98 protein-coding genes and 2 tRNA genes (2 of these 100 only partly in view) are annotated in these 115,343 nt (G+C 48.0%); 61 read left to right on the forward strand and 39 right to left on the reverse strand.

Features of this window, described 5'->3' with window-relative positions; translation table 11 throughout:
* On the reverse strand, positions 1 to 962 hold the 5' portion of the coding sequence (locus B156_RS0105470) for a cystathionine gamma-synthase (RefSeq protein ID WP_018618640.1). 178 nt of this gene lie to the left of the window's left edge; only the first 962 of its 1,140 coding nucleotides appear in the window; the start codon lies at positions 960 to 962; the stop codon falls past the left edge of the window.
* Between the two features lie 157 nt (positions 963 to 1,119).
* Here B156_RS0105470 and B156_RS0105475 point away from each other — a divergent pair, with 157 nt between their 5' ends.
* On the forward strand, positions 1,120 to 1,791 hold the full coding sequence (locus tag B156_RS0105475; RefSeq protein ID WP_018618641.1) for a TVP38/TMEM64 family protein: 672 nt from the start codon (positions 1,120 to 1,122) through the stop codon (positions 1,789 to 1,791).
* Here B156_RS0105475 and B156_RS0105480 read toward each other — a convergent pair.
* Positions 1,769 to 2,578 (reverse strand): alpha/beta hydrolase, encoded by an 810-nt coding sequence (locus tag B156_RS0105480; protein ID WP_040585213.1) that lies wholly within the window; start codon positions 2,576 to 2,578, stop codon positions 1,769 to 1,771. The two genes, B156_RS0105475 and B156_RS0105480, sit on opposite strands and share 23 nt — an antisense overlap.
* Positions 2,579 to 2,610: 32 nt before the next feature.
* Between B156_RS0105480 and B156_RS0105485 the strand changes: the two genes are divergently transcribed.
* From B156_RS0105485 to B156_RS0105495, 3 genes are all read left to right on the forward strand, one after another.
* Complete coding sequence (locus tag B156_RS0105485; protein ID WP_018618643.1) at positions 2,611 to 3,066, forward strand: MaoC family dehydratase; 456 nt, start codon at positions 2,611 to 2,613, stop codon at positions 3,064 to 3,066.
* Between the two features lie 123 nt (positions 3,067 to 3,189).
* On the forward strand, positions 3,190 to 4,329 hold the full coding sequence (locus B156_RS0105490; RefSeq protein WP_026260619.1) for an acyl-CoA dehydrogenase: 1,140 nt from the start codon (positions 3,190 to 3,192) through the stop codon (positions 4,327 to 4,329).
* 173 nt (positions 4,330 to 4,502) lie between these two features.
* Positions 4,503 to 5,429 carry an AraC family transcriptional regulator gene (locus tag B156_RS0105495; protein ID WP_018618646.1) on the forward strand — a complete coding sequence of 309 codons (927 nt, stop codon included), beginning with the start codon at positions 4,503 to 4,505 and terminating at the stop codon, positions 5,427 to 5,429.
* Positions 5,430 to 5,520: 91 nt separating this feature from the next.
* Here the strand turns inward: B156_RS0105495 and B156_RS0105500 are convergent, their stop codons facing one another.
* The 5 genes from B156_RS0105500 to B156_RS0105520 form a co-directional block, all read right to left on the reverse strand.
* The gene (locus tag B156_RS0105500; protein WP_018618647.1) at positions 5,521 to 5,958 is read right to left on the reverse strand and encodes a hypothetical protein; all 438 of its coding nucleotides are present in this window, start codon (positions 5,956 to 5,958) and stop codon (positions 5,521 to 5,523) included.
* Positions 5,959 to 5,961: 3 nt separating this feature from the next.
* The gene (locus B156_RS0105505) at positions 5,962 to 6,711 is read right to left on the reverse strand and encodes a phosphoglycerol geranylgeranyltransferase (protein WP_018618648.1); all 750 of its coding nucleotides are present in this window, start codon (positions 6,709 to 6,711) and stop codon (positions 5,962 to 5,964) included.
* The gene (locus B156_RS0105510) at positions 6,695 to 7,228 is read right to left on the reverse strand and encodes a hypothetical protein (protein WP_018618649.1); all 534 of its coding nucleotides are present in this window, start codon (positions 7,226 to 7,228) and stop codon (positions 6,695 to 6,697) included. The genes B156_RS0105505 and B156_RS0105510 overlap by 17 nt, the downstream gene beginning before the upstream one ends.
* A gap of 50 nt (positions 7,229 to 7,278) precedes the next feature.
* Positions 7,279 to 7,710 (reverse strand): phage holin family protein, encoded by a 432-nt coding sequence (locus B156_RS0105515; protein WP_018618650.1) that lies wholly within the window; start codon positions 7,708 to 7,710, stop codon positions 7,279 to 7,281.
* A 242-nt stretch (positions 7,711 to 7,952) separates the two neighbouring features.
* On the reverse strand, positions 7,953 to 8,339 hold the full coding sequence (locus B156_RS0105520; RefSeq protein WP_018618652.1) for a TraR/DksA family transcriptional regulator: 387 nt from the start codon (positions 8,337 to 8,339) through the stop codon (positions 7,953 to 7,955).
* A gap of 332 nt (positions 8,340 to 8,671) precedes the next feature.
* On the opposite strand from B156_RS0105520, the gene B156_RS0105525 reads away from it, so the two are divergent.
* Both B156_RS0105525 and B156_RS0105530 read left to right on the forward strand, forming a co-directional pair.
* Positions 8,672 to 9,946 (forward strand): Glu/Leu/Phe/Val family dehydrogenase, encoded by a 1,275-nt coding sequence (locus B156_RS0105525; protein ID WP_026260620.1) that lies wholly within the window; start codon positions 8,672 to 8,674, stop codon positions 9,944 to 9,946.
* Positions 9,947 to 10,041: 95 nt separating this feature from the next.
* On the forward strand, positions 10,042 to 10,707 hold the full coding sequence (locus B156_RS0105530) for a phosphatidylserine decarboxylase family protein (RefSeq protein ID WP_018618656.1): 666 nt from the start codon (positions 10,042 to 10,044) through the stop codon (positions 10,705 to 10,707).
* Positions 10,708 to 10,734: 27 nt separating this feature from the next.
* On the opposite strand, the gene B156_RS0105535 is transcribed toward B156_RS0105530, so the two are convergent.
* A complete protein-coding gene (locus B156_RS0105535) occupies positions 10,735 to 12,618 on the reverse strand; it encodes a heparinase II/III domain-containing protein (RefSeq protein WP_018618657.1) in 1,884 nt (627 codons plus the stop codon).
* Positions 12,619 to 12,684: 66 nt separating this feature from the next.
* Positions 12,685 to 14,004 (reverse strand): APC family permease, encoded by a 1,320-nt coding sequence (locus tag B156_RS0105540; RefSeq protein ID WP_018618659.1) that lies wholly within the window; start codon positions 14,002 to 14,004, stop codon positions 12,685 to 12,687.
* A 273-nt stretch (positions 14,005 to 14,277) separates the two neighbouring features.
* On the opposite strand from B156_RS0105540, the gene B156_RS0105545 reads away from it, so the two are divergent.
* Entirely contained in the window at positions 14,278 to 17,826 is a 3,549-nt protein-coding gene (locus tag B156_RS0105545; protein ID WP_018618661.1) for a DEAD/DEAH box helicase, read from the forward strand.
* Between the two features lie 216 nt (positions 17,827 to 18,042).
* Here the strand turns inward: B156_RS0105545 and B156_RS0105550 are convergent, their stop codons facing one another.
* The 11 genes from B156_RS0105550 to B156_RS0105600 all read right to left on the reverse strand — a co-directional run bounded on the left by B156_RS0105550 (position 18,043) and on the right by B156_RS0105600 (position 39,734).
* The gene (locus tag B156_RS0105550; RefSeq protein ID WP_018618663.1) at positions 18,043 to 22,038 is read right to left on the reverse strand and encodes a hybrid sensor histidine kinase/response regulator transcription factor; all 3,996 of its coding nucleotides are present in this window, start codon (positions 22,036 to 22,038) and stop codon (positions 18,043 to 18,045) included.
* A gap of 170 nt (positions 22,039 to 22,208) precedes the next feature.
* Positions 22,209 to 23,585 carry a Gfo/Idh/MocA family protein gene (locus tag B156_RS0105555; protein ID WP_018618665.1) on the reverse strand — a complete coding sequence of 459 codons (1,377 nt, stop codon included), beginning with the start codon at positions 23,583 to 23,585 and terminating at the stop codon, positions 22,209 to 22,211.
* 46 nt (positions 23,586 to 23,631) lie between these two features.
* Positions 23,632 to 24,798 carry an alpha/beta hydrolase family protein gene (locus B156_RS0105560; RefSeq protein WP_018618666.1) on the reverse strand — a complete coding sequence of 389 codons (1,167 nt, stop codon included), beginning with the start codon at positions 24,796 to 24,798 and terminating at the stop codon, positions 23,632 to 23,634.
* A 21-nt stretch (positions 24,799 to 24,819) separates the two neighbouring features.
* Positions 24,820 to 27,150, reverse strand: coding sequence for a DUF7133 domain-containing protein (locus tag B156_RS0105565; RefSeq protein WP_018618668.1), 2,331 nt, complete (start codon positions 27,148 to 27,150; stop codon positions 24,820 to 24,822).
* 84 nt (positions 27,151 to 27,234) lie between these two features.
* Entirely contained in the window at positions 27,235 to 28,974 is a 1,740-nt protein-coding gene (locus B156_RS0105570; RefSeq protein WP_018618669.1) for a GMC oxidoreductase, read from the reverse strand.
* A gap of 193 nt (positions 28,975 to 29,167) precedes the next feature.
* A complete protein-coding gene (locus tag B156_RS0105575; RefSeq protein WP_018618670.1) occupies positions 29,168 to 29,950 on the reverse strand; it encodes a peptidase associated/transthyretin-like domain-containing protein in 783 nt (260 codons plus the stop codon).
* A gap of 48 nt (positions 29,951 to 29,998) precedes the next feature.
* Positions 29,999 to 30,661, reverse strand: a complete 663-nt coding sequence (locus B156_RS0105580; protein ID WP_018618672.1) for an HAD family hydrolase — start codon at positions 30,659 to 30,661, stop codon at positions 29,999 to 30,001.
* A gap of 111 nt (positions 30,662 to 30,772) precedes the next feature.
* Positions 30,773 to 33,187 (reverse strand): endonuclease MutS2, encoded by a 2,415-nt coding sequence (locus tag B156_RS0105585; RefSeq protein WP_018618674.1) that lies wholly within the window; start codon positions 33,185 to 33,187, stop codon positions 30,773 to 30,775.
* A 108-nt stretch (positions 33,188 to 33,295) separates the two neighbouring features.
* Positions 33,296 to 34,501 carry an AGE family epimerase/isomerase gene (locus tag B156_RS0105590; protein ID WP_018618675.1) on the reverse strand — a complete coding sequence of 402 codons (1,206 nt, stop codon included), beginning with the start codon at positions 34,499 to 34,501 and terminating at the stop codon, positions 33,296 to 33,298.
* Positions 34,502 to 34,646: 145 nt separating this feature from the next.
* A complete protein-coding gene (locus B156_RS0105595) occupies positions 34,647 to 36,407 on the reverse strand; it encodes a RagB/SusD family nutrient uptake outer membrane protein (protein ID WP_018618676.1) in 1,761 nt (586 codons plus the stop codon).
* 78 nt (positions 36,408 to 36,485) lie between these two features.
* Positions 36,486 to 39,734, reverse strand: coding sequence for a SusC/RagA family TonB-linked outer membrane protein (locus B156_RS0105600; protein WP_018618677.1), 3,249 nt, complete (start codon positions 39,732 to 39,734; stop codon positions 36,486 to 36,488).
* A gap of 290 nt (positions 39,735 to 40,024) precedes the next feature.
* On the opposite strand from B156_RS0105600, the gene B156_RS0105605 reads away from it, so the two are divergent.
* Positions 40,025 to 41,656: an NFACT RNA binding domain-containing protein gene (locus B156_RS0105605; RefSeq protein ID WP_026260621.1), complete on the forward strand. Its 1,632-nt coding sequence runs from the start codon at positions 40,025 to 40,027 to the stop codon at positions 41,654 to 41,656.
* Between the two features lie 87 nt (positions 41,657 to 41,743).
* Here the strand turns inward: B156_RS0105605 and B156_RS0105610 are convergent, their stop codons facing one another.
* Positions 41,744 to 42,985: an ABC transporter permease gene (locus B156_RS0105610; RefSeq protein WP_018618679.1), complete on the reverse strand. Its 1,242-nt coding sequence runs from the start codon at positions 42,983 to 42,985 to the stop codon at positions 41,744 to 41,746.
* Between the two features lie 170 nt (positions 42,986 to 43,155).
* Here B156_RS0105610 and ggt point away from each other — a divergent pair, with 170 nt between their 5' ends.
* Both ggt and lepB read left to right on the forward strand, forming a co-directional pair.
* Positions 43,156 to 44,961, forward strand: coding sequence for a gamma-glutamyltransferase (ggt, locus tag B156_RS0105615; RefSeq protein WP_018618680.1), 1,806 nt, complete (start codon positions 43,156 to 43,158; stop codon positions 44,959 to 44,961).
* 132 nt (positions 44,962 to 45,093) lie between these two features.
* Complete coding sequence (gene lepB / locus B156_RS0105620; RefSeq protein ID WP_018618681.1) at positions 45,094 to 46,263, forward strand: signal peptidase I; 1,170 nt, start codon at positions 45,094 to 45,096, stop codon at positions 46,261 to 46,263.
* A gap of 15 nt (positions 46,264 to 46,278) precedes the next feature.
* Here the strand turns inward: lepB and B156_RS0105625 are convergent, their stop codons facing one another.
* The 8 genes from B156_RS0105625 to lipB form a co-directional block, all read right to left on the reverse strand.
* Entirely contained in the window at positions 46,279 to 47,289 is a 1,011-nt protein-coding gene (locus B156_RS0105625; protein ID WP_018618682.1) for a hypothetical protein, read from the reverse strand.
* Positions 47,290 to 47,377: 88 nt separating this feature from the next.
* Entirely contained in the window at positions 47,378 to 48,013 is a 636-nt protein-coding gene (locus B156_RS0105630) for a DNA-3-methyladenine glycosylase (RefSeq protein ID WP_018618683.1), read from the reverse strand.
* A gap of 135 nt (positions 48,014 to 48,148) precedes the next feature.
* Positions 48,149 to 50,740, reverse strand: a complete 2,592-nt coding sequence (locus B156_RS0105635) for a TonB-dependent receptor plug domain-containing protein (RefSeq protein ID WP_018618684.1) — start codon at positions 50,738 to 50,740, stop codon at positions 48,149 to 48,151.
* 291 nt (positions 50,741 to 51,031) lie between these two features.
* Positions 51,032 to 51,103, reverse strand: a tRNA-Arg gene (locus B156_RS0105640).
* A gap of 82 nt (positions 51,104 to 51,185) precedes the next feature.
* Complete coding sequence (gene rnr / locus B156_RS0105645) at positions 51,186 to 53,678, reverse strand: ribonuclease R (protein ID WP_018618685.1); 2,493 nt, start codon at positions 53,676 to 53,678, stop codon at positions 51,186 to 51,188.
* 152 nt (positions 53,679 to 53,830) lie between these two features.
* Positions 53,831 to 54,568 (reverse strand): 3'-5' exonuclease, encoded by a 738-nt coding sequence (locus B156_RS0105650; RefSeq protein ID WP_018618686.1) that lies wholly within the window; start codon positions 54,566 to 54,568, stop codon positions 53,831 to 53,833.
* Positions 54,569 to 54,581: 13 nt separating this feature from the next.
* Positions 54,582 to 54,986 carry a hypothetical protein gene (locus tag B156_RS0105655; RefSeq protein WP_018618687.1) on the reverse strand — a complete coding sequence of 135 codons (405 nt, stop codon included), beginning with the start codon at positions 54,984 to 54,986 and terminating at the stop codon, positions 54,582 to 54,584.
* Between the two features lie 68 nt (positions 54,987 to 55,054).
* Positions 55,055 to 55,786 (reverse strand): lipoyl(octanoyl) transferase LipB, encoded by a 732-nt coding sequence (gene lipB, locus B156_RS0105660; RefSeq protein WP_040585142.1) that lies wholly within the window; start codon positions 55,784 to 55,786, stop codon positions 55,055 to 55,057.
* Between the two features lie 96 nt (positions 55,787 to 55,882).
* Here lipB and B156_RS0105665 point away from each other — a divergent pair, with 96 nt between their 5' ends.
* The 3 genes from B156_RS0105665 (at position 55,883) to B156_RS0105675 (ending at position 59,349) form a co-directional block, all read left to right on the forward strand.
* Positions 55,883 to 56,236 (forward strand): YraN family protein, encoded by a 354-nt coding sequence (locus tag B156_RS0105665; protein WP_018618689.1) that lies wholly within the window; start codon positions 55,883 to 55,885, stop codon positions 56,234 to 56,236.
* A gap of 108 nt (positions 56,237 to 56,344) precedes the next feature.
* Complete coding sequence (locus B156_RS0105670; RefSeq protein WP_018618690.1) at positions 56,345 to 57,769, forward strand: S41 family peptidase; 1,425 nt, start codon at positions 56,345 to 56,347, stop codon at positions 57,767 to 57,769.
* Positions 57,770 to 57,870: 101 nt separating this feature from the next.
* A complete protein-coding gene (locus B156_RS0105675; RefSeq protein WP_018618691.1) occupies positions 57,871 to 59,349 on the forward strand; it encodes a hypothetical protein in 1,479 nt (492 codons plus the stop codon).
* Between the two features lie 60 nt (positions 59,350 to 59,409).
* On the opposite strand, the gene B156_RS0105680 is transcribed toward B156_RS0105675, so the two are convergent.
* Positions 59,410 to 59,480: transfer RNA gene (locus B156_RS0105680), tRNA-Gln, on the reverse strand.
* 126 nt (positions 59,481 to 59,606) lie between these two features.
* A complete protein-coding gene (gene fabD, locus B156_RS0105685; protein WP_026260622.1) occupies positions 59,607 to 60,497 on the reverse strand; it encodes an ACP S-malonyltransferase in 891 nt (296 codons plus the stop codon).
* A gap of 378 nt (positions 60,498 to 60,875) precedes the next feature.
* Between fabD and B156_RS0105690 the strand changes: the two genes are divergently transcribed.
* From B156_RS0105690 to carA, 33 genes are all read left to right on the forward strand, one after another.
* Positions 60,876 to 61,571 (forward strand): succinate dehydrogenase cytochrome b subunit, encoded by a 696-nt coding sequence (locus tag B156_RS0105690; protein ID WP_026260623.1) that lies wholly within the window; start codon positions 60,876 to 60,878, stop codon positions 61,569 to 61,571.
* 88 nt (positions 61,572 to 61,659) lie between these two features.
* Positions 61,660 to 63,597 carry a fumarate reductase/succinate dehydrogenase flavoprotein subunit gene (locus B156_RS0105695; protein WP_018618694.1) on the forward strand — a complete coding sequence of 646 codons (1,938 nt, stop codon included), beginning with the start codon at positions 61,660 to 61,662 and terminating at the stop codon, positions 63,595 to 63,597.
* Between the two features lie 95 nt (positions 63,598 to 63,692).
* Positions 63,693 to 64,451 (forward strand): succinate dehydrogenase/fumarate reductase iron-sulfur subunit, encoded by a 759-nt coding sequence (locus tag B156_RS0105700; protein WP_018618695.1) that lies wholly within the window; start codon positions 63,693 to 63,695, stop codon positions 64,449 to 64,451.
* A 467-nt stretch (positions 64,452 to 64,918) separates the two neighbouring features.
* On the forward strand, positions 64,919 to 65,539 hold the full coding sequence (rplC, locus tag B156_RS0105705) for a 50S ribosomal protein L3 (protein WP_018618696.1): 621 nt from the start codon (positions 64,919 to 64,921) through the stop codon (positions 65,537 to 65,539).
* A 3-nt stretch (positions 65,540 to 65,542) separates the two neighbouring features.
* The gene (gene rplD / locus B156_RS0105710) at positions 65,543 to 66,172 is read left to right on the forward strand and encodes a 50S ribosomal protein L4 (protein ID WP_018618697.1); all 630 of its coding nucleotides are present in this window, start codon (positions 65,543 to 65,545) and stop codon (positions 66,170 to 66,172) included.
* Between the two features lie 3 nt (positions 66,173 to 66,175).
* Complete coding sequence (gene rplW, locus B156_RS0105715) at positions 66,176 to 66,463, forward strand: 50S ribosomal protein L23 (protein ID WP_018618698.1); 288 nt, start codon at positions 66,176 to 66,178, stop codon at positions 66,461 to 66,463.
* Between the two features lie 26 nt (positions 66,464 to 66,489).
* Positions 66,490 to 67,314, forward strand: coding sequence for a 50S ribosomal protein L2 (gene rplB, locus B156_RS0105720; protein WP_026260624.1), 825 nt, complete (start codon positions 66,490 to 66,492; stop codon positions 67,312 to 67,314).
* Between the two features lie 9 nt (positions 67,315 to 67,323).
* Positions 67,324 to 67,602, forward strand: coding sequence for a 30S ribosomal protein S19 (gene rpsS / locus B156_RS0105725; RefSeq protein ID WP_018618700.1), 279 nt, complete (start codon positions 67,324 to 67,326; stop codon positions 67,600 to 67,602).
* A 69-nt stretch (positions 67,603 to 67,671) separates the two neighbouring features.
* Positions 67,672 to 68,064 carry a 50S ribosomal protein L22 gene (rplV, locus tag B156_RS0105730; protein WP_018618701.1) on the forward strand — a complete coding sequence of 131 codons (393 nt, stop codon included), beginning with the start codon at positions 67,672 to 67,674 and terminating at the stop codon, positions 68,062 to 68,064.
* A gap of 3 nt (positions 68,065 to 68,067) precedes the next feature.
* Complete coding sequence (rpsC, locus tag B156_RS0105735; protein ID WP_018618702.1) at positions 68,068 to 68,946, forward strand: 30S ribosomal protein S3; 879 nt, start codon at positions 68,068 to 68,070, stop codon at positions 68,944 to 68,946.
* A 116-nt stretch (positions 68,947 to 69,062) separates the two neighbouring features.
* A complete protein-coding gene (rplP, locus tag B156_RS0105740; RefSeq protein WP_018618703.1) occupies positions 69,063 to 69,494 on the forward strand; it encodes a 50S ribosomal protein L16 in 432 nt (143 codons plus the stop codon).
* 21 nt (positions 69,495 to 69,515) lie between these two features.
* On the forward strand, positions 69,516 to 69,710 hold the full coding sequence (rpmC, locus tag B156_RS0105745) for a 50S ribosomal protein L29 (RefSeq protein WP_018618704.1): 195 nt from the start codon (positions 69,516 to 69,518) through the stop codon (positions 69,708 to 69,710).
* Positions 69,711 to 69,851: 141 nt separating this feature from the next.
* Positions 69,852 to 70,130, forward strand: coding sequence for a 30S ribosomal protein S17 (rpsQ, locus tag B156_RS0105750; protein WP_245563696.1), 279 nt, complete (start codon positions 69,852 to 69,854; stop codon positions 70,128 to 70,130).
* Between the two features lie 3 nt (positions 70,131 to 70,133).
* On the forward strand, positions 70,134 to 70,502 hold the full coding sequence (gene rplN / locus B156_RS0105755; protein WP_018618706.1) for a 50S ribosomal protein L14: 369 nt from the start codon (positions 70,134 to 70,136) through the stop codon (positions 70,500 to 70,502).
* A gap of 3 nt (positions 70,503 to 70,505) precedes the next feature.
* Positions 70,506 to 70,877 (forward strand): 50S ribosomal protein L24, encoded by a 372-nt coding sequence (gene rplX / locus B156_RS0105760; protein WP_018618707.1) that lies wholly within the window; start codon positions 70,506 to 70,508, stop codon positions 70,875 to 70,877.
* 14 nt (positions 70,878 to 70,891) lie between these two features.
* Positions 70,892 to 71,446, forward strand: coding sequence for a 50S ribosomal protein L5 (gene rplE / locus B156_RS0105765; protein WP_018618708.1), 555 nt, complete (start codon positions 70,892 to 70,894; stop codon positions 71,444 to 71,446).
* Positions 71,447 to 71,469: 23 nt separating this feature from the next.
* Entirely contained in the window at positions 71,470 to 71,739 is a 270-nt protein-coding gene (gene rpsN, locus B156_RS0105770; RefSeq protein WP_018618709.1) for a 30S ribosomal protein S14, read from the forward strand.
* A 90-nt stretch (positions 71,740 to 71,829) separates the two neighbouring features.
* Positions 71,830 to 72,228 (forward strand): 30S ribosomal protein S8, encoded by a 399-nt coding sequence (gene rpsH, locus B156_RS0105775; protein WP_018618710.1) that lies wholly within the window; start codon positions 71,830 to 71,832, stop codon positions 72,226 to 72,228.
* Between the two features lie 13 nt (positions 72,229 to 72,241).
* Positions 72,242 to 72,799, forward strand: a complete 558-nt coding sequence (gene rplF, locus B156_RS0105780) for a 50S ribosomal protein L6 (protein ID WP_018618711.1) — start codon at positions 72,242 to 72,244, stop codon at positions 72,797 to 72,799.
* A gap of 107 nt (positions 72,800 to 72,906) precedes the next feature.
* Entirely contained in the window at positions 72,907 to 73,260 is a 354-nt protein-coding gene (gene rplR, locus B156_RS0105785) for a 50S ribosomal protein L18 (protein ID WP_018618712.1), read from the forward strand.
* 17 nt (positions 73,261 to 73,277) lie between these two features.
* Entirely contained in the window at positions 73,278 to 73,796 is a 519-nt protein-coding gene (gene rpsE, locus B156_RS0105790; RefSeq protein WP_018618713.1) for a 30S ribosomal protein S5, read from the forward strand.
* Between the two features lie 17 nt (positions 73,797 to 73,813).
* On the forward strand, positions 73,814 to 73,993 hold the full coding sequence (rpmD, locus tag B156_RS0105795) for a 50S ribosomal protein L30 (protein ID WP_018618714.1): 180 nt from the start codon (positions 73,814 to 73,816) through the stop codon (positions 73,991 to 73,993).
* Positions 73,994 to 74,088: 95 nt separating this feature from the next.
* The gene (rplO, locus tag B156_RS0105800) at positions 74,089 to 74,565 is read left to right on the forward strand and encodes a 50S ribosomal protein L15 (protein ID WP_026260625.1); all 477 of its coding nucleotides are present in this window, start codon (positions 74,089 to 74,091) and stop codon (positions 74,563 to 74,565) included.
* 32 nt (positions 74,566 to 74,597) lie between these two features.
* Positions 74,598 to 75,920, forward strand: coding sequence for a preprotein translocase subunit SecY (secY, locus tag B156_RS0105805; protein ID WP_018618716.1), 1,323 nt, complete (start codon positions 74,598 to 74,600; stop codon positions 75,918 to 75,920).
* Positions 75,921 to 75,926: 6 nt separating this feature from the next.
* Positions 75,927 to 76,766, forward strand: a complete 840-nt coding sequence (map, locus tag B156_RS0105810) for a type I methionyl aminopeptidase (RefSeq protein ID WP_018618717.1) — start codon at positions 75,927 to 75,929, stop codon at positions 76,764 to 76,766.
* A gap of 7 nt (positions 76,767 to 76,773) precedes the next feature.
* A complete protein-coding gene (infA, locus tag B156_RS0105815) occupies positions 76,774 to 76,992 on the forward strand; it encodes a translation initiation factor IF-1 (protein ID WP_018618718.1) in 219 nt (72 codons plus the stop codon).
* Positions 76,993 to 77,077: 85 nt separating this feature from the next.
* On the forward strand, positions 77,078 to 77,194 hold the full coding sequence (gene ykgO / locus B156_RS0105820; protein ID WP_018618719.1) for a type B 50S ribosomal protein L36: 117 nt from the start codon (positions 77,078 to 77,080) through the stop codon (positions 77,192 to 77,194).
* Between the two features lie 2 nt (positions 77,195 to 77,196).
* Entirely contained in the window at positions 77,197 to 77,574 is a 378-nt protein-coding gene (gene rpsM, locus B156_RS0105825) for a 30S ribosomal protein S13 (protein WP_018618720.1), read from the forward strand.
* Between the two features lie 100 nt (positions 77,575 to 77,674).
* Positions 77,675 to 78,070: a 30S ribosomal protein S11 gene (gene rpsK, locus B156_RS0105830; protein WP_018618721.1), complete on the forward strand. Its 396-nt coding sequence runs from the start codon at positions 77,675 to 77,677 to the stop codon at positions 78,068 to 78,070.
* Positions 78,071 to 78,148: 78 nt separating this feature from the next.
* Positions 78,149 to 78,754, forward strand: coding sequence for a 30S ribosomal protein S4 (gene rpsD / locus B156_RS0105835; protein ID WP_018618722.1), 606 nt, complete (start codon positions 78,149 to 78,151; stop codon positions 78,752 to 78,754).
* A gap of 183 nt (positions 78,755 to 78,937) precedes the next feature.
* Complete coding sequence (locus B156_RS0105840; protein WP_018618723.1) at positions 78,938 to 79,927, forward strand: DNA-directed RNA polymerase subunit alpha; 990 nt, start codon at positions 78,938 to 78,940, stop codon at positions 79,925 to 79,927.
* Positions 79,928 to 80,024: 97 nt separating this feature from the next.
* Positions 80,025 to 80,837, forward strand: coding sequence for a 50S ribosomal protein L17 (rplQ, locus tag B156_RS0105845; RefSeq protein WP_026260627.1), 813 nt, complete (start codon positions 80,025 to 80,027; stop codon positions 80,835 to 80,837).
* 90 nt (positions 80,838 to 80,927) lie between these two features.
* On the forward strand, positions 80,928 to 82,031 hold the full coding sequence (carA, locus tag B156_RS0105850) for a glutamine-hydrolyzing carbamoyl-phosphate synthase small subunit (protein ID WP_018618725.1): 1,104 nt from the start codon (positions 80,928 to 80,930) through the stop codon (positions 82,029 to 82,031).
* A 57-nt stretch (positions 82,032 to 82,088) separates the two neighbouring features.
* Here carA and B156_RS0105855 read toward each other — a convergent pair whose 3' ends face one another.
* Together B156_RS0105855 and B156_RS0105860 are read right to left on the reverse strand one after the other, a co-directional pair.
* Complete coding sequence (locus B156_RS0105855; protein WP_018618726.1) at positions 82,089 to 85,964, reverse strand: AAA domain-containing protein; 3,876 nt, start codon at positions 85,962 to 85,964, stop codon at positions 82,089 to 82,091.
* A gap of 183 nt (positions 85,965 to 86,147) precedes the next feature.
* Complete coding sequence (locus B156_RS0105860) at positions 86,148 to 87,203, reverse strand: TerC/Alx family metal homeostasis membrane protein (protein WP_018618727.1); 1,056 nt, start codon at positions 87,201 to 87,203, stop codon at positions 86,148 to 86,150.
* Between the two features lie 143 nt (positions 87,204 to 87,346).
* On the opposite strand from B156_RS0105860, the gene B156_RS0105865 reads away from it, so the two are divergent.
* A complete protein-coding gene (locus B156_RS0105865; RefSeq protein WP_018618728.1) occupies positions 87,347 to 88,090 on the forward strand; it encodes a glycosyltransferase family 2 protein in 744 nt (247 codons plus the stop codon).
* A gap of 63 nt (positions 88,091 to 88,153) precedes the next feature.
* On the opposite strand, the gene lpdA is transcribed toward B156_RS0105865, so the two are convergent.
* Positions 88,154 to 89,554 carry a dihydrolipoyl dehydrogenase gene (gene lpdA, locus B156_RS0105870; protein WP_018618729.1) on the reverse strand — a complete coding sequence of 467 codons (1,401 nt, stop codon included), beginning with the start codon at positions 89,552 to 89,554 and terminating at the stop codon, positions 88,154 to 88,156.
* Positions 89,555 to 89,864: 310 nt separating this feature from the next.
* Between lpdA and B156_RS0105875 the strand changes: the two genes are divergently transcribed.
* Together B156_RS0105875 and B156_RS0105880 are read left to right on the forward strand one after the other, a co-directional pair.
* Positions 89,865 to 91,127, forward strand: coding sequence for a metal-dependent hydrolase family protein (locus tag B156_RS0105875; RefSeq protein ID WP_018618730.1), 1,263 nt, complete (start codon positions 89,865 to 89,867; stop codon positions 91,125 to 91,127).
* Positions 91,128 to 91,301: 174 nt separating this feature from the next.
* Positions 91,302 to 92,579 carry a citrate synthase gene (locus tag B156_RS0105880; RefSeq protein ID WP_018618731.1) on the forward strand — a complete coding sequence of 426 codons (1,278 nt, stop codon included), beginning with the start codon at positions 91,302 to 91,304 and terminating at the stop codon, positions 92,577 to 92,579.
* 136 nt (positions 92,580 to 92,715) lie between these two features.
* Here B156_RS0105880 and recA read toward each other — a convergent pair whose 3' ends face one another.
* Both recA and B156_RS0105890 read right to left on the reverse strand, forming a co-directional pair.
* A complete protein-coding gene (recA, locus tag B156_RS0105885; RefSeq protein WP_018618732.1) occupies positions 92,716 to 93,810 on the reverse strand; it encodes a recombinase RecA in 1,095 nt (364 codons plus the stop codon).
* Between the two features lie 174 nt (positions 93,811 to 93,984).
* A complete protein-coding gene (locus B156_RS0105890) occupies positions 93,985 to 94,494 on the reverse strand; it encodes a hypothetical protein (RefSeq protein ID WP_018618733.1) in 510 nt (169 codons plus the stop codon).
* A 263-nt stretch (positions 94,495 to 94,757) separates the two neighbouring features.
* On the opposite strand from B156_RS0105890, the gene eno reads away from it, so the two are divergent.
* The 8 genes from eno (at position 94,758) to B156_RS0105930 (ending at position 103,810) form a co-directional block, all read left to right on the forward strand.
* Entirely contained in the window at positions 94,758 to 96,038 is a 1,281-nt protein-coding gene (eno, locus tag B156_RS0105895; RefSeq protein WP_026260628.1) for a phosphopyruvate hydratase, read from the forward strand.
* A gap of 91 nt (positions 96,039 to 96,129) precedes the next feature.
* Positions 96,130 to 96,444 (forward strand): septum formation initiator, encoded by a 315-nt coding sequence (locus B156_RS0105900; RefSeq protein ID WP_026260629.1) that lies wholly within the window; start codon positions 96,130 to 96,132, stop codon positions 96,442 to 96,444.
* A gap of 63 nt (positions 96,445 to 96,507) precedes the next feature.
* A complete protein-coding gene (locus tag B156_RS0105905) occupies positions 96,508 to 97,026 on the forward strand; it encodes a low molecular weight protein-tyrosine-phosphatase (RefSeq protein WP_018618736.1) in 519 nt (172 codons plus the stop codon).
* Positions 97,027 to 97,079: 53 nt separating this feature from the next.
* A complete protein-coding gene (gene gpmI / locus B156_RS0105910; protein ID WP_026260630.1) occupies positions 97,080 to 98,657 on the forward strand; it encodes a 2,3-bisphosphoglycerate-independent phosphoglycerate mutase in 1,578 nt (525 codons plus the stop codon).
* Positions 98,658 to 98,783: 126 nt separating this feature from the next.
* Positions 98,784 to 100,181: a glycoside hydrolase family 88 protein gene (locus tag B156_RS0105915; RefSeq protein ID WP_018618738.1), complete on the forward strand. Its 1,398-nt coding sequence runs from the start codon at positions 98,784 to 98,786 to the stop codon at positions 100,179 to 100,181.
* Between the two features lie 26 nt (positions 100,182 to 100,207).
* The gene (locus B156_RS0105920; RefSeq protein ID WP_018618739.1) at positions 100,208 to 101,653 is read left to right on the forward strand and encodes an oxidoreductase; all 1,446 of its coding nucleotides are present in this window, start codon (positions 100,208 to 100,210) and stop codon (positions 101,651 to 101,653) included.
* Entirely contained in the window at positions 101,650 to 102,435 is a 786-nt protein-coding gene (locus tag B156_RS0105925; protein ID WP_018618740.1) for a 3-ketoacyl-ACP reductase, read from the forward strand. Before B156_RS0105920 ends, B156_RS0105925 begins: the two co-directional genes overlap by 4 nt.
* A gap of 70 nt (positions 102,436 to 102,505) precedes the next feature.
* Positions 102,506 to 103,810, forward strand: a complete 1,305-nt coding sequence (locus tag B156_RS0105930; RefSeq protein ID WP_018618741.1) for a Gfo/Idh/MocA family protein — start codon at positions 102,506 to 102,508, stop codon at positions 103,808 to 103,810.
* Positions 103,811 to 103,894: 84 nt separating this feature from the next.
* On the opposite strand, the gene odhB is transcribed toward B156_RS0105930, so the two are convergent.
* Positions 103,895 to 105,538, reverse strand: coding sequence for a 2-oxoglutarate dehydrogenase complex dihydrolipoyllysine-residue succinyltransferase (odhB, locus tag B156_RS0105935; RefSeq protein ID WP_018618742.1), 1,644 nt, complete (start codon positions 105,536 to 105,538; stop codon positions 103,895 to 103,897).
* A gap of 100 nt (positions 105,539 to 105,638) precedes the next feature.
* Positions 105,639 to 108,410: a 2-oxoglutarate dehydrogenase E1 component gene (locus B156_RS0105940; protein ID WP_018618743.1), complete on the reverse strand. Its 2,772-nt coding sequence runs from the start codon at positions 108,408 to 108,410 to the stop codon at positions 105,639 to 105,641.
* A gap of 560 nt (positions 108,411 to 108,970) precedes the next feature.
* Between B156_RS0105940 and B156_RS0105945 the strand changes: the two genes are divergently transcribed.
* The 4 genes from B156_RS0105945 to B156_RS0105965 all read left to right on the forward strand — a co-directional run bounded on the left by B156_RS0105945 (position 108,971) and on the right by B156_RS0105965 (position 114,304).
* On the forward strand, positions 108,971 to 109,555 hold the full coding sequence (locus B156_RS0105945) for a sigma-70 family RNA polymerase sigma factor (protein WP_018618744.1): 585 nt from the start codon (positions 108,971 to 108,973) through the stop codon (positions 109,553 to 109,555).
* A gap of 449 nt (positions 109,556 to 110,004) precedes the next feature.
* A complete protein-coding gene (locus B156_RS0105955; RefSeq protein ID WP_018618746.1) occupies positions 110,005 to 110,484 on the forward strand; it encodes a YkgB family protein in 480 nt (159 codons plus the stop codon).
* A 190-nt stretch (positions 110,485 to 110,674) separates the two neighbouring features.
* Positions 110,675 to 112,036: a lactonase family protein gene (locus B156_RS0105960; RefSeq protein ID WP_018618747.1), complete on the forward strand. Its 1,362-nt coding sequence runs from the start codon at positions 110,675 to 110,677 to the stop codon at positions 112,034 to 112,036.
* Positions 112,037 to 112,582: 546 nt separating this feature from the next.
* Positions 112,583 to 114,304, forward strand: coding sequence for a glycoside hydrolase family 10-like protein (locus tag B156_RS0105965; protein WP_018618748.1), 1,722 nt, complete (start codon positions 112,583 to 112,585; stop codon positions 114,302 to 114,304).
* Here B156_RS0105965 and B156_RS0105970 read toward each other — a convergent pair.
* Positions 114,301 to 115,343, reverse strand: partial view of a 4-hydroxy-3-methylbut-2-enyl diphosphate reductase gene (locus B156_RS0105970; protein WP_018618749.1) — the 3' portion only. Its footprint extends 205 nt past the window's final position; only the last 1,043 of its 1,248 coding nucleotides appear in the window; the start codon falls outside the window, past its right edge; its stop codon occupies positions 114,301 to 114,303. The genes B156_RS0105965 and B156_RS0105970 overlap by 4 nt on opposite strands.

The following is a 115,343-nucleotide window of genomic DNA, read 5'->3' on the forward strand; positions in this document are numbered from 1 at the left end:
AGCGAAAACACGCTGAAGCTTTCCATTACGCGGATAGCCTCGGGCATTGAGTCCCCTTTTAGTTCGAAAGAGAGCATCCCGCCAAAGTCGCGCATCTGTTTTTTGGCTAACACATGTCCGGCATGAGATTCCAGACCGGGGTAATATACCTGACTTATTTTTGGATGTTGTTGCAGATAATGGGCCACTTTCATGGCATTTTCGCAATGACGCTGCATCCGTACATGCAGGGTTTTGATACCACGTAATACCAGAAAACAATCCTGTGGCCCCGGCACAGCCCCACAGGCGTTTTGAATAAATGCCAGTTGCTCAGCCGTTTCATCATCGTTCAAAATGATAGCCCCCATAACCGTATCGGAGTGCCCGCCAAGATACTTGGTAACCGAATGCATCACGATATCCGCGCCTAAGTCGAGCGGGTTTTGCAGGTAGGGAGAAGCAAACGTATTATCAACGACCAGTTTGATACCCCGCTCTTTGGTAATGGCCGAAATGGCGGCAATATCGACCAGACGAAGCAGTGGGTTGGTTGGCGTTTCAATCCAGACCATCTTCGTAGTGGCCGTAATGACCGGTTCCAGATTTGCCGGATTAGATAAATCAACAAACCGGAATATGAGACCAAACTCCTGAAATACGCGCACCATGATACGGTAGGTACCCCCGTATAAATCGTTGCTGGCAATAATTTCGTCGCCGGGTTTGAATAGTTTCAGAATAGCATCCGTGGCTCCCAGACCGGACGCATAGCAGATACCATGCTTTCCGTTTTCCAGAGCGGCCAAGTTATTTTGCAGCACTGTTCGGGTCGGGTTCTGGGTCCGGGCATATTCATACCCTTTGTGCTTGCCCGGCGATTCCTGCACATATGTGGAGGTTTGGTAGATGGGGGTCATGATGGCGCCCGTAGTAGGGTCTGGCTCAATGCCCGCATGGATGGCTTTTGTTGCGAATTTCATGCTCAAAAGTAGTGAAGAATTGTAGCGCATCGGTGCAACGCTACCGCTAGCGTAAACGCACAATTAATTTTGGACTTCTTTTTTCTTATTTGGTCAAACAAATCTTCTATTGTATCACCAATTAAACCACAACGGCCTTTTGGCGGTTTGACTATCTGTGAAACCAACTCAGTTAAAAGCACTTACCGGGCCGGCCATTGCAGGTATCGTTTTATCAGCAACTCCCATCGTATTTACGTCTTTCCTGACTTACTATGCCGTTGTACACGAAGCTGCTATTGCTGGTCTGACAGCCTGGCAGTGGGTGGGTCTCACAATTATTTGTACAATCACCTCAGCGGGGCTTACTCCCCCAACCATGCTGGCACTCATTTTCGGCTATTTTCTGGGCTGGCAGGCCGTCTTGCCTTTGTTTGTCATCAATTTTGGCGGTATTCTGTTTATAAATCTTGTGGTCCAATGGCTTGATCATGACCGATTTCTGGCTTTTATCAATAGAAATCCAAAAGCGAAATCCATCCTCGACCGAATTCTTAATAAGGAACTTGAAGTCATTTTTTTTGCGAAACTCTCTCCTGTTCTCCCCTTCGGTCTAACCAATTTGTTATTTGCTCTCTCCGGCGCAAAACTCAAAAATATTTTACTGGGTGGCTTTTTGGGTATGGCACCCAGAACGATATTAGCGATATGGTCGGGCCACGAGGCCCGCGAAATAAAAACTCTTTTAGAAAATCCTAATCAGAATTCCTGGATGCAGATTGTGGTGATTGTACTGATCATCTTATCTATAGCAGGGCTTTGGCTCACTATCCAGCGTTCCTTAAAATAGGGCCTGCTAAATCAATCAACTGATTATGGCGGGCTTCCAGATTAGTCCATTCATACTGGCGTAGTTTTCGTGTGAGGGGTAGTACATAAGGACCGGGAACAATAGGATCGAATACGCCGGTGAAAAAATGAACGCGTATGGAAATATGATTGATTAGATCGGCAATGGTAACCAGGTTTGGCTGAATTTGCCTGAACTGCGTCCAGCTTCGGTAAGCCAGTATCCGCTGATTAGGGGTACCAAGTGAGCGTTCGGCAAAACGCATGAGTCTCTGTTTCAATAAACCGAGTTTAACGAGCGTATGCCCTATGTGCAGTAACAAAGGCAGATGTTGGAGAACAAAACAGAACAGTTTTCGCCCCAACGTGCTGGCAGTAGCCAACCGATACCAGTTGTTTTGAGTGATACCATCGGGTGCCATCAAAAACAATTGGTCGATTCGTTCGGCAAAAGCTTCCACTGTAGTCAGGGCAAACCGTCCGCCAAGACTAAAACCCATTAATGAAAAACGCGTTATGCCCTGCGTCCGTAAAAAGGCATCCATCAGGCGATACCAGTCAGGCTTGGCTAACGGTTGGTTGGCATTATATTCACTATGACCGTGGAAAAATAAATCAACGGCAAAAATGGTGAACTGGTTAGCTAACGAGCGTTCCAGCGGCATGAAAGCCCCACCAGACTGACCGAATCCGTGAAAAGCAATTAACACAGCCGAACCAGTACCAAGTTTTCGATACGCGAGTACATTACCACCGAACGAAAATTTCTGAACGCGTCCCCTACTCATATCAACATTACTGGACAAAACCATGATTACCTATGATAACCTTTGCTGACCTCAGTGAATTTACGGCCCATACCGGCCAGTCGCTTGGCGAAACGGATTACATAATCATCACGCAGGAAATGATTGACCTGTTTGCTCAGGCCACTGGCGATCATCAATGGATTCACACCCATCCCGAACGGGCCAGCAAAGAGTCGCCGTACAAAACACCCATTGCTCACGGCTTCCTGACACTTTCGCTGGCCCCCAGACTGATGGCCCAACTCTACCGAATCGAATCGGTAAAAATGGGGATTAACTATGGAGCGAACAAAATTAGATTCACGAATGCCGTGCCGGTAAACAGCAAGCTACGGATGCGGGGCTGGCTACACCATACGGAGTCTCAGAATAATGGTTTACGCGTTATTACTGAGTGTGTTTTTGAGGTCGAGGGGGCAACCAAACCTGCCTGCATCGCCGAGTTGATTACTTTTTTGCTCGAATAGGTAGTATGCATGCATACTATTGGGGCAATTCATTACCTTTACTATAGTCAATACAACTAACTATTTAACTGCCTCAACGCAAGTCAAATGGCAACAGCAACAGCAACAGTAGAGCTACAGGGTTTGAATTTTAACTTATCGGAAGAGCACCAGGCGGTGCGGGAGGCCGCCCGCGATTTCGCGCAGAATGAGCTGCTGCCCGGCATCGTGGAGCGCGACAATGAAGCACGTTTCCCGGCCGAACAAGTTAAGCGTATGGGCGAATTAGGCTTTATGGGCATGATGGTGCCACCGGAATACGGAGGGGGAGGGATGGATACCGTTTCTTACGTGCTGGCTATGGAAGAAATCTCAAAAATTGACGCTTCGGCATCGGTCGTGATGTCGGTTAATAATTCACTGGTTTGCTATGGCCTTGAAGCATTCGGGACGGAAGACCAGAAACAGACGTACCTAACCCGGCTTGCTACCGGCGAATCAATCGGTGCCTTTTGCCTGTCGGAGCCTGAAGCCGGTTCCGATGCGACCTCGCAGGCCACTACGGCCGATGATAAAGGCGATTATTATCTGGTGAACGGCACCAAGAACTGGATTACGAATGGAGGTACATCGGAAATTTGCCTAGTAATTGCCCAAACCGACCGGCAAAAAGGTCACCGGGGTATCAACTGCCTGATTGTGGAAAAAGGCACTCCCGGTTTTGTGGTTGGCAAGAAAGAAGATAAAATGGGAATTCGGGCTTCTGACACGCATTCACTACTATTTACGGATGTGAAAGTCCCTAAAGAAAACCGGATTGGTGACGATGGATTTGGCTTTAAATTCGCCATGTCGACCTTAAATGGCGGCCGTATAGGTATTGCTGCTCAGGCTCTGGGTATTGCCGCCGGTGCGTACGAACTATCCCTTAAGTACAGCCAGGAAAGAAAAGCATTTGGCAAGCAAATATTTGACCATCAGGCCATTCAGTTCAAATTAGCCGAGATGGTTACTAAAATTGAAGCTGCCAGGTTGCTGGTCTACAAAGCCGCCCGGCTGAAGGATGAGCATAAGGATTATGTACAGGCAGCGGCTATGGCCAAACTATTTGCCTCCGATGTGGCTATGTGGGCTACTACCGAAGCGGTGCAAATTCATGGCGGGTATGGTTACGTAAAGGAGTTCCACGTAGAACGGTTAATGCGCGATGCAAAAATCACCCAGATTTATGAGGGTACGTCTGAAATACAAAAATTAGTGATAGCCAGAGAACTCATTCGATAGCGGTTATCAACCTGAAATAGAATTATTCTACTTAGATAATGCGTGTTCATAGTGAATACGCATTATTTTTTTTATTCTTTGGAAACTTTTATTCTTGTATTAGTTTTGTACAAATTATTAGTTTTGTGCAACTTTACGCACAATTCGAAACCGCGCACGCACTCCTTTCAGCTATGGAAGACTACAATAAAATAATTGAATCCCTAGGTGTGAAGTTTATCAAAGCCCGTAATATCCGGATTTTGCAACCAATCACGATCAAAAATTTCTACGATGTTGAGAACACGCTGCTGATTCTGTATAATGGCGAAGTCTCCATCGGCGACGAAAAAATAAAAGTGGATGTAGGCGATATGCTTTTCATTCCGGGTGGAAAACATGTAACGGTTACCTACGGTGACCCGTCGAAACCGAAGGTGGTTTCGAACGAGGAATTCATGACCCATCGTGAGTCCTATTGGGAGGGAAATCACGATCCTAAACTGATTAGCCAATTGCCTAATTCGTTTGGCTACGTATCTTTTGAGGCCAAAGTATTTGACTCCGTCAATTTCTTCAATTCACTCGATGTCCCGCCCTTTATCATCAAACGGGAGGAGCATCTGGCCACTACCATTGATCAGATACTGGCAGAAGATATGACCGATCTGGCCGGGAAAGGGCGGATTATTAAGATTAAGACGGAAGAAATAGTCATTGAAGTTGTCCGCTATATTCTTAAAAATCATCTGTTTGTCGAGCAACTGGTAACCAACAGCACCTACTTTAAAGACCCCCGCCTGATTGATATTTTCGCTTACATCAAGGAAAATATCGGTGGCGACCTTTCTAACAAGGTGCTGGCAAACGTGGCAAACGTTTCAGAAGACTATGTAGGACAGTACTTCAAAATGCTGACGGGTATTAATCCTCAGGATTACATCGAGTACCAGCGCATGGAAGCGGCTGTGGGTCTATTGCGTACGAGCAAGAAAAGCATTCGGGCCATCGGTTCCGAAGTTGGCTATAAAGACACGGCCTACTTCTGCCGCCGGTTCAAGATGATGTTCGGTATACCGGCCGGGAAAATGCGCCGTCGGGAATCATTAATGAATGTATAGAGAGAAGTTGTAAGTTAGAGAGTCGAACAAGCCGAAAGGGGCTGACGCACGAAAATTACTTTCACGTGCGTCAGCCCCTTTCGGCTTATTTTTACTGCATATTTACTTCAACGGGTAGTGTATAGAATACGGGCACCGGTTTTCCAGCTACTCTACCCGGGGTCCAGCGGGGCATTTTCTCGACTGCCACGATAATATTGGCCATGAAGGTGTTCATACCTTTACGCATCTTCCCTTCAGTTGGCTGGGCTACTATTCGAGGGTCATGCACGAACCCAAGCTCGTCGATAATGAATTTAGCGGCTATCGGGCCTGCATTGTAATTTTTCCGGACCAGCGCCCCGGGAACGCGGATATTTTCAGCCAAATAACGACTCAAAGCAATGGTACCACCCGGGAACTCAGGCTCCTGTTCAACAATGGTATACACCTTTCCCTTTGTTATCTGGGCAACCAGTTTAGTATTACAGCCAGACCACAAGAACAAACCTGTGCACAGAAACAGGCAGGATAGCAAAGAGCGTTTCATAGGCTAGATACGGACAATTGACTGATTGAATTCCCGGACAACGGTTGATAGCTGTGGTAACAAGTCTGGATCCTCTTCGATACCATTGCCCACCACAATCATATCGGTACCCGCTTTAAAGGCTTCATACGCTTTTTCACCAGAACGTATTCCTCCACCAACAATGATTGGTAAATCAACAGCAGCACGAACAGCGGCAATCATATCTGTCGATACAGCCCGACGGGCTCCACTCCCTGCATCCAGATACATCAGTTTCAGCCCCAGCATTTCACCAGCCATTGCCGTACAGGCAGCCACACTGGGTTTATCGTGGGGAATAGGCATCGTACCACTAATGTACGAGACTGTTGTTTGCGCACCGCTATCGACCAGCATATAGCCGGTAGGAAGAATTTCCAGGCCACTTCTCTTGAGCAAAGGGGCGGCAATAACGTGCTGACCAATCAGAAATTCTGGGTTACGCCCTGAGATGAGCGAGAGAAACAGAACGGCGTCGGCAGACGATTCTATATGAAGTGGATTACCAGGAAACAGAATAATGGGTGTATCGGACTGACGACGAATAGCGGCAATAACTTCTTTGTGCACATAGTCAGTTACTAAACTTCCGCCCACCAAAAAAAAATCAACCGGGTATTCCGTTGTTCTATCGAGCAGATCGCCCAGGGCTCGTTGACCAATTTTGTCTGGATCGAGCAAAACAGCCAGCGCCTTCCGACCAGACAGCCTGTTACTACGAAGAATAGTCAACAGGCTCGGTTGGGGCCTTTTCGTGATATTCGGTTGGTTGGGCAGTTGGATTGATGGCATTATTCGTACGGATGCGGGCTAAAAGTCCGGCTAGCTGTTCGCGGGCAATATTGGTTAAGACTGACGTAATAAGTCCACCGATCAAGCCACTGGCGGCAGCCGACTTCTTTATTTCTTTCGTCTGCTTTCTATTGGCTTTCTGCGTTGGTGTCTTTGGAACTGATTCGTCATCTTCGTCATCATCTTCCTCAGAGGCTTTTCTCCATTCATCATCTTCCGGTTCTCCAAATTTCTCCGCATACCGATATTCATCGGACTTAGGAAGCACTGTATTAACAACCAAATATACGGCTAAAGCAGCACCTGCAACAAATGCGGCTGTTTTACCCACCTCCGATGCATCTTCTTTCATTGATTCAACCCCATTGGTAATAGAGGTTTTGAATTGCTCGGTAGCTGCCATCAACTGCGCCCGACGAGCGGTTGTGTTGGCAAATGGCACTTTAGGATCTTCCATCTTACAATCTGATTACTATCGAATTAACAAAATATACTTTCCAGGTTTGCTCAGCGGTTTTGCGAAGCGTTTTTGATTTCATCATCAACCGCTTTCGTTTGGGCCATAAGCTCTTCAACAGCCTCTGTTTTCTTCTCATTCTTCTTTTCCTGGCTTTTCTTCATCGCACTATAAGCGATCCCTCTGATTTTCGATTGAAAAAAATCTTTGGCTGCTGCCCACAGAACGGTGATTATCAGAAAAAAGGCTGCTACAATCAGAAAACCCAGGTATCGGCTATCAGTAACCTCGTTCAGATAAGCTGCCAGCAAACTAAACAAAAAAATAAGCGTCATTGTACCCAACAGTGCCAGTACAACGCTATGTACACCAACCACAACCCCTTCTTCTATTTTTCCCCGTATCTCTAGTGTGAACAACTCAATTCGAGCTTCCAGATATCGGAATGTGTTTTCACGAATTTCTTCCAGACGGTCCAACATGTTTTTATACCATTAGTTTACTCATTTATTATTGACAATAATCCACTCGATTTGTTCAAAACTAGTAAAAAATAAAACAGCCTCAACACACCGGGTGCTGAAGCTGTTTTAATAAAAATTTGCCGACTTTGAGTCAATTACAGTCCAATGTCGAAAACTGTCCGGTACCGGGAGTTTTCAGGAACAAATGAAAAGAAGTCCCTAATAAAACAGGTCTGCTAACATGATACGCTGTATCTTTCCTAACGTGACTGGCGCAGTTTAGCTTCGATGGTTTGTTGGGTGTGTGGCACAGCCCGTAGGCGCTCTTTTGGAATTAACTTTCCTGTATCCTTACAGACACCGTACGTTCCATTCTTGATCCGTACCATAGCCGCATCCAGTTGCTGAATAAACTTTTGCAACCGGGCAGCCAATTGGCTCAGGTTCTCCCGTTCGCTGGTATCAGCCCCATCTTCAAGCAGTTTAGAATTGCCCGAGGTGTTGTCTGTACCGCTGTCGTTACGTTTGCTGAGGGTCTCCTTAATATAGTTCAGCTCACTGCGGGTTGTATCGAGTTTCTGACCAATTAATTCAGCAAACTCTTTTAGGTCTTCTTCCGAATAACGTTTGTTCTCTTCCTGAACCATAGCGATTGTGTACGTTAGGTGGTGTGCTTTGATTTCAGCCACAAAAGTAATATTTTCTATGCATTATTTCAACGATGTATTTATAATAACTCTACATTTAAGAAAATTTATCAAACCGTCAATAGAGGCATATGTAAACCATTATTCTGCTATTCACCCTTAATATAAAAAAATGTTTTGCCAAATACGTCCTTGGCAACGTATTATATGGCGGGCGGCTATTATACTAATCTTATAAAAAATATAGTTATCACAATATCAGTTATGATTTAATAAGTTTGCGACGCACTTTATCATCAAATTTGCCTTTAACTAGGAGTAAAAGAAAAACCATGGGATATATTGAACCAGCCCCAATAAAAGATAAAGAGAATCCACTAGAGTCGATGATGTCGCGCTTTGATGCTGCGGCCAAGTTAGTGGGCATTTCTGATGAAATGTATGACATACTCAAAGTACCGGCACGGCAGGTAATTGTCGGTTTGCCTGTAACGATGGATAATGGTAGTATTAAAGTTTTTGAAGGCTATCGGGTTATTCATTCCAACATTCTCGGCCCGTCGAAAGGGGGAATACGACTTGATCCGGGTGTAAACCTTGATGAGGTTCGTGCGCTGGCAGCCTGGATGACCTGGAAATGTGCCGTTGTTGATATTCCGTATGGTGGTGCCAAAGGCGGTATAGCCTGTAACCCGCGCGAAATGTCGGCAGGTGAAATTGAACGACTCATCCGCCAGTATACAGTGACAATGCTCGATGTGTTTGGCCCCGACCGCGATATACCCGCTCCCGATATGGGAACCGGCCCGCGTGAGATGGCCTGGATCGTAGACGAATATTCTAAAGCGAAAGGAATGACGGTCAATAATGTCGTGACAGGAAAGCCTTTGGTATTAGGCGGATCACTGGGGCGCACTGAGGCTACGGGGCGGGGCGTTACGGTTGCTGCTCTCTCCGCAATGGATAAGTTACGAATGAATCCTTACCGCTCTACGGCTGCTATCCAGGGTTTTGGTAACGTAGGTTCGTTTGCGGCTGAACTACTTCACGAACGCGGAGTTACGGTAGTGGCGGTCAGCGACATTTCTGGTGGCTACTATAACAAAAGCGGTATTGATATTACAGCGGCTATTTCGTATCGGAATGCAAACAAAGGAACGCTGGAAGGATTCACCGGAGCAGAATTAATCTCGAATGAAGAACTGCTCTCACTTCCTGTAGATGTCCTGGTTCCAGCTGCTAAAGAGGATGTCATTACGGATGATAACGCCGGGTCCATTCAGGCAAAAATGATTGTAGAAGGTGCTAATGGACCAACATCAGCCAGTGCCGATGAAATTATCAACAATAAAGGGATAATGGTTATTCCTGATATCCTGGCCAACGCAGGCGGGGTTACTGTTTCCTATTTCGAGTGGGTACAAAATCGAATTGGCTACAAGTGGACACTAGATCGGGTCAACCGCCGGGCGGACCGGGTCATGAAGGATGCCTTCGATCGGGTATTTGAAACGTCACAGCAGTATAAGGTTCCTATGCGTTTGGCGGCCTATATCGTAGCAATCGAGAAGGTATCCAGCACGTACAAATACCGGGGTGGTTACTGATTTAGCTTTGAGAATATGATGTTTTGGGATGATGTCCTACTTTTGCTCATTCCACACATCAAAATTACGTCATATTAAATACTACTTATTCGCTCATGCGCTTACACCGTGAAGGTAAAACCATCATGCTAACCACGGGTCTGGTCCTACTAGTCCTTGATTTGTTAGCTTACTTTTACCTCTTTCCTGACAATCCGACCGCAATAATCCTGTTGGCCCTGACGAGTCTGATTCTGTTCGGTCTGGTCGTGCAGTTCTTCCGTATTCCAAACCGGCTACTTACCACCGGCGAAACGCAGGTAATTGCTCCGGCGGATGGTAAAGTTGTTGTAATTGAAGAAACAACCGAAGCAGAATACTTTAAAGACCGTCGCAGGCAGGTATCCATTTTTATGTCGCCCCTGAACGTACACGTTAACCGCAACCCAATTTCTGGCGTTGTGCGGTACTTCAAATATTTTCCCGGTAAATACCTGGTGGCCTGGCACCCAAAATCAAGCACCGAAAACGAACGGACTACGGTCGTTATTGAAACATCGGCCGGGGTAGAGGTCCTCCTGCGCCAGATAGCCGGAGCCGTTGCCCGACGAATCATCTGTTACGTAAAGGAGGGAAATCCTGTGACGCAGGGCGAAGAGTTCGGCTTTATAAAGTTCGGCTCTCGGGTTGACGTTTTTCTTCCGCTGGATGCGGAGATTAAAGTCAACATCGGCGATGTAACCAAGGGGGGCGTTACGGTGCTGGCAGAGTTGAAGAACTAGCGACGAACCGGATGCCATTTATCCGACTCAATGAGGCCACTGGATCAAAGGTTTTGTGGGTTGCATAGGTCGATTCGCTGACTTTTCAGGAATCAGCCGTACGGTAAGAGCCGTTTTGGTGTTTGCCGGCACGTTCACCTCAAACCCAATCAATACCGTTCCCGGATTGGGGGCGTCATACTCATGTGGTGGATCTGTTGACCATGTTTTTATTTCTACTCCTGCCGGTTCATCAACCTGTAGGAGTAGTTTTTTCCCATCTTTCGTCAATTCGGCTTTGTTAGTACCCAGCACCTTTACCGTGGCCGGGGTCAACATCGTCCATCGAACAGTCGTTGCGGTTGCTGGCGTTTCCAGTTCATCCCGAATCACGACATAGGCCTTATCAACCAAAGCAACACCCCGTTTTGCGCCTGCCAGCACTTCTTTATAAATAGCTGTCAGATCGGTTGTCGCATTCATGAATGCAGGTGCTGCCGAGTAGGACGTTATGGTGGCTTTCCCCTCAACCTGTTGCAAACCGCTATTGATAGTGAGCGTGTTATGGGTAAAGTTATTATATCGAAAAATTTGCCACCGCTGCGAGTCTTGCTTGCTGTTCCACAAATCCACCCCTTTCGACTCCAGTGACTCGTAGTTCTGCATCCCAAAATCCATAGCCCAACGCACGCCATCGGCTTCCATAATAAATGAGCCAACATCCATGTGCGCATGGTTTACAGAAGGGCTACCCCCTTTCAGGCCCACGTAAATAGCCGATGAATCTGACCAAGAGGACCGCATCAACGCTACAGGATTACGCCCTTCGCCAACCCAGAAGGTCTGTTTAGGGGCCTTGATATCATCCATACCAATACCGTTACTCCACAGCATAACGGCCGGCAGTAATCGGTTTCTACTATGCTGTCTCGGAGCTTCGTTTATTAACCGGCTGCGTTCTACCCACAGCAGTGATGGATTCTTCGTTTTTTGAGCAAACCAGAACATTGCGGGCTGTACTTCGCCCGACAAACCAGAATCAGAGTAATTAAAGGCATAGCCCGAGGGGCCGGTCATATTCTCCAGGTAGCCCGCCGTTTTCAAAAAACCAGGCTTGCTGGTCAGGCCGAAGTCCGTTCCGAATGCTTTCTCGATGGCACTGATGAGCATCACGTTGAAGCTGGTTCCATACCCCCAGTAGCTGTAGCCCTCTGGGTAAGCCCCATCCGGGCCATAATCACTCATTGGCAAAGCAACCGACTCGATAGCGCGGCTGATAACGCTTTTAGCCAGTTCGGGCTGATCTTCGTAAACAGCCAGCGCCCCGTAGGTCATCCCGGCGTTACACACCTGATTCCAGTTATGAGAAGCCTTAAGCCAGGAGTTGTATTTCGTATCGAACGAAGGTTCGATTCCCTTTTTCAGGATGGCTTCTTTTATTGTCAATCGGGTCGGTTCAGGCAAGTCATTGTAGAGCCAGTCATAACCGATTGAAACGGCCATAGTCATCTCAGCTACATCCAAAAAATGCGTTGGATTCCAGTCGCTGAAGGCCGATAAAGCTAACAGTTCTTTTTCGGCCCTTGCCCGATATTTTTCCGCATTGGTCATTCGCCACGCGTAGGCCAGATAAAAAAGCCGACGCAATCCTTCCCGGGATTTATCCAACAGGCGTCTGCCAATCTTGATACGTTCCAGCGGAGCGGTATCAATCAATGCATCGCTTTCGGTCAGGATTGCCTGATGCAGTTTATTCCATGTTTTATCTGCTACGATAGTACGTTTTATGGTCTCTTCTTCGCCTTTCAGCAACAGTAAACGGGGATGGTCTGGCAGTTTTTTGGTAGTAGATACGTGCTCAACCTGTGCCAGGGTAGAAAAACCGGCCAGCAGGAGAAAAAGAGAGATAAATCGAACGAGCAACGTATTCATAGGGAGCAATACGGATAAGGTTTCCCGAAAGCATTTCTGAATACATAAGCCAGAAAGAAGGCAGCTTTACCGCCCGCTCGCTGTTATCGGCCTGATAAGTAAATAGACCGGGTAACTCACGGCTATAAAGCCAAGCGCGTACAGGCTACTGGAGAAATCGCCGATGATAACACCCAGCAGAAATAAAATGGATACAATCAGGAGTGTCCAGGTGGAAAAAGGGTAGCCCCACGCCCGCACGACACGGGGCAATTCCGGCTCCGTTTGACGAAGGCGAATCAGAGCCGCAAAACCCGACGCATAACACAACACGAAGAAAAACGTAGCGATATCGGACAGCTTGCCGTAGGTGTTCGTCAAAATCATCAGAATGGATGCCCCGGCGGTTAGTAAGGTAGCGTTAACGGGAGTACCACCTTCGTTTACACGGGTAACAAACCGAAAAAACAGCCCGTCGCGCCCCATGGCAAAAATGACGCGCGGATTGAACATTATCTGGGCATTGATGATACCCATGATGGAAATCATCAGCAGAAAGGTCACAATCTGGGCACTACCCGCCCCAAATAATAGCTGCACTGCATCGGCCGCCGGCAGTTTAGAGCCAGCCATTACCGATACGGGCAGCACATACAGCAATGCCAGATTGACTAAAATATAAATCCCAATAATCAGCAAAACGCCACTAATCATAGACCGGGGCAGGTTACGACCGGGGTCAACGTCCTCTTCGGTAAAATAAGCGGCAGTATGCCATCCATCATACGTATAAAAAACAGACTGCAAGGCCGCCAGTACCCCCAGCCAGACACCTCCTTCGGCCAGCGGGCGTATGGTGTCTACCGTAGCAGCTGGTTTAGCCGGTGTTATCACAAAACAAATAACGACAAATGCCAGTAGGCCCACCGCTTTCAGCACGCTCATCACCTCCTGCGCGCGGCTCGCCAACCGTACCCCTACCGAGTGAAAAGCCACAAAGGCAACCAGAATAGCAATGGCAACTATCTTCTGACTAGTAGCCGTTGATGGAAATAGGATAGCCGTATATTCACTCATTACTGCTGCACCAAAAGCCATGGCAGATACGCTCCCCAGCCAGCTGCTGATGCCAATGATAAACCCGGCATAATTACCAAAGGCACGCCGGGCATACACATACCAGGCCCCCACTTTGGGTAGCATCGTTCCCAATTCCATGACCGACAGGGAGCCAACCAGGGCGTAAAGTCCCACGGCCAGCCACACCACAATGATTAATGTCGGATTCCCAATATCCTGCGCAATGGGGCCGGGTTTACGCAAAATTCCCGTACCCACCGTTCCACCGATGGTTACGGCTACGCCAAATCCAACACCTAATAATTTTTTTAATTGATGCTGAGCCATAAGTCGGGTGACAGGAGAAGGGTGGGCAATCCTGCAATAATAGCGAAAAGTTTGTCCGTTGTTTTGGCGTTCAGCAGTTTCTATCCGTCCCGGCGCGTTTTTCAGGGTACTACTGGCTTCTTTCTGGATGCTGTGCTTGTATTACCCTCCCATTTTCGTGTTAGATTGCGGATAGTGGTACCCGATTAGCAGGCTTACTAAAGACCATAACTGTCGTAAAATGGTTAATCTGCTATTTTTGTGCTGAAATTCACGGGTTTTCAAGGTATATAGATGGCGGAGCGGATTAGTTACGGGAAAACATGGTGGGGGCAACAGTGGCTCAATGCCCTGACCAGTATTGACATGGCCAATCGCCTGCCGCGTGGTAAAACATACGCGAACAAGGGAGCTGTGCAGGGGTTGCTCATTTCCAACAATCAGATTAGTGCCTCCATCAAAGGGTCGGCTCCCCGGCCTTACAAGGCAAAACTGTCGGTGCCGCTATTTACCGAGCAGGAGAAAACGTCCCTACTGACTGAAATTCGGGAGAATCCTGCTATTCTGGCCCAACTCCTGAACCGTCAGCTACCACCTGAACTAACTGAATTCACGATTAAACGAGGTATTAACCTCTTTCCCCGCTCGTTTCGGGACCTGGATATGGGTTGCTCTTGTCCCGATTACGCGGTACCCTGCAAACATCTCGCGGCCGTCGTTTATACCATCGCTAACGAAATAGACCGGAATCCTTTCCTGGTTTTCCAATTGAAAGGGCTGGATATCTTGGAAGAACTTCAGAAAGATCAGACCACAGCCATTGGCGGCAGCATGGGCCATGTTTTTTCATTCAAGGACATCTGCACCGATGAACTGCCCGATGAGGAGGACTGGCAACCCAACGAAAAAGTTCGTGCCCGGCTGGATTTCGCTACCATCCAGCCCCTATCGGAGCAATTGCTAAGTCTGCTGGCTACCGATGTTACATTTGCCAAGAGCGACTTTCACAAATCACTTACCAAAGCTTACAAACTATTCGGCAAGCCTGCAGATACAATAGAATCACTGGCCCAAACCGACCATCCCAGCTTTAGCGACAGCATTGAGCTACAACTCGATGAGGTAATGGGCATTAAAAAAATCAACATCTTTAGTGAACATGGTGAACCCCGCCCGCTACCCGGTCTGAAATTGAGAGACCTGATAGCGTGGGTTAATACACTCACCGAAGCCGACTGGCCCGAGATGAGTGATTCTGTCCGGGCATTGTATCTGACCAATCAATTCTCGGCCGCTTTGTTGCGTAAGGGGGCGGTTGTACCGCAGTTGCTGCGCGTTGGGCCCGCCGAAGACCAGTACCGGGTTCGGTGGTTGCCGGCTACCCTGAATGATACGGTCCGGCAGTTGACCGATTGGCTGGGAACACAAATTCCACTCGATATGCTCACGGTGCGCTGGCAAAAAGAATGGCTGGCTTTGCCGGATGGCCAACTAATACTGACGCTCTGCTCGCTGTTTCTGCGCCGGGTTATTAAACCCGCTACCATCGAACTCTGGGAACGCTGGCCCTTAGAAGATGCCGACCGCTTGTTTTTTGGGGTCGAAACGCTGCGCTTTGAAGGGTTTGGCCGCAAGGAGATGCCCCTGGCCATTCAACTCTGGCTGAATGATTTCTTCCTGACCCACAAACGATTTGTACCCATTCTGGCGGTAGAAGACAGCGACCTGGATGAGGCTTCGTTTGGCGATGAGTTTCGTCTGCGGCTGCTCATCCGCGACCGTGAAGCAGCTACCGTGAATGGCGCGCCAGACCAACCAATTCCTCTACCCGAACTACTTACCAAAAAGAAGCATGCACCTATCCGAATGGCGGTGTTGCAGGATTTGCTGGTACTCTCGCGGCACTTTCCGGATTTGGCCAAGCTGACAAAAACGAGTGGTCCGGAATACCTTACCTATTCGCCGAGTCAGTTTGTGCAGGTTTTGCTCAACACATTGCCCCGGATGCAGTTGCTCGGCATCGCCCTGTGGCTACCGAAGTCCCTCCAGCATTGGGTCCGTCCGCAGGTGGGTGGTCGGCTGAAAGCGAAGGTTACGGCAAACAACGCATTCATGCGATTGGACGATATGCTAACATTCGACTGGCAGGTGGCACTGGGCGACGAAATGGTTAGTATGAACGAGTTTCAAAAATTAGTCGGACGGTCAACGGGTTTGGTGAAAATCAAAGACCAGTACGTACTCATCGACCCAAATGACCTGACTAAACTGTACAAGCAACTCGAAAATCCCCCTGAACTAACCGGTCCTGAGTTACTCCGGGCCGCCTTGTCAGAAGAGTACAAGGGCGGGCGGTTAGGCCTGTCGGAGGAAGTGAGGAAGTTGGTGAGGAAGTTCACCGAGAGTGAAGCACAACCACTTCCCAGTGCCTTGAACGCTACCCTGCGCCCCTATCAGCAACGCGGCTACGATTGGCTCGTTAAGAATACCGCACTCGGCATGGGCAGTTTACTGGCCGACGATATGGGCTTGGGTAAAACGGTCCAAATCATCGCCCTTCTCCTCAAATTCAGGCAGGAGGGCCGATTCAAAAAACAAAAGGGGTTAGTAGTTTTGCCAACAACGCTGCTCACCAACTGGCAGAAAGAAATTAACCGGTTCGCGCCGGAACTACAGGCCCGGGTGTATCATGGCTCCACCCGTAAACTCCCACCCGAAAAGGATACGTATGACTTACTGCTGACTACCTACGGCGTCGTGCGCTCGGACCTCGAAACCCTGAAAAAAATAACCTGGGCGGTCGTTGTTATTGATGAAGCGCAAAACATCAAGAACGCAGATACAGAACAGACGAAAGCGGTAAAAGCCCTGAAATCACCCGTTCGAATCGCACTGAGTGGTACTCCTGTCGAAAACCGTTTATCGGAGTTCTGGAGCATCATGGACTTTGTCAACAAAGGCTATCTGGGGGGGGCCAGCAAGTTCAACGAAGAGTTCGGGAAGCCAATTCAGCAGGAGCGCGACCATCAGAAACTTGACCAGTTCCGGCGGGTAACCAGCCCGTTCCTGCTCCGTCGCGTCAAAACCGACAAAGCCATTATCAGCGACCTGCCCGATAAAATCGAGACTAATCAGTTTTGTACGCTTACAACCGAGCAAGCGGCTTTGTACGAAAGTGTTGTGCAGGAAAGCATCCGGGCCATTGAGCAAAAAGATGGCATTGCCCGTCGGGGCTTAGTTCTCAAGCTCATGACCGCCCTGAAGCAGATTGGTAATCATCCGCATCAGTATCTCAAGCGCGGGAATGACGCACCAGCTATTTCGGGGAAAGCAACGCTCCTGCTCAATCTGCTCGAAAACATTTACGCCAGCCACGAGAAGGTACTGATTTTTACCCAGTATCGCGAAATGGGTGAGTTACTCGCTCAGTTCATCGAGCAGGCGTTTGGCATACCCCCACTCTTTCTGCATGGCGGCACATCACGTCCCGAGCGCGACCGGATGGTAGATCAGTTTCAAAAAAACCGTTCCGACCATACCTTTATTCTGTCGTTAAAAGCTGGTGGTACAGGGCTGAATTTAACACAGGCCAACCATGTCATCCATTACGATTTGTGGTGGAATCCAGCGGTAGAAAGTCAGGCTACCGACCGGGCTTTTCGTATTGGCCAAACCAAGAACGTGCTGGTTTACCGGTTGATGAATCAGGGAACGCTGGAAGAAAAAATTGATGCCATGATCCGCTCTAAACGCGAACTTGCCGACCTCAGCGTGAAAACCGGCGAAACATGGCTGGGCGATTTGAGCGATGCTGAGTTGAAGGAGCTGGTGAGTTTAGGGTAAATGAAGCACTCATCAGCTGGAGCCTGAAAGCCCAACTGATGAGTGACTTGAATCCAATCCTCGGCCTTGCAAAAAAGGGGAAGGTTAATTAGAAAAGAAGCAGAAAGACTGATGGCGGATATAACGGTGTAAATCTCGGTAGTTCTGACCTATACGCACCTTCCGATTTGGGACATCTTTCGATGTATTTGGGACATTTTTCATCTGATACCCCACTTAAACAGGCGTCGATCCACTTACTTTTCTTTTTTCGACAAATTGCGTTGGGGTCTGATGGTAAAAATCCTTAAAGCTTTTAGTGAAGTGCGTAGCTGCCTTAAACCCGACCAATTCAGCTGTTTCGGTTACGTTTTTACCAGCCAGTAATAGCTCAGTCGCTCTACGAAGCCTATAGTGGCGAATCAGTTCGCTGGGGGACTCCATCTGGGTCAGGCTGCTTACTTTGCGCTGGAGCGTCTTACGGCTCATTGATAACTGGTCTGCCAGCCAGTCGACATTAAGTGATGTGTTTGACAGATTTTCATCAAGGAGCGCATGAAACTCCTGTAAGAAAGGATCATGCACCATCTCCGATGAAAGGGGTTCATCCGGGTTCGACAATTGTTGAGAATACCGTTGCCGTAGTTTCTGCTGATGATCCAGGAGGTTACGTATCCGTAATCGAATTTCTCCCATCTGAAAGGGCTTGGTCAGGTATTCATCCGCGCCTTTTTCCAATGCGGCCATTTTGTTATCCTGAGCGGTTTTAGCCGTCAGCAAGATAACCGCTATATGACTGGTGAGAGGATTGGTTTTGATCCGCCCGGTCAATTCGTATCCATCCATTTTCGGCATCATCAGATCCGAGATAACAATATCGGGCAGTTCTTCCTGGATTAATCGCCAACCCTCTTCGCCATCAACAGCACTCAATACCTGGTAGGATTCCGCTAATTCACTGGCCACGAATTGCCGTAATTCGTTATTATCTTCAACAAATAGTATCAGTGGTTTACTTGATTCGCCAACGGGAATTTTGTGGGGAAGCACTGCCGTTTCTTCGTTAGAAAAGCCATAATTATCTGGCTTGATGCCAGGCATCGGCACGGGCAATGGCAATGCAGTATCACTGGTTTCAGGTATCGGAGCAATGGGTAATAGTAACGTGAATCGGGTTCCTTCGTTTGGCTTGCTTTCTACGGCAACATTACCCTGAACTATCTCAACTAACTCTTTCACCAGTGCCAGGCCGATACCTGTACCCTCATATGCACGGGTACGCGAGTCATCGACCTGATAAAAACGATCAAAAATATGCGGTAATTTTTCGGGCGGAATCCCAATGCCCGTATCGGCTACTGTAATATGAACCAGCGAACGGCCTTCCTTTTTATCGCCGTCTGCGAGTCCCAGTGTAACAGAAACCTGCCCATCCGGCCCCGTAAATTTTATAGCATTCGATAATAGGTTCGACAAAACCTTTCCCCATTTGTCGGCATCGAACAAACCTTCTGGTATCGATTCATTAGCCGTGTAAGACAATTGTACTCCTTTTTGTTCGGCCATCTGCCGGAAGGAGTTTACCAGCTGTTCAACAAACTCCGTTGCATTTCCCCGCATTAAGGAAATAGTCATTCCACCCGCTTCCAGTTTAGAGAGATCAAGCAGCTGGCTGATGAGATGGAGTAGTTTGTCGGCATTTCCCTGAACAAGCCCTAGCTTCTGGCGGGTCGTTTGGTCAAATTTATCCTCCTTCAACAAACTCTCGACCGGGCCAATAATCAGTGATAGCGGTGTGCGGAATTCATGCGTGATGTTGGAGAAAAATCGGCTCTTCATTTCATCAAGCACTTTCAGCTGCCTGGCATCCCGCTGGCTCAGTTCCATTTCCTGTTTCTGTCGTATCCGATTTGTATAAAAACGGATATACCCGGTAAGACCACTAACCAGAAAAACCGCGTATAATCCGTACGCCCACCAGGTAGCCCACCAGGGCGGCTGGACAATGAAATGGATGGCAGCCTCTTTCCGATTCCAGATTCCATCACTATTAGCCGCCTTCACCCGAAACGTATACTCTCCGGGAGCCAGATTTGGATAAGTTGCATAGCGTTCATTAACGTTTGTTACCCACTGCTCATCTACACCAACAAGTTGATGGGCATACTGATTTTGTTCGGGTAGCACGTACGTTAATGCTGCAAACTCAAACGACAGGAAATTCTCATTGTATTTCAGCACAAGTGTGCTGTCGGTCGGTGGTCTGGGCTTTTCCATCACCTTTAAGCCGGTGATATAGACCGGAAACGGCCGTTTGTTGCTACATATCTGGTTTGGATTGAAGTACACAACACCGTTCAGGCTTCCGAAAAAGACGTGGTTATTACGGCGAAAGGCAGCGTTCTCCAGAAACGTACTGCTGGGCAGGCCATCGCCAACGTCATAGGTAAGAACCGTTTTTGTTTGTGGGTCAAACCGGCAAATTCCTTTGTTCGTACTGAACCAGATATGACCGGCATTATCGGAGGTAATACTGGTAATGCTGTTGCCCGGTAGACCATCACGGGTGGTAATGGCAGAAAACTGCTCCGTTCGGGGGTCGAACCAGTTTAAACCGCCCTGATGCGTACCAACCCAGATAATACCCTTGTCATCTTCATAAATTGCTCTGACTTCATTGCTGTTCAGGCGTCCGGCTCCCCCGGCTACGTACTGGGTAAACTGACCCGTTTTGGGATTCAGCCGGCACACACCATATCGGGATACCAGTACCCATATGTCGCCGGTTTGGCTAACGACCAGCCCGGCTATGTACTTATCGAGTAATCCATTTTTACTCCCCGGCTTATAGGTATAATACCGGTAGCGGTGCGTACGGCTATCGAATGAAGCGATGCCGCCGTCGCCGGCAATCCATACAGGCCCTCCTTTTCGTTGGCTGATAAATTCGACGTGTACGCTGTCTGACGGGAATTTAAGGTACCGATTTGTTTTATAATCCAGATAATAGAGGTTGTTCCAGGTGCCTACCCACATTCCTTCTGGCCCACTTGGAAACAGCGTATGTATGTAGTTTCTTGTTTGATCTGGTTCAGGTGGCAAATTCTTCAGCCGATTGGTCTGCAAATCAACCCGGTACACGGTCCGCTCGTTGGTGAACCACAGGCGATTGAGACTGTCGACAAGTAAGCTCCTTGCTTTGTTTGCCGACAGGTTAACGGTACTTGTGTTGGGTATTACCTGGTAGGACAGAAACGGTTTGCTGGGTGCATTTTCACGATCAATGCCATTGTCAGTACCCACCCACATTATTCCCGCCCGATCATGATAAACGGCTTGCGCATTATTACTGCTTATTCCCGTTCGATTGGCAGGGTCAGGATGGTACGTAAAAACGGTATGATTTACCGGATCAATGCGTTGCAATCCATTGGTAGTACCTACCCATACGGCACCTGCCGTATCCCGATGGATTGAATTCAGATAGACATAAGGATTAATCTGTCCGCCCGGATTATAGGAAACCAGTTGAAAGGGCTCATGACGCAGATCGATCTGGAATAATCCATGCCCTGCCGTACCCAGCCAAAGGGTATTTTTATCATCCAGATAAAATGAAATAAAGGTTGGCTGAAGCCCATTCTCTGCGGGAGCCGACATCAGCGTGAACTTACGCGTTAGTCGGTCAAACAGATATAGTCCCCGCAACGTAGCTACCCAAAAACGGTGTTGCCGATCCTCAAAAACGGTCTTGATGGGTATGTCGGGTTTCGGTGATCGATACAGGGCGAAATGATGGGTATCGGGATCGTAGCGGGCCAGTCCGCCGAAGGTACCCAGCCATAGAATACCCCGTTGATCTTCATAGATGGAGTGCTGGTTATTCCACCGTCCCGCGCTTTCGGCTTGGATTGGGTGGGGCGTAACCTGACCTGTTTTCTTATTAATCTCGTGCAGGCCACCTCCTTCCGTTACAGCCCAAAGTCGGTCTTTCCGGTCTTCGCACATACCAGAAATTACATTATTCTGTAAACTCCGGTTTTTATCATTTAGGTCGGCCTGAAGAACAGTGAATTTGTAGCCATCGTATTTGGAAAGCCCTTCATTGGTGCCAAACCAGATATAGCCTTCCCGATCCTGAAGAATACAATTTACTGAATTATTAGAAAGACCGTCTTTAACAGATAGGTGTATGAAGGTGTTACTTTTCGCCAACGAAAAAGCCGCGCTCAAACTATCAGACCGATAGTGCTGAGCGAGGCTTTCTGTATTACATACCAGTAAAAATATGATCAGATAATTGCGCAAGGGACATTCATCAATGCATAAAATCGTCGGCAACCGTTACTGACTTCGTTTATTGGTCAATTGAGTATGAGCTCAATTGACCAATAAACGGTAATCTACACTTTTTTAGGATCGGGATGCGTCCAGGGATCGCGGTATGAACGGCTAAGAAGCTTTGTGGCTTCTTTATCCCCGACGACTTCACGCTTTTGGGGATCATACACCAGTGGCCGACCGGTTTTCATGGACATATTAGCCAGAATGCAACTAGCCGTAGAAATGTGTCCCTCTTCAATATCTGCCACGGGGCGGCTCTGCCTGTCGATAGCATCCAGAAAGTTGAGCATATGCAGCCGGGTAGCTGGTGCCGCATTCAGCTCAATTTTTGGATTGGTTGCCTCGGTCACATCCTCCGGGTATTTTTCCTTTTCGTACAGCACGTCAAAGTGCATTTTCTCGCCTTTTCCGTCTGGAATAAAGTCGGCCTGCATTGTACTGGCCCATAGTGTACCTTTGTCGCCATAGAGCGTAAATGACCAGGGGTAGTCAGGGTTATTGGGTGTTCCCCAGGTTTTATGATGCCACACACAGTTTAGTTCGTCATACTCGAAAAGGGCAGATTGCGTATCGGAAATATTCGATTTTCCTTCTTTCTGGACATAAATTCCCCCCGTTGAACTAATACGTTTTGGCCAGCCAAGCTTCAGCATCCAGCGCACCGTGTCGAACATGTGAACGCACATATCACCGGTTATACCATTGCCATATTCCATAAATGTCCGCCACCACCGTACGTGGGGCAGGCCATCATAAGGCCGGAGGGGTGCAGGTCCCGTCCACATATTATAGTCCAGAAAGTCAGGAATAGCCTGTACAGGCGGATTGCCATTGTTCCGCATATGAAGGTCGCAGGCCATTTCTACGTGAGAAATTTTGCCTAATAAACCGGCATCAACGATTTTCTTTTTGACTTCAATCAGGTGGGGCGTACTTTTTCGCTGTGTGCCTACCTGCACCACTTTATTGTATTTCCGGGCGGCCGCTACCATGGCTTCTCCCTCCATCACATCCACGCTGATGGGCTTCTGCACATACACGTTGGCACCGGCTTTAACCGCATCAATCATTTGCAGCGCGTGCCAGTGGTCTGGTGTGCCGATGAGTACGATATCCATCTCATTCTCGGCCAGCATCTTTTGGTAATCCCCATATAGTTTAGGCGTTTTACCCGATTTCTGCCGCTGACTCACCAATTTAGCGGCATCGGCCAGCATATGTTTATCCACATCGCAAAGAGCGACGACCTCTACCGGAGCGACCTGAATAAGGCGAAATAAATCACTTTTACCGTACCAGCCAGTACCAATAAGGCCAACACGCATGGTTTTAGCCGGATAAATAAGGTCCATGCCTCTGGCTCCAAACGTGGAAAGGGCGAGGGAGGCTGTGGTACCCTGTAAAAAACGACGACGGTTAATATTGAACAGTTCCATGAGAATTGGGGATTGCAGGCTCAGAGCCGGGATTTAGGTAGCTAATTTAATGTAAGAGCGCCAGTACTGCTTCGTCGCCCATAACGGCATTGGCCGGACGTGGGTGGTCGGCAGTAAATACCTGTAAGTCGGTTGGCGTAAGTAATTTATTGGGGGTTTCGTCAATCTGTCCGTCTTTCAGCACACGGTTCAAATCCAGTTTCAGATGTTGAGCGAGAAACCGATAGGCAGCCGCGCGTTTGCTGGGGCCATAGTCGTGGCCTTCATTGGGCAGGTGAACATTTTTCACCCGGTCTTTTGCTCCGTAATACCCATAGATGTTCTGAACATAGGGAAACTCAACTTCCGGCGTATGCTTGGTCCAGTCTTTTCCATCCGAAATAAGCAGCATGGGCCGGGGTGCTGCCAGCGCTGCAATGTCAACATTACTGGTTTGATGCGTCGGGCGTTTGTGAATCGGCATGCCACTCTCGCAGGTACAACCGCCAAAAAAGTACGATGATACCATTACCACCGGCACCGAAACCTTTACCCGCGAATCGAGAGCCGTCAGCAGGAACGTCTGCGTTCCCCCACCCGATTCGCCCGTTACACCGATACGTGTCGTATCTACGTCGGGCAAGCTGGTCAGAAAATCCAGCGAACGAATGCCGTTCAGGGCTTGTAAGGTCAACGCTTTGGAAATCTTATGGTCGCTTTGCTTTGAATCACCATAGCCAAGCATGTCGTAAATAAAAACAACGGCTCCCATGCGGGCCAGCGTAGCGCACCGCTGCTGAGCCTGCTCCAGAAAACGGGCATCCTGGTTTTGTGCGTGCCCATGCGGACAAAGGATACCGGCCGCTTTTCCGGTTGATTTTATTGGACGATATAGATTGCCCGTTACAAAAAGACCCGGCAAACTCTCGAACGCTACATTCTCTACCGTGTAGCCATCCATGGTCCGAACACTGTGCCGAATAGGTTTAAGCGGGGCAAATCTTGGCTTGGCTGGCAAATCCATTCCTTCTCGTATTCCCTTCCGAATCATGGCAGCACGGGCTTCCCAACTGGCTTTGTCGTGGTAAGTACTGGCGAACGTCTGTAGTGCCTTAGCCCCTTCTTCTTCCGTAAAATAAGCACCCTGGCACAAGTCGGGCCGGTTAGGGTTAGGCTGGGCAATGGCGGTGGCGATGCTCAGGATGTAACAGATAATTACGTTCTTAATCGTCATGGTTATGTCAAGAGAATTAGCTCATTCGCCCACTCTTTCGAGGTCAGCCAGCGTCCAGGCTTTGGTTCGTCCGGTGGTTTGCTCCCGGATTCTTTTTACATCTTCGGGTTGCACAAAGGGCTTATAACTACGGCGTTTCACAATTTCCGGTGGTGGCCCACTACCCGCTGGCTGCGTACCCGCCGGACGAACATAGGGTGGGAAATTGCCGGTGTAGCCAAATTCGTAGCGGATATAACTAAGCACGGAAGCAATCCATTCGTCGTCGTTGGCACTCATGGATGGCATCACATCAGGATAGGTTTTCTCATCCACCGGACCCGACAATCCATGCAGCAAAATCTTGATTAGTACATCCTTGTCGCCCACAACCCGCTTGGATGCAAACAAAGGGGGCGCTACCATACTACTGCCTCCAACGGCCATGCCTTTACCATCGGGTCCGTGGCAGGTTGCACACAGGGTTTTGAAGGTATTGGCACCCGCCAGCACCCGGTTTCGGTCAACGGGTTCGAGCCGGCCGAGCCGCGAGCCGTAGGTTTTTACCGCGTCATTTTTTAACAGGCTTTTTTGGGTACCAGCCAGCATTTCATTGCCGGCGTTCTGCTCCATCAATTCAGCGGCCAGCGCATGGGCAGCGGGCAACTTGCTCTGATGCAGGGAGAGCACCAACTGAGTTCTGACATCGTAACTGGGGTCGTTTTTCAACTCCCGCAGCTTATCAATCATCTGGCTGTCGTCCTGTTTTACGTACCGCTCCCCAATCCAGACCGCAGCCCGGCGTAGTTGTGGGTTTTCGTCTTTCATTACCCGAACTAACAGGTCTTTATCAATGGCGTCCAGGCCTTCCAAGGTCCACAAAGCGTGCAGACGACCCAGGCTATTGGCATTACTAGTCACCATCTGTTTCAGGGCTGGCACAACCGATTTATCGCCCAGCGTAACGAGTTGCTTCTGGGCATTATCGCGCCACCAGCCGTTCGGATGGTCGAGGTAAGCAATTAGTTTGCTGGCGGGTTCGTCCAGCATATGCGGCATTGGCCCCGGCTTCATCCCGTCGTGTACCAGTCGGTAGATGCGGCCATGCTGCACGTTTTTGTCCAGCCCCAGCCGTTTAATCTGTGGACGGAGGTAAGAGCCTTCGGGCGTCCACTGTGATTCCTGAATAATGCCCCGGTTCATATCTACAATGTAGAGGCACCCGTCCGGCCCGGTGTAGGTGTTTACCGGACGGAAGTTCATATCAGTTGAGGCAATGAATTCCTGCTGCTTATACGCGTTTTCGAGCGTTAATTTTCCATTGGTATTAATCACTTTAGCGCGTCGGATAATCCGGGCGACGGGCTCCCCAATCAGGTAGTCGCCCACCAGATCGGCCGGGAGTTTATCACCCCGAAAAATGGACTGGCCATTACTGGCCGTAAAATGATTGAGGGTACTGTCGGGCAATCGAAGCCGGAGTAATCCCCCCTGAACGTCGGGCGTTCGCATGATAGGCCATACGGCGGTGAACTCGCTCGAATATTGATCCGGAAATTCCAGTGCCCCGTAAACCGGGTTTATCTGAAAGCCGGATGCCGGAATTTCGCCCCCGGCCCGCGAGAAGAACAACCGACCGTAGTTATCATGCGTCAATCCCCATTGCCCATTGGAACCGCTAACCAGCGAATCCGCTTTTAACATGCCATCTTTATATCGAAACCGTACCGGATCGACAGTTACGTAAATCCAGTTGTCGAGGTTCCAGTCCAGGCCGCTGCGCTGATGTTCGAGGTTACCGGGTGCTTTTTTACCCAGCTGATAAACGGGCTTTTTAGCATCTGCTACGCCATCGCCATTGGTATCTTTATAACTCCAGATATCGTAGGTGTCAGTTTCGTTGACCAGCAGTTCATGGTCGACGCACAGTAACATGCGGGGGAGTAACAGCTTGTCGATAAAGACGGAGCTTTTGTCCATTTTTCCGTCATTATTTGTGTCTTCGAGCAACATGACCCGGCTAACGGGAGCATGTTCGTTGGTGCCGTCCACGTCCTGCATATAGGTATCCATTTCTGCCACATACATCCGGGCATTACCATCCCAGGCTATGGCTACTGGTTCCCGAATCATCGGATCGCTGGCAACCAGTTCCATATGATAGCCCTTAGGTACCCGAAACGACCGCAAACTTTGCTCCGGCGTTAACTGACCTGGTGATGGGTTCACGGTAAAAGCAGGAACAGTATCGGCCTGATGGGAAGCCTGTTGGGTACTCTGACCAACAGATTGACTGGTTCGCTGAGCAACCTGGCAGGTGACAACCAGCATGGAGACTACAGTAAGCCCCGGTAGCCAAAAGATGCGCTTCATAGGTTTAAGTCTAAACTAAAATCAAAAGATGATTTTAGTAAACTCTTACTCCATACGAAGCCTGTACCCGTTACAAAATCTGACTTATCGCGGAATGTCACCCCGTTTCAGGGCTTTTACGGCGTAATCGGCAGCTCTGGCGGAGAGCGCCATATACGTTAGTGACGGATTCTGACAGGGTGAAGAGGTCATACAGGCCCCATCGGTACAAAACACGTTTTTGACGCTGTGATGCTGGTTGAACTTGTTGAAAACAGAATTTTTCGGGCTGGTCCCCATGCGGGCCGTTCCCATCTCGTGAATACTCAGCCCCGGATGCGCAGGCGCATCGAAGCCGCTGATGTTCGAGAAGCCCGCTTTCTCCAGCATCAGCACGGCCTGATCGTGGGCATCGCGTCGCATCAGGGTTTCGTTCTCACGGTAGTGAACATCCATTTTCAGCACGGGCTGCCCCCATTTATCCTTAACATCACTGGTCAGGTACACGTGGTTATCTTCATAGGGCATACACTCGCCGAATGCATCGAGCGTGATTTTCCAGGTACCAAACTGGGTTGCTCTCTCCTTAAAATCAGCGCCAAAACCGGCCTCACTGTAGGCATGCTCCCAGTTTTCGCGGTTGGTGTACACTTCAAATCCGTACCCCCGTTTGAACGATTGCTTTTCCTGACCCACCAGGTTTCGGAAACGGGGAATGTACAGCCCCGCCGGGTGCCGACCGTAATAGTATTTGTCCAAATCATGATCATAGTCTGCCCGTGCGCCGACGTGAAAATGGTGGTCCATTACGTTACGGCCCAATTGTCCACTATCGTCCATTCCATTCGGGAAACGGTTGGATGTAGAGTTCATCAGAATATAGGTAGACCCCAGCGCCGAGGCATTCAGGAAAATTATGCTGGCGTTGAACTCGTGCCATTCGTGCGTTTGCTCGTCGATAACTCGAACGCCCGTTGCCAAGCCGGTTTTCTCGTCGTAGATAATGGAATTAACAATGGAATGGGGCCGGACAGTGAGCCGTTTTGTTCGTCGGGCAGCAGGTAGCGTGGCCGATTGCGTGCAAAAATAGGCACCATAGGGGCATCCACGCATACATAAGTTGCGGTACTGACACTTGGCCCGGCCAAGATTCATCTGCTCCTGTGTAGGGGCAGTTAGGTGAGCAGCCCGCGCTGAAATTACTTTCCGGTCTGGAAACTGGTTATTTACGCTTTGCCGAAGGTGTGCTTCCACGCAGTTATCGGGCATAGCGGGTTGAAACTGCCCGTCGGGCAGGTGCGGCAGTCCATCCCGGTTTCCGGCAATCCCGGCAAACCTCTCCACATAATCGTACCAGGGTGCAATGTCTTTGTATCGAATTGGCCAGTCGGTAGCAATACCATCTTTGGCATTGGCTTCGAAATCCAGGTCCGAGAACCGAAACGAATACCGCCCCCACATTAACGACCGGCCACCCAGATGATAGCCCCGAATCCAGTCGAACGGTTTTTCTTCGACATAGGGATTGTCCAGGTCATTGACGAATTGCTGATGAGTGGCTTCGGTAATGGTAAAGCCCGTTCGGTTCTGCACAGGATAGTTTTTCACCACATCCAGCGGCATAGCCTGGTTATGGTGCGGAAACTGCCAGGGGTCCATTGTGGCCGTGTGGTAATCCGTGACGTGCTCAATCATGCGTCCCCGCTCCAGCAGTAATACATTCAGCCCCTTCTCGCAGAGTTCCTTGGCCGACCAGCCACCGCTGATTCCCGACCCGACGACAATGGCATCAAATTTTTTTCCGGATGGAACAGGTGGGTAGGCGGAGGTTTTAGAATGGCTCATGGTAAAGGAGTTTTTATAAAAACGCGGAGAAAGCAGACATCAGGTTAATTATTTTCTATAATATCCCCGTTCCTCTGCTTCTACATCCTTGACGAAGGCTCACTACCCATTTCTCTGAAAATGTCAAAGCCTCTTTAAATGGATGATGATTGTCCTGATTTTGACAATAACCCAACAAGGATAGGCGACAACATTATGGTTGTCGGGGAGGCTGGTTTTTTCCTGGTTCGGGCGCTACTCGGCTGGGGCGGTTGAAGCCATCCCGATACCGGTTTCGTAATTGCTGAATGGTGTTAATCAGGTCATAGTCTTCGGCCTTAAGCAGAAACTCATCATCCAGCTCGCAGAAGTCGAAGAAGCGGTCTATGTCATCCGCTTTCAGGTCGGTGGATTGTTCGGTCAGTAACCGGAATCGTTCGAGGGCCAGAGCATGTCGCCGGTCCTGCTGCATGATGTAGTAGGCTTTCCGGTCCGATTTGGGTCGTTTGCCAAACATTTCATACAGTAACGTTACGCCTGCGCCATCGGCCAGCCGGTCGAAGGTTTGCTCGCCGGTTACTTTTTTGGAGGCAACCGGCTCATCGAGTATCTGCCTGATTTCGCGTTTAACTTCCTCATATCGTTTCCCGGTCACGGTTACCTCATCCAGTTCGACCACCCGATAGGGCATGGGAGGGAGCGCTTTGGCAATAATTGTTGGGTTTTCGGAACCGTCGTACTTAATACCTGTGCGGTTGTAAAGCTGACTGGTGATGATAAGCGAGTCGCCGGGTTGGACGGTCATAAAAAAACGCCCGCTTTCGTTCGTACGACCGCGCTGACGGGTGCGTTGGTTAACAACTGTCACTTTGTTGACCGCCGATTTTGTTGTCTGGTCAATGACGGTCCCTACCACGTATTTTCCCTGTGCCCACGCCAGCCCCGACCAGCTCAGTAAACCGGCAAGAGAGAGCAGAAAAAGCGTTTTTTGGGGCATAGTAAAGTGATGAAAAGTAAAAATACGGTTTTTGCGCGTCTACTATTCTTAAAAATCCTTAACCAGCCCCAGTAGCCGGTCGAGGGTGATATCCGTAAAGTCATGCGCTACGTCATCCACAAACGAATAGAGTTCATCCGGTGTCTGGGTTGTAGCCATGCCTACAACGGTAGCCCCCGATGCTTTGGCAGCCTGAATGCCCGTCATCGAATCCTCAAAAATGACACAGTCTGTCGGCTCAACACCGAGCATTTCCATGGCTTTCTCATAGATTTCGGGGTCAGGTTTGGGATGCCTGACCATACTCTCATTCAGCAGGGCATCAAAATAGGACCGAATATTGAGCGTATCCATAACGAAGTCAAGATTTTCGACCGGGGCCGATGTAGCGACAGCCAGTTTTAAACCGGCTTCCTTCAAGGCTTTAAGAAATGGAATAAGGCCAGCCACGGGCCTAATATCCGGCTGGTAGATTTCCCGAAATAACGCTTCCTTTTCATGGCTGAGCCGATGAACTTCCTCCGGCGTTAGTGTCTGACCGGCAAATAGATGAGCCACAATATCGGCGTTATGTTTACCCGAAACGTGTTGCACAAAATCGGCATCGCTCAATAGCTTTCCGTTGCGCTGGTAGTACTCCCGCCATGCGGTACGGTGGTGTGGGTTGGTGTCCACCAAGACCCCGTCCATATCAAAAATTACAGCTTTCATCTTGTTTGGGTTGACAGTTTATTGGATTCGGGTGCGCCGGGCGAGTTAAAAAATGGACTGCCATTAGCAGAGAACCACTTTGCACAACCGTAAACCGAATGCCATAAACCGTTATTTTATCTTTACAATCGTCACTCCTGCCCCACCCCGGTCGGCGTGTTCATCTTCCATTTTACCCACCTGTTTGTAACCCCGCAGGTGATTTCGGACCAGCGTTCGTAAAATACCGTCTCCTTTGCCATGTACAATGCGGAGTTCAGGGTAACCAAGCATCAGCGCGTCATCGAAAAAACGGTCTACTTCGCCAATGGCTTCTTCGCCCCGCTTACCCCGAATATCAAGGTTGAAACTGAAGTTCTGCATCTTCTCGTTCATGTCGATGCCCTGACTACGAGGCCGGTCGTCGCGCACATCGGTGGCGGCTTTGAATGTTTTCTTACTGACCTTTTCGAGTCGGCTTAGTTTAACGTTCGATTTCAAGTCGCCAATACGAATTTCAGCGTCTTTTCCGCGGAGTGCTAGGACCTCTCCAACTGTGGACTGTCCGGCGATCCGAACGTAGCTCCCGACGGCAATGGCTCCACCATCCTTTTCAAACTCCTCTTCGGCCGGTTTGGGCGTTTCAGCAATGATAGGTTCTGGCTTTAGTTCAAGTTGCTCAAACCGTTCGAGTTCCTGCCGCGCCAGTTTGGTCGGCTCCCGCTCGGCTTTATTTTCTTTTATTTCCCGAATGGTGCTCTCAATCCGCTGATTGGCTTCCTGCACCAGCGTTTTCGCTTTCTGTTTGGCATCGTTGATAAGTTTCTTCTGCTCATTATCCAGCCGCGTTTTCAGGGCTGTGTATTCAGCCAGTTGTTGCGCTACTTTACGCTGGTTAATGCTTATCTCCAGATTTTTCTCCGAGAAGACCCGCTTTTCAATGTCCAGTTCTTTCAGCAATTTCTCAAAATTCACCTGTTGATTACCCAACTTTTCTTTAGCCCGGTCAATAACGTCTTTTGGTAAACCGATTTTCTGCGCAATCTCAAACGCAAATGAGGAACCCGGTCGCCCGATTTCCAACTGGTAGAGGGGTTCCAAATGTTCGCCATCAAAACGCATCGCCCCGTTTATGAGACCAGAAGTTTTGTCGGCCATTACTTTCAAGTTGGTGTAATGCGTGTTTACCACCCCATAGGCCCCAGATTTGTTAAGGTCTTCCAGAATCGACTCGGCAATGGCGCCACCCAGGCCCGGTTCTGTTCCCGTTCCGAATTCGTCGATAAGAAACAGCGTTCGTTTATTGGCACCGACCAGGAACTGCTTCATGGCCGTAAGGTGCGACGAATACGTACTAAGGTCGTTTTCCAGCGATTGCTCGTCGCCAATATCAATGAACAAATTTTGGAAAACACCCATCTCAGAATACTCGTTCATGGGCACCAGCAGGCCACACTGCAACATATACTGCACCAGACCGAGGGTTTTCAGAGCCACTGATTTACCACCCGCGTTTGGGCCTGAAATAATCAGAATCCGGTCCTTCTGGTCCAGACGAACGCTTAGCGGTACTACGGTTTTTCCCTGTTTGGTAAATGACAGATGCAGCAACGGGTGCCGGGTATCCGTCCAGTCAATCAGTGGCCGCTCCTGAAGTTTAGGCATGACGGCATTCAACTGAATGGCCAGTTTGGCTTTAGCGCGGATAAAATCAATCTGCGCCAGAAAATTAATGGCCTTTTTCAACTCTTCCAGATGCGGTCTAATCTGGTCGGTAAGGGTCAGCAGAATCCGGTATATTTCGCGCCGTTCTTCGTATTCCAGTTCACGAACCTCGTTGTTGGCGTCAAAAACTTCGGCTGGTTCGATAAATACCGTTTGCCCCGTCTGCGACTCGTCATGTACGAAGCCTTTAATCTTGCGTTTGTGCTCGGCTGCAATCGGAATGACCAGCCGCCCTCCGCGAATGGTGAGGGACAGGTCGTCAGGAATCCAGCCGTTTTGGCGAGCCTGACGCAAAATACTGTCGAGTCGTTTGCGGAGGTTAGCCTGTTCACTAATAATGCGCCGACGAATGCTGGCCAGTTCGGGCGAGGCCGAATCACGAACATTGCCCCGGTCGTCGATAACGCGCTCCAGGCTGTCTGGTATTTTTTTATCAACGCCCACCGGCCCAGCCATTTCGCGCAGGAACGGGAAGTTATTGTCTTCACGCTTTGTCAGGAATCGCAGGCAGTCCTGAACTGTACGCAGTACTAATTTCAGATCAAAAAATTCGGCTTCGGTCAGGGCAAGGCCTTCTACGCGGGCACGGCTCAATTGAGGCCGGACATCGAGATAGTTACTATTCGGAAAATCGGGTTCGTACTGGACAATCTGCTTAAACTCGGTTGTTTGCCTAAGTAGTTTGTCAATCAGTTGTACGTTATCGGTAAAGCGAATTTTCTCCACATAATCCTGGCCCAACGGACTGATACAGGCTTCTTTCAGCCGTTCGCGGATGGTATCGAACCCTAATTTAGTTTCTAAGGTATTAGGATAAAGCATTGTAAAAAGCCGTCCGTTCGGAATCAGCCAATGGAAAAACGGTTAACGGCCGATCTGAAGAGGGCGGCACTACGCTATAACCATAGACGCAAAAAGAGGGTTCGTCACTCACCGCAGATGCTCCAGCCGTTCGAGCATTTCCAGACAGGACCGGCTGTTGTGGTAGGGGGCTTTCCACATGCTGATTTTATCGTTACCCAACACCTTGTGGTCAATGGTTACGCCATTGAACCACTCGCCATTTTTAAGATCGAGCAGGTACTTTTTGATGAATTCCCAACTCCGAATTGACTTATCCAGAAACGCCCTCTCGTGGGTAAGCTGGTACGCATTCATGAAACCAACCATTGCTTCGGCCATCACCCACCAGGAGCGCTCGGTGTTAAGGTGGCCGTCGGGTTCCAGTTCGTAGTTCATCCCACCGTCGCTGGGGTCAAAGCCGGTTACGGCAGCACGAGCCATATTTATAGCTAATGTACGTATGGTCTTCTGCAGCGCTTTGTCGGTCGAATTTCTTTCCGCCAGCACATTGGCCGCTTCGGGTAAAAGCCAGGAAGCTTCAATGTCGTGACCATACGAAACTGCCGTCCGCCGAACTTTCCAGTCGTTATCCATAAATAAGTTCATGCGATACGTTCTGGGGTCAACTATATGATCGATGAATACACGTAGCATTCCCCGTATCTGATCGGCGACGGATTTATCGGGCCAAACGTGGTATAAACTTGTAAACGACTCCAGCAAATGGAGATGGGTGTTCATCGTTTTGCTTTCGTGGTTATCATATTTACTGATAATATAGTCCGTTGCCGGTGACCAATCCTGCGCCAGCGCTTCCACAAATCCACCCTTATGAGGATCGTACGCGTGCCTGACCATGTTTTGAAACTGCGCCTTAGCCAGTGCCAGAGCGGGAGAAGAACGTGTAGCGCGTACGTACTCACTCAACCCATAGAGGGCGAAAGCCTGTCCATACAAGTGTTTGAGCGGGTATTTAGGCTGACCATCAGCCGTTACAGACCAATAGACACCACCGTGTTGAGGATCGACAAAGTGTTGCTGGATATACTGAAAAGCCAGATCAGCTGTGGTGCGGTATTCTTCGTGGTGGGTATGCCGCAGAGCCGCCGAGAAGGAACACAAGATGCGGGCGTTGAGCACAATTCCCTTATCCGCCCTGATATCAGGCTGATTCTGGTAATTGACCCGGCCGTAGAAGCCACCCTGTTTAGCATCGGGTGCGTACCGTTGCCAATAAGCCAGAATATCTTTGTGTTCCTGCCGAAGTTCGGCGCGGAGTTGAGCGAGGTCCATCAGGGTTAATGACGAGTTATAAATAAATACACTGGCGTTGTGGTGGAATAAGGCACCCAATCTGCCGGGCTACTCATTCATCATTAAAAGCAAAACGCTCACTCTGTTGGAAGAGTGAGCGTTTTAACTAAACCAATATTAAAAATTAATAACCAGAATTCTGCTTAAACAGACCCTTCTGAAGGTCAATCTGCGTTTGAGGAATTGGCATATACTCATCTTTGCCCGCCGTAAACTTAGCACCGAGGAAGCCCGTTGGCAACAGAGGTGCTTCATAGGCCAAGTAAGCATTTAGTACAGGAGCGGCAATACCCCAGCGAACTAGGTCATAGAAGCGGTGGCCTTCGCCTGATAACTCTAGCTTACGCTCGAACTGAACAGCACTGCGAGCAAACACTTTGTCCGCAAACGATGCGTACGGGCTAATCACGTAGTTAGCTGCCGGCACACCATTTTGCATAACAAACCCCGCTGGGTTGGCAGCCCGTGCCCGTACTATATTTACATATTCAAGAGCTTTAGCTAGACTTCCTACTTCTACTTCGGCTTCAGCAGCCATTAGCAATACATCGGCGTAACGAATAATGTTGTAATTGATAGCTGAATAGCCATCCGTCCAAGAGCTACCGTCTGTTAAAACCTTATCCTGCGATTTATAGAAAATAAACTTCTTGGGCGAGTAAGGACCGGCAAAGCCTTGGTCACGAATCCAGTCCAGACCTGGGTGGGGCTGCCAATCCAGATACTGAATGCCACGACGACCAAGAGAGTGGTCCAGACGAGGATCAACCGGACGAGTGTCAGGTGTAAAGGCAGCTTTGGAATCAATGCCCTGGTCGGTTTTTAGCTGGTTGGCGGCTGAATTATAAAGTCCATTTGCCTGGTCTTTCTCGGTAACGCCTGTCAATAAAGGTAATCCTTTGGCATCAACCCGGAATGAGTTAGCAAGGTCAAAACTAGGTGCAAAGAATCCACAGCAACCTGCCGGGCCATTTGAACCCGTGTTGTAAGGAAAGTTGAGTACTAAATCTGGGTTGGCATTGTCTGAACTACCTGCGTTGGCTGCCGCCTGAATAGCAAATACGGACTCTTCATTGTTATCAAACTCCGCATTAAATACACGGGAATACTGAGGCACCAGACCGTACTTCTTACCATTAGCCGTTTTTCCGTTGGCAATGATCAGGTCAAAAAGTGCTTTTGCTTCTGCGTATTTTTTCTGGTACATATACGTCTTGGCCAGATAAGAAGCGGCAGCCCATTTGTTAGCACGGCCAGCAGCACCTGGGGTTTCAACCAAGTTATCATAAGCGAATTTAAAATCTGCCTCAATTTGAGGCCAGATACTCGCATCGTTACCCACTTCTGTAATACCAGTTCCGTAGTCCTTTGTCTCGTCGATATAAGGAACCATGTTAAATGCCCGCTTCAACTCGAAATAGTAATGACCGCGCAAAAAACGCGCTTCGCCCGTAATCCGTTTTTTGTCGGCATCAGCTACATCGGCACCCGCAGAAGTCAGCGTACGTAAGGTAGCGTTAGCACGGCTAACTCCTTCGAACATGGCCTGCCATTTCTGGTTCACCTCTCCGCTGGCAGCCTGCAACTCATACCGTTGGTATGGAGTCAGAGCGTTAAAGTCACCCGAGTTAGAGCCTTTATTTGCTTCACCACCCGAAATACTACCCCTTACCCAGTTGAAGGAACTGGCAGACTGAGTAAACCCACGGGCGTTTAACTGAGAGTAGGCCGCCAGCAGAAGGCCATCAAGACCAGCCTTTGTCGTTAACTGAGGACCAGCTAACTGACCGGTAGGAACCACGTTAAGGAATTGATCCTTACAGGCGAATGTGATACAGGAGAGCAACACCAATAGGCCCGCTCCTTTTTTTATTGTATTTTTCATTTTTTGATTTCGAGTATAAACGTTATCAATGCCAGATTGAGAGTATGATAATACCATCCTCCCAATCTGGTTTTTCTATTAGAAACCAATGCTTAAACCTACATTATAACTCCGGGTCAGGGGGTAGTTACCTACGTCAATACCAAAGTTAGAATCAGCATTACCACCAACGGCAGGGTCAAGACCAGTGTACTTGGTGACGGTGAACAAGTTATTCGCTGAGGCTGAAATCCGTACACGCTGTAATCCAATTGAATTCAGCATGGTAGTAGGCAAATTGTATCCCACTGATACGTTCTGCAGGCGGAAGTACGAACCATTCTCCACGTAATATGAATTAGGTACGGTGTTGGTGCTAAAGTTTGATACACCTTCAAATATGGGAATGGTTGTGTTGGTATTAGTCGGTGTCCAGGAATCCAAGACACGAGCACTAACCGCTGCTCCCGTAAAGGAGGGATAGAAATCCGTGAACCACTTCGAGTTGTTGAAAATCTTGTTCCCCAGCGATGTGTAGGCGTATGTATTGAAATCAAAACCTTTGTAACGCAGGGTCAGGTTCAAACCACCGTTAAACTTTGGAACCGGGCTGCCCAGGAATGTCCGGTCATCCGACGTGATTTTTCCATCACCGTTGATGTCCGCATAACGGAAACGACCTAGTCCGGCACCTTCCTGCGTTGGAGCACTTTTCACTTCTTCGGCTGTGTTGAACAGGCCAATCACTTTATAACCAAAGAAAGAAGAAATAGACTGCCCTTCCTGATTACGAACCACGTTTCCATTCAGGCGAGTACCACCCGCATCAAAATAGGTGTTTCCAGGCGCCAGGGACTGGATTTCGTTCTTCAGAAAACCACCCGTTGCGTTCAGTTCGTAGGTTAAATCACCAGTAATCTTACCACGGGTGATGATCTGAATATCAACACCTTGGTTACGCATACTTGCGATGTTAACGGCAGGAGCATTCGCCCGCACACCAACCACCCCAGCGAGTGGAACTGTGTACAGCAAGTCCCGGGTATCTTTCCGCCACAGGTCGAAGATAACTTCTAGGCGGTTGTTCAGAAATGATCCATCGATACCAAAGTTGGAGGTAGTACTGGTTTCCCACTTAGCATCGGCATTACCAATACGGCTTCTGAAGAAACCTGGGCTGATGGATGAGTTTGTTCCGTTGATATCATAGCCATTACCTGGATTAGAGGCAAACAAACTATACTGATTATTTGGGTCAACGTTGTTCGAATTACCCATTAACCCGTAGCCACCCCGAACTTTCAGGTCCGATACCCATGGGAGATTTTTCATGAAATCTTCCGACGACAGACGCCAGGCTGCCGAAACAGCCGGGAATACACCATATCGATTGTTAGCACCAAAGCGGGACGAACCATCACGACGAACAACGCCCGTCAAAATGTACTTATCGTTGTAGATGTAGTTAACACGACCGAACAGCGAGTAAAAGTTTACACCGCTAAAGAGGTCACTGTTAGCCTGACGACCGGTGGTAGCTAGGTTACTAAGCGTTACGTAGGAAACATCCTGCGAGAACGGATTAGTACCGTTGCCGCTTACGTTCCGGCCACGACCCGTGTTGAGTGCTTCGATACCTGCTAGTAAATCGATGTTATGAACACCAATTTTTTTCTGGTACTGAGCCTGGTTCGTAAATGTATAACCGAAGTTATAACCCGATCCTTCATTAAACGTGTAGGTCGTGTTATTTTCCGAGTTCTCGTACTGTCTTGGCCCGTAGCCGGTGAAATAGTAGCTGCCATACTGTAGACCAATATTACTACGTAACGTTAGTCCTTCGATAAGGTCGTACTCCAAGTACATATTACCGAAGCCAAGAGCATTAAAGTTGCCGTTATTTGCGATACGGTCGCGGTTAGCCACAGGGCTACGCGGGTTGTTAAAACCAGGAGCTGCAGTACCGGCATACCCACCGAATTCATCATATACCGGAATGATTGGTGGCATCCGGAAAGCCTGAAGAATGTCATTCTCATCGGCCGATACACCCCGTCCACCATTACCACCTGTAATACCTTTGTTCGACAAATAGGTAATCTGCAGGTTTTCACCAAACCGCAGTTTCTTGGTTACGTCAAACTCCGTATTAACCCGAAAATTATAACGGGTCGAACTATTGTTCAACAGAATACCCTGCAGATTCTGCATACCTAAGCTAACATAATAGCGGCTGCTCTCCGTACCACCGGAGAAGCCGAGCGTTTGCCGGAAAATAGGTGCATTACGGGTAATGGCTTTATACCAATCGGTACCTTCTTTATTTGCCCGAACAACCTGATAAATGGGGCCAGCAGTAATATCAGTGTTGTATTTAGCTTTTGCAGCGGCTAAATCGACGGTACCGACAACACCCCCTACACCACCTACGTTAATGTAATCCGGTAAAACGGGGGTTTGTCCCTTTCCGTACTGTCCACCGGCAACATTACTAAAATCCGGGGTTACGCCATTGGCGATTGCCGTGTTTCTAATTGCATTCCAGGTCCAGTCGGCCTGCTGCTGTGGGTTCAGGATTGGCAGGCCTTTGCCTGGATCGGTAAAACCATAGAGCCCATCATAGCTGATGCTCAGTTTACGGGCTTTACGCTGTCCTTTCTTGGTTGTAATGACAATCACACCGTTGGCGGCCCGTGCTCCGTAAATAGAGGCAGCGGCAGCATCCTTCAGCACTGTAGTCGATTCGACATCGTCCGGTGCAACAAAGTTGACACCTCCCGTTGGCACACCGTCTACAACGTACAACGGCTCGTTACCACCAAAGGCACCAAAACCACGTACCCGAATAATACTGGTTGTGCCAGGCTGTCCGTTCGTAATAACCGTTACGCCGGATACACGGCCCTGTAACTGTTGCTCAACGTTACCCGAGGGAATAGCGGCTAGGTCTTTTGCTTTTACAGTTGATACAGCACCGGTATTGTCACGTTTGTTGTCTGTCGTATAACCCGTAACAATTACTTCCGACAGTGCCGTAGCATCATCTTCTATAGTAATGTTAAGGGCTGAACGATTTCCTACGTTTACTTCCTGGGTTTTAAATCCTATAGCAGATATCACTAATACTGGATTGTTGCCCCGAATGTTGAGTGAATAATCACCATTTGCGTCAGTCGAAGTACCCGTTTGCGTACCTTTCAGTACAATGTTGGCTCCCGGAACCGGGCCATCGACACTCGTAACTTTACCCGTCAAACGACGGTCCTGGGCAGAAGCATTAAAGCTCCATAGCAGCAGGGCTGCACCCAAAAAAGCGGTCTGCAGAAACCTGTAGAGCGTTGCTTTCATGAAGATTAGGTTGGTTTTAAATTGAGTTAAACACATCAAAATTATATCGTTTAAATTATATTTCAAAAAGAAATTTTAATAAAAATATGAAAGGCAGATAATTAAAGGAGTATTAATTATCTATTTAATCATACTAACCAAACCAATAACTATCTGGTAATTAAGTATATATACTCACGTAAGATAAATTTAATATATGAATAGTTATAAAAGATTTTGATGTTTTAGTCCTTTTTTAACCCTTAATTTACATATGGTTAACGTTGCGGTTGCATTACTTTTGTGGCCTTATGCACACGAACTATTACTTCCTCCGGCAACTCGCTCCGGCTCTTAAATCACACTTGATAACCCTTCCCGAATCATCTGACCAGCTTGGTTCTGGTCTGCGATTTATGGAATGTTTTAGCCAGGACCGGGATGAGGTAATACTAGTCTTTGCGCAGGCAAGGGGGAAAAGTAACTACTATAAGCCATTTTATGTAAAAGCGACACTTCGTCCCGATTTCTCTGGATTAGTATTTCCTGAAACAGTACATCGTGCCCGAACCAATAGCGTCAATTTATTGGAAGTAGTGGTTGGAGAGCCGGGTAACGAACACCGGGTAACTGACGTACGCTCATTTCTGAATGAGCGCTGTCTGGCCATTGTACTGGAGGGTGGTTTCTCGCTTTTGTTCAAATTTTTCGGGAATCGTCCTAACCTGTTAGCTTTCCAGAATAATGACGTCATCGACTCCTTTAATCGGCAGTTGGTAGGTGACGGACAATTATTGCTGAATGAATTTGACCGTCCTATTGACCAGTCTTACGAAGCTTTTGAGCGTGCCGGTTTCGACCATAGGATATTATTTCCCACGTTCGGTAAAGTAGTAAATGAGTGGATTGAGCAGCAAAATGCCGTAGATGAAAAGGCTAAATGGGATATTATACAGGAAACCCTGCACCAACTTGAGCATCCCCATTACCATCTGACTCGTCTGCATCATAAGCCTACATTGAGCTTGTTGTCGATGGGCAATATACAACGTGACTATAGTGACCCTATGGAAGCGGCCACTGGTTTTTACATCGCCTACACGGGTATCAGCCTTTTCGAACAGGAAAAAACTACCCTGTTGCGACTGCTTGAGAAAAATCAGAAAAGAATTGAATATCAACTTGATGCAGCTATGCAGCGAATTCTGATTCGGGAAGAAACGGCCAGCCACGAGGAAGTGGGCCATATCCTGATGGCTAATCTGCACGATATACCACAAGTGCCCGGTGCAAAATCGCCTGAACGGTTAACGTTATACGACTTTTACCGGGATCAGCCGGTAACCATCAAACTTAAATCAGAACTTAGTCCGCAGAAAAATGCTGAAAACTTTTACCGCAAGGCGAAAAATGAAAAGATTGAAGAACAGCACTTAGCCAATTTGATTGATTCGCGGGAACGCGAACTCCAGCAGATTAAGCAACAGAAAGAGGAGTTGGGAGACATTAAAACGCTCAAAGAACTACGTCGATTCAGTAAGCAAACCCTGTTGCCAGGTGTTACTAAGACCGCAACGCCTGAATCAGGCCCTCTTTTTAAAGAAGTAATGGTTGATAGCTTTCGGGTACTGATTGGCAAGAATGCAAAAAACAATGATCTGTTGACCCAGAAATATGCTTATAAAGATGATCTCTGGCTGCACGCTCGCGATGTAACCGGTTCGCACGTAATTTTGAAGTATCAGGCTGGTAAACCGTTTCCCCGGCCTGTTATCGAGCGGGCCGCTGAATTAGCGGCCTGGCACTCAAAACGCCGAACGGATAGTTTATGCCCCGTTACTGTAACGCCAAAAAAATTCGTTCGTAAACCCAAAGGTATGGCTCCCGGACAGGTGATTATTGAAAAAGAAGATGTGGTCCTGGTGGTGCCCAGGGGAGAATAGTTTTTGGTATACGGTTAACGGGCGCATAAATATGGATGACGCGCCAGCTAACCGTAAACCATATACCAAAAACCCCAGCCTTATGTCTTACTTTGCCCGGATGGCAATCACGGGGTCCATACGGGAGGCCGAGAAAGCAGGAACGATGCCCGATACAATACCAATGATGCTGGAAACCCCCAGGCCAAGCGCAATATTGCCCGCCGTTAACTGAAGGTCGAGACTACCCAAGTCAAGGAACGATAGTAAATAAACCAGCAGAATACCCGCCAGCCCGCCTACCAGGCTTAGCAGAATAGCCTCAAATAGAAACTGAAATAAAATAAAATAATTCTTGGCACCCAATGATTTTTGAATGCCAATGATATTGGTGCGTTCCTTCACACTGACGAACATAATATTGGCAATACCAAACCCACCAATCAGGATAGAGAACCCACCAATTACCCAACCAGCTAGAGTCAACACAGTAAAAATGCCACTGATAGCCTGCGCCAGTGCCTCAGGCCGGTTGATGGAAAAGTTATCATCCTGCAGAGGGCGAAGTCCGCGCCGGGTACGCATAATACCTCTGACTTCGCTTTCCAGTTCTAGTAAACCCTGATCGGAAGCATAACCCTTCACCGCGATTCTGACATTCGGGTTAAGCGAGTGGAACATTTTAGCAAAGGCCCCATAGGGAATTATGCATTTAATGTCAGGATTGCCGCCTACATTGATAATGCTCTCCCCCTTTTTCTCCTGAACACCGATAACCGTGAAATTCAGGCCATTGATTTTAAACGTTTTGCCCGTTGGGTCCTGATTCGGGAATAAATTTTCGGCTACGTCGGACCCAATGATGACCACATTCCGGGATACGTCGATTTCCTGTTGGGTGAAATACCGACCCTGACTGACCGGGACATCCGAAATTTTGTTGTAATCCAGCGTAGTGCCCTGAATAAGCGACGACATGCTATTATTGCCATTCTTGACGGTAACCCGACCTTTGAACGACATGGCTACTACAGCTTCGGCATTTTCGAGTTGTTCACTTAGCAAACGATATTCCTTATAAGAAGACTCCGGGCGTTGAAAGTACTTCCACCATTGGTACTCGCCCCCAAAAACCCAGGGCCATTTTTCGACGTACACTACCTTATCGCCGATAAATGATAGACTGTCCCGAATATTGCGCTCCAGTGAATCGACCAGCGTAAACACGGCAATAATGGCAAAAATACCAATGGTTACGCCAAGCAGCGAGAGCATCGTGCGGAGGAGATTCGAGCGGAGCGCCTGCCAGGCAAACCGGAAACTTTCAAGGGTCTGACGAATGAAGGCCATCGGGTAGTAAAGAGCGAAAGTGCCAATGAATGTACTACATTGTAGTTGATTCAACAACGCATTTGGGATGAGGATGGGACTGTACTGGATAAGTGGTTGATTTGAGCAGAGGAAGAAGGCTGCTTTTTTTGTAGTTTGCAAAGCGATTACAACCTAACATAACCGCTCCTATGAAGCCATCCATTACCCGGTATTCCCTGTTCATTCTCGTTGCCGCCGGATTAATTACCTGCAAAACGCAGTCCCCTACCACCCCGACCGATAAAAGAGTAACCCAAAGCCAGGGTGTTTACCAGTATAAAGACGAAGACCCAACCGTTAAACTCTTCTTCTCAGACCGGGTTGGGGTAACGGGGCGTAATGGCATGGTTGCTTCGGCACACCCGGAAGCATCGCAGGTGGGGCTGACCATTTTGAAAGCCGGGGGTAATGCCGTCGATGCGGCCGTAGCCGTACAATTTGCGTTGGCGGTAGTATATCCCGGTGCGGGCAACATTGGCGGTGGCGGCTTTATGGTTTATCGGGACAATGCGGGAAAAGCCTACTCCCTCGATTACCGCGAAAAAGCCCCGGCCGCAGCGACCAAAGATATGTATCTCGATTCGGTGGGAAACGTCCGGACCGGTTTAAGTATTAGTGGACACTTGGCCAGTGGGGTACCGGGTTCGGTAGATGGCATGGCCGAAGCACACAAACGATTTGGTAAACTTACCTGGGCGCAGGTGCTGCAACCCGCCGTTGATTTAGCCGCTAATGGGTTTGCTCTTACTGAACGGGATGCGCTCGGTTTGAACCGCGTGAAAGGTGACCTCGATAAAATTAATCCCGGCAAATCATACTTTGTGAAGAGTACCGTTCCAACGGATACTACAACGTGGCATCCCGGCGACAAACTGGTTCAGGCCGATTTAGCCAAAACGCTGCAACGGATTCAGGCGCAGGGAAGGGCTGGCTTCTACGAAGGAGAAACCGCCCGGCTGCTGGCCGAAGAGATGGTACGCGGGAAAGGAATCATTACCGAAGAAGACCTGAAAAACTACCACTCCGTCTGGCGCGATCCCATTCAGGCAAGCTACAAGCAATACAATGTAATTACCATGCCGCCCACCTCCAGCGGGGGCGTAGCATTAATCCAGATGATGCGTTTCGTGGAGCCATTTCCCCTGCGCAAATGGGGTTGGAACCGCGATAGTACTACACAGGTGATGATAGAAGCCGAACGGCGTGTGTATGCCGACCGGGCCAAATTTCTGGGCGACCCTGATTTTGTAAAAGTACCGGTCGCTCAACTTATCAGCCCCGACTACTTACGCAGCCGCTGGACTGATTTCTCGTGGGCCAAAGCTACCAACAGCAACGACCTGAAAGGGGGCGTCCTTCCCGGCTACGAAAGTCTGGAAACAACCCATTTTTCGGTAGTGGATAAAGATGGCAATGCGGTTAGTATCACGACTACATTAAATGGGGGTTATGGTAGCCGGGTTGTAGTGGGAGGAGCCGGTTTTTTCATGAACAATGAAATGGACGATTTCAGCGTGAAACCGGGGGTTCCAAATATGTATGGCCTGGTAGGTAATCAAGCCAATTCTATTGCCCCTAACAAGAGGATGCTGTCGTCCATGACGCCAACTATTCTGGAAAAAGAGGGTAAGCTGTTTATGGTAGTGGGTACGCCGGGCGGCTCCACAATTATGACCTCGGTGTACCAGACCATCCTGAACGTGATTGAACACGGCATGACCATGCAACAGGCTGTCAACGCGCTCAAGTTTCATCACCAATGGCTCCCCGACAAAACAATCTTTGAAAATGGAGCCTTCTCCGAACCAACAATTGACTATCTCAAAAACCGGGGCTACGTACTGGAAAAACTAACTAACACCCTGGGTCGGATGGATTGCGTGCTGGTACGTCCCGATGGTTCCTACGAGGGAGCATCCGATCCCAGAGCGGACAATACAGCACGTGGGTACTAATTACTAAACTTGGGAAAGAAGCGTTTAGCCTGCCAAATAACCATCGGTGTAAAAATAGAGAAGACTCTATGACACCGGTGGTTATATTTCGTTTTTGGTCCTTATCCTACATTCAATTAATCAGTGTCGGTTATGCAGCAGGCAAAAAGAAAGTGGGGCAATAAACCGCCCAGGGTAAAAAAATCGCCCGTTCGGGAGTGGTTCGATTCAGTCTTATTTGCGGTAGTTGCCGCCACGCTCATTCGGTTTTTAACATTTGAAGCGTACGCTATCCCGACACCTTCAATGGAAAATAGTCTGATGGTGGGCGATTACTTATTTGTCAGCAAGCTGCACTATGGTATCCGAACGCCCAAAACGCCACTACAGGTGCCCCTTACGCACCAGAAGATTTGGGGTACGGAACTCCCCTCCTACAGTACCGCTATCCAACTGCCCATTTACCGCCTTCCCGGCTTTACACACATCAAAAACGGCGATGTGGTGGTCTTCAATTATCCCCCTCCCAAAGCCGGTGAACCTGCTTATCCAACCGATTTAAAGACCAATTTCATAAAACGGTGCATCGGTATTCCGGGTGATGTTATCGAAATCCGGCAGGAGCAGGTGTTCATTAATGGGAAACTATTCCTAACCCCGCCCCGCTCCGAAACGACCTATTTCGTAAAAACCAATGAGGTACTCGACGAGCGATTTTTTCGAAAATACGACATCGTCAACGATTTTAAATCACCCGAAGGACCGTTCATTAACTGGCAGCCCCTCGAATCAGTTAATGATGCTACAAAAACGCCGATGTTAGTTGGTTATCGGGTCAACATGACGCAGGCGGTTAGAGAGAAATTCGCTGATTTTGACTGGGTAAAGGGCATTGAGCCCATGCGCGAACCGGTTGACCAGGTTACGCCGGGTATCTACGGTGGTTCGGCCCACGCCTGGAATCAGGATAATTACGGGCCGCTAACGGTGCCCAAAAAAGGCGTCACGGTCCCTATAAATAAGCATACTATCTCGGTGTACGGCCCGGTTATCCAGCGGTATGAGGAGAATTCCGGGGTATTGATAACCCCTACTGGTATTCGCATCAATGGTCAACCCATCACAACATACACGTTCAAACAGGATTACTACTTCATGATGGGCGACAATCGCCACAACTCAGAAGATTCCCGCTATTGGGGTTTTGTTCCCGAAGACCACATTGTGGGGAAAGCCGTTTTCGTATGGATGTCCATCGACCCAGTTCCGGCTGATATTTGGCACAAAATCCGCTGGAATCGCTTGTTTCGGGTAATTGGCTAGGCAAGGAGAAAGCCCTCAAGGCTGGATGATGCGTATTTTCCCGTTGAGTTGTGGCCGTCCGGGCAGGTAGAAATCCATTCCTGTCTGTTGCTCAATATCGATCAATTTGTTTCTTGTTTCCACACTTCGCAGACCGATTTGGCTTCGTAACTGATTAGCCCGAACCAGTTCCGTTTCCGTTAATGCCCCTAGGTAGCCGTATGATTTTTCTTTATGATCACTGCTAATAGCAATATACCAGTCTTCGATGATGGCAAATTCGTAGGGTGACATTTGCCCAGTTAGTACCGCTTGCTGTAATGAGTTTTTCAGGTGGGGGTACAATGTATCTTTCACGGCATACCGTGTGCTCATCGAATTGTGATGACTTAGGATTGTGGATGTCCAGTAATTGTTGCCAATCAATCTCTCTCCAGGATAGCCGTATGTGCTAATAATCTGGTTGAGTTGCGCTAACTGCTTTTCACTGTGCGGGGCAAACTTTCTTTCAGCGTACCGTTGTTGCGCTTTTGAGCTCAAGGTAAACAAGGCTCCTATTGCCTTCCACTGGTCTTTCCTGAACATCGTTTGCACTCGTTTTCGCAATGCCGGGTTTATATGGGCCTGGTAAACGCTACGCAGAGAATCGTATGATTGTTTAGTCGTTTTCCAGTTATCAAGCCGCTGGAGTTTCCCCAGAAATTTATTTTTTTTGATAGACTTCATGGTCCACCCACTGGTAATTCCTTTTTTCAGGTAGACGAAAGAATCGTCTGTTTTACCAATGTATAGCGCAAGTTGAGTGGCTATTTTGTAGTCGCGCAAAAAGACAAAGTCATGGCTATCGAATAATCGGACATAAAGACTTAACGCTTTGGTGTAGTCCTGGGCAGCGATGGCCGTTTCTGCTTCGATAACGGCGCGATGGTACGCCAAATAGTCGTCATTAGCGCGGGCTGCCAAACAGGGTGTCTGCGTATATAACGGCAGGAAACAGAGAAAAACCCAGATATAGCGGCTGTTTTTGGACTGATTGTGAAAAGACATGGGCCTCTTTCGGTAAGCTGTTTGTGAACAGACCCCGCCCCCCGGCCTACGGTTGGAAGTATAGCCAGAAAAACGACCAGTGCCGTTGTTATTTCCGACTCACGAACTTATTCCCTTTTATATAATACCGGTATGGCAAATCGGCTCCGTGCATCAGACCAATACGGGTAGTCGTTACCATGTCGAAGTCGTGCAGGACCGGTCCGCGAATGTATATGTCGCCCGTAATCAGCGATGTCCCATTGTGGTCTATTCGGCCGATACCCATTGCCACAGTGAGTTTGGCGGGGCCGTTAGCCAGGTTTCGCTGGCCGTCGGCCGTGGTAGGGTCAATGGTGTTATTACGATAACGGGCGAAGCCGGTTTTGAAGGCTTCGTTTCGCCGGGTACCCATCAACGTAATGCCTTCCGTTGGTTCAAGGGCGCGAATCAGTACGGCTTCGCCCACACCCTCCGGCCCCGTTACTACATTGATGCAGTTGTAATGATTGTATATCTGGTAGACGTACAATGTACTGGCGGGGCCAAACATGGATGCGTTACGCGTCGTCTGACGTCGGTAGGCATGACAAGCCGGGTCATCAGTCAGATACCCTTCCGTTTCGACAATTATACCGGCGGTAGTACCATCCGCATGTTCATGTACCAGTTCACAGCCCAGTACCAGTTGAGCAATAGTAAGCGTATCGTGAGACTGATAAAAGTCGAGAGCAAGTTTATTCATTTCCAAAAGGGTCAAACTGTTCAGAAGCTGTATGAATTAGCGATTTGAGTCGAAAAGCGATTAATTCATACAGCTTCTTATGAAAGTGCCTGGAGCCAGATTCTCTTAACAAAGGATTGTCGACTTTGTCTAAATTCAGTTTGATGCCAATATGGCCAGTACAACTGTAGTATAATAAAAACCTCCCACACTGGGTCCGGCAGTGAAGGTTGTGTACGGGCGATTCAGCAGGTTTGTTCCTCCAACTTTAAACGAAAGCGGACCAAATACTCGATTTGATGTGGGTACGGTATAACTGATTTGGGCATCGAACGTTTTGATGGCCGGAACTATTCCTGCTGCCAGCGACGATTGCCATAGAAACGCACTCTGATATTTGTATGTAATAGAAAAACCCACGTTCTGGTAGATGGCCGGGTTCGAAATACTAATGTTTGTTATCCATTTGGGCGTGTTAAAAGCCTCCTCCAGTCCATCACCCTGGTCGCTACGGGCCAACTGCGCCAGCGACGCATTACCGGAAAAAACCCAATCTCTTCCTGCCGAATACCGGACTCCTACGCCCGACCCGTAATTGTAAACCGTGGTTTTTGAGTTAGTCCAGAGTCGATAACGGTCCTGCTGATTCCGGTCGGCTAGGTAGTAGGCCAGCGAATCAGGATTACTGCCTTTGGGAATGTTGGCCTCTACCTGGGCTATGAAGTTGTGGTATACGTTGTAGTAAAAATCAACGTCGATGTACAGTTTCCTGTCAAAAAACAGCCCTCTGTAGCCTAGTTCGATGCTATTGACCTGTTCGGGTTTCAGGTAGGTATATGTGTTTGATTTCAGTAGTTCCTTATTTTTCTGAATGGCTTGGGTAGAGCTTAGCTTGTTCGTATTAACATCCGTATTGATAGCAGCCTGAAACGCGTCGATAGAGTTACGGAAATACGACTGCTCAAAAATACCCTGCGACATGATTTTCAGGCCTCCTATGCGTTTCACGCCACCCGAATTGACGTTGGAAAAGGCTTCGAACAGCGATGGAAACCGATATCCCGTTTGGTATGACACCCGAACTGCATGGTCCTCAACCGGCGTAAACACGGCCGAAATTCGCGGATTGACTTTCGCATCGAAATAACGGTTTTTATCGACCCGCAATGACCCACTTAGTTTGAGTTGCTCACCAAAAAAGGAGCGTGATACCTGTACAAAGCCTCCTGTTTTGTCATAAATCAAATCGTTACTGGTTCTATCAGGATTGATGAAATAGTTACCATCCGGGAAGACAACGTACCGACGATAATCTAAACCTGCCAATAGACTGATACCTGTTTTTTGCCTGAAACCAGCCCACAACACCCGCGTTGGCTCCACTTGTCCTTCTGCGTGGTACATCCAGGATTTCACCTGGAGGGCCGCCCCTACATCCCAGTTATTGATGGTACGAAGTTTAGCAACCTGATCGTTGAACACAACCGAACCGGGTTCGGGTCGTCCGGCATCTGCCGTGGATCGAGCTGACTGTAAAGCATCATTAACCGCCTGCCCGGCGGCCGTACTGGCCGAAAACTGACTGGAAAAATCGGAGAACCATTGACTATTCGTTTTAAAGGAACGGTCAATATTCTCGGCCATGGAGCGTATGTTGTACGAATCGCCCGTGTTTTCGTGGGTTCGGTACACCCGGACGTGTACAGAGGGCGATTCGAGCGTCAGGCTATGCTGATCGAGCATGTAGTTGTCCAGCCGAAAACGGTTGGTGCGCTGGTACACATTATCGAGTGTGGCTGCTTTATACTGATACGAAATGGTCAGTGACGGGCGGATACGCCAGAAAACGGCGGCATCACCCCGCAGATTACGAAGGCTCAAATCCGTCGTTTCGTTCTCAAAATAGCCCGTCCGGGAAACCACGTATTTTTTACCGTTTAGGGTCAACGTTTGCCGGTTCGGGGATTCATCACCGTACTTATTGACCAGATCACTACCGGGGTTACTGGCGCCTGTCAATCCCAGCGATGTATTTGCATTGGGGTTCAAATCCGTTGCATCACTGGCAATCCAATCATAGCCCCGCTGGTAGGTGAGGTTGACTTTAAAAGCAAATCGGGAACCCACTGTCCGGGCATACCGAACGCTGGTTTCGCTGTATGCTTTGGCCGAAATCCGCGGATCATTTAGGTGATTAACGCCCGTTTTCTGGCTGAAGCTCAATCCCGGCGATGAGAATGGGTCTTTGGTAATAAGTTGTGCGAGACCATTCAGGGCATTTAAGCCATAAAGCGCCGAAGCGGCCCCCGGCACTATTTCTACCCGCTGAATATCCAAGTCAGGCGGGGCAAGGGCGTTGGCAATGGGCGCCCCAATGTGCGGAGCCTGGTTGTCTATACCATCGACCAACTGCACAAAACGAACGTTGGTGGGGTTGGCAAATCCCCGAGTGTTGTACACCTTAAACCCCATACTGGATGTAAGCAGTTGAACGCCTTTCAGATTTTCGATAGCATCGAAGTACGAAGGCTGCGCCGAAAGTTGAATCTGTCTACTGTCCAGCAACTCAATACTCACCGGAGATTTTAGGATACTCTCCGGTACGCGGGAAGCCGTTATAACAATTTCGTTTAGCTGGACTCTACGCAACGAATCAGCCGGTTTACCCGTGCTATCCGGCCATACGGTAGCCCGAACAGGTTGACTAAATTGGCTGATCAGTACAATAGCCCAGAAAAAGTTTTTCATTCAAGCGTTATATCTGCCCAAATATAACGAATCGTTGTATTTAGGCAGATATAACGCTCTTAAAAAGTCAGAAAATAGGCGAACGGGTATACATGAATGGACAATGGACGCAAGAGAAAGATCGTGATGGCCAAAGTCATTAGATGCAATTCAACTTAGGAAGGTTACTTATCTTCGCATCAGCCTTATTTGGCAAGCATCTGTTTGTTTCGTCATATAAAGAAAAAACGCTAACTCGTTGAAAGTTAGCGTTTTTAGATGTTATCTGGATTCAACGAAAACCAGATGTTGTGCTCCCGAAGGGATTCGAACCCCTATCGTCGGTACCGGAAACCGAAATTCTATCCATTGAACTACGGAAGCGGGCATTTCCCTGTTTGGGATTGCAAATATAGCAGATGCAATGGCTTTTTCGCAAGCGCAAATCTAAATACCCTCTTTACTTTTATCGTCTCCCACGGCCACCACGTCGGTTTTCACCTTTGGCGGCTGGCGCCTGTTTGTCCCCACTCTTAACCGTTCGACGGGGAGCGGAAGCTGACCCTGACCGCGAACTACCTGACGATGAACGCCGATTGTCATCACGCCGGCGGGAGGTCGATGCGTCTGAGTCAGAAGCGTGGCCCGCTTTATCACTCACCAATGCAAAATCCATACTCCGGCGAGCCAGATTCGTTTCTTTTACCCGCACCACAACCGGGTCGCCAAAGGTGTACATTTTCTTATGTCGCTGTCCAACGATGCGGTAATTATCCTTATCGAATTCATAAAAATCATCGCTCAGGTCCTGCATCCTGACCAGACCTTCGCAACTATTTTCTGTGATTTCAACAAAAATGCCGAAGTCGGTAACACCCGAAATAACGCCTTCGAATGCCTGGTTGGGGGCCATACGACTCATAAACTCAACCTGCTTGTACTTGATGCTGGCCCGTTCTGCTTCGGCAGCCATCTTCTCCCGCTCCGATGAGTGACGACATTTTTCCTCGTATTCTTCGGCATCAGCGGGTTTACCTTTGTCCAGATAATGCTGGAGCAATCGGTGCGCCATCATGTCGGGGTAGCGACGGATGGGTGATGTAAAGTGCGAATACCGCCGAAACGCCAGGCCAAAGTGCCCCAAATCTTCGGTGCTGTACCGGGCTTTCGACATAGTCCGAACGGCCAGCTGCTGTAGCATACCCGCTTCGGGTTTTCCCTCAATACTACTCATGAACCGATTCATGGAGTTGGAAAGGTCCTCGTCATCCACATTGAGTTTGTAGCCTAACCGACGGGCAAAATCCGAGAAGCTACGGAGTTTTTCATCGTCGGGTGCTTCGTGAACGCGATACACCATTGTGTTTTCCTCGCCACCCTTATTGCGCTTCGACAATGAATGCACAAACTCGGCTACACGCTTATTAGCCAGTAGCATGAACTCCTCAATAAGTTTGTTCGTATCCTGACGAATTTTTGGGTAGACGGCCAAAGGCACTCCGTTCTCATCCAGCCGAAAGCGAACTTCAACCGTTTCGAAGTTAATAGCCCCGTTTTTGAAACGTTCATCCCGAAGCTTGTAAGCTAGTTCGTTCAGGAGCCGAAGTTCTTCCAGGTAATCGCCACTGTTGTTATTCAGGATGTCCTGCGCTTCTTCATAGGCAAAACGCCGGTTGGAATGCGTCACCGTCCGTCCGAACCATTCGTTAGCGATTTTGGCATCGGGAGTCACTTCAAATACCGCTGAGAATGTTAGTTTATCTTCATTGGGTCGGAGTGAACACAGGCCATTCGACAGTTTTTCGGGTAACATGGGTACCACCCGGTCAACCAGGTAAACCGATGTTGCCCGTTTGTAGGCTTCGGCTTCCAGTTTTGAGCCAGGTAACACGTAATGGGTCACATCGGCAATGTGAACGCCAATCTCAAAGTTACCATTGTCGAGCATCTGCACAGACAGCGCATCATCAAAATCCTTCGCATCAACCGGGTCGATGGTGAAGGTGGTTACTTCGCGCATGTCCCGCCGTTTGGCGATATCCTTTTTAAGAATCTTCGTTGGAATTTCTTCTGCTTCCTGCTCCACATCGGACGGAAACACAATGGGCAAACCAAACTCGGCCAGAATAGCATGCATCTCGGTGTTGTTTTGACCGGCCAGGCCTAACACCGTTATGACTTCGCCCTCGAAGCGTTGTTTATGACTATCCGGAACGGGATATTTGGTCAGGCGAACGATGACTTTCTCACCATCTTTAGCCCCCCCCAATTTTTCTTTCGGGATAAAAACATCATCGTAAATTTTCTTACTGTCGGGACTCACAAAGCCGTAGGTTTCCCATACTTCAATACTCCCCACCAGTTCTACGCGCCCCCGCTCCAGTATATTAGCTACTTTTCCTTCGATCCGGCGTGGAGAACGTCCCCTTGATGCGTTACGGGAATCCGCAAAGCGAAGCACTCGTACTTTATCGCCATCAACGGCTCCGGCGAGGTCATCAGTCGATACCCAGATGTCGTTGTCGCGGTCGCCCCTAATGCCGGTGGCAGTAGTAGGAATAACGAAGGCAAAGCGTGAATTGACGTGGTCAACTACACCTTCAATCAGGTTCGCATTGGCATCGGCCCGGTAGCTTTTATCCGGTTGGCGCATAATGGCCCCCTCATCGACGAGTTCACCAATCATTCCGTTCATGATGAGTTTCATCCGCCGGTCGCTGGTGCCGAAATGGTCGAGAACCTGTTCCTGCGTAAAGGACTGTTCTTCATTGATCTGAAAAAACGCCAGCAGGTCGTTTTTCAATTCATCCAGGTACGAATCGGTCTGAACTATGTTAGTTCTTGAACTTGATTTTTCCGCTCCTTTTTCCCGTGGCCGGGTTGTATGCGGTTGCCCACCGAGGGGTTTACCTGGAGTGGAGTGCGAATATTTATCTGGTTTCGGTTTTCCGTTTCTCATGTTGTGTGCCTGACTCGTAGGACAGGCTAAAATGTTAATTACAGTGTGGTTGGATAAACAGTGAAAAGCGTAGAATACAGAGTGGATAATAGAAAGCAGGGCTGATAATCCATTCCTTGTTTTTCTTCATTCTATCCTCTTTACTATTTTTATCAATCACTTAATACAATATGCTCGTCGGCCACGAGCGGGGCACCCACCATTTTCAAATAAACCTGCGCCAGCATCACCATCGAATCACGGGCGTACTGTTCAATGCGTGTCCAATCGTGTTCGCGGTAATATACTTCGCTGGTACGGTCGCCGGTCCATTCGAGGGGTCGGGTCGGTATGTTCAGAACAGCTGCCAGCAGATCGAGCGGCACAAAATGGCGTTTGTCGCCAAACTGCCACTGCTCGAGCGTGTCCTTATGTGGAATCTCCCAGGGTTTCTTACCCGATATCTGCAACGCGTGCGGCAACGGTAACCCATTCACCATTAATCGGCGGCACAGATAGGGAAAGTCGAACTCCTTGCCATTGTGCGCGCACAGGGTGAGTTCGCCGGGTGGGTATCGGTTGATGATCGTCACAAATTCCTGTAGCAGAGCCACCTCATCATCGTTGCTAATCAGTTTAACTTTCAGGTGTGGCAGATCAGCATCGTCAAAAAACAGCCCTCCTACGCCAATGCAGATGATCTTGCCAAACTCGGCGAAGAATGATGCCCGACGGTCGTACCAACTAGCAGCCGACAGGTCATCATCGCCTTTGAAGTAGCGACTTTTTTCTTCCCACTGCCGCTGCAGGCGGGGTTCTACCGACAGGAGCGACGGCTCACCGGCCACCGTTTTAATGTCAATAAATAACAGGTTTTTAAGCCGACGTTTCCAAGTGATGGGTTGGGGCATAGGATTTAAACGATCATTCGTGCAGGATTCCCTCTAAACCCAGGGCCGGAATTTTCACCAGGTGCTGCTCGGTAATACTATCCGGCACGAAAATAAATTTCTTATCAAAAATCTGTTCATCAACGAAGTAACTCACCCAGTACTCATTGTTGAGGTGAAAAACGTCGGGCATGATAGTTTCAACCACTTCATACGCCCCCGGCTGAACTTCAACGAAAAAATGACGCAGCGTAGATGTCTTCTGCTCTTCTTCGTTTTTTTGCCCGTATCCTTTCGACGTAACGAATACGGTTTTTATGGGAACATCATTCTGATTAATTAAAAAAACCTGCCAATCGTACTCGCCGATTTCGTTCTTTTTTCGGGCAACTACTATTTGTACTCCCTCAACGGGCAAAAAATTAATGTCTTTTTTCATTGTAAACCGTCAATGCAGGATGAAAGGCTATTGGCGTCACTGATACAATACTGGTTGCAGCCGCTTTCTTATTCCTTCATCCTGTCAATTTCCATGTCAAATAGATTAGCTAAGTGTCGCTGAACGTGCTGAGTTACTTCATTCAAAGGCACTTCATAGCCTAACTCAAGAGCCATCGAGGTAACTGCCTTACCAGTAATGCCACAGGGGACAATATGGTCAAAATAACGCAGATTTGTATTCACATTCAAGGCAAAACCGTGCATGGTTACCCAACGGCTAGCTTTTACACCCATTGCACAAATTTTACGAGCATTCCCTTCAGCATCACTTCCCAGCCATACCCCCGTCAATCCGTTTATACGGCCCGCTTCAAGGCCATAGTCTGCCAGCGTCAGAATAATGCTTTCTTCCAATAACCGCATATACCGATGAATGTCGGTAAAAAAATTATCCAGATCCAAAATTGGGTACCCTACCAGCTGACCGGGACCATGATAGGTAATGTCGCCCCCGCGCCGGATTTTAAAGAGCGTTGCGCCGAGTTCAGTTGCCAGCCTGTTCTCATCCATCAACAAATTTTCGGCGTGGCCACTTGTACCCATCGTGTAAACGGGAGGATGCTCGCAAAACAACAAATAGTTTGGGGTAAGTTGTTGCTCTTCGTCTGTACGGGAGCGGTTCAGCAGTTTCTTGTCAACAATTGATGCGAACAGGCGTTCCTGCTCATCCCAGGCAGACTGGTACTCAATCAATCCTAATTCTCTAATACCAACCTGTTTGTTAATACGCCTGTTCATCACATCCGGGAAGTGGAAGCCTTCCGTTCCTGTACTAACAAACAGGCCGATAAGTTTCGTTCGGATTGGCGTTATTTGTAACCTTACAGCAAAAAAATGGCGCAACATAACGAAACCGGAAAGCAGGGCGAAGTAGAAGCGACTCGTTATCTGCGCGAGCAGGGTTATGAAATCATGACCCGGAATTATCGCTATCAGCATGCCGAAATTGACCTTATCGTCAGAAAAGGGAAACTGCTGGTTTTTGCCGAGGTAAAGACCCGAACCAACCTCAGTTTCGGCAATCCCGAAGAGTTCGTTTCTTACACAAAAGCAAAACTCGTTATGAAAGCGGCCGAACACTACATTTTCGCTAACGGCTGGCTCCATGACATCCGATTCGACATCATTGCCGTAACTATAGCGGGCAACGAACTGCGGATAAAACATATAGAAGACGCTTTCTGCTAAGTCGTTTCCTACGTCACTTTTACTAACTTTAATATCAGCCGGTTACTAAATTATTTTGTTGATTAGTACGTTATTAAGAAGAATACATCAACACATCAATAGACATACATGAGAACAAGCATTTTTGGCCGGGTAGCCCTGATTATCGTAGCCTGTAGCCCTTTGTTTCTAGCTTCCTGCAAGAAGGACATAGATAGCGTAACCCCCGCAACCAGCGAGGTAAACGACTGGATTCTTTCCAACATGAAATACAATTACTTCTGGACGGATAAAATCCCGGATAATGCGGACAAAACCGTAACGCCCGATAAATATTTTATGTCATTGCTCTACGACCGGAACAACACTGCAAATACCGACCGTGACCGTTTCTCCTGGATTCAGGAAAGTGCCGCCGAACTAAAGGCTTCGCTAGGTGGCCAATCCAAAACAACCGGTATGGAATACAAACTATACTACCGGGACAACAATCAAACGGGCGTTGTAGCTTCCGTTATTTACGTATTGCCGGGTTCGCCTGCAGCAGCAGCCGGTATCAAACGGGGCGATATCATATCGAAAGTCAATGGCCAGGGTTTGACCGGCACAAACTACCAGGAGCTGCTTCAAAGCAATGTTGACAGTTATACGTTTGGTTTTGCCAGCCTCGTGAATGGTGCATTGACCGATAATACGCAGACGAAGCAGGTTACCGCGCTGGTTTTCCAGCAAGACCCTGTTCTACTGGATACAACGTATACCATTGGCGGCAAAACGATTGGCTACGTTGTCTATAACCAGTTCATTCCGGGTATTAACCCCGACGGTACTAACAAGGACAAAACTTATGATTTGAAGTTGGATAACATCTTTGGCAAGTTCAAACAAAAGGGAGTCAACGAACTGGTTCTTGATTTGCGGTATAACCGGGGTGGTTATGTCAGTTCAGCAACAAACCTGGCCAGTCTGATTGGTCGTAACATCGATGCGTCGAAAGTATTCTATACCCAGAAGTGGAATGGAACTGTAACTGCTGCCAACAACAAAGAGTACGGCGTAGGCTGGAACAACCAGAACTTTGTGGCTAAGGCAACTAACATTGGTGGCAATCTGAGCCGTGTCTATGTTCTGACAACCAGCAGCACCGCATCAGCCAGCGAGTTGATTATTAATGGTTTGCGTCCTTTCATGACGGTCAATACGATTGGTACTACTACAACTGGCAAAAATGTGGGTTCCATCACTATTTCGGATAACACCGGTAGAATCAAATGGGGTATGCAGCCCATTACGTTCAAATCGGCCAATGCCCAGGGCTTTACGGATTATGCCGGTGGTTTTACCCCAACAATAGAAGTAAAAGAGCCATCATATGGTATGAAAGCGTTCGGTGACGTGACAGAGGCTATGCTGAGCGAGGCTATTTTCCAAATATCCGGTACGCGTATGGCACGGCGGGCAGCCTCCACAGAGGTTATCCGGCCAAGTTTGTTTTCATCTATAGACAGCAAAGCGGGCGGAGGCAATATGTTTATCGATAATAAGCCCTTCTGATAGCCAACGTTAAAATTGTATTATTTTAGTTCGGAAGCGGCCCCAAAGGCTGCTTTTGACGTTTTATACTGTAACTTTAGCATCAACAAGTCGCCAGCACTATGTACGAAAAGAATGTAGGTACCAAACAAAAAGCGTTACGTATCAACCTCGACCGACGTATTTATGGTTCTTTTGCCGAGATTGGGGCGGGGCAGGAAACAGCCGCTATGTTTTTCAAAGCAGGCGGTTCATCCGGAACAATAGCCAAAACCATGTCAGCCTACGACATGACGTTTAGTGATTCCATTTACGGCGTAGAGGAAAGTGGTCGATATGTGGTAGAGTCGAGGCTGGTAAAAATGCTCAGTAAGGAATATAATCTGTTAGAGAAACGCTTAGACGAAAAACGTGGTCCTGACACTACGTTCTTTTCATTTGCCAATACCGTTGTTGCTCTTAATTACCAGAAGACAAACGAAGCGCACGGCTGGATTGGCTGCCGCTTTCAGTTAAACCCACAAGCCGGATTTAATGACGTGATTATTCACGTCCGGATGCTCGATAATGAGAATGTTCTACAACAACAGGCACTGGGCGTTATTGGTGTAAACTTGATTTACGGGTGCTATTTCTACGCTAAATCACCCGAAACGCTGGTGCTGTCGCTCATGGACGATCTGGCCCCGGAGCGCATTCAGATTGACATGATCCGCTTCAAAGGACCTGACTTCGCGGATGTAGATAATCGGCTCATGAGCTTGCACCTGGTCAAGAACGGCTTTACTGATGCCGCTCTGTTTGGAGCCGATGGCCAGGTATTGCAACCCTCCGAAGCTCTGTATAAAAAACATATTCTGGTTATGCGTGGCCGCTTACGTCCGGTCACTAATGTGCAGATGGACATGATCGAGAATGGCTTGAAGCAGTTCAACGCAGAACCCGATGTAGACAAAAGCAGGGTACTATCCATGGCTGAGTTAACCATCCATAATTTGAAAGCAAACGAGCAGGGAATCGACGAGAAAGATTTTTTGGACAGAGTGGATATTCTGTGCTCGATGGGACAAACCGTAATGATTTCCAATTACTTGGAGTACTATAAACTTGTTGCTTATCTGGCGCGGCTAACCCGGCTAAAAATTGGTTTGGTTATCGGTATCCCCAACCTGGAATACATTTTCGAGGAGAATCATTATGAGTTTCTACTAGGCGGTATTCTCGAATCGTTCGCCACGTTGTTTAGCCGAAAAGTAAAGTTGTTCGTTTATCCAACGCTGAAAGAGGGAGCTATCTACACCTGCAACGAATTTAAATTACCCCCTACCCTGGAACCCCTGTTTCAGTACCTGGTTCGGAATGACAAGATTGAGGATATCACCGACTTCAACGAGCAGAATCTGCATATCTCAACTGATGGCGTGCTGGAGATGATTCAAAAGGGAGAAGATGGCTGGGAGAAGATGGTTCCGGAACGGGTTGCCGAACAGATCAAAGCCAATTGCCTGTTCGGTTATCCCTGCGAGGTGGATTATGTACCCATTGGTCAGCAAGTACGCAATCAACAGGTAGAAGAACAGGAACAGGCTGTATCGCAATAAGTTGCTAGTATGACAAGAAAAAGGCTCTCTTGATTGATAATCAAGAGAGCCTTTTTCTTGTAGCCCGAGAAGGATTCGAACCTCCACAAACAGAACCAAAATCTGTCGTACTACCCTTATACTATCGGGCTGTTTTTGCAATTGCGAGTGCAAAGATAACGGTTACCCGGCGTCAAAAACAAATACTGATCCAAAAAAAAAGGGCATGCCGTAACAGAAATGACATTAGTTACTGATTAGCAAGGAATAATGCCTGTTTAAACCCCCGCAACGGCAACAGCAGGACTAATCTTCCTGATCAGTCCCTGAAGCACTTTACCAGGTCCACACTCTAGAAACTCAGTTGCACCGTCGGCCACCATTTGTTCGACTGACTGTGTCCAGCGCACAGGTGACGTAAGCTGGGCAATCAGATTAGCTTTCAACTGCGCCGGGTCAGTTGTCGCCTGCGCCGTTACGTTCTGATAGACCGGGAAGCGGGGTACCGAGAAGGACATGTTCTGAACTGCTTCGGCAAATTCCTTTTGGGCAGGCTCCATAAAAGGCGAGTGGAAAGCACCACTCACGGCCAGTGGCACAACCCGTTTGGCACCGGCTGCTTTCAGCCGTTCCTCTGCCAACTGGATTCCAGCCGCACTTCCCGAAATAACAACCTGACCCGGACAGTTGTAATTGGCAGGAACAACAATTTCCTCCGTTATACCCGCACATACCTCTTCAATGACGGAATCAGCTAAACCCAGTACGGCAGCCATGGTCGATGGAACCAATTCGCAGGCGCGCTGCATAGCCGTTGCCCGAACGGATGCCAGGCTCAATCCATCTTCAAAGGAAAGGACACCCGCAGCCGTTAGTGCCGACAATTCGCCGAGTGAGTGTCCCGCCACCATAGAAACGTCGAACCGATCCGAGGCAAAAGAGTCGGTCGTCAGGGCCAGAACGACACCGTGCAGAAAAACAGCCGGTTGTGTATAAATGGTTTGTTTGAGTTCATCATCCGTTCCTTCAAACATAATGGATGTCAGACTGTAGCCAAGTATCTGGTTGGCCTGTTCAAAAAGCTGTCGGGCAGCTCCTGACTGTTGGTAAAGGTCCTGCCCCATACCCCGAAATTGCGAACCCTGTCCAGGGAATACGTATGCTTTCATGTAAGATACTAATTGGTGAATAAATTCAAGCAGGTGCAAATTAGAGCCATTATCGACGTTGTTCAAAAAGGAAAAGAAACGTTTGGCCCTAAAAATCTTATCGTCAGCGATTTACAGCCTAGAGAAAAACGAATCATTCAGAGGCCTGCTCTATCATTCATTTTTTTCAAAAAGTTATGATTCCCAAAACCATTAAATCAAACAGTCTGTTAAAATAGTACAAGGTTTGGTTATTTGGTGCAACGTATGCAAAGGGTTACAAAGAGCGTGATAAAGGCGCTTAGTGTTGTTTCCCTGCCGTTTGTGATTTAGCTTTGACGCGCCGTTTAATCAGGCTTCTGTTCAATTATTTACACTAAATTTCGTGTCGTTCACCATATGGCTTGGGTAACACAAACACTATCCAGCTCGCTTGGCCGCAAGGTCATCATGTCACTGACAGGGCTGTTTCTGAGTAGTTTTTTAATTATTCACATGGCTGGCAACTTGCAGCTATTCAAAGGAGATGGCGGTCGTTCCTTCAATGAGTATACGTACTTCATGACGCACAACCCGCTTATCATGACCGTTTCGTACTTGCTTTATTCGTCTATTCTGGTCCACGCACTAATGGCGTTTATTCTTACCCGCTATAATCAGTCGTCCCGTCCCGTCAAATACGCGTATAGCAAGCCCGAAGCCAATAGTGATTGGTCGTCACGCAATATGGGCATTCTGGGAACTGTCCTGCTACTGTTTATTCTTATTCACATGCGTACATTCTGGTACGAAATGCACTTCGGGTCGGTACCCATGGCGGAGTATGACGGTAAAGAGTACAAAGACCTATACTCCGTTGTGCAGGCAGCCTTTGGCGAATTATGGTACGTAGTATTATACGTTGTCTGTATGGTAGCGTTGGGATATCACATGGCACATGGTTTCCAGAGTGGTTTTCAGACCCTGGGTATCCGTCACCGGAAATACACGCCTATTATTGAATCCCTGGGTAAATACTTCTTTGCTATTATCGTACCAGCGGCTTTTGCCTCCATGCCCATTTACGTGTATTTACAGGTTCACCACTTTATATAATGAGTGAACGATTGAATCGTAGATGAGTGACTAGTTGTCTCATCCTTTTCATTCATCAACTCGCTCATTCACAATTCACAATTGAATTATGAAACTGGAATCCAAAATCCCTGAAGGTCCGTTAGCCGAAAAATGGGCGCGGCAAAAGTTTGCACTAAAACTGGTCAATCCAGCCAATAAGCGTAAATACGATATAATTGTAGTAGGAACGGGTTTGGCGGGCGCTTCAGCAGCCGCATCGCTGGCAGAATTAGGGTACAATGTCAAAGCATTCTGCTTCCAGGATAGTCCCCGCCGGGCACACTCTATTGCTGCTCAGGGAGGAATCAATGCGGCTAAGAACTACCAGAATGACGGCGACAGCGTGTTCCGGCTATTCTATGACACCATAAAAGGTGGTGACTACCGCGCCCGCGAAGGCAACGTACACCGGCTGGCCGAAGTGAGTGTCAATATCATTGACCAGTGTGTAGCGCAGGGGGTTCCTTTCGCTCGTGAATATGGCGGTACACTAGCGAATCGCTCTTTTGGCGGAGCGCAGGTCTCCCGTACATTCTATGCCCGTGGTCAAACCGGTCAGCAATTACTGCTGGGTGCTTATTCGGCGCTCAGTCGTCAGGTAGCTAACGGAAAAGTCAAATTGTACCCTCGCACCGAAATGCTGGACCTGGTTGTTCAGGATGGCAAAGCACGGGGTATTGTCACCCGTAATCTGATCACGGGTAAAATAGAGTCGCACTCAGGGCATGCAGTACTACTCTGCACGGGTGGATACGGTAACGTATTCTATCTGTCAACCAATGCAATGGGTAGTAATGTTACGGCGGCCTGGCGGGCGCATAAAAAAGGTGCCGCCTTCGCTAATCCCTGCTTTACCCAGATTCACCCAACCTGTATTCCCGTATCTGGTCATTATCAGTCAAAACTGACTCTGATGTCGGAGTCGTTGCGGAACGACGGACGGGTGTGGGCACCCAAAGCAAAAGAAGACGCGGAGAAAATACAGAAGGGTCAGATGAAGCCAACCGATTTAGCCGAAGCCGACCGGGATTACTTCCTAGAGCGCAAATACCCGGCTTTCGGTAACCTTGTACCCCGCGATGTAGCTTCCCGGAATGCTAAATACGTCTGCGACGAAGGACGGGGTGTTAGCAAAACGGGGCTGGCCGTTTATCTGGATTTTGCGGATGCCATTAAGCGCGACGGTCAGAAAACAATTGAGGCCAAGTACGGTAACCTCTTTGAGATGTACGAAAAAATCACTGGCGAAAATCCGTATGAATTGCCAATGATGATTTACCCCGCCGTTCACTATACGATGGGTGGCTTATGGGTGGATTACAACCTGATGACCAGCATTCCGGGTTTATACGCCCTCGGCGAAGCAAACTTCTCTGACCACGGTGCCAACCGGCTTGGCGCTTCGGCTTTAATGCAGGGGTTAGCAGATGGTTACTTCGTGATTCCTTATACCGTTGGTGATTATCTGGCTACTATAGGTCCAGCAGATAAAATTCCCGTTGATGCACCGGTCTTTAAAGAAGCCGAGGAAAAAGTAACTGCTCAGATCAACCAGCTTATATCCATTAAAGGTGAGCGACCAGTCGATGAATTACACAAAGAGTTGGGGCATATCATGTGGGAATACTGTGGTATGTCGCGCAATGCGGAGGGGTTACAGATTGCCAAGCAGAAAATCCAGGCATTGAAGAAGGAGTTTTGGTCGAACGTAAAGATAATGGGTGGACCAGAGGAGATGAACCAGGCTTTGGAACAGGCATCGCGCGTAGCCGACTTTATCGAACTGGGAGAACTGATGGTTGATGATGCGCTAAACCGGGATGAATCCTGTGGAGGGCACTTCCGGGAAGAATACCAGACACCCGATGGCGAAGCTCTTCGCGATGATGCCAATTACGCCTACGTAGCCGCCTGGGAATTTCAGGGCGAAAACAAACCCGAATTACTCAATAAAGAAGTGCTTGAGTTTGAGAATGTGAAGCTGACGCAACGAAGTTATAAATAAATGATGGACTTATGATTTGTGCTTGCCCGTCGCATTGGCAGACTGGTGGTAGTAAACTATAAATTCCGGCGGGGAACCGCGTAAATCCGTCAAAAATGAAAATTAATCTAAAAGTCTGGAGACAAAAAAGTAGTAATGCCACCGGAAAACTGGTGGAATATCAGTTAGATAACGTATCGGAAGATATGTCGTTTCTGGAGATGTTCGACGTATTAAACGATTCGTTGACCCGCAAAGGAGAAGACCCCGTTACCTTCGACCATGATTGTCGGGAAGGCATCTGCGGTATGTGCTCGATGTATATTAACGGGCGTGCCCATGGTCCACAAACAGGTGCAACTACCTGTCAGCTACATATGCGGTCGTTCAACGATGGCGATACAATTGTAGTAGAACCCTGGCGGGCGCGGGCTTTTCCGGTCATTAAAGATTTGATGGTTGACCGTACTGCCTTCGATCGCGTTATCCAGTCGGGTGGGTATGTATCGGTCAACACCGGTTCTGCCCCTGATGCCAACGAAATTCTCATTCCACGTAGCATCGCCGACGAAGCAATGGATGCTGCAGCCTGCATTGGTTGCGGTGCCTGCGTAGCGGCCTGTAAAAATGCATCAGCGATGTTGTTTGTGTCGGCTAAAATATCGCAGTTAGCCATTTTGCCGCAAGGTAAAGCCGAACACAAAGAGCGTGCCGAACGCATGGTGGCGCAAATGGATTCTGAAGGCTTTGGGGCCTGTTCGTTTACAGGTGCCTGCTCTGTTGAATGTCCGAAATCAATTTCACTTGACCATATCGCCCGCCTGAACCGGGAGTACCTGGGTGCCCAGCTGACTACCGAAAATGTACAGGGGTAAGTGAGTCAAGTTTACTCCCAAACGAAAGAATCCCGGTTAGTACTAACCGGGATTCTTTCGTTTGGGAGTACTTGTCATCCGCTATAGCGAAGTTCTTGAAAGGCATATAGTTTTCTGATTAAGTTTGAGATAGTAAACTTTCTTTTAAATATTTTTTCTTTTCTCCCGCTAATTCCCTACTTTTGCAGTCCCAAACTCAGAGCAACGAGTTGACGACATACGAAGATGAAGGTCTGCATAAGAAACCACATCTGACTTTTCGACAGATAAACCATGCAAACTATGGCTTTATATGTCATTCGAGGTCAGGTGCTGTGCATCCGACCTTTTTTGTGTCATTTTCGGGCCTGATTGTTAAGCACATATAGGATTTACCTGATATTTGCCTACCTTTGCGGCCCGATTCGGTGATTTGAATCGGGAGAATTTTACCTAATTTTTTACCTGCTTACTTTAAACAAACACAAATGTCTGGTTTAATTGGCAAGAAAATCGGGATGACCAGCGTGTACAATGCGGACGGGCAGGCTCTGGCATGTACAGTGATTGAGACGGGTCCCTGTGTCGTAACGCAAGTTCGTAGCATCGAGAAAGATGGCTACACAGCTGTGCAGCTGGGTTATGGCGATAAGAATGAGAAGCACAGTAACAAACCGGAGATTGGCCACTTCAAAAAGGCTGGTACTACCCCGAAGCGCAAACTGGTCGAATTTAAAGAATTTGAGCAGGAGTTAAGCTTGGGAGCAACACTCACGGTTGCCGATGTATTTGCTGAGTTAGACTTCGTTGACGTTGTTGGCACAGTAAAGGGTCGTGGTTTCCAGGGTGTTGTAAAGCGTCATGGATTCGCTGGTGTGGGTGGTCAAACCCACGGTCAGCATAACCGGGGTCGTCACCCAGGTTCGATTGGTGCCTGCTCCTTTCCGTCACGTGTGTTCAAAGGTATTCGTATGGGTGGCCGCATGGGCGGTAACCGCGTAAAGGTTCAGAACCTACGCGTTTTACGGGTTATGCCTGAGCAGAATCTGCTCGTTGTGAGTGGTTCGGTTCCCGGAGCTAAAAATTCATACGTTATTATCGAGAAATAGGTTATGGAAGTAATCGTATATAACAGCAAAGGCGAGGACACAGGCAAAAAGGTCACTCTGCCGGAAGAGGTTTTCGGAATTGAACCGAACCAGCACGCGATTTACCTCGACGTGAAACAGTATCTGGCCAATCAGCGTCAGGGAACGCATAAAGCAAAAGAGCGGGCTGAAAATGCTCACTCGACCCGCAAACTAAAGAAACAGAAAGGCACGGGTGGTGCGCGTGCAGGTAGTGCCAAATCACCGGTATTCGTAGGTGGTGGTACCATTTTTGGACCACGTCCCCGTGACTATAGTTTTAAGCTGAATAAGAAAGTAAAAGCGCTTGCCCGCCAGTCGGCTTATGCCGTAAAAGCGAAGGCAGAGAAGATTTCGGTTATCGACAACATCACGATTGAAGCACCCCGCACAAAAGATTATATTCAATTCCTGAATGATCTGAATCTAACGGGCCGCAAAACGTTACTCATCCTGCCCGATGTTAACCTGAATGTTGTCCTATCCAGCCGGAATGTGCAGAAGGCAAAAGTGACTACCGCTTCGCAGGTAAATACATATGACCTGATGAATGCCGATCAACTGCTTATCAGCGAAGGAGCTTTGTCAACCATTCAAACTTTGTTCGACAAATAGACCATGAGCATACTGAAACGACCAATCGTCACTGAAAAAATGACGGGCCTGAACAAGCAGGGAAAATATGCTTTTGAGGTCGAACTAAAAGCCAACAAACTCGAAATTGGCAAAGCCATCGAGAAAATGTACGGCGTAAACGTTGAAGCTGTCAATACCTTCCGTGTATACGGAAAGAAGCGTAGCAAGAATATCAATGGACGTGTTGTATCGGGTAAAACCCCAACTACGAAAAAAGCAATCGTAACGGTTGCAGAGGGCGAAGTAATCGATATTTACGCAGACCTGTAAACCGTAGCTCTACCAATAAATCAGTCATGGGAGTTAAAAAACTAAGACCAATAACGCCGAGTACACGTTTTCGCGTGGCACCCGACTTTGCGGAAATAACAGCCTCCAAGCCAGAAAAAAGTCTGCTGGAGCCCATTAAGAGAACCGGTGGCCGGAACAATGAAGGTCACCGCACTATGCGCTACATTGGAGGAGGTCATAAGCGGCATTACCGCATTATTGATTTCAAGCGCGATAAAGTCGGCCAGACAGCCGAAGTTTTGACTGTAGAATACGATCCAAACCGTTCGGCACGTATTTCTTTAGTGCAATACGCCGACGGCGAAAAGCGCTATATCATTGCGCCACAAGGCATTACCGTAGGTCAGACGATTCAGTCGGGCGAAGGTGTTACGCCTGATGTTGGTAATGCTATGCCGCTGGCCGCAATGCCTATTGGTACTATTGTTCATAACATTGAGCTGACACCAGGAAAAGGTGGCTCGATGGCTCGCTCGGCTGGCACATACGCTCAGCTAGTTGGTCGTGAAGAAAAGTATGCTATCCTGCGTTTACCCTCTGGTGAAACCCGTCGGGTTTTGAGCGCAGGTATGGCAACGGTTGGTTCTGTATCCAATCCGGATCACATGAACGTAGTAATAGGTAAGGCTGGCCGGAGCCGTTGGCTGGGTCGTCGCCCCCGTGTTCGTGCTGTGGTTATGAACCCTGTTGATCACCCGATGGGTGGTGGTGAGGGACGGGCATCCGGTGGTCACCCACGTTCGCGCAATGGCCAGTTTGCTAAAGGTCAGAAAACCCGTAGCAAGAACAAGGCATCTGAAAGCATGATTATTAGCCGACGCAAAAAGTAACAGATAAAAATGGCACGTTCACTCAAAAAAGGCCCATATATTGATTTCCGCCTGGATAATAAGGTTCAGACACAGAATGATTCGGGCAAGAAATCGGTCATCAAAACTTGGTCGCGTCGTTCGATGATTTCGCCAGATTTTGTAGGCCATACTTTCGCTGTTCACAACGGCAACAAGTTTATTCCGGTTTACGTAACGGAGAATATGGTTGGTCACAAACTCGGTGAGTTTTCACCAACGCGCAACTTCCGCGGACACACCGCAAAGAAAGACAAGGGCAAACGATAAGTAGTTTACGGTATTCGATTTACGGTTTTAGCGAACTGTAAACCGTGAACCAAAACCGAAACCAAAAAAATGGAAGCAGTAGCAAAACTTAAAGATGTGCCCACGTCGCCCCGTAAGATGCGGTTAATCGCCGATCTGATTCGTGGTCAGCGCGTTAGCCGGGCGTTGGGCCTGTTAAAATATCAGCCTCAGGCTGGTGCCGACGTGTTGCAGAAAGTGCTTTTGTCGGCCGTTGCCAACTGGCAGCAGAAAAACGAAGATGAGCGTATTGAAGACGCTGACCTTTATGTAAAAACTATTTTTGTTGATGGTGGTCCTATGCTGAAGCGTTTGCGCCCGGCCCCTCAGGGTCGTGGTCATCGAATTCGGAAGCGTTCCAATCACATTACCATTGTGGTTGACAGCGCAGCGCAACCGCTGTTGGAGTCGGCAGAAGCAGAAACCCCTGAAAACGAGAATTAAGAAATGGGACAAAAGATAAATCCAATTGGCCTGCGACTTGGTATAGTTCGTGGCTGGGAATCAAGCTGGTACGGAGGTAAGGAATTTGCAGAAAAACTCGTAGAAGACGAGAAGATCCGTAAGTATGTAGCCGCTCGTATTCCGAAGGGTGCCATTGCACGGGTTGTCATTGAACGTACCCTCAAACGCGTTACTCTAACAATTCATACGGCACGTCCGGGTATTGTTATTGGTAAAGGGGGGGGCGAAGTAGATAAGATCAAAGAAGAATTAAAAAAGATTACGGGCAAAGATGTCCAGATCAACATCTTCGAGATCAAACGTCCGGAAGTTGATGCGAAATTGGTTGGTGAAGCCATTGCTCAACAACTACAGGCTCGTATTTCATTCCGTCGTGCTATGAAGCAGGCTATCCAGTCAGCACTTCGGGTAGGCGCACAAGGTATCAAAGTGAAAGTATCGGGCCGTTTAGGTGGGGCAGAAATTGCCCGCTCAGAGCAGTATAAAGAGGGCCGTGTCCCTCTGCACACGCTTCGTGCTGATATCGATTACGCTATCTCTGAGGCACAAACTGTATATGGTAAAATCGGCATCAAGGTGTGGATTTTCAAAGGTGAAGTGTACGGAAAGCGTGATTTATCGCCAGCCGCTATGATGACTCAGGCACAGGCTGGTGAGCGTTCTACCTCATCGAGTGACCGTGGCGATCGCCGTGGCCCTCGTGGTGACCGCGATGGAAACGACCGCGGTGGTCGGGGTCGGGGTGAGCGTGGTGCAAATGACCGTGGTGGCAACCGTGGTGGTGGAGGCCAGGGCGGTGGCAACCGTGGTGGCGGAGGCCAGGGCGGTGGTAACCGTGGCGGTGCAGGACCAAGACGATAAATTCAGTCAGGTAGTCGATCAGTCTGTCAGTCGGAAATTGATAAAAGAAATTTTCTTTCCCGACTTAATAACTGACTGACTCAATTACTGGCTAACTGATTAACTGATATTGAGCTATGTTACAGCCAAAAAGAACAAGATTTCGCAAACAGCACAAAGGAAGGATTCCAGGCATTGCGTCACGCGGCCACGAAATTGCTTTCGGTACATTCGGTATCAAATCGCTTGAGCCTGGCCGGATAACTGCCCGCCAGATTGAAGCTGCCCGTATTTCTGTAACCAGAGCGATGAAACGCGAAGGCCAGGTTTGGATTCGGATTTTCCCCGACAAGCCAATTACCAAGAAACCGGCTGAAGTACGGATGGGTAAAGGTAAAGGTGCCCCTGAGTATTGGGTGGCTGTAGTTAAACCCGGAACCATCATGTTCGAAGCGACAGGTGTGGATCTGGCGACGGGAATGGAAGCCCTGCGTCTGGCCGCCCAGAAGTTGCCCGTTCGGACAAAGTTTGTAGTCCGGCGCGATTATCAGGAGCAAGGCGAAGAATAGTATTCTTAAGCGACGAACAAGATGAAAAAAGAAGATTTAAAAGGGTTATCGGCTGATGAGTTACGTACCGAAATTGGTGCGGAGCAGGATCGCCTGCTGAAACTAAAGTTTGCGCATGCCGTATCTCCTATCGAGAACCCAATGCGCATCCGCGAAAGCCGCAAACGGATTGCTCGCCTGCATACGCAACTGACAGTTAAATCGCAGCAAGCCTAACAAGATAAGACGATGGAAGAGCAACAAGCACCAGAACCACAGGCTGAAGCAACTGCACCGGTGGTAGCAGAGACAGCACTACCGGAGGAATCAAAAGCCCCTGTGGAAACAGCGAAAGAAGAGCCGAAAGCAGCCACTTCAATAACTGGAGAAGCCAATTCGGTTTCTGAACGGAACGCCCGGAAAGAGCGTATCGGACGGGTGACAAGCAATAAAATGCAAAAGACGATCACTGTTGCCATTGATCGTAAGGTAAAACACCCAATGTATGGCAAGTTCATGAACAAGACGAAAAAACTGACTGTTCATGACGAGAAGAATGAGTGTGGTATCGGTGATACTGTTCGTGTGATGGAAACCCGTCCCATGAGCAAAAATAAGCGTTGGCGTTTAATCGAAATCATCGAAAAAGCGAAGTAAGCCATGGTACAGCAAGAATCAAGATTAGGAGTAGCCGATAACAGTGGTGCTAAAGAAGTGCTGGTTATCCGCGTCCTGGGCGGTACGGGTAAGCGGTATGCATCAGTCGGTGACAAGATTGTCGTGACGGTGAAACAGGCCCTGTCGTCCAGCAGTATGAAGAAAGGTACAGTGTCAAAAGCTGTGGTTGTTCGGACAAAGAAGGAAGTACGTCGGAAAGACGGGTCATATATTCGTTTTGAAGATAACGCAGCCGTGTTGCTCAACAATAATGATGAGCCACGTGGTACCCGGATTTTTGGACCCGTAGCTCGCGAATTGCGCGAGAAGCAGTTCATGAAAATTGTATCGTTAGCCCCGGAAGTATTATAAGCCATGGAGAAGAAAATAACGCTACCAAAACATAAATTCCACGTAAAGACGGGCGATACGGTCGTCGTTATTGGCGGAAACTCGAAAGGGCAGCGCGGAGTGGTGCAGGAAGTGATCGTAGAAAAGGATCGTGCCCGCGTTGAGGGTGTAGCTATGATTACCAAACACCTGAAACCAACTGCGTCTAACCCGCAAGGAAGCTTGGAGAAAACGGAAGGATCAATCCACATTAGTAACCTGAAACTGGTTGATCCTGCTACTGGCGAATCTACCCGCACTGGTCGTAAATTGAACGACAAAGGCAAACTGCAGCGCTTCTCTAAGAAGACGGGCAACTTCATTCCTGATCGGTCTGCCGATGCAGGTCGTAAATAAAAAGGTCGAAAAAGATGGCAACGCCAAGACTTAAAGAAAAGTACGTAAACGAGATTGTACCTCAATTGAAAGACAAGTTTCAGTATAAGTCGGTTATGCAAGTACCGCGTTTGAACAAGATTGTCATCAATAAGGGCATCGGAGCCGCTGTCGCCGACAAGAAATTGGTTGACGTAGGGGTAGATGAACTGACGACTATCACGGGCCAGAAAGCTATTCCGACAATGTCGAAAAAGGCCGTTTCTAACTTCAAACTACGGGAAAAGATGCCCATTGGTGCGAAAGTGACGCTACGTGGTGTGAAAATGTATGAATTCCTGGACCGGTTGACAACAGTTGCGTTGCCACGAGTTCGTGACTTCAAAGGCATTAGCGACAAGGGATTTGACGGCCGTGGTAATTACACATTCGGCGTACAGGAGCAAATCATCTTCCCGGAAATTAGCATTGATAAAGTAGCACGGATTTCGGGTATGGATATCACATTCGTGACAACCGCCAATACCGATAACGAGAGCTATGAGCTGCTAAAAGCGATGGGGATGCCGTTTGCTAAAAGTGGTAAATAATAACCGACACAAAGGCTAAAATAATGGCAAAAGAATCAATCAAAGCACGGGAGCGGAAACGTGAAGCGTTAGTGGCCAAATATGCCGTGAAACGGGCAGCCTTAAAGGCCGCCGGTGACTATATCGGTCTTGACAAGCTACCTAAAAATGCATCACCTGTTCGGCTGCATAACCGTTGTAAATTAACGGGACGTCCTCGGGGTTATATGCGCAAGTTTGGTATCTCTCGGGTAACATTCCGGGAAATGGCATCAGCGGGTAAAATTCCAGGTGTAACAAAAGCGAGCTGGTAGTTCCAGCTTCCATTTCTATTTGAAATTCAGTTCCCGTAATTTTGCGAACTTCTTAAAATAGGGAGGTTTGTAAGTAACGCAACGCTAAGAATGAATACAGATCCAATAGCAGATTTCCTAACTCGTGTTAGAAACGCCATCCGGGCCAAGCACCGGGTTGTCGAAATCCCTGCTTCGAACATAAAGAAAGAAATTACCAAAGTTTTGTACGACAAAGGGTTTATCCAGAACTACAAGTTCGACGATAGTACCCCACAAGGTATCATTAAGATTGCCCTTAAGTACAATCCCACAACGAAGCAACCCGCTATCGTTGATCTGCAACGCATCAGCCGTCCGGGCTTACGTCAGTATCGGGGTGCCGACAACTTGCCGCGTATCCTGAACGGATTAGGTGTAGCTATCATCTCAACCTCTAAAGGTGTGATGACGGATAAAGAAGCGAAGACATTGAATGTCGGCGGAGAGGTATTGTGTTACGTATATTAATTCGAACTGAACGATGTCACGCATAGGTAAGAAACCCATCGCCCTTCCAAGCAACGTTACGCTGTCTGTTGACGCGCAGAACGTAGTTACGGTAACAGGGCCTAAAGGCACCCTGACCCAGTCGGTTGATCCGGACATTTCGGTAGCAATCGAAGAAGGTCAGATTCAAGTATCCCGGCCTACAGAGCAGAAACGCCATAAAGCATTACATGGCCTATACCGGTCCCTGGTAAGCAACATGGTACAGGGGGTAAGCGAAGGCTACAAACTTGATCTTGAAGTTATCGGAGTTGGTTATAAGGCTTCCGTTACAAACAATATCCTTGAGTTACAACTTGGCTATTCGCACAATGTGTATGTAGCCGTACCGGGTGAGATTAAAGTAACTGCTGTAACTGAGAAAGGGCAGAATCCGAAAGTATATCTGGAAGGTTCGGATAAACAACTTCTCGGTGACGTAGCGGCTAAAATCCGTTCACTGCGTAAAGTAGAACCCTACAAAGGCAAAGGTATTCGCTTTGTTGGTGAGCAGGTTCGCCGTAAAGCTGGTAAGTCTTCGTCTAAAAAATAAAGTTTGTTGTTTGAAATTTGATAGTAGCGTCTTAGTACGGTCATTATCAAATTTCAAACGTCAAGCATCAAATTACTTAAACGCCTATTTGGTCGGAATCAAATAAGATGGCAACGAACAAGCAAGAAAGGAGACAGCGGATCAAATTTAGCATCCGCGCAAAACTGTCAGGTACGGCCGAGCGCCCACGCTTATCAGTTTTTCGCTCAAACAAAGCGATATACGCCCAACTGATTGACGATATAGCTGGTCGCACATTAGCGGCAGCCTCGTCGGTAGAGTTGAAAAGTGAGGCCGAAGGCAACACGATAGAAACGGCGAAAAAAGTAGGCCAGCGTTTGGCTGAAAAAGCAGTTGCTCAGAATATCAGCACAGCCGTATTCGACCGCAATGGGTACCTGTATCACGGTAAAGTAAAAGCATTGGCCGATGCAGCCCGTGAGGGTGGCCTTAAGTTCTAAGCATTAACTGCGAAAAGATGAATATCAATTCAGCAAGACCGACGAAGTTTAACGAAGCTGACCTGAAGGAAAAGGTCGTAGCTATTAACCGTGTCGCGAAAGTAGTAAAAGGTGGTCGCCGGTTTAGTTTCTCGGCAATTGTCGTCGTCGGCGATGGTAACGGTGTTGTAGGTTATGGATTGGGTAAAGCCAACGAAGTAACTGATGCAATTGCCAAAGGAGTAGAAGATGCCAAGAAAAACCTGGTACAGATTCCTCTCTTGAAGCGCACAGTCCCCCACGAGATGGAAGGTAAGTTCAGCGGTGGCTTTGTCCTGCTGAAGCCAGCCGCGCCGGGTACGGGTGTCATTGCCGGTGGCGCTATGCGCGCCGTTCTGGAATCTGCTGGTGTGCATGATATCTTAGCAAAATCGAAAGGATCATCAAACCCGCACAACGTGGTGAAAGCTACGCTTGATGCACTATTAAAAATGCGTTTACCACATCAGGTAGCATTTCAGCGTCAGGTGAGCTTGTCAAAAGTGTTTAACGGTTAATAAACGGAGCAACAGACATGGCACAAGTACGCATTACGCAGGTCAGCAGCACTATCAAGCGGCCGTTATCTCAGAAAAATGCCATTAAGTCGTTAGGCTTGGGCAAAATCAACCACAGTGTCGAATTGGAATACAATGACTCACTGAAGGGTGCTATCAATAAGGTGCAGCACTTAGTGAAGGTTGAAGAAATTTAAGTATCTTTGCGATTCTTTTGGCTTCCAGACCGTTCTAACTATCTGTCAGAGACGTTTTGAAAGGCTAAAAGAATCATCTTTTTAATAACATACACATGAATTTAAGCAACCTTAGACCGGCAAAAGGTTCCGTCACAGAGCGCAAGCGAGTCGGACGCGGGCAAGGATCAGGCATGGGCGGAACGTCTACGCGTGGTCACAAAGGGGCGCAGTCTCGCTCAGGTTATAGCCGTAAAACGCACTTCGAAGGTGGTCAAATGCCGCTGCAACGTCGGGTGCCGAAGTTTGGTTTTAAGAACATAAACCGCGTCGAATACAAGCCTCTCAATCTGGATTCCATTCAGATGTTGATTGATGACACCAATGCGACTGTGATTGACATGAATTTTATGCTCCAGCACGGGCTGGTAGGTAAGAAAGATCTTGTTAAGGTTTTAAGTCGTGGTGAGTTGAAAACTGCTGTTGAAATTCACGCCCACGCGTTTTCGGCCAGTGCTATCGAAGCTATTGAGAAAGCAGGTGGGAAGGCAATAGTGCCTAAGAAAGAAGCGAAAGAAGGAGCAGCTAACTAAGTTGTGATCATAGCAACGACCGACCTACTTTTATGAACCGACTCATCACCACGTTTAAGAATATTTTTGCGATTGACGAGTTGCGGAGTCGAATCCTCAACACGCTACTGTTCATCACGGCTTTCCGTCTTGGTTCAGCTATTGTGTTACCAGGTGTCGATCCTAACAAACTAAATTTAAATCCTCAGGGATTACTTGGTTTGTTAGACACTTTTTTAGGTGGGGCATTCAGCAAGGCGTCAATTTTCGCGTTGGGTATCATGCCTTACATTTCGGCGTCGATTGCCATTCAGCTACTCACACTCGCTCTTCCTTATTTCCAGAAGATGCAGAAAGAGGGTGAGTCGGGGCGGAAACGACTGAATCAGATTACGCGGATATTAACCATTGTAGTCACTGCGGTGCAGGCTCTTACTTATGTTCGTACAACCATTCCAAAAGAAGCGTTACTAATTGATCAGGGATTGTTTACCATCTCTTCCTTGTTTATTCTCACAGCAGGTACTATCTTTTGTATGTGGCTGGGAGAACGAATCACGGATAAAGGAATTGGAAACGGTATTTCCATGATTATCATGATTGGAATAGTTTCCCGTCTTCCGGGTGCGTTGATTGGCGAACAGCAGTCGAGGGGGACAGGCGGTATTCTGATTTTTGTCCTTGAGTTGGTAGCACTATACTTCGTTGTTATGGGAGCGGTTGTGCTTACCCAAGCCGTACGTCGGATTCCGATTCAGTATGCCAAGCAGGTTATTGGTAACAAAGTAGTAGGTGGGCAGCGACAATATTTGCCGTTAAAGTTGAATGCTGCAGGCGTAATGCCTATTATCTTCGCTCAGGCGCTTATGTTTATTCCAACGTATGTAGCGGGTCTGTTTTCGGAAAAGAGCGACTTTGCAGCTGGTATTCAAAACGCTTTTCAAAGCTACACAACATGGCAATATAACGTGCTGTTTGCTTTATTGATTATTGTTTTTACCTTCTTCTACACAGCTATATCGGTTAACCCAGTTCAGATTGCTGATGACATGAAGCGAAGTGGCGGGTTTATTCCAGGTGTAAAACCGGGCTTTCAAACATCGGAGTATATCGGTACTGTTCTTGACCGAATTACGTTGCCTGGCGCTATCATGCTAGCCATTGTGGCTATCCTACCAGCCATCGCTAACATATTCGGGATGACTAGTGGATTTGCCCAGTTCTTTGGGGGTACATCACTTCTTATTATGGTTGGCGTAGTACTTGATACACTGCAACAGATTGAAAGCTATCTATTGATGCGTCGGTATGAAGGCCTCATGAAGTCGGGACGTCTTCAGGGGCGAACAACTACTGGCGAAACAGTAGCAGCTTAGAAACGCATGGCTAGTTCTGACAAAAAGGATAAAATGATTTATTACAGAAGCGATGAGGAGATCGCTCTGATAAAGATCAGCGCTCAGGTACTCGGGAAAGCACATGCCGAAGTGGCTAAGATTATCCGGCCTGGCATAACAACGAAGGAACTGGATACAATGGCTGAAACGTTTATTAAGGATAATGGTGGAACTCCTTCATTCTTAGGTTATAATAAATTCCCAGCCTCGCTTTGTATTTCCGTGAATGATGTAGTTGTTCATGGACTCCCAAGCCGTTACGAGCTTCGTGATGGTGACATTGTATCGATTGACTGTGGTGTTAAGCTGAATGGATATCATAGCGATAGTGCTTACACGTATCCAATTGGTGAAGTTAACCTTGCTGTACGTCGATTACTTAGCCGAACAAAGCAATCCCTATATGTTGGTCTCGAAAAGGCCACAGAAGGAAATCGGGTTGGTGATATTGGATATGCTATCCAGACTTACACGGAGAAATTTGGTTATTCAGTTGTTCGTGAGTTAGTGGGTCATGGGGTTGGGCAGGATTTGCACGAAGCTCCCGAAGTCCCTAACTACGGTAAAAGAGGTCAGGGCCCTCGGTTGCACGAAGGAATGATTCTGGCAATTGAACCGATGATTAATTTTGGGAAGAAGGGAGTTGTTCAGGAACGCGATGGCTGGACCATAAGGACGGTAGATCGCAAACCTTCAGCGCACTTTGAACACACAGTGGCTGTTCGGAAAGGGAAACCGGAAATTCTGACAACCTTTGAATACATTGAAGAAGTTACCGCCAATACAAGCCTGATGGTTGATACAAATGAACTGATGGCAGCTTAAAGCGAATATGGCAAAGCAGAATTCTATAGAACAGGACGGTATAATTTTGGAAGCATTGTCAAATGCAATGTTTCGGGTTGAGTTGGCTAATAAGCATGAGGTAATTGCTCATATCTCCGGTAAAATGCGGATGAATTACATCAAGATTTTGCCTGGAGACCGCGTAAAGTTAGAAATGTCGCCTTACGACTTGAGTAAGGCCAGGATTGTATATCGGTACAAATAGGTTAGCGGTTGACGGTTTAGGTTTAGGGTTGCTCGTCGGCCAGAAACTGAAAACTGAAAACTGAAAATCGAAAACTTTTAAGAAGATGAAAGTTAAAGCGTCAATTAAGAAACGCAGCGAAGACTGCAAAGTGATCCGGCGGAAAGGGAAGCTGTACGTGATCAACAAAAAGAATCCCCGTTACAAACAAAGACAAGGATAAGTATGGCACGTATTGCAGGTGTTGATATTCCAGACAAGAAACGTGGCGAAATTGCGCTGACGTACATCTACGGCATTGGTCGTAGCCGAGCTAAGAAGATCCTGACCGACGCCGGTATCAGTGTCGACAAGAAAGCCAATGAGTGGTCAGACGACGAAGCAAGTGCTGTGCGTAATGCTATCTCGAATGAGTACAAGGTAGAGGGTCAGCTTCGTTCGGAAGTTCAGTTGAGCATCAAGCGTTTGATGGATATTGGTTGCTATCGTGGGCTGCGTCACCGTAAAGGTTTGCCAGTTCGTGGTCAACATACAAAGAACAACTCCCGTACCCGGAAAGGGAAGCGGAAGACTGTTGCTAACAAGAAGAAAGTAACAAAATAATTAATCGGTCGCTCATCGTCACAAGGTCCATTTGTGGTCATTTAATAGCTAAATGGCAAGTAATGATAACCCGTGACATATTGACGATTACCTACAAAAGATGGCACAAGCAAAACGCAAAGACAAAGCGAAAAAGCGGGTGGTCGTTGTTGAACCCGTTGGTCAGATTCATATTCGGGCTACATTCAATAACATCATCATTTCGATTACAAACATGAATGGCCAGGTTATATCCTGGGCATCAGCAGGTAAGATGGGCTTCCGGGGTTCTAAAAAGAACACACCCTATGCTGCTCAGACTGCCGCATCTAACTGTGCTGCTGTAGCCCACGATTTGGGAATGCGCAAAGCAGAAGTATTTGTTAAAGGTCCTGGTTCAGGCCGTGAGTCAGCTATTCGTACCATTCAGAACTCGGGTATCGAAGTAACAACAATCCGTGATATTACCCCGCTGCCGCACAATGGGTGTCGGCCGCCAAAACGTCGTCGCGTATAACTTACGGATGGCATGAATAGGGGCAGGCGACATTTAGTTGTGTCTGTCCAATGTTTCACTTTATTCATTCATTGAAGAATGGCACGTTATACAGGGCCAAAGGCCAAAATTTCGCGCAAGTTCGGCGAGCCAGTTATGGGTCCGAGCAAAGCGCTCCAGAAGAAAAATTACGGACCGGGTATGCACGGTCGTGGTCGCAAACGGAAACAATCCGAATATGCGCTCCAACTTCTTGAAAAACAGAAGGTAAAGTATACTTATGGCATTCTGGAACGTCAGTTCCGGGCCTTGTTTCACCGGGCACAGGTTCGTTCAGGAATCACTGGTGAAAATCTCCTCAAACTATGTGAAGCCCGCCTTGATAACACAGTTTATCGTATGGGCATTGCATCTTCCCGTCGGGCAGCCCGTCAGTTGGTGTCGCACAAGCATATCATTGTTGACGGCGAAGTTGTAAACATTCCTTCTTATTCGTTAAAACCAGGCCAGCTCATTGGCGTTCGGGAAAAATCGAAATCATTAGAGGCTGTTACGTCCAGTTTATCCGCTCGCAGTACGAAGCGCTACAACTGGGTTGAGTGGGATGGTCAACAAATGGTGGGCAAATTTATCAGCTTCCCGGAGCGGGACCAGATTCCAGAGAATTTCAACGAGCAGGCCATCGTCGAATTGTATTCTAAGTAAGCCTTACAGCAGGACCCATTTCGGGTTTTGCTGGATTTATATAGTTTACAGTTTAAAGTCGATTGGTTATTGGTAGAAAACTGGTCTTTAGTCCGGTAAATACCATGAACCAAAGTACTGAAAATTGTAAATAAATTTCAGTCTTCACGTCAGGCAGAGAACTGCTGTTAAAATACGAAACGTATGTCAATTTTAGCGTTCCAAATGCCCGACAAAGTCGTAGTGGAGAAAGCTGACGACTTTCACGGGGTGTTTGAATTTAAACCCCTCGAAAAAGGATACGGTGTAACAATCGGTAATGCGCTTCGTCGCATTCTGTTATCATCTTTGGAAGGATACACTATCACAAGTGTGAAATTTCCAGGTGTTCTACACGAGTTTTCGTCTATCGAGGGCGTAGTTGAAGACGTAACGGAGATCATTCTGAACCTGAAGATGGTTCGTTTTAAGAAGATCAACGATATGGTCGACAACAAAATCACCGTCAACATAAAGAAGCAATCGGTTCTTAAAGCGGGTGATATATCTAAATTTTCTCCATCGTTCGAAGTGCTGAATCCAGAACTGGAAATTTGCCACATCGATGACACCAGAGATTTGGAAATGGAAATTTTCGTGGAGAAAGGCCGCGGGTACGTTCCGGCCGATGAACCACGTGCTAATGAATTACCGTTTGGGCACATACCCATTGATGCTATTTATACGCCAATAAAAAACGTAAAATATAGCGTTGAGAATACCCGGGTTGAGCAGAAAACGGACTATGAGCGTCTACTACTGGATATTGAAACGGACGGGTCTATTCACCCGGAAGAAGCGTTGAAGGGAGCTGCATATATCTTAATTCAACACTTCATGCTTTTCTCAGATCAAACGATGACGTTTGAAACGGCGAAAGCAGAAGAGGAAAACGTAGTAGATGAAGAAGTACTGCACATGCGGAAACTTCTGAAGACGTCACTGGCTGATCTTGATCTGTCAGTAAGGGCGTATAACTGCTTGAAGTCAGCAGACGTACGGACACTGGGTGACCTTGTCCGGTTAGAGATTTCGGACATGATGAAGTTCCGCAACTTTGGTAAGAAGTCGCTTACGGAGCTTGAGCAATTGGTTGCCGAGAAAAATTTAACGTTCGGTATGGACGTTGCAAAGTATAGATTAGACGAAGACTAAGTCGGTTTACGGTTTATGGTTTACGGTTTGTGGCTGGGTATAATGTCTCCATAAATTGTAAATTGTAAACCATAAACCGTAAACCTCCATTACAATAATGAGACACGGTAAAAAAGATAATCACCTCAGCCGCACACACTCGCACCGCGAGGCAATGCTGCAAAATATGGCTTCGTCGCTGATCCTGCATAAGCGTATCGAGACAACGGTAGCCAAGGCGAAGGAACTGCGCAAATTTGTAGAGCCAATTCTGACCCGCGCTAAAGATGATACTTATCAGAATCGTCGCATTGTATTCAGATCGCTGAATGACAAAGAAACGATGAAAGAACTGTTCGGGATGGTGGCTGATAAAATAGCCAGTCGCCCAGGCGGTTATACACGTATCATTAAATTAGGTAATCGGTTAGGAGACAATGCCGAAACCTGCCTGATTGAATTAGTCGATTTCAATGAACTGTTAATCGCTGCTGCTGCTGATAAAGCGACTGCTACAACCAAAACTCGCCGTAGTCGTCGGGGTGGTGGTGCAGCCAAGTCTGCTACGGCAACTGGCACTCCAGTTACAGAGACGACGGAAGCGGCTGTGGTTGACGAGCAGCCATCTGCCGAAGTCGTTGAAACGGAAGAAACCGCTGTGGAAACAGCAGCTCAGGGCGATGACTTGACAAAAGTTGAAGGAATTGGTCCAAAGATAGCTGAGTTGCTCAATAACGCCGGCATTACTACCTTTGCCCAGTTGGCTTCTGCAGAAGATGAAACTGTACAACAGGTTTTGGGTGATGCAGGTCCGCGGTACAACGTACACGATGCAACGACTTGGAACGAACAGGCAGCCTTAGCCCGCGATGGCAAATGGGATGAGTTGCAGGCGTTACAGGATCGTTTGAAAGGTGGTAAAGAAGAGTAAGAAAATTGACTTATAAGAGCATCATATTGAAATGGGTTAACCGCAAATGGTTAGCCCTTTTTTTTAGTCTTTAAAGCCGAAGAAGTATACATGAAACATACGCAGCAACCTGAAGCATTATTGGTATTACAGGACGGAACCGTTTACCAGGGTCTTGCCCTTGGTAAGATAGGTACAGCCGGGGGCGAAATCTGTTTTAATACCGGAATGACCGGCTATCAGGAAATTTATACAGACCCCTCCTATTATGGTCAGGTAATAATAAATACAACGTCACACATTGGTAACTACGGTGTGCTGGACAAGTTAGAACAGGAATCTGGCGGGGTAAAAATTCGGGCTATGGTCTGCAATTTTTTCTCCAACATCCATTCTCGTTATACGGCCGATGGGTCGTTACAGGATTATTTTGAGAAAGCTAATATTGTTGGTATCCATGGTGTCGATACGCGTCAGTTAGTACGCTATATCCGCTCGAAAGGGGTAATGAATTGCATCATCTCGTCGGAGATACTCGATCCAGCTATCCTGCTGGCCGAGTTACAGAAAGTGCCGGACATGGATGGACTGGAGTTATCATCGGAGGTTTGCACACAGCAAGCCTACGAACAGGGAGACCCGGAAGCAAAACTACGTGTAGCGGTGCTGGATCTAGGCGTTAAGCGGAGCATTCTGAGTAACTTCAATCAGCGGGGCGTATTTTGCAAAGTGTTCCCTGCCCGTACACCGCACGCTGATTTGGCTGCCTGGAAACCCGACGGCTATTTCATTGCCAATGGACCTGGCGACCCGGCTGCTATGCCATATGCTGTTGAAACCGTTAAGCAGGCACTGGACACCGAGAAACCATTATTCGGCATATGCCTGGGTCATCAAATTCTTTCATTGGCCAGTGGCATTTCGACCTACAAGATGCACAACGGACACCGGGGTCTGAATCATCCGGTCAAAAATCTGATTACTGGCCATTGTGAGGTCACCTCACAAAATCATGGTTTTGCTGTTAAAGCCGATGAGGTAATGGACATGGATAATGTAGAACTCACGCACATTAACCTAAACGACAAAACAATTGAGGGCATTCGGCTTAAAGATAAACCCGCCTTTTCGGTGCAATATCACCCTGAATCCTCTCCCGGTCCTCACGATTCGCACTATCTATTTGATCAGTTCATTGGAATGATGCAGGAATAAAAAAGCGGCTTGAGTTGCATCAAGCCGCTTTTTGTACAAGCGACTGTTTGCTTTATGCTAAATCTCCTTGCGCCAGAACTCCCGGCTCCACATGCGTTTAAAGGGCCAGTTACGTGCCCGAAGAGCAATAGGTAAATAAGCGTGGGCTTGTTTATCTGTTTGCTGATAATACGCATCGTCGTCTGTCAGAATTAGCGACTCGTATCTTTTACCCGATTTGACCGTCAAATCGGCGAAAGGGAGTTCTGGTTGCCAGTTAGGGTGCTTAGCAGCCAGTTTAGTCTTGAGTAAGGTAGTTGCGGTAAGGGCCTGTTGTGGTTGGGGAACCGGTTTAAACTCCTCCTGTGCTACAGTGAGTGCATACGACAGGTAAGCTTTCAGTAGTTTCGGGCCTTCGTTTGCCGTGTCGGCTACGCTGAGTTGTTCTGGCCACAAACTTGTGACAATATAAACCCGTTCCCGCGCCCGCGTAATCGCTACATTTAGTCGATTCTCCCCCCCCTGCCTATTCAAGCTCCCGAACTGCATGGCTAACCGTCCACGTTCATCGACCGCATAACCAACAGAGAAAATAATGACGTCGCGTTCATCACCCTGCACGTTTTCAATATTTTTGACGAAGAGACCGGGGGGTAACGCTTTCCCTTTCTCTGCCGGTTCTACCTCGTCCCTACTTTCCAACATATCCTGAATCAATTGTTGCTGCTGGTAGTTGAACGTTACAACGCCGACCGACCGACCGGGTAATTCGGCATTTACCTGGTCCAGTAGTTGGAGTACAACTTCCGCTTCTTTCAGATTCGCATTCTGCTGCCATACACCTTTCACATTGTGGTAATGAATAGCCGGTTGCTGCCGGTTAATCTCATCGAAGTGCGGTAATAATGAAAGCTTGCTTTGATAGAAATACTCATTTGAAAATGTAATCAGGTCCAGCGAGCGACTGCGATAATGCTCGGTTAATGATAACTGTGGCAGATTCTGGGCCGCCAACTCAAGTAAAGATTCTACCTCCAGAGCCGCTGGTGTTTCTTCTTCTGGTTCTAAGTCGTCTAGGCGAGTACGGTATAAGTCGCTTGGTCTCAATTGTTTATTGTCACCTGTGATTACAACCTGACGACCACGTGCCATGGACGGAATACCGTTTTCGGCAAAACACTGAGAAGCTTCATCAAAAATCACCAGGTCGAATAAGCCTTCGCGCAGGGGAAACATAGCCGATACTGACTCAGGGGATGCTAACCAACAGGGGACCAGCTTGAATACCTCATCAGCAAACGATTCCATTAATTTACGCACTGGCCATACAGTCCGCTTTTTGGTTGTCTGATGCAACAAATCGCGATACGTCACCACATTATTCAAGCGGTTAACGACTAAATTTCGGTATGTCTGTTCACGTAGTTTAACCAGCAAGATATCCTGACTCAACGATTGCTTCCGTGTAACACTTTCCTGCAATTGTTGCTCCCATTGCCCCATTTTAAGCGATGACACGCTTCGTAGCTCAGGATGCAATGCTTCAATATGGTCGAGCCAGGTACGACGGATACTTTTTTGAAATAATGCAGTCCAACTTTCTGGAGATTGATTAGCAAGTCGCTGGATTACCGTCTTCTCAACTTCCGAAAACCCTTCATATAACCGGTCAGCCTCGACCATCAGGTCGAAATCGCTCTGAAGCGATTGCCGAAGTAGCGTAACCCAATCATGTTCATTCCAAAGTTTAATTAATTGATTTCTAGTCAAATATGCCTGAGCCTCCATTTGATGCCGGGTTACAGTAACAGCCAGGTTCAAAACAGTTGAAACAGCATTATTGAATGCCATCTGGCTTTTTTTCCATATGGAAGCGGGAAGTTGGTGAAACGGCTCTAAAGCATTTATCTGTTCAGTAAGGTGCTGGGCACGCCGGAGTAACCGTACCCCTTCGGGCGATTCTGTAAGTGACAAATCGGCCAGTACAGGTTGCGCTTCATGGCGTATCGCTTCCAGCTTAATTCGTTGGTTGACCCTGGTCATCAGGGTTTGCAAATCCTGTTCCGACGTGGTCAGCCCATTAGCAAACGATACCTGCTGTAATTGAGATTTACCCGGATTCCTGAGTTGCCACCAGTTCCACTGTATCCAGGAGGACCGTATGGCTAACGCCCCCGCCAGTAAATCGCGGAATGCGCGGAGATCAGCAATGGGTAGTGAAGATTCCGGGCCGGGCGAAGCCAGCATTTCTTCCCAGGAATCGGCTAACTGCTCTAGTCTAACTCCGGCAATTGTCAAGCCGGGATGATTCGGCTTGTCCCGTAGCTGATTGACAACTTTCCAAACCGTTTCATTATCTGACGTTTCATCACCTATTAACGTTAAAATCGAAGTAGTTTCCCAGTCGTGAGCCTGCCAATTGGCTAATTCATCGAACGAAAGTTGCTCACCTAACACTGCTTTACATTGTTCATTCGTATTTCTCCGCAATTCGTCCCAGCTAACAATGACATCATCTATTTTTCCTAAATCGGCATTCACAAACTGAAAAAAACTCACTCGTTCGGCCCAGTGATGTCCAGTGCCTACCCGTTGCTGATACGCTGCGAAATCAGCTAGCCGACTAACGAAACCGTCTATTCCTGCCAGATTAAACTGTTGATATACGTCATCTAATAGTACTATTGTATGCTCAGCTGTACTGGTCAGGTATAATTCTTTGGCCGAAAGGCCACACTCGTTCGTGTCAAATAAAGCGGCTTTAAATGCTGTTAACTCCCCTACTATTTCGTCAATCCGGCGGCTCTCGATGTCAAAATCCCGCTCAATCAATACCGCATTCAGGCTGTTATTCTGTTGCCGGTAAGTATCCAGTTGATCTATCTGGACAGCAATCTGAGCATATAAGGCCCGCCGATCTTCCTGGAAATCGTGTATCAGGGCCAGAAAAGGAGCCATTCCTACCTGCCGTAATCGTTCCTGCACCACATCGAGCGCAGCCCGTTTCTGGCATACCAGCAACACCCGTTTTCCCGACGCAGCAGCATCGGCCATAAGGTTAGCAATTAGCTGAGATTTTCCTGTTCCGGGAGGTCCCTGTACCACCAATGATTGACCCGCTTTTACTGCCCGTAAAGCAGCCTCCTGGGAGGCATCCATTGGCAGTGGCGTATGAATGCTTTTTTCCGGCAGGGCTGGAAAAGAGAACGAGGTAGAAAGTGAAAATTCATCCGCTTGTTTTTCCTCTGCTTTCTCCTGTCTGGCCATCAACTCATCATAATCCGGAACCAGGAAAGACCCAGCTTGGGGGAATATGCCTAGTACAGCCTCAGGATAAAGCTTTAATTCACCTGTCCGTTCCAGTTGAGTCAGGTCTTTGGCTGATTGTTTATTGAAAAACTGGAGTTTATCCGCAAACAAGTCCTGATTGAAGTTGATTTCAAGGGGCGTAGTTTTGAGCCACTCGTACAATTGTGTACGGAAAGCCAGTGGATCACGATCAAAGTCATCCATTGTTTTTTCCACTACTTCATCAAGAAGCTTTACCTGATTAAACTGCCCGTAGGCCAGTGCTAAAGTAGGATTCAGAAACGCGATTTCGTCACCCCGGCGTTTTAGTGACCAGAACTTTTCCTGGTGAGAAAGCTGAACCGGAAAGTACAATAAGGGTCCGTGAACGACGGTATCGTCCAGAAATTTTCCTTTCACAAATGGCCATCCAATGTATAAATCCTCCGTGCCGCGCTCTTCTTCAATGAACCGGGCTGTGCGGGCAATTCGCCGAAGTTTACGACTTACCTCATTACTACGCTCCTGACGGGCATTCAGTACATCGCACAACCTGATCGATGGCTTTCGGCTAATCAGATCGGCAATCAGCGTGAACGATGGCTTGTTGAGCAGGAAATCCGTTTCGTGCAAATCCAGAAACTGACTGGCGGGAAGGCTACTCAACAAAAGCGAACGATTGCGACTGCTTAAGTTGGTTAGGCGTCGACGAAAGGTTTTGAGAACCGTTGTTGATATCGCCAGGTGGTCTTGCGTAATTTTCACAGGATTTTAGGGAGTTACTGCACTATAACGCAAAATCCAGAAAACCGTCTAAATCTTAACTATTCCATTGGTTTAGCAACCCATTTAGGCCTTTTTTTCGGGAATCAGCCACGAGGCAAGGACACTTACACTCAGGATACCAACGATAATGTACAAGGAATAAACGGGTTTGAAGCCCTGATCGGCCAGCCAGTGTTCGGCCAGCATTTTAGCACCGATAAACGTTAGTAATACCGCCAACCCTATTTTCAGGAAACGGAATTGACTCATAATACTCGATAGGAAGAAGAACATAGAGCGTAAACCCATAATAGCAAACACATTCGAGAAAAAGACGATGTACGGGTCCTTCGTAATGGAGAAAATGGCCGGAATAGAGTCAACGGCAAAAACCAGATCGGTTACGGCAACCACAATAACAATAATGAACAGGGGTGTTACAAATAACTTTCGGTCAGACTTCCGGCGGACGAAGAAATTATCCGTTACGTTGCGTTGGTATACGTTCAGATATTTACTAACAAACCGAACAACGGGATGCTCATTCGGGTCAATTTTTTCATCTTCCTCTTTCTGAAAAAACAGTTGGACACCCGTGTAAACCAGAAAAGCCCCAAACAGGTACATAACCCATTCAAACTCCTGAATCAGTGCTGAACCCAGGAAGATGAAAATAAAGCGTAGAACAATGGCACCCAGAATACCATATACCAGAATTTTTTTATAATACCGTTCCTGAACGCCGAATGAATTAAAAATCAATATAAATACGAAAATATTATCCGCCGAAAGTGAGTACTCAACTAAATAGCCCGTTATGTATTCGAGGGCCATATTATCTTGAAAACGAGCAAGACTGGCCGGAAAATTGCCCGCTACAAATTCAACATGATCAGCATACATATCACGTACTTCCTTTAATCGGACAGCCGTGTCGATCCCATGAATCAGATACCCGAAATTTTTGAGGAAGAAGTAAAATGAAATGGATAACGCCACCCAGATGGCACTCCATATAGCGGCTTCTTTGAATTGTACTACGTGACTTTTACGCTTCGAAAAAACGCCCAAGTCCACAGCCATGATAAGAAGCACAAAGGCCGCAAAAGCAAGAAAAAATACAGTTTCGCTGGAAAACATAAAGAAAGAAAATACCGCTACCGGAGGTTTAAACTTAGTAGCAAGTTGAATCAAAGAACAAATCTACGCTCAATATGGCCAAGGAAATGGCCGAGATTACTAAAATTATTGGCAGACTGCTATCGACCGCTTAATTTTACCCCATGTTTAACGACAAGAAAGTAATTGTAGTGATGCCAGCCTATCGGGCAGCACTAACGCTGGAGCGAACCTACCGTGAAATTCCACTTGATTTAGTCGATGATATTATTCTGGTCGACGATGCCAGTCCGGATAATACGGTGGAAGTGGCCCGAAATCTAGGAATCCGGCACGTTATCCGCCATGATAAAAATAAAGGATACGGTGGTAATCAGAAAACCTGCTACGCTAAAGCGATTGAACTCGGTGCTGACATCGTCGTTATGCTGCATCCTGATTATCAATATACGCCTTTGCTACTGCCTGCCATGATTTCTATCATTGGCAATGGGCTATACCCAGTGGTATTTGCCTCTCGTATTCTGGGAAAAGGGGCACTGAAAGGCGGAATGCCTATGTACAAATACGTGGCAAACCGCTTCCTGACACTGACGCAAAATGTGCTCATGAACCAGAAGCTGTCCGAGTACCATACCGGATATCGGGCTTTTTCAGGAGAGGTACTTCGTAGCCTGGACTTTACCCACAACTCCGATGATTTCATTTTCGATAATGAGATGATTGCCCAGATTTTCTATAAAGGGTACGATATTGGCGAAGTGACCTGCCCAACCAAATATTTCGACGAAGCATCATCGATAAACTTCCGGCGTAGCTCCATTTATGGCCTTGGTGTGTTACGGACTTCAGTACTTTACTTCTTTACGAAGCTAGGTCTGATGCACTGGAAGATTTTAACTAAGTAATGCAAAAAGAAACGGCCCGGTCAAAACATTTTGACCGGGCCGTTTCTTTTACAAACCACTCTTTTACAGGTGAATAGCCTCACCGTAAGCGGCTTCAGTGGCGTCCTTGATGGCCTCTGACATGGTTGGGTGCGGGTGAACAGACTTCAAAATTTCTTCACCCGTCGTTTCCAGTCTGCGGGCGGCTACTACTTCAGCAATCATCTCCGTCACGTTAGTGCCAATGAAATGAGCACCCAGGAACTCTCCGTACTTGGCATCAAAAATGACTTTTACGAATCCCTCCGGCACGCCCGCAGCTTTGGCTTTACCCGATGCTGAAAATGGGTACTTACCTACCTTCAGTTCGTAACCAGCCTCACGAGCGGCTTTCTCGGTATAGCCCACAGACGCAATCTCGGGCGTACAATACGTGCAGCCCGGAATGTTGTTATAGTTCAGTGGCTCAACATGCGGTTGACCAGCAATTTTTTCCACGCAGATAATCCCTTCCGCCGAAGCTACGTGCGCCAGCGCCTGCCCTTTGGTACAGTCGCCAATAGCATAATAACCTTCAATGTTAGTACGATAAAAATCATCCGTAACAATCTTGCCCCGGTCAACGGTGATACCGGTTTCTTCCAAGCCAATCTTTTCGATATTAGCGACTACACCCGCTGCCGAAAGGACAATATCAACATCGAAGGTTTTTTCTCCATCGGGCGTTTTTACAAATACCTTACAACCCGAACCGCTGGTATCTACTTTAGTCACTTCTGACTTTGTGTAGATGTCAATACCAAGTTTCTTATACTGCTTGGCCAGTTCTTTGGATATGTCTTCGTCTTCGACAGGTACTACATTCGGCAGAAATTCAATGATGGTTACTTTAGAACCCATGCTGGCATATACGTAGGCAAATTCGACCCCGATAGCCCCAGAACCAATGACCAGCATCGTGTCAGGCCGCTTTTCCAGCGTCATGGCTTTCCGATACTCGATTACTTTCTTCCCATCGATGGGTACGCTGGGCAATTCGCGGGCGCGGCCACCGGTAGCAATGATAATGTGCTTCGCAGCATATTCGGCGGCTTTACCCTCCGCGTCTGTCACGTCTATTTTTTTACCGGGCTTCAGGGTAGCAAAACCGTTGATGATGTCAATTTTATTCTTTTTCATCAGGAACTGAACACCTTTGCTCATGCTGTCGGCTACACCCCGGCTCCGCTTGATAACAGCACCGAAATCTGCTTTCGATTCACCCGAGATAGTAATACCATAATCAGCCGAGTGCTTGATGTATTCAAAAACCTGCGCTGATTTTAGTAATGCTTTGGTGGGAATACACCCCCAGTTCAAACAAATCCCACCGAGGCTTTCGCGTTCAACAACGGCGGTTTTCAGACCCAATTGCGAGGCCCGGATGGCAGCTACATAACCGCCTGGCCCGCTACCCACAACGATTACATCGTACTGTGAAGCCATTTTTCTGTTTAGTTGATTTTTGTCAATCCGGCGATAAGGGCAACCTGAGGAGAGTGAAGCATTCATTCCTCCTTTCGCCTGTATAGTACACTTACTCCCTCTGTAAAGAACGCAAAGGTAGACTGAAAAGTTGATAAGTATCGGCCATGACTAAATCTACCGTTGTTTGGTTTGACTCGGTTCAGCAGCACCTTCACGAATACCACGTCATGCCTATCGAGTTATAATTTACGCCCACAGTTTATACTGGACTCACTACAGCTTCTGGTTACTTTTTGCGTATTTTTGAGGTATACGCCTTCATTAGCTCATGCACAAATTCTACTTCCTGGTACTCTTTTTACCCTTCTCCCTTTTTGCCCAGACAATCGTTATACTTAAACCAGACCGGGTCTTCGATGGTGAAACCATGCACGAAGGATGGGCCGTTCGGGTAAAGGACGATAAAATTGACGCCGTCGGTCCTTTGAACTCTTTTTCTGCCAATGGAGTCAACTCACCCGGTACTTCGGTAGTAGAACTTCCGGGAACAACGTTGATGCCCGGCCTGATTGAAGGCCATTCTCATTTACTATTACACCCCTATAATGAAACGCCCTGGGATGAACAGGTATTGAAAGAACCGCGCTCATTGCGCGTGGCACGTGCAACAGTCCACGCGGAAAAAACACTTTTGGCCGGGTTCACTACTGTCCGTGACCTCGGCACCGAGGGAGCGGACTATGACGATGTAGGCTTAAAACAAGCTATCGACCAGGGTGTAATTCCGGGTCCGCATATGATTGTTGTAACGCGGGCACTCATCGCTACAGGCAGCTACGCTCCCAAAGGCTTCAGCCCCGATATTGACGTGCCGCAGGGGGCTGAAGAAGCCGACGGTCACGATGCTCTCATAAAAGCAGTAAGAAGACAGATTGGTAAAGGAGCAGATGCCATAAAAATATACGCCGATTACCGCTGGGGATTGATGGCCGAAGCCAGGCCAACGTACACGCTGGATGAAATAAAACTCATTGTTGAAGTCGCCAAAAGCAGCGGTCGGCCAGTAATTGCTCATGCCAGCACCGCCGAAGGGATGCGTCGCGCCATTCTCGGCGGTTGCGAAACGATTGAACACGGCGATGCCGCAACGCCCGAAATATTTGCCCTGATGAAGAAACAGGGAACAGCTTTATGTCCGACGCTGGCAGCTGGTGATGCCGTAAGCCAGTATCGTGGCTGGAAAAAGGGGCAGGAGCCGGAACCAGAACGTATCAGGCAAAAGCGGGGCATATTCAGGCAGGCACTGGATGCGGGCGTAATTATCTGCGCTGGTGGCGATGTAGGCGTGTTCAGCCATGGTGATAATGCCCGCGAGCTGATTATGATGGTCGATTACGGGATGAAGCCACTTGACGTACTACGCTCGGCAACCTCTGTTAATGCCGATGTATTTCACCTTATTGACAGGGGCCGCATAAAACCCGGCTGGCAAGCCGATTTAATAGCGGTAAACGGTAATCCGTTGACAACAATCGCCAGTCTCAGACAGATTCAGGTTGTCATGAAGGGAGGGGTGTTCTACAAAAAATAACCAAAAAAACTTATTGTCTAAATCACCTGTTACCCCTTAATATTAATGTAACATGCCTTTTTTGCGACAAAATCGACTGTCATTTGGATTTTTAGTCTAATTTCGCCCGGATGGTGTTGTTGCGAAGCAAACTCATTATTTATTACCCCAGATTTATTCTACCCTATCTTTTATATGGCAAACTCTGCTGATTTAACCGTCGACGGTAAAACCTATTCATTTCCAACATTGGAGGGAACTGAAAATGAAAAAGCCTTCGACATTTCTAACCTACGCGATCAAACTGGTTATGTTACCTTAGATCGTGGCTACAAAAATACCGGTGCCACTAAAAGCGCCATTACCTTTTTAGATGGCGAGAAAGGTATTCTTCAGTATCGGGGTTACTCCATTGAAGATCTGGCCGCTAAAGCTTCGTTTCTGGGCGTCGCTTATCTGCTTATTTATGGTGAACTGCCCACGCAGACTCAGTACGATAAATTTGAAAGCGACATTCGGCACCATACCATGGTGAATGAGGACATGCGGAAAATATTTGATGGTTTTCCGGTTGATGCTCACCCGATGGGTGTTTTGTCTTCACTGGTTAGTGCCATGAGTGCCTTTTACCCGGATGTAAATGATGAGGACAATACCGATCTGCACATTATCCGGTTGCTGGCCAAACTGCCAACCATTGCTACCTGGTCTTATAAGCGCTCCAAGGGGCACCCGATGAACTACCCGCAAAATAAGCTCGATTATATACAGAACTTTCTGAATATGATGTTTGCACTGCCGGTTGAAGACTATACCGTTGATCCGGTAGTGGTTGAAGCGCTGAACGTACTGCTTATTCTGCACGCCGATCACGAACAGAACTGTTCTACCTCTACAGTACGATTAGTGGGTTCATCGCAGGCAAATATTTATTCGTCTATTTCGGCGGGTGTGAGTGCTTTATGGGGTCCACTCCATGGCGGAGCTAACCAGGAAGTAATCGAGATGCTCGAAAACATCAAGGCCGATGGTGGTGATGTTAGTAAGTATGTAGAGATGGCTAAAAACGCCAAATCGACTGGCTTCCGGTTATACGGTTTTGGTCACCGTGTTTATAAAAACTTTGACCCCCGGGCCAAAATTATCAAAAAGGCAGCTGATGACGTGTTGAGCAAACTGGGCGTCAACGACCCCATACTGGACATAGCCAAAGGGCTGGAAGAAGCGGCATTGAACGATGACTATTTCGTATCGCGCAAACTGTACCCGAATGTTGATTTCTATTCGGGTATCATCTACCGTGCATTGGGCATTCCGACCAATATGTTTACAGTTATGTTCGCTATTGGCCGCTTACCGGGCTGGATTGCCCAGTGGAAAGAAATGCGGGAGAACAAAGAACCCATTGGCCGTCCCCGCCAGATATACACCGGTCCTACTCACCGGGAATTTGTACCGGTTGAAAAACGATAGTTTCGGGAACAGACGTCTATTGGAAAGACAAAAGCGGCAACTTTCACAAGTTGCCGCTTTTGTCTTTCCAATAGACGTTACACAAAAAAGGGTAAGCATAAATGCCTACCCTTCTCAAACGAATAACTATGTTAAACTAATCATCAATTTCACCCTCGTCGTCGTCTTCGGTGGCGGCAAGTACGGGGTCAACAAGAGCATTGTCGTCTTCAGCGATTTTTGCCCGGATTTTTCCTTCTATTTCGTTCATTAGTTCCGGATTATCGAGCAACAACTCTTTCACGGCATCACGGCCCTGCGCCAAACGGCTGGTGCCATAAGAAAACCACGACCCTGATTTCTTGACAATCTCCATCTCGACGCCCAGGTCAAGAACTTCTCCTACTTTCGATATACCCAGACCGTACATGATGTCGAATTCAATGACCTTAAAGGGAGCAGCCATCTTGTTCTTCACCACTTTAACTTTCGTGCGGTTACCCACTACGTTATCAGTCCCTTCTTTAATCTGGCCAATACGCCGGATATCAAGCCGAACCGATGCATAGAATTTGAGGGCATTACCACCGGTGGTTGTTTCGGGGTTACCGAACATTACACCAATCTTTTCGCGCAACTGGTTGATAAAAATACAGCAGCAACCCGTTTTGTTAATGGTACCCGTTAATTTTCGTAATGCCTGCGACATCAAACGGGCCTGTAGACCCATCTTGCTTTCCCCCATTTCGCCTTCGATTTCAGCTTTTGGTACGAGGGCAGCGACGGAGTCAATAACGATAATATCGATAGCGCCGGAGCTAATCAGATGTTCGGCTATTTCGAGTGCCTGCTCACCATTATCAGGTTGTGAAATCAACAGATTTTTCGTGTCGATACCCAGCTTTTCGGCGTACACACGGTCAAAAGCGTGTTCGGCATCAATAAAGGCAGCCAGACCACCCGCTTTTTGTGCCTCAGCGATGCAGTGCATCGTGAGTGTTGTTTTACCGGACGATTCCGGACCGTATATTTCAACGACGCGACCACGGGGCAGACCGCCGATACCGAGGGCTATATCAAGCCCAAGAGAGCCGGTCGAAATAACGGGAACATCGGAAACTTTCGTTTCGCTCAGGCGCATAACCGTGCCTTTGCCAAATGCTTTGTCAAGTTTCTCAATGGTCGTTTGAAGAGCTTTTAATTTACTGTCATTAGCAGATGCTGTGGCTTGCGCCGTATCTGATTTCGCCATGTTTGGATGGTTGTTTAAACAGTTAAAATTACCCAAAATCGGCTGAATTTCCTAACGGTTTTTGAAAATAGAACGACGGTTTTCAGCAATAATCTCAGGTTTGGAGAAGGCATAAAAAAGGCCTGCCAATTGCCTAAAAACGAGCTAATTGGCAGGCTTCATGATTAGTACGAACTACAACGTATCCACACGCGCCGGTTGTTGTGCGGGGGTGGGTTGCTGCATGTCAGGTTGTGCCGTCTGTGGCTGAGGCTGAACGGGTTGCGGTTGCCCCGGTTGATAGCCAGGATAGCCTGATGCATCCCCATAGGGGCGCGCCGGTGGCCCTACTATTTCTACCCCCGTAATGTAGTATTTTGTTTCTCCATTCCAGGCGAGCTTCAGGATCTTCTCTTCATAATGGAGCGTTACCCGTTGCCCGGTTTTTACGGCTTCGGTCACTTTAGCCGCTACGGCCTCATCTTTCACCGAAAAATCAAAATACTGGGGTGTCAGCGAACCCGTTTCGCCCGAAAAGCCACCTACGTTCAAAACACCTTCATACGTTTTGAAGATAAAGCCACGTCGGCTGAATTTAGATACCGTGCCGGCCCGTTCTCCATCGCTGTAACTCCAGCCAGTTAAGGCATAGAGAACACCAAAGACAACTAGTAAAAACAATAAAAAATACAATAGCCCACGCATAGATAGGGTTGGTTAGTTTACGTCCGATTTATAAGCCTACAAATAGACAAAATTTTCCGATAACTTCCGTTTTCGGGGTATAAAGTCCATGAATAATTCATGAACTCATAAACCATTCCCATTCTCGCCCTTACCTTTTGTCCTGTATTTCGTTACTTTGCAACGGGTTAGCTACTTAGTGCAATCGTTTGGTAGCCAAACCCTAAAAACCGGTGCGCCGGAGCGATATTTTTTTCATTGTTAATCCTTCTTATTTCTTTACGATGAGTACCATTCAAAGCATTCATGCCCGACAAATTCTGGATTCACGCGGCAACCCAACAGTGGAAGTAGACGTGCGTACCGAAAATGGGTATCTGGGCCGTGCTGCCGTTCCATCGGGCGCATCAACCGGCACCCATGAAGCGGTTGAACTTCGCGATGATGACAAATCCGTGTATATGGGAAAAGGCGTGTTGAAAGCAGTTTCAAACGTTAACGAACTGATTTTTCCGGAGTTGGTAGGCATTCCAGTTTTTGAACAAAGTATGATCGATAAAATCATGCTGGAACTGGATGGCACATCCAACAAGGGACGCCTGGGAGCGAATGCCATCCTGGGCGTATCACTGGCAGCCGCCAAAGCCGCAGCCCAGGAGGCTGGTTTACCGCTATACCGTTACATTGGGGGCGTTAATGCCAACACTCTACCCGTACCGATGATGAACATACTGAACGGGGGTTCGCACGCCGACAATTCCATCGATTTCCAGGAATTTATGGTGATGCCAGCCAACGCAGCAAGCTTTTCGGAAGCCTTACGGATGGGTGCCGAAATTTTCCATACGCTGAAAGGGGTGCTGAAAAAGATGGGCCTGGCTACCAACGTAGGCGATGAAGGGGGCTTTGCGCCAAATATTAAGTCGAACGAAGAAGCTATTCAGACAATCATGCAGGCCATCGAAAAAGCAGGATTTCGCCCCGGCGAAGATGTCTGGATTGCCATGGATGCGGCTTCCTCCGAGTTCTACGACGCAGAAGCGGGCGTTTATCATTTCAAAAAGTCGACGGGTGACAAGCTTACTTCCTCGGAAATGGCTGGTTTCTGGAAGGATTGGGTTAGCAAGTACCCTATTATGTCCATCGAGGACGGTATGGCCGAAGACGATTGGGCGGGCTGGAAGGCACATACCGACGAGCTGGAAGGGACCAATACCCAACTGGTAGGAGACGACCTGTTCGTAACCAACGTGACTCGTTTGCAGGAAGGTATCGACAAAAACATTGCCAACGCTATATTGGTGAAAGTGAATCAGATTGGTTCGCTAACCGAGACGATTGACACGGTTAATCTGGCAAAGCGCAATTCGTATAAAAACATTATGTCGCACCGTTCGGGCGAAACCGAAGATGCTACTATTGCCGACCTGGCCGTAGCCCTCAACACGGGTCAAATCAAAACGGGTTCTGCTTCCCGCTCCGACCGGATGGCCAAATACAATCAACTACTTCGGATTGAAGAAGAACTGGGCGAAACAGCCTATTTCCCAGGGCTTAAGTTCTAATTGAATGAATTGAATAGTGTAAAGAGTGACGAATGACAATCCGATGATTTTTTATTCGTCACTCTTCACGCTACATTTTGCACTTGTTGTTATGCTCTACCGTCGTCTTCTACGTTACCTCCGTAATTTCTACGTTGCTACCGGTCTGGGCCTTTTGGTTTGGATGACGTTTTTTGATGCGAACGATCTGCCTACGCAGATCCGGAACCGGTGGAAACTGTATGAACTGGACCAAGAGGCCCGGTTTTATCAGGAGAAAATTAAAGCAGTTCAGAACGAACGCAGAGAAGTGCTGGGTAATGACCAGTTACGGGAGAAATTCGCCCGGGAAAAATACCTGATGAAAAAAGAAGGTGAAGATGTATTCGTGATTGTAGACGAACACAACGATCCGCTGGAAAAATAGCGCAGGGCTTGTAACACAGGGTACATTACGCACCCTGCCCCGTTGCTCCACGTTCAAAGCTATATGCTCAATATTCTCTTCGTCTGTTATGGCAATATTTGTCGGTCGCCGGTGGCAGAGGGAGTTTTCCGGCAATTGGTGGCCGAAACAGGCTTTGAGGAACAACTGAGCTGCGATTCGGCTGGAACGGCTTCGTTCCATATCGGACAGCTGCCCGACAGACGCACCCGCGAAAACGCCCTCGAACACGGATTAACGCTGTCCCACCGCGCCCGGCGATTTACTGGCGATGATCTGGCACAGTTTGATTACTTCGTGGCAATGGATGAAACGAACCTCGAAGCCATTGAAAAGTTAAACTACCGCAGTACAGGGCTATACTCCAACGATACTATTTTCCTACTGCGCGAATTCGATCCGGACGTGAGCGACCAGCCCAATGTACCAGACCCTTATTACGAAGGCCCGGAAGTTTTTGAAGATGTGTATCAAATAGCCCTTCGATGCTGCCGACAACTACTTACCTATTTAATTCAACAGCATAGTCTAACTGAGAAAAAGGGCAAAGAAACGAAAGAATGAATTTACCGGTAGGTTTTCGTTCTTTCATCCTTCCGCTCTTTTCCACTCTATTTATGAACAAAAAAGTCATTCTCATTATCCTCGACGGCTGGGGTATTCCGCTCAAACCTGAAGTGTCGGCCATTGCATCGGCTTATACGCCGTTCATGAACTCGCTGTATCCAAAATACCCCAACAGTAAGCTCGAAGCATCAGGGCTGGCTGTTGGTTTGCCAGCGGGCCAGATGGGAAACTCTGAAGTAGGCCACATGAATCTGGGAGCCGGGCGGGTCGTTTACCAGGATTTAGTGAAAGTGAACAAAGCGGTAGAAGAACACACGCTCGATAACGAACCGGTTTTGGTTGACGCCCTTACCTACGCCAAAACCAACGGCAAAAGGGTCCATTTTATCGGTCTGGTATCAGACGGGGGTGTTCATGCACATATTGACCATGTAAAAGGGCTGCTTTCCATTGCTCACGCCCACGGGTTGAGCGATGTATTTGTTCATGCATTTACCGATGGCCGGGACACCGACCCTAAAGGCGGCATTGGTTACCTGACTGATCTTCAGGCACACATGGCCGCTACAACCGGGCAGATTGCTACAGTGACAGGCCGTTATTATGCCATGGACCGGGATAACCGATGGGAGCGTGTTAAAGTAGCTTACAATGCGATGGTAAAAGGGGTAGGCGAGAAAATAAACCCCGGCGATGTGACAAAAGCCTTACAGGAATCCTATGATGCCAAGGTAACTGATGAGTTTATCAACCCCCTCATTGTGACCAAAGCTAATGGATCGCCGGTAGCCACGATTGAGGATGGAGATGTGGTGTTATGCTTTAACTTCCGCACCGACCGGGGTCGGGAAATTACGCAGGCCCTCACTCAGAAGGACTTCCCGGAGCAGGGCATGAAGAAGCTCAACCTGGACTACATCACGATGACTAACTACGACAGCGATTTCGTTGGGGTAAAGGTCATTTTCGATAAGGACAATCTGGAAAAAACGTTAGGTGAAGTCATTTCAGAAGCAGGTCGTAAGCAGATACGAATTGCCGAAACGGAGAAATACCCCCACGTTACGTTCTTCTTTTCGGGTGGCCGCGAAGAACCGTTTCCGGGTGAAAAGCGTCTGCTGTGTCCCTCACCTAAGGAAATGACCATCTATGATGAAAAAGGTGAACCGACCGTTGTTCCCGTAAAAACGTACGACCAGAAGCCTGAAATGTCAGCCTTTGACATTCGGGATACCATCATCCCCGAACTGGAAAATGAAGAAACGGATTTCGTTTGTCTGAACTTCGCCAATACCGATATGGTGGGTCATACGGGCGTATTCGAGGCCGTCGTAAAAGCGGCCGAAACCGCTGATGCCTGTGCCAAAGCCGTTACGGAAGCTGCCCTGGCTCACGGGTACACAACGATTATCATTGCCGACCACGGCAATGCTGAATTCATGAGAAACGACGACGGAACCCCCAACACGGCACATACCACGAATCTGGTCCCTTGTATTCTGGTTGATAAAGACTATCACCCAGCCTTGAATGATGGTAAACTGGCGGACATTGCCCCAACCATTTTACAACTGATGGGTATTCCGCAACCGCCAGAAATGGGAGGAGTAAGCTTGCTCAAAGCGTAAGGATTAAAGACCAGTAAGAGCCGTACCGATGCTGTCGCGTACGGCTTTTTTGTGTCCATTCAGTAGTAGACAGCACTACTTGTTCTTTAGGAAAGAGAGCCAATATAAGCCCGCCCTTTTAGTGATATGCAGATTGACACCTCCCTACAACCCACCGACCTCACATCAGCGCTCACGCATTTCTGGGAGGTCTCGGGCCAGAAAATTAAGCTGATTGATAAAGAATATGACGTATCGAAAGGCTCCCCGGTTTTCACGGTAGCCGGACAATATTCGACTCGCGGCTGGACGGAGTGGACACAGGGATTTCAATTTGGCTCTGCCATTTTACAGTTCGATGCTACGGGCGACACTGAATTCCTGGAGATGGGTCGCCAGAAAACACTGTCGGTCATGGCTCCGCATATCAGTCATATCGGTGTACACGACCACGGCTTCAATAACGTCAGCACGTACGGAAACCTGCTTCGGCTGATGCGCGAGGGGCGAATTACGCATAATGACTGGGAGGCTAACTTCTATGAATTGGCCCTGAAGATTTCCGGGGCCGTACAGGCGAGCCGATGGACACCCATCAAAAATGGGGGATTCATCAGTTCATTCAATGGGCAGCACTCCCTGTTTGTTGATACCATTCGCTCCTGCCGGGCACTCGTACTAAGTCATGCGCTCGGCCACGTATTTCAGGGCGAGGGCGACGTAAAAATCAATCTGCTGGAACGTGCTTTACAACACATGAAAGCCACCGCCAATTATTCCGTATTTTATGGTGAAGGCCGCGACTCCTACGACTTATGGGGTCGCACCGCCCACGAAAGCGTCTTCAATGTGAAAGATGGCAAATTCCGCTGTCCCAACTCCCAGCAGGGTTATTCTGGCTTTACCACCTGGACGCGCGGTCTGGCCTGGGCTATGTGCGGCTTCGCCGAAGAACTGGAGTGGCTCGCGACTTGTGATGATACCGAGTTGCAGGCGCTCGGTGGGCGCGATTCCATCGAAGCTTTGATGCTGAAAGCGGCCACCGCTACCTGCGATTTTTATATTGACCATACCCCCATCGATGGAATTCCTTATTGGGATACGGGCGCGCCAAACCTGTACCGTTTAGGCGATTACCTAAACCGACCCGCCGACCCATACAATGATTTTGAACCGGTAGATAGCTCAGCAGCGGCCATTGGCGCACAAGGGTTGCTGCGATTAGGCCGCTATCTGACCGGTAAAGGTAACACGGAACAGGGCCAGCGTTACTGGCAGGCAGGTTTAACAGTACTTAAAGCATTATTCACTGAACCCTATCTTAGTATAGCTCCAGTCCATCAGGGGTTGATTTTACACTCCATCTATCACCAGCCCAACGGCTGGGATTACGTGCCACCCGGCAGTAAAATTGCCAACGGTGAGTCCAGCATGTGGGGCGACTACCATGCCCGCGAGGTGGCCCTATACCTCCAGCGAATAATCCGTAACGAACCGTACTATACCTTCTTTAACCGAATCGTCGAACCACAAATTGCCAAATAGCAGACCATCTGACCGTAACTTCCTCAATGAGCGAGAAATACAAGCCCCAATTCCCCCGCATGGCCCAGTTAAAAACGGCTGCTGACCTGCGAACGCACCTGGATAAGAACGACATCGACCTGCCGTTTGACGACAACCTACTCCCTCCTGCCGAAAATCCATTTAATCAGCCCATCCCTCTCAAATCAGGCAAAACAATTGGTAATAGCCTTTGCATTTTGCCTATGGAAGGCTGGGATGGGACTACTGATGGTAGGCCAAGTGAATTTACAAAGAGCCGATGGAACAAATTCGCTATCAGTGGAGCCAAGCTCTTATTTGGCTGCGAAGCTGTTGCGGTTTGCCATTCAGGCAAAGCTAACCCAAATCAGTTAGTACTGAACACCGAAACATTTCCTGATTTTATCGAGCTGCGTCAGGCGCTTCTCCACAACCATGAACAAGCGTTTGGACAAACCGATGATTTACTGATTGGGCTACAGCTCACGCATTCCGGGCGTTTTTGCAAGCCCAATAGTCACAAAAACTTTGAGTCAAAGATTCTGTACAACCATCCATTCCTAAACAGTAAGTTCGGCATGCCTGCCGACTACCCGCTGCTTACGGATACTGATATTGACCACATTATCCAGCAGTACATTGATGCGGCTGTGCTGGCCCAAAAAGCGGGTTTCGATTTTGTAGACGTAAAACATTGCCACGGCTATCTGGGACACGAGTTTTTGAGCGCCGTCAGCCGAGAAGGGAGATACGGCGGTTCGTTCGAGAACCGAACCCGTTATTTGCGAAACATCGTGACGGGTATCCACCAGGCAGCACCGGGACTGGAAATCGGTATTCGCCTGAGTGCGTTTGATATGCTGCCTTTCAAAAAAGGGGATACCGGAACGGGCGTTCCTGAAAATGCAGCGCAATATCCCTTTGCCTTTGGTGGCGACTCCAATGGATTAGGCCTTGACCTGACGGAAACAAAGGCGTTGCTATCGCTGGCAGAATCGCTCGGTATCCAACTGGTATGTATTACTGGCGGCAGCCCCTATTATAACCCGCACCTGATGCGCCCCGCTCTGTTCCCTCCTTCCGATGGATATTTACCGCCAGAAGACCCGCTTTTGGGCGTAAAGCGACAAATAGACGTGACAAACGAGTTGAAACAGGCTTTCCCAGAGCTAGTGATTATTGGGTCAGGCTATTCGTACCTACAGGAATGGCTACCCAACGTCGCGCAGTATGTTTTGCGGAACGGTATGGCCGATAGTGTGGGTTTTGGGCGTATGGTATTGTCGTACCCAACCATGCCAGCCGATATGCTTTCAGGGAGGGCACTGGTCCGCAACCAGATTTGCCGCACATTTTCCGATTGCACAACGGCACCCCGTAATGGGCTGATTTCGGGGTGCTACCCGCTGGATCCGTTATACAAAAAAAGACCCGAAGCCGAAGCGCTTAAAGCATTAAAAACCAGCTTATGAAAAACGCGAAGGGTCGCCCCGTAGCCTTCATAACCGGTGGTAGCCGGGGTATTGGATACGGTATTGCCGAGCAGTTAGCCGATGCCGGTTTTGACCTTGTTATTAATGGCGTTCGCCCAGAGGAAGCTGTTCGGGAGGCACTGGATGCGCTAAGAAACAGAGGTAATAACGTACTGTATTGCCCCGGTGATATTGCGCAGGCCGCGGCTCGGAATGAAATGATAACCACCATCAAGACTCATTTCGGGCGATTAAACGTGTTAGTAAATAATGCCGGCGTAGCACCCAAAGAGCGAAAGGATATTCTGGAAGCGACCGAAGAAAGTTTTCAATACGTATTATCCACTAACCTTCAGGGGGCCTACTTCCTGACGCAGGCAGCTGCCAACTGGATGATTTCTCAACAGGCCGAGCAAGCCGATTTTTGGGGTTGCATTATCAACGTATCGTCTATTTCGGCAACCGTTGCCTCCGTTAACCGGGGCGAATACTGCGTGGCAAAGGCAGGATTGAGTATGGCCACCCAGCTATTTGCGGTTCGATTAGGTGAATATAACATACCAGTTTATGAAGTACGACCGGGCGTAATAAAAACGGATATGACGGCTGGTGTTACTTCCAAATACGATTCGCTTATCGAAAACGGATTGTGTGTCCAGAAACGCTGGGGGTTTCCTGCTGACGTAGGGAAAGCCGTAGCATCACTGGCCAAAGGCGACTTCCCCTACTCGACCGGTCAGGTTGTTATGGTCGATGGGGGCCTGACGTTGCCCAGGTTGTAAGTAGTTCAGCCAGTATTTTTGGTTTTACTAGTACGTTAACCCTCAAGCAGTTCCTAAATCAGTTACACTCATGGACTCAAAACAAGTTTCCCGGCGCGATATCCTTAAGGCAGGTGCCGTCGGCTCATTGGCAGCTATTGGCCTGCCCACCTATGTTCCGGCGCATGCGTTTGGCGCTAATGACCGCGTGCGAATGGCCGTCATCGGGATTAATGGTCGCGGTAAAGACCATATTCAGGGGCTTTCAAAGCAAAAGGACGTGGAAGTAGTTACCCTGTGCGATGTCGACAGCGATGTTCTACAAAAAGGAGCGGCAGACTTCGAGAAGAAATACAACCGAAAAGTTCAGATGATGGCCGACCTGCGGCAGGTTTACGACGATAAGAATATCGATGCCGTCAGTATTGCTACGCCGAACCACTGGCACGCGCTGGCAGCTATTTGGGCCTGTCAGGCGGGTAAGGATGTGTACGTGGAGAAACCCGGTGCTCATAATCTTCACGAGGGGCGTAAATTGATCGAAGCGGCTACCCGCTACAACCGAATTGTACAGCACGGTGTACAGTTGCGGAGTTCAGTAGCCATTCAGGAAGCTATCAAGCACCTGCGCGATGGGTTGATTGGCAACGTATATATGGCCCGTGGACTGGTCTACAAATGGCGGCCCGACATTGGCAACAAGGGAACATCACCGGTTCCATCGGAGCTGAACTGGAACATGTGGCAGGGACCGGCGCAGGAGAAAGAATTCAGCAAAAACTACGTCCACTACAATTGGCACTGGTTCTGGGACTATGGTAATGGAGACATTGGCAACCAGGGCATTCACGAAACAGACTTGTGCATGTGGGGACTGGATGTTGGTTTTCCTGAAGAAATTACATCGGCCGGTGGCAAATTTCTCTGGAAAGACTGTAAGGAAACGCCCGAAACGTTGTCATCTGTTTATAAATATCCATCCCAGGGTAAGGTAATACAATTTGAGGTCCGCCCCTGGATGACCAACAAGGAAGATGGCGTTGAGATTGGCAACATTTTCTACGGCGACAAAGGCTATATGGTCATCAACGGCTATTCTGATTACAAAACGTATCTGGGGAAAGAGCGTGCTCCGGGTCCGGCCCGCAATGAAGGGGGCGACCACTACGCGAATTTCATCGAAGCCGTTCGGTCGAGAGATAAGTCGAAGCAAAACGGACCGGTCGAAACAGCGCACTTGTCATCAGGTATCGCACACCTGGGTAACATTGCTTACCGTTTGGGTCGTACGCTGCACTTCGACCCCAAAAATGAAGTATTTGTAGGTGATAAAGAAGCGAACCAGATGCTTACCCGGAAGTACCGCGCTCCTTTCGTAGTACCAGAAAAGGTGTAGATGTCATCTCTGGTAAGTATAAAAAGACGGAAGGGACTGTTGCTATAACAGTCCCTTCCGTCTTTTTATACCTTGTTTTGAATATTACATATCGAATAGAATCCGGGTAGGGTCTTCGAGTATTTGCTTCACGCGCACCAGGAAGCTAACCGACTCTTTGCCATCGATGATGCGGTGATCGTAGGAGAGAGCTAGATACATAACGGGCCGAACCACAATTTCACCGTTAATCACAACAGCCCGCTCGACAATGTTGTGCATGCCAAGTATGGCCGATTGCGGGGCGTTGATAATAGGCGTCGAAAGCATCGAGCCGAACGTACCACCGTTCGTGATGGTAAACGTACCACCGGTCATCTGGTCGATGGTTAGCTTATTGTCGCGGGCCAGACCAGCCAGCCGGACAATTTCCTTCTCCACACCGGCAAAGCTGAGTTGCTCTGCATTGCGAATGACTGGAACGACAAGACCGCGCTCCGTTGAAACGGCAATGGAGATATCGCAGAAGTCATTGAAAATCATCTGGTCGCCATCAATCTGGGCATTAACCGCCGGAAAATCCTTGAGCGCAATACAAACGGCTTTCGTAAAGAAGGACATGAAGCCAAGCCCAACGCCGTTCTTCTCTTTGAATTTATCTTTGAATTTATTTCGCAAATCCATTACCGGCTTCATGTCCACCTCATTGAAGGTAGTCAACATGGCCGTTTCATTCTTGACCGCTACCAATCGACGGGCAATTGTCCGGCGCAGTGAAGTCATTTTCTCCCGGCGCTGATTCCGGCTTCCCGGTGCGGGGCTCTCCGCTGGCGGAGCAGATGCAACTGGAGCAGCCGGTTTAGGTGCTGAAGCGGGTTGGGCTGGAGCAGCCGGCTGAGCTGGTGCGGAGGATGCTTTCATAGCATCATCTTTCGTTACGCGGCCCCCAACGCCTGAGCCTTGAACCTGTTGCGCATTAACACCTTTCTCGTCCAGTATTTTGGCCGCTGCGGGTGATGGGTAGTGGGCAGCATAGCTACTACCGTTCTGCCCATTGGCCGATGTCTCGTCAGCAGGGGCCGACGTTGTCGCTTGAGGAGTAGGTGCAGTGGCTGGTGTCGCTTCGATGGCACCCGTCTCAATTTTAGCAATCAAGGCACCAATGGGCAATGTTTCGCCGTCCTGAGCCATGATACGGAGTATTCCGGCGGCTTCGGCTGGTAGTTCAAAGGTAGCTTTGTCCGATTCCAGTTCACAAAGCACCTCATCCAGGGCAACCTGTTCACCATCTTTCTTACTCCATGATGCGATAGTTACTTCGGTAACTGACTCGCCCACCGCTGGTACTTTCATTTCAACGACGCTGGCAGCCGGTGAAGCAACGGATGCCTGTGCTGGCTCAGCAACAGACTGCATGGCAGGCGCAGATTGTGAAGCCGGGGCAGATTTTGGCGATTCTGCTTTGGGTGCCTCTGCCTCTGCCGGTTCTGGAGCGGGAGTAGCAGGTGCACTACCGTTATCATCAATCGTGCAAATGCTGGCTCCAATAGGCAGTACATCGCCCTCCTGCGCCAGAATGTGCAAAATCCCATCGGCTTCAGCCGTTAACTCAAAGGTAGCTTTATCGGAATCGAGTCCACACAGAACGTCATCCATCTTTACGTGGTCACCCTCTTGTTTATTCCAGGTACCAACAGTTACTTCAGTAATGGACTCCCCCACGGGAGGGATTTTCATGTCAACGGCCATAGTAATTAGTCATAAGGGGTAGAGGTAGAAATTATTTTCAGTCGTACGTAGCCAACACGATGATGTTAGCTACGTACAGCTTTACTACTTGCTACTGTTTTTAGTCAAACGCTCTGCGAACAATATCGGCTTGTTCCTTGGCATGTATTTTTGGATAACCCGTGGCAGGTGAAGCCGCAGCTTTACGGGAAATGATGGGCAGAATCATACCAACACGAAGTAAGTAAGTCCAGGAGCCCATATTTTCTGGCTCTTCCTGAACCCACACAATTTCGGCTTTCTTGTACTTCGCCAGTATGGTATCCAGTTGCTTCTTGGGCAAGGGAGCAATCTGCTCCAACCGGACAATAGCGACATCATCCCGCTTGTCATTCTGCTGCTTCTCCAGCAAGTCGTAATAAATTTTACCCGTACACAGTAATACCTTCTTCACCTTTTTTGCCTGCGCGTAGGTATCATCAAGTACTTCCTGAAAGGACCCTTTGGTGAGGTCTTCCAGCGGAGATATGCATTTTGGATGACGCAACAACGATTTCGGCGACATAATGATCAGCGGCTTGCGGAAATTCCAGGCCAACTGCCGACGCATAATGTGGAACAGGTTAGCGGGTGTGGTTACGTTGGCTACCACCATGTTATGTTCTGCGTACAGTTGCAGATAACGTTCCGGCCGGGCATTTGAGTGCTCGGGTCCCTGCCCCTCATATCCGTGCGGCAGCAGCAATGTAACCCCATTTTGAATACCCCACTTCGACTCGCCAGCGGCAATAAACTGGTCGATGATCAGCTGGGCACCATTCGAGAAATCTCCGAACTGCGCTTCCCATATGACCAGGGCATGCGGGGTAGCCATAGCGTACCCATACTCAAAGCCCAGTACGCCGTACTCAGAGAGCAATGAGTTATAAACCTGAAATTTCTCCTGCCCATCCTGAATATAATCGAGAGACGAATAAGATTCGTTCGTTTCTGAATCGTGCAATACGGAGTGGCGGTGCGAGAACGTACCCCGCTGTACATCCTGACCACTCAGCCGAACGGGCTTGCCTTCAACCAGTAGGGACCCATATGACAATAGTTCAGCCATACCCCAGTTCACCATTTTGGTATCAGTAAGCATGGCTTGCCGATCTTTCAGCAGTTTATCAATCTGTTTCAGCGGTTTGAACCCTTCCGGGATTTTTACCAGTGCTTTGCCAATCGTTTCCAGCACTTCAGCCGGAACCCCGGTCTCGGGCGACTGGTCAAAATCACCTGGCTCGCTAAATCGTAGTTCGGCCCAGCCGAGGTCTAATCGAAGTGGTTTGTACGGAATCTCAGCTTTTTGCTTTACCCGGTCAAGCCGGTCCTGCAATTGCTGCTTAAACTCCGTATCCATACGTTGCGCCAGTTCAGCATCTACGTCACCCCGTTCTATAAGCAGCTCCTTATAAATTTCGCGGGGATTCCTATGCTTATCGATGATATTGTACATCGTTGGTTGCGTAAACTTCGGTTCATCGGCCTCATTGTGACCATAGCGACGATAGCAAACCATATCGATAAATACATCCCGATTGAATTTCTCACGAAATTCAACGGCTAGTTTAGCGCAGAAGATAACGGCTTCAGGATCGTCGCCGTTGACGTGGAAAATCGGCGCGTCAATGATTTTGGCAATATCCGAGCAGTATATCGATGACCGGGCATCGTCAAAATCGGTGGTGAACCCAATCTGGTTGTTAATCACAAAATGGACCGTACCGCCAGTTTGATAGCCCGCCAGTTTCGCCATCTGCGTTACTTCGTACACAATACCCTGACCCGCTACAGCCGCATCGCCGTGAATAAGGATGGGCATTATCTTGGTGAAATCACCGGCATATTCCTCATCAGCCTGCGCCCGAACAAATCCTTCAACCACGGGGTTTACGGCTTCCAGGTGCGACGGGTTCGGTGCCAGTTTTACGCTGATCTGCTTACCCGATTTCGTTTTTGTCAGACTCGAATAGCCGAGGTGGTACTTTACGTCACCGTCACCCTGCACCTGGTCGGGAACGTTTCCTTCAAAGCCGTCAAAGATGGACTCATAGGACTTACCCAGAATATTGGCCAGCACGTTCAGTCGACCACGGTGGGCCATACCAATCATTACTTCCTCAACGCCCATATCGGCGGCCTGGCTTATAATAGTGTCAAGCGCGGGAATGGTTACTTCGCCCCCTTCGAGCGAAAAACGCTTCTGACCCAGAAACTTGGTAGCCAGAAAGTTTTCAAAAACGGTGGCCTCGTTGAGCTTTTCGAAGATCCGCTTCTTCTCATCCAGCGAAGGCATAAAAACCAGTGCTTCTTTCTCGATTTTATTGCGAAGCCAGTTTTTAACATCCAGTTCGCGGATGTACATGTATTCAAATCCAATATCCCCCGCGTAGATTTTACGCAACGAGTCCATGATAACACGGAGGGTTGCTGGACCAATGCCCAGCAGCTTACCGGATTCAAAGGTCGTATCTAAATCCGCGTCGGAGAGGGCGTAATCAGGTAGATCAACACGGGGCTGCCGGTCTTTACGCGCTCTAAGCGGGTTGGTTTTTGCCAGCAGGTGACCACGCGAGCGGTATGCCTTAATCAGACTGGCAACAGACACTTCCTTTTCGGCATGCGTAGCATCTACTGGTTTGGCAGCCTGCCCATTTCCGTTGGCTGAAACGCCATTCTGAGCCGTTGCAGCCGATTTTCCATTGGTTTTTTCACCGTAAGCGAGTGAAAACTCGAATCCTTTAAAAAACTGTTGCCAGCTTTCATCAACTGTCTGTGGGTCTTGCTTAAAAGACTGATAGAGTTGATCTACGTAAGCAGCATCGGAGTTAGCAATATATGAGTACTGATCCATGACGGGGCGCGTCGTTGTTTTGACCAACAAAGTTAGCTTATCATGGCAAGAGTTAGCCCAAAAATTGTTGTTTTTATCCTACCAATACGCTACGCTGGCTCACTTTTATGTAGAATAGCAAAAAAATGTCCATGAGTTTAGGAAGATTGTACGAAAGCACGGTGATCTATAAGAGACAATATATAATATTTCTAATTGATTTTGTTGTTTTTTCTAGTTAAGTAAGATGATTCTACAATAATTTGGAGTGAACTTACTAACCGAATGACCTATTTGGAGGACTAATTCATACAACTAACTAACACTTTCGTGCAAAAAGATTGGAGAAAACTATAAAAAACCATAATTCCAATTAGCTTTATGTAAGGTTTTGTCCATTTTACGACTAATAAATAGCAGGCACTTTCTGTCGGGTTATACATCATAGATAATTGGTAAGGTACTTAAATTCAGCAGCTTACCAATAACGTATTCGGTGCCTTGATCAGTGACATACTACCTTTGACTAGAGCTTAACAGAAATAGAGTCTTCAATCAGACGAAGTAGATGTATATGAATTATGCATAGCCGTAAATCCAGCGGGTTTACATCCACGCACATAATTGATCCGCATAAATGGGTAGTAAGGTATGCCGACTACCTGTATAACTATGCTCTCAAACGTATTAATAATGAAGATTCAGCCAGGGATTTGGTTCAGGAAACATTGTTGGCAGCCCTCGAGCGGATGGATAAGTTTGAAGCCAGAAGCTCTGAAATCACCTGGCTTACGGCGATTCTTAAAAATAAGATTAGCGACGTCTACCGAAAAAAATCAGCGGCAAGTCCAGATATGATTGATATTTCTGAGTTAGATCCGTTATTCAGCCAGCAGGATGGTCATTGGATAATTAGACATAGGCCAGTTGAGTTCGAAATGGAGCCTGAGGAGCCAGCACAACATCCCGAGTTTATGGAAATCCTTCAGAACTGTATGAAAAAACTACCCAATCTTTGGTTTGCCGTTTTTACGATGAAGCATATGGATGAGAAAAAAACGGAAGCAATTTGCCATGAACTCTCCATAACGCCGGCCAACTTCTGGGTAATTATTCATCGTGCCAAAGTAAATCTTCGGGCTTGCCTTCAAAAAAACATGCAATAGCCAACTAAAATGGACTCATTAAAAAAGATATACTGCAATTGCCGCAGAGCGACCTTTTTAATCGAAAAGAAACAGCTTGATTCAATTCGATTTAACGAGCATCTGGAGTTGTCATTTCATCTGGCCTGCTGTCCTGCCTGTAGGACCTATCAAAAGCAAAGTCATCTGATAAATCGTAGTTTAAAGGACCTTATAGCCGGTAAGATACCTAATGAACCTGTTCTTGATGAGCAGTTTAAGGAAGAACTCCAACAAAAAATCATTAAGCAGTTAGATTCAGAATAGCCCTAATTCAACATCCTGAACATAAGGCAGTTAACGTTAAATAGGAAGTTAAAAGCCAATCCAGTAGCTGACAGGGTTTGCTAAAAAATTAAAAATAATTGTAAGGTTTAGGCCAGGCAGCGACTAAACGATTAAAGGGTTTACCACTTAATTGTTTAGAACGCATGAAAAATGCAACGATAACCGCTGATTTTCCCCAGGGGTCAAATCTGGAGAAATTAGGAGCGCAACTGATTCGATACGGCCTGGCCATTGTCTTCATCTGGATTGGCATTCTGAAATTTACTACCTATGAAGCAGAAGGAATCAAGCCTTTGGTTGAGCATAGTCCATTCTTCTCCTGGACGTACAGCCTGCTAAGCGTTGCCTCACTTTCCGGATTGCTTGGCTTTATTGAAATTCTAATCGGGGTTTTGATTGTTTGCCGACCTTTCTCCCCGAAGGCGTCAACAATTGGCAGCATCGGTGCCATCCTAACCTGTGTAATACCCCTCACTTTTCTGCTCTCTACGCCTGGTGTACTCCAGCAAGAATATGGTTTCCCGTTCCTGTCGGCAATACCCGGTCAATTTTTGGCAAAGGATATTGTATTGCTTGGCGCATCGGTATGGTCAGCCGGAGAATCATTACAGCTTCGAGGGTAGACTAGTAATGATAACTATGCAACTCGGTTTCACGTGTAAGAGCAGACTTAGTACGCTGTTTCATCAAATTAATCAGCTGAATATTAACACCTTAATAATAAAATTCTATAACTAATGTCTGTTTAATTATTTTTCAAATGACCCCATTTCAATAGTACATCCAATCACAAACCCCTTAACGTTCACAAACATGGAACATAAATCAGGATTGCTAAAAGCCGTAGTAGTAGGCAGTATTTTGCTGGTTCAAAGCTGTGTACAAGATCACAAAATCCCCCCTGCTAATCAAGTGGTTGGCTATTTGTATACAACAACAAATGGAGAAGATATAAATCAGGTAGTGAAGTTTTCCCGTCATGCCGATGGGTCGTTGTCAGATGAAACCGCTTATACCACGAACAGTAAGGGCGGTGCCGATGTGAAAGCAGGTGGCGACGCCCACGGTGATTTCGACGCGCAGGGTGCTGTCCAGCTCATTGGCGATTATTTGTTAACCACCAACGCGGGGGGCAACCAGGTTTCGGTCTTTTCGCTGAACAAGTCTAATGGTGACCTTACATTTAAAAGCAACACCAGTTCGGGAGGAACCAGGCCTGTAAGCATTGCCTATACCAAAAAAGCAGGCATTGCCGATGAATACTGGGTAGTGGTAGGCAATCAGTGGAATAACCCGAACGTCCAGAAAGATGGGGCAAAAATTGAACGTTATCCGAATAATGCGTTTTTCCTGCAGGATTTGAAACAGGCCGATGCATCGGATAATGAACGAACGATTCAACTGTTCACCTTCAACGCCAAAACCGGGGTTCTAACGTCTGAGAAGCAGTTAGACAAGTACGTACGCGAAAATGGCGGCCCTACCACGGTAAGTTTCAGCCCTGATGGAACAAAACTGGCCGTATCGACCTGGGGGATAGCCCATTTTGACACGAAGGTCACTTCACTGGCCGAGCAGCATCCGAGCCGGGTTTATGTCTATAGTTTTGCCAATGGATCGATCAGCAACCGGCGTTATTTCGAAGAAGCCGGTATTTCAGGCACCATTGGTTTCAACTGGGCTATTACGGGTAGTACAAGATTATTTGTTTCAAACTTCAACCTGATTCCTACTAAATTAGACAATAGTGTAACGGTACTGGACGATAACGGCTCATCGGTAGCTAAGGCATCCAATTTTGCGGTCACTTCGTCGCCGGCCATTAATGAGGCCTGTTGGACCGTGTTGAACTCAACCGGCGACAAATTATTCGTCGCCAGTTTTCAAACTAATCTTGTGTCAACCTTCAATGCGGCTTCATCTGGTTTAACGCTAACAAAGTCAGAAGCCAGAAGTGGTCTCGCTCCCAACGGTGACTCGAAAGAATTGTGGATTTCGCCGGATAATAAATACGTTTATAACCTGGGCTCTTTTCAGTCGTTTTCCATTAATCTGCTCGAGAATACCGGACCAGGAGCCGTTTATAAATCACAAACGATATTGAAAACAACGGCTGCGGGGGCAGGCATTGCGGGTAAATATAATTTCTTGGGGTTAACAGGTTTTAATCTATAAAGCAAAATCTTATTCAGGCTGGTTTTAATCGGCAGGAAAAGCAGTTATCGCTGACTTTTCCTGCCGATTATTTTTATCAATTAATCAGATACTAAACCTGACGCTACCCGGTTATACCTCTCGGTATCAAAATATGGCCGAGGAACCAGTAAGGCTTTCAAAGTCATTTTTTTTGATATCCTTTCCATATCGCTTTACACCTGCTAAGTTGATTATGGGCAAGAACAGTGGAATAATCACTCTGCGTCGACGGATTAACTGATGCGAGCAGAAGCCTTTATCTTCTGCCAAGACCAGTATATTTTATCGGTTTACTGCGAAACTATTGATCTGGGATTATAGTCCCGAACATACCAACACCATTTGAATTACTACCCAAAACGTACTCGTTTCGATTGCCTATTTCAGATTAATAGCGTTTACTTCGGACAGTTATCTTCCGAACTATCGTTAGTAGTTGAAAGAAGATTAGTAAATGTTAAAAATAGCTCTAAACCGGTATAGTAGTAGACTATTACTACTTTTGTCCCTTAACTCCTCTCATTAATGCGGTTAGGTGCTTATTTGCTTCTCTTAGTAGCTGTTTTAGGATGGCATGGCTGTCGGCAGGCCAAGCCCGTCGTTACCAAAAGACCACCCGTCGGCCCTGCTCGTCCGGCGGTAGCTGCCACCAAACCGATTCCGCAAAAACCAGTAGTTGTTAAACGGCCCCCACCAACGCCTGTACCCCCCGTTGTTGAAACGTCTGTAGAATCGATTGAGTTTGATGAAGTAGCCGACCTTACACCACCACCGCCCAAGCGTGAATTCCGGGCCGTCTGGATTGCCACGGTCGAAAATATGGACTGGCCCAGTAAAAAAGGCCTACCGGTAGCTACCCAGCAGCGCGAGCTTATTGAGATGTTTGACATGCACCAGCGAATGGGGCTAAATGCGGTCATTTTCCAGATTCGCTCGGCGGCTGATGCTTTTTATGCGAAAAGTTCAGAACCTTGGTCAGAGTGGTTAACGGGTCAGCAAGGGCTGGCACCAGAGCCATTTTATGACCCGATGGAGTTTATGATCGATCAGGCTCACCAGCGCGGGCTCGAATTCCACGCCTGGTTTAACCTGGACCGGGCAACGTTTGGTAAGTCATCGAGTATAGCGCCTACCAACATTATTTACCGGAAGCCGGAGTGGATACTGACCTACGGTGGGCGTAAGTTATTCAATCTGGGCGTGCCAGCCGTTCGCTCGTACATTGCTGGTATCGTGGCCAATGTAGTACGCGAATACGATGTAGATGGTATTCATTTCGACGATTATTTTTACCCCTATGCCGAAGCCGGGCAGACCTTGAAAGACGATGACACGTTTAAGTCAAGCCCTAATCTTTTGCCTGGTATGACCAAAGGCGACTGGCGACGGGATAATGTAAATCGGCTCGTTGCCGAACTCCGGGACTCTATCCGGGCTAACAAGCCCTGGGTAAAATTCGGTATCAGTCCATTCGGCATATGGAAGAACAAAAGCAACGACCCCGAAGGCTCTGCTACCAACGGCGGGCAAGCTTACTACGACAACTATGCCGATACCCGGAAATGGGTGCGCGATAGTTTGATCGACTACATTGTTCCGCAGGTGTATTTCAGTTCGGAGTTTGGCCGGGCGCCCTACAAATCACTCGTAGAATGGTGGACGCAGAATTGTACCAATAGCAACTGCCAGTTGTACATTGGCCATGGCGCTTACCGGGTTGGGCGCGGTTCTGACCGCGACCCCGGCTGGTGGCGACAGACAGAGTTCCCGAATCAGATTCGTTATAATCGGGACCAGCAGCTTGTGCAGGGTAGTGTGTTGTTTAGTGCCCGGAATATAAAACTCAATCCGCTGGCCATTCGGGACTCGCTACAAACCAACTTCTATCGGCACCTGGCCCTGGTGCCTACCATGCCCTGGCTCGACAGTATCCCCCCCCTACCGCCCCATGACCTTAAAGCAGCCATGACTCCCGAAGGCGTAGAATTGTTCTGGCAACAAGCGGCCGAAGCACTCGATGGCGATGTGGCCAACGGTTACCTTGTCTATCGGTTTGAGGGGCAGCGGCCACGCCTGCGTCTGGATGATCCACGCTGCATTGTAGCGCACTGCATTGGGGAGGAAGCCACCCGGTACATAGACAAAACGGCCGACCCTGCCAAGAAATATGTGTATGCAATAACGGCGTTAGACCGGTTGAATAACGAGAGCCGGGAAGTTGTCGTGAAGGTAAGCCCGCAACGCTAAAGCGGAGACTCAGACTGCTCCATCACTTTTCCCATAACCGTCTCCATCGATTCTGCGTCAGGAAAAAACTGAATCAGCTTCAGTAGAATACCCTCAATGACAATATCAGGACAGGAAGCTCCGCAGGTGAGAAGCATCGTAACGGGTCGGGTACCCGGTATAAAGTTCTCCGTAACGATTTCCTGCTTCTTATGGCTGTCAAAATGGCGAATCAGTGTATCAGACAAGATTTTCTGCTCTGATTCGATAAAATAAGTGGGCAGTTTTTCTTCACAAAGTTCAACGATGTGCGACGTATTAGAGGAGTTATACCCACCAGCTACGATGGCAAATTCGGCCGGGTACTTCAGCAGGGCATAGGTAGCATCCTGATTATCGTTAGTAGCATAGCAAAGAGTATCGCGGGTATTGGCGAAGTGCGTTTCGTCCGTTTCTCCAGTTGAACCGTACTTGCTGGCCATCACCTGTTTCAAATAATCGGCAATACCCTGCGTATCAGAAGCAAGCATGGTTGTCTGATTAACGACGCCAATACGTTCCAAATCACGCGTTGGGTCAAATTCGACTGAATATTGTCCGGCAAATTCCGTGTAGAAATCAGTGGCAGGTAACTCCCCCGTGATGTATTTGGCCAGACGCTGCGTCTGAGCCATATCTTTAACCACTATAGTTGGGGCGGCTTCTTTGCTGTGCGAGAAGGTAGCCCGGGTTTCTTCGTGACTGGGCTTTCCATGCACGATAACTGTATAGTTTTTCTGACCAATCTGACTGGCTTTGTTCCACACTTTCTCCACAAAAGGGCAGGTGGTGTCGTATTTAGCTACATCTAACCCAATAGCCGATAGCCGGCTTTGCGTTTCCAGTGTAGTACCAAAAGCCGGGATAATCACAATATCATCCGCCGTCAGTGCCGCCCATGGGATGAGCTGGTTTCCCTTCGTATCCATAATGAAGCGCACCCCCCTTTCCTGTAAATCAGCGTTGACATCGGGGTTATGAATCATCTCACTAAGCAAATAGATTTGCTTACCGGGATTTT

It is taken from the genome of Spirosoma luteum DSM 19990 (assembly GCF_000374065.1).
Lineage (GTDB): Bacteria > Bacteroidota > Bacteroidia > Cytophagales > Spirosomataceae > Spirosoma > Spirosoma luteum.

What these genes read in the sequence shown, in the direction of transcription:
- B156_RS0105480 (WP_040585213.1), bottom strand. Translation starts at nt 2,578, where the DNA reads ATGAGTAGGGGACGCGTTCAGAAATTTTCGTTCGGTGGTAATGTACTC.
- B156_RS0105485 (WP_018618643.1), top strand. Translation starts at nt 2,611, where the DNA reads ATGATAACCTTTGCTGACCTCAGTGAATTTACGGCCCATACCGGCCAG.
- B156_RS0105495 (WP_018618646.1), top strand. Translation starts at nt 4,503, where the DNA reads ATGGAAGACTACAATAAAATAATTGAATCCCTAGGTGTGAAGTTTATC.
- B156_RS0105500 (WP_018618647.1), bottom strand. Translation starts at nt 5,958, where the DNA reads ATGAAACGCTCTTTGCTATCCTGCCTGTTTCTGTGCACAGGTTTGTTC.
- B156_RS0105510 (WP_018618649.1), bottom strand. Translation starts at nt 7,228, where the DNA reads ATGGAAGATCCTAAAGTGCCATTTGCCAACACAACCGCTCGTCGGGCG.
- B156_RS0105515 (WP_018618650.1), bottom strand. Translation starts at nt 7,710, where the DNA reads ATGTTGGACCGTCTGGAAGAAATTCGTGAAAACACATTCCGATATCTG.
- B156_RS0105520 (WP_018618652.1), bottom strand. Translation starts at nt 8,339, where the DNA reads ATGGTTCAGGAAGAGAACAAACGTTATTCGGAAGAAGACCTAAAAGAG.
- B156_RS0105525 (WP_026260620.1), top strand. Translation starts at nt 8,672, where the DNA reads ATGGGATATATTGAACCAGCCCCAATAAAAGATAAAGAGAATCCACTA.
- B156_RS0105530 (WP_018618656.1), top strand. Translation starts at nt 10,042, where the DNA reads ATGCGCTTACACCGTGAAGGTAAAACCATCATGCTAACCACGGGTCTG.
- B156_RS0105535 (WP_018618657.1), bottom strand. Translation starts at nt 12,618, where the DNA reads ATGAATACGTTGCTCGTTCGATTTATCTCTCTTTTTCTCCTGCTGGCC.
- B156_RS0105540 (WP_018618659.1), bottom strand. Translation starts at nt 14,004, where the DNA reads ATGGCTCAGCATCAATTAAAAAAATTATTAGGTGTTGGATTTGGCGTA.
- B156_RS0105545 (WP_018618661.1), top strand. Translation starts at nt 14,278, where the DNA reads ATGGCGGAGCGGATTAGTTACGGGAAAACATGGTGGGGGCAACAGTGG.
- B156_RS0105555 (WP_018618665.1), bottom strand. Translation starts at nt 23,585, where the DNA reads ATGGAACTGTTCAATATTAACCGTCGTCGTTTTTTACAGGGTACCACA.
- B156_RS0105560 (WP_018618666.1), bottom strand. Translation starts at nt 24,798, where the DNA reads ATGACGATTAAGAACGTAATTATCTGTTACATCCTGAGCATCGCCACC.
- B156_RS0105565 (WP_018618668.1), bottom strand. Translation starts at nt 27,150, where the DNA reads ATGAAGCGCATCTTTTGGCTACCGGGGCTTACTGTAGTCTCCATGCTG.
- B156_RS0105570 (WP_018618669.1), bottom strand. Translation starts at nt 28,974, where the DNA reads ATGAGCCATTCTAAAACCTCCGCCTACCCACCTGTTCCATCCGGAAAA.
- B156_RS0105575 (WP_018618670.1), bottom strand. Translation starts at nt 29,950, where the DNA reads ATGCCCCAAAAAACGCTTTTTCTGCTCTCTCTTGCCGGTTTACTGAGC.
- B156_RS0105580 (WP_018618672.1), bottom strand. Translation starts at nt 30,661, where the DNA reads ATGAAAGCTGTAATTTTTGATATGGACGGGGTCTTGGTGGACACCAAC.
- B156_RS0105585 (WP_018618674.1), bottom strand. Translation starts at nt 33,187, where the DNA reads ATGCTTTATCCTAATACCTTAGAAACTAAATTAGGGTTCGATACCATC.
- B156_RS0105590 (WP_018618675.1), bottom strand. Translation starts at nt 34,501, where the DNA reads ATGGACCTCGCTCAACTCCGCGCCGAACTTCGGCAGGAACACAAAGAT.
- B156_RS0105595 (WP_018618676.1), bottom strand. Translation starts at nt 36,407, where the DNA reads ATGAAAAATACAATAAAAAAAGGAGCGGGCCTATTGGTGTTGCTCTCC.
- B156_RS0105600 (WP_018618677.1), bottom strand. Translation starts at nt 39,734, where the DNA reads ATGAAAGCAACGCTCTACAGGTTTCTGCAGACCGCTTTTTTGGGTGCA.
- B156_RS0105605 (WP_026260621.1), top strand. Translation starts at nt 40,025, where the DNA reads ATGCACACGAACTATTACTTCCTCCGGCAACTCGCTCCGGCTCTTAAA.
- B156_RS0105610 (WP_018618679.1), bottom strand. Translation starts at nt 42,985, where the DNA reads ATGGCCTTCATTCGTCAGACCCTTGAAAGTTTCCGGTTTGCCTGGCAG.
- ggt (WP_018618680.1), top strand. Translation starts at nt 43,156, where the DNA reads ATGAAGCCATCCATTACCCGGTATTCCCTGTTCATTCTCGTTGCCGCC.
- lepB (WP_018618681.1), top strand. Translation starts at nt 45,094, where the DNA reads ATGCAGCAGGCAAAAAGAAAGTGGGGCAATAAACCGCCCAGGGTAAAA.
- B156_RS0105625 (WP_018618682.1), bottom strand. Translation starts at nt 47,289, where the DNA reads ATGTCTTTTCACAATCAGTCCAAAAACAGCCGCTATATCTGGGTTTTT.
- B156_RS0105630 (WP_018618683.1), bottom strand. Translation starts at nt 48,013, where the DNA reads ATGAATAAACTTGCTCTCGACTTTTATCAGTCTCACGATACGCTTACT.
- B156_RS0105635 (WP_018618684.1), bottom strand. Translation starts at nt 50,740, where the DNA reads ATGAAAAACTTTTTCTGGGCTATTGTACTGATCAGCCAATTTAGTCAA.
- rnr (WP_018618685.1), bottom strand. Translation starts at nt 53,678, where the DNA reads ATGAGAAACGGAAAACCGAAACCAGATAAATATTCGCACTCCACTCCA.
- B156_RS0105650 (WP_018618686.1), bottom strand. Translation starts at nt 54,568, where the DNA reads ATGCCCCAACCCATCACTTGGAAACGTCGGCTTAAAAACCTGTTATTT.
- B156_RS0105655 (WP_018618687.1), bottom strand. Translation starts at nt 54,986, where the DNA reads ATGAAAAAAGACATTAATTTTTTGCCCGTTGAGGGAGTACAAATAGTA.
- lipB (WP_040585142.1), bottom strand. Translation starts at nt 55,786, where the DNA reads ATGAACAGGCGTATTAACAAACAGGTTGGTATTAGAGAATTAGGATTG.
- B156_RS0105665 (WP_018618689.1), top strand. Translation starts at nt 55,883, where the DNA reads ATGGCGCAACATAACGAAACCGGAAAGCAGGGCGAAGTAGAAGCGACT.
- B156_RS0105670 (WP_018618690.1), top strand. Translation starts at nt 56,345, where the DNA reads ATGAGAACAAGCATTTTTGGCCGGGTAGCCCTGATTATCGTAGCCTGT.
- B156_RS0105675 (WP_018618691.1), top strand. Translation starts at nt 57,871, where the DNA reads ATGTACGAAAAGAATGTAGGTACCAAACAAAAAGCGTTACGTATCAAC.
- fabD (WP_026260622.1), bottom strand. Translation starts at nt 60,497, where the DNA reads ATGAAAGCATACGTATTCCCTGGACAGGGTTCGCAATTTCGGGGTATG.
- B156_RS0105690 (WP_026260623.1), top strand. Translation starts at nt 60,876, where the DNA reads ATGGCTTGGGTAACACAAACACTATCCAGCTCGCTTGGCCGCAAGGTC.
- B156_RS0105695 (WP_018618694.1), top strand. Translation starts at nt 61,660, where the DNA reads ATGAAACTGGAATCCAAAATCCCTGAAGGTCCGTTAGCCGAAAAATGG.
- B156_RS0105700 (WP_018618695.1), top strand. Translation starts at nt 63,693, where the DNA reads ATGAAAATTAATCTAAAAGTCTGGAGACAAAAAAGTAGTAATGCCACC.
- rplC (WP_018618696.1), top strand. Translation starts at nt 64,919, where the DNA reads ATGTCTGGTTTAATTGGCAAGAAAATCGGGATGACCAGCGTGTACAAT.
- rplD (WP_018618697.1), top strand. Translation starts at nt 65,543, where the DNA reads ATGGAAGTAATCGTATATAACAGCAAAGGCGAGGACACAGGCAAAAAG.
- rplW (WP_018618698.1), top strand. Translation starts at nt 66,176, where the DNA reads ATGAGCATACTGAAACGACCAATCGTCACTGAAAAAATGACGGGCCTG.
- rplB (WP_026260624.1), top strand. Translation starts at nt 66,490, where the DNA reads ATGGGAGTTAAAAAACTAAGACCAATAACGCCGAGTACACGTTTTCGC.
- rpsS (WP_018618700.1), top strand. Translation starts at nt 67,324, where the DNA reads ATGGCACGTTCACTCAAAAAAGGCCCATATATTGATTTCCGCCTGGAT.
- rplV (WP_018618701.1), top strand. Translation starts at nt 67,672, where the DNA reads ATGGAAGCAGTAGCAAAACTTAAAGATGTGCCCACGTCGCCCCGTAAG.
- rpsC (WP_018618702.1), top strand. Translation starts at nt 68,068, where the DNA reads ATGGGACAAAAGATAAATCCAATTGGCCTGCGACTTGGTATAGTTCGT.
- rplP (WP_018618703.1), top strand. Translation starts at nt 69,063, where the DNA reads ATGTTACAGCCAAAAAGAACAAGATTTCGCAAACAGCACAAAGGAAGG.
- rpmC (WP_018618704.1), top strand. Translation starts at nt 69,516, where the DNA reads ATGAAAAAAGAAGATTTAAAAGGGTTATCGGCTGATGAGTTACGTACC.
- rplN (WP_018618706.1), top strand. Translation starts at nt 70,134, where the DNA reads ATGGTACAGCAAGAATCAAGATTAGGAGTAGCCGATAACAGTGGTGCT.
- rplX (WP_018618707.1), top strand. Translation starts at nt 70,506, where the DNA reads ATGGAGAAGAAAATAACGCTACCAAAACATAAATTCCACGTAAAGACG.
- rplE (WP_018618708.1), top strand. Translation starts at nt 70,892, where the DNA reads ATGGCAACGCCAAGACTTAAAGAAAAGTACGTAAACGAGATTGTACCT.
- rpsN (WP_018618709.1), top strand. Translation starts at nt 71,470, where the DNA reads ATGGCAAAAGAATCAATCAAAGCACGGGAGCGGAAACGTGAAGCGTTA.
- rpsH (WP_018618710.1), top strand. Translation starts at nt 71,830, where the DNA reads ATGAATACAGATCCAATAGCAGATTTCCTAACTCGTGTTAGAAACGCC.
- rplF (WP_018618711.1), top strand. Translation starts at nt 72,242, where the DNA reads ATGTCACGCATAGGTAAGAAACCCATCGCCCTTCCAAGCAACGTTACG.
- rplR (WP_018618712.1), top strand. Translation starts at nt 72,907, where the DNA reads ATGGCAACGAACAAGCAAGAAAGGAGACAGCGGATCAAATTTAGCATC.
- rpsE (WP_018618713.1), top strand. Translation starts at nt 73,278, where the DNA reads ATGAATATCAATTCAGCAAGACCGACGAAGTTTAACGAAGCTGACCTG.
- rpmD (WP_018618714.1), top strand. Translation starts at nt 73,814, where the DNA reads ATGGCACAAGTACGCATTACGCAGGTCAGCAGCACTATCAAGCGGCCG.
- rplO (WP_026260625.1), top strand. Translation starts at nt 74,089, where the DNA reads ATGAATTTAAGCAACCTTAGACCGGCAAAAGGTTCCGTCACAGAGCGC.
- secY (WP_018618716.1), top strand. Translation starts at nt 74,598, where the DNA reads ATGAACCGACTCATCACCACGTTTAAGAATATTTTTGCGATTGACGAG.
- map (WP_018618717.1), top strand. Translation starts at nt 75,927, where the DNA reads ATGGCTAGTTCTGACAAAAAGGATAAAATGATTTATTACAGAAGCGAT.
- infA (WP_018618718.1), top strand. Translation starts at nt 76,774, where the DNA reads ATGGCAAAGCAGAATTCTATAGAACAGGACGGTATAATTTTGGAAGCA.
- ykgO (WP_018618719.1), top strand. Translation starts at nt 77,078, where the DNA reads ATGAAAGTTAAAGCGTCAATTAAGAAACGCAGCGAAGACTGCAAAGTG.
- rpsM (WP_018618720.1), top strand. Translation starts at nt 77,197, where the DNA reads ATGGCACGTATTGCAGGTGTTGATATTCCAGACAAGAAACGTGGCGAA.
- rpsK (WP_018618721.1), top strand. Translation starts at nt 77,675, where the DNA reads ATGGCACAAGCAAAACGCAAAGACAAAGCGAAAAAGCGGGTGGTCGTT.
- rpsD (WP_018618722.1), top strand. Translation starts at nt 78,149, where the DNA reads ATGGCACGTTATACAGGGCCAAAGGCCAAAATTTCGCGCAAGTTCGGC.
- B156_RS0105840 (WP_018618723.1), top strand. Translation starts at nt 78,938, where the DNA reads ATGTCAATTTTAGCGTTCCAAATGCCCGACAAAGTCGTAGTGGAGAAA.
- rplQ (WP_026260627.1), top strand. Translation starts at nt 80,025, where the DNA reads ATGAGACACGGTAAAAAAGATAATCACCTCAGCCGCACACACTCGCAC.
- carA (WP_018618725.1), top strand. Translation starts at nt 80,928, where the DNA reads ATGAAACATACGCAGCAACCTGAAGCATTATTGGTATTACAGGACGGA.
- B156_RS0105860 (WP_018618727.1), bottom strand. Translation starts at nt 87,203, where the DNA reads ATGTTTTCCAGCGAAACTGTATTTTTTCTTGCTTTTGCGGCCTTTGTG.
- B156_RS0105865 (WP_018618728.1), top strand. Translation starts at nt 87,347, where the DNA reads ATGTTTAACGACAAGAAAGTAATTGTAGTGATGCCAGCCTATCGGGCA.
- lpdA (WP_018618729.1), bottom strand. Translation starts at nt 89,554, where the DNA reads ATGGCTTCACAGTACGATGTAATCGTTGTGGGTAGCGGGCCAGGCGGT.
- B156_RS0105875 (WP_018618730.1), top strand. Translation starts at nt 89,865, where the DNA reads ATGCACAAATTCTACTTCCTGGTACTCTTTTTACCCTTCTCCCTTTTT.
- B156_RS0105880 (WP_018618731.1), top strand. Translation starts at nt 91,302, where the DNA reads ATGGCAAACTCTGCTGATTTAACCGTCGACGGTAAAACCTATTCATTT.
- recA (WP_018618732.1), bottom strand. Translation starts at nt 93,810, where the DNA reads ATGGCGAAATCAGATACGGCGCAAGCCACAGCATCTGCTAATGACAGT.
- B156_RS0105890 (WP_018618733.1), bottom strand. Translation starts at nt 94,494, where the DNA reads ATGCGTGGGCTATTGTATTTTTTATTGTTTTTACTAGTTGTCTTTGGT.
- eno (WP_026260628.1), top strand. Translation starts at nt 94,758, where the DNA reads ATGAGTACCATTCAAAGCATTCATGCCCGACAAATTCTGGATTCACGC.
- B156_RS0105900 (WP_026260629.1), top strand. Translation starts at nt 96,130, where the DNA reads ATGCTCTACCGTCGTCTTCTACGTTACCTCCGTAATTTCTACGTTGCT.
- B156_RS0105905 (WP_018618736.1), top strand. Translation starts at nt 96,508, where the DNA reads ATGCTCAATATTCTCTTCGTCTGTTATGGCAATATTTGTCGGTCGCCG.
- gpmI (WP_026260630.1), top strand. Translation starts at nt 97,080, where the DNA reads ATGAACAAAAAAGTCATTCTCATTATCCTCGACGGCTGGGGTATTCCG.
- B156_RS0105915 (WP_018618738.1), top strand. Translation starts at nt 98,784, where the DNA reads ATGCAGATTGACACCTCCCTACAACCCACCGACCTCACATCAGCGCTC.
- B156_RS0105920 (WP_018618739.1), top strand. Translation starts at nt 100,208, where the DNA reads ATGAGCGAGAAATACAAGCCCCAATTCCCCCGCATGGCCCAGTTAAAA.
- B156_RS0105925 (WP_018618740.1), top strand. Translation starts at nt 101,650, where the DNA reads ATGAAAAACGCGAAGGGTCGCCCCGTAGCCTTCATAACCGGTGGTAGC.
- B156_RS0105930 (WP_018618741.1), top strand. Translation starts at nt 102,506, where the DNA reads ATGGACTCAAAACAAGTTTCCCGGCGCGATATCCTTAAGGCAGGTGCC.
- odhB (WP_018618742.1), bottom strand. Translation starts at nt 105,538, where the DNA reads ATGGCCGTTGACATGAAAATCCCTCCCGTGGGGGAGTCCATTACTGAA.
- B156_RS0105940 (WP_018618743.1), bottom strand. Translation starts at nt 108,410, where the DNA reads ATGGATCAGTACTCATATATTGCTAACTCCGATGCTGCTTACGTAGAT.
- B156_RS0105945 (WP_018618744.1), top strand. Translation starts at nt 108,971, where the DNA reads ATGCATAGCCGTAAATCCAGCGGGTTTACATCCACGCACATAATTGAT.
- B156_RS0105955 (WP_018618746.1), top strand. Translation starts at nt 110,005, where the DNA reads ATGAAAAATGCAACGATAACCGCTGATTTTCCCCAGGGGTCAAATCTG.
- B156_RS0105960 (WP_018618747.1), top strand. Translation starts at nt 110,675, where the DNA reads ATGGAACATAAATCAGGATTGCTAAAAGCCGTAGTAGTAGGCAGTATT.
- B156_RS0105965 (WP_018618748.1), top strand. Translation starts at nt 112,583, where the DNA reads ATGCGGTTAGGTGCTTATTTGCTTCTCTTAGTAGCTGTTTTAGGATGG.